Here is a 111,609-nt window from a genome sequence, read left to right on the forward strand (position 1 = left end):
GGGGTCAAGGTCCTGATCGCTCACGCGGCCATCCTGCCGCAGGACGCAGGCCGACGGTGTGCCGTATGTCACGCTTCCGCAGGGCATCCGGAGCGGACAAAATCTTGGGGCCGGTCCGAGGGCCCCCGTACGGATGACCTTCGGCCGTGCCGGGCATCAACGGGGATGACCGCGCCGGACCGCGAATCACGCCGGGAGCCGCGCGTGTTCGCACTATCTGAGGAGCCGCCTGATGTCCGATTTCGTACCCGGACTCGAAGGGGTCGTCGCGTTCGAGACCGAGATCGCCGAGCCCGACAAGGAGGGCGGGTCGCTCCGCTACCGGGGGGTGGACATCGAAGACCTGGTCGGACACGTCTCCTTCGGGAACGTGTGGGGCCTGCTGGTCGACGGTGCGTTCAACCCGGGACTGCCGGCCGCCGAGCCCTTCCCCATCCCCGTGCACTCGGGTGACATCCGCGTCGACGTGCAGTCCGCGCTCGCCATGCTCGCCCCCGTGTGGGGCCTGAAACCGCTGCTGGACATCGACGAGCGGACCGCGCGCGACGACCTGGCGCGGGCCGCGGTCATGGCGCTGTCGTACGTCGCCCAGTCCGCCCGCGGCCAGGGCCTGCCGATGGTGCCGCAGAGCGAGATCGACAAGGCCGAGTCCGTCGTCGAGCGGTTCATGATCCGGTGGCGGGGCGAGCCGGACCCCAAGCACGTCAAGGCCGTCGACGCCTACTGGACGTCCGCCGCCGAGCACGGCATGAACGCCTCCACCTTCACCGCCCGCGTCATCGCCTCCACCGGCGCCGACGTCGCGGCGGCGCTGTCCGGGGCGGTCGGCGCCATGTCGGGCCCGCTGCACGGCGGCGCCCCGTCGCGCGTGCTCGGCATGATCGAGGAGATCGAGCGCACCGGCGACGCCGTCGCGTACGTGAAGAAGGCCCTCGACAAGGGCGAGCGGCTCATGGGCTTCGGGCACCGCGTCTACCGCGCCGAGGACCCGCGCGCCCGCGTGCTGCGCCGCACCGCCAAGGAGCTCGACGCCCCGCGCTACGAGGTGGCGGCCGCGCTGGAGAAGGCCGCCCTGGAGGAGCTGCACGCCCGCCGCCCCGACCGGGTCCTGGCCACCAACGTGGAGTTCTGGGCCGCGATCATGCTGGACTTCGCGGAGGTCCCGGCGCACATGTTCACCTCCATGTTCAGCTGCGCCCGTACCGCCGGCTGGTCGGCGCACATCCTGGAGCAGAAGCGGACGGGCCGCCTGGTGCGCCCGTCGGCGCGCTACACCGGCCCGGGCCGTCGCGACCCCCGCGACATCGAGGGCTGGGCCGACATCGCCGAGACGGCCTGATCCGTCCCGGACCCCTTGTGCACGGCGGGCGCCGCATCCCTCACCGGGGTGCGGCGCCCGCGCCACGTTCGGAGCGTGTCCCTCGGGGTCGCGGGGGCGGGGGCTTCGGGTGCGGGCCGGACGCCCGGTGCGGGCCTCGGCTCGGGCGGGTTCAGGTCAGGGTCGCGTCCAGGATGCGGGACCACTGGGCCACCACGCGGGCGCGGCGGGCCGTGTCGTCGGTCAGGACGTTGGCCAGGCCGAGGCCGCGGGCCATGTCGAGGAAGCCCTGCACGGTCTCCCGTACGCCGGGCACGGACTCGTCGGCGCCCAGCAGCTCCACCGCGATGCGGTGGGTCTCGCGGCCGACGCGGGCTTCGAGCTCGGTGACCTGAGGGCGCAGCTGCTCCTCGTTGGAGGCGGCGACCCAGAGTTGCAGCGCGGCCCGGAACAGGGCGCCCGTGTACAGGTCGACGATGGCCTCGACCACGGCCGGGCGGGGGGCCGGTGCGGCGTGGAACAGCTCGCGCAGGGCGGTGGAGCGTTCCTCGGCGACGAACGCGACGGCCGCGGTGAAGAGCGCTTCGCGGGTCGGGAAGTGGTGCTGGGCGGCCCCCCGGGAGACCCCGGCGCGTTCGGCGACGACGGCGACGGTGGAGCCCGCCCAGCCGTGTTCCGCCAGGCAGGCGACGGCGGCCTCCAGGAGGTGGCGTCGGGTGACCCGGCTGCGGGCCTGCTTGGGGCCGGTCACCGTACCCATGCCGCGTCCCGGCGCTCGAAGCGGGCGGTGATGCCCTCGCGGGCCTCCGCGGAGGCGAAGACGGCCGCGGAGAGTTCCGTCAGGCGGGCACCGTCGCGGTCCAGGGACTCCCGTACGACGGCGGTGGCCAGGGCCTTCGTGGTGGCGAGAGCCTGCGGGGCGGCGCGGCGCAGGCCGTCGAGCACGGGGGCGAGGGCGGTGTCCACGTCGTCCTCGGTGTGCAGGGTGAGCAGGCCGATGCGGGTGGCTTCGGCGGGGCCGAAGGTTTCGGCGGTGAGGAAGTAGCGGGAGGCGGCGCGCGGGTCGAGGCGGGGCAGCAGGGTCGCGGAGATCACGGCGGGGGCGAGACCGAGGTGGGTCTCGGTGAACGCGTACGAGGACTGCGGGCCGGCGGCGGCGATGTCGCAGGCGCCGAGCAGGCCGAGGCCGCCGGCGCGGACGTGGCCGGTGACGCGGGCCACGACCGGCTTGGGGAGTTCGGTCGTCTCGCGCAGGAGCGCGAGGAAGTCGGCGGGCTCGCACGGGGACTTCAGATCCGCGCCGGCGCAGAAGGTGTTGCCGGTGTGGGTGAGGACCACGGCTCGGGTGTCGGGGTCGGCGGCGGCTTCGGCGAGGGCCGTGCGGAGGTCTGCGACCAGCTGTTCGGAGAGGGCGTTGCGGGTGGTGGGGGCGTTGAGGGTGAGGGTGGTGATGCCGTTCGCCTGGCCGGCGTGTACGAGGGGGGTCAAGGGGGTCCTCCGGACCGGCGGGTGGGTGGGTGGGTGGGGTGGGTGGGGGGCGGGGTCGTGCGGGGCGGGCGGGGACGGGGTGGGGTGCCGTGGTCCCCGGGCCATGGTGGTCCCCCCGACTCCGTGGGTCCCCGCTCCCCGGGTCTCCGTTTTGGTTCGGGGGTCAGTAGGACTTGGGGAGGCCCAGGGTTTGGTGGGAGATGAAGTTGAGGATCATTTCGCGGCTCACCGGGGCGATGCGGGAGACGCGGGCGGCGGTGATCAGGGAGGCCAGGCCGTATTCGCGGGTCAGGCCGTTGCCGCCCAGGGTGTGGACGGCCTGGTCGACCGCCTTGACGCAGGCTTCGGCGGCGGCGTACTTGGCCATGTTCGCCGCCTCGCCGGCGGCCATGTCGTCGCCCTCGTCGTAGAGGTGGGCGGCCTTCTGCATCATGAGGCGGGCCAGTTCCAGCTCGATGTGGGCGGCGGCCAGCGGGTGGGCGATGGCCTGGTGGCTGCCGATGGGCTCCCGCCAGACCTGGCGGGTCTTCGCGTAGTCGACGGCCTTGGCGAGGGCGTGGCGGCCCATGCCGATGGCGAAGGCCGCCGTCATGATCCGCTCGGGGTTGAGGCCCGCGAAGAGCTGGAGGAGGCCGGCGTCCTCGTCACCGACGAGGGAGGACGCGGGCAGGCGGACCTCGTCCAGGGTGAGTTCGAACTGCTTCTCCGCCGCCTGGAGTTCCATGTCGATGACGGTGCGGCCGAAGCCGGGGGTGTCGCGGGGGACGATGAACAGGCACGGCTTGAGACGGCCGGTGCGGGCGTCTTCGGTGCGGCCGACGATGAGGGTGGCGTCGGCGATGTCCACGCCGGAGATGAAGACCTTTCGGCCGGTGAGGATCCAGTCGTCGCCGTCGCGGCGGGCGGTGGTGGTGATGCGGTGGGAGTTGGATCCGGCGTCGGGTTCGGTGATGCCGAAGGCCATCGTGCGGGTGCCGTCGGCGAGGCCGGGGAGCCAGGCCCGCTTCTGGTCCTCGGTGCCGAAGCGGGCGATGACCGTGCCGCAGATGGCGGGCGAGACGACCATCATGAGGAGCGGGCAGCCCGCCGCGCCGAGTTCTTCGAGGACGATGGAGAGCTCGGCGATGCCGCCGCCCCCGCCGCCGTACGCCTCGGGGAGGTTGACCCCGAGGTAGCCGAGGCCGGCGGCGTCGGCCCACAGCTCGTCGGGGTGGCCGCCCTCGCGGGCGACGCGGGCGAGGTAGTCGCGGCCGTACTTGTGGCCGAGGGCGGCCACCGCCGTGCGCAGGGCCTTGTGTTCGTCGGTTTCGAGGGTCGGGCTCATGTCTGCGGTTCCTCCTGGACTACGGCGAGCAGGGCGCCGAACTCGACCTGTTGGCCGGGAGCGGCGTGGAGCGCGGTGAGCGTGCCGGAGGCGGGGGCGAGGACGCGGTGCTCCATCTTCATGGCCTCCAGCCAGAGCAGGGGCTGCCCGGCGGTGACGGCGGAGCCGGGGGCGAGGCCCTCGGCGACGCGGACGACGGTGCCGGGCATGGGGGCGAGCAGCGAGCCGGGTGCGGTGTGGTCCTCGGGCTCGGGGAACCGGGGGACGGGGAGCAGGGTGTGCGCTCCGAGCGGGGAGTCGACGTGGACCTCGCCGGTGTGCGGGTTGTGTTTCACGTGGAACACGCGTCGGATGCCGTGGACTTCCAGGGTGACGCGGGTGGGGCCGGCGGCGAGGAGCTTGATGTCGGGGTGGTCGACGAGGACGCCGCCCTGCCGGTAGCGGGCCGTGTACGCCGTTCCGGCCACCGTGTAGCGGCGGGTCTGCGGTTGCGAGCGGACGTTGCGCCAGCCGCCGAGGCGGCCGGCGAGGGAGGCGCCCGGGGCGGGGGCCGCCTCGGCGAGGGCGGCGGCGAGGACGGCCGCGGTGGGGTCCGGGGTGTCCGCGGTGAGGGCGGTGAGGTGGCGGTCGTAGAAGCCGGTGTCGGGCCGGCCGGTGGTGAACTCCGGGTGGCGCAGGGAGCGTACGAGGAGGTCCCGGTTGGTGGTCAGGCCGTGGACGCGGGCCCCCGCCAGGGCGTGGGCGAGGACGCGGACGGCTTCGGCGCGGGTGGGGGCGTGGGCGATGACCTTGGCGAGCATCGGGTCGTAGTGCACGCCGACGGTGTCCCCGGCGACGAAGCCGGTGTCGACGCGGAGGTCGCCGGGGACGTCGAGGGTGTGCAGCACGCCGGTCTGGGGCCGCCAGTCGTGGGCCGGGTCCTCGGCGTAGAGGCGGGCCTCGACGGCGTGACCGGTGGGCTGCGGCGGGGTGGCCGGCAGGGCGGCGCCCTCGGCGACGCGCAGCTGGTGGGCCACCAGGTCGAGGCCGAAGACGGCCTCGGTGACGGGGTGTTCCACCTGGAGGCGGGTGTTCATCTCCAGGAAGTACGGGCGGCCGTCGGCCGTGACGAGGAACTCGACGGTGCCGGCGCCCTCGTAGGACACGGCGCGGGCGGCGGCGACGGCGGCCTCGTGGAGGGTGGCGCGCAGGGTGTCGGACAGGCCGGGTGCGGGGGCCTCCTCGATGACCTTCTGGTGGCGGCGTTGGAGGGAGCAGTCGCGGGTGCCGAGCGCCCAGACGGTGCCGTGGGCGTCGGCGAGGACCTGTACCTCGACGTGCCGACCGCGCTCCACGTAGGGCTCGGCGAAGACCTCGCCGTCCCCGAAGGCGGAGAGGGCTTCGGCGGAGGCGGCGTCCAGGGACTCCTTGAGCGTGTCGAGGTCCCGTACGACGCGCATGCCGCGGCCGCCGCCGCCCGCCGCGGCCTTGAGCAGGAGGGGCAGGTCGGCGGCGGTGGCTCCGGCCGGGTCGACGGGTTCGAGGAGGGGGACGCCGGCGGCGCGCATGAGGTCCTTGGCCCGGGTTTTGGAGGCCATCGCCTCGATCGCCTCGGGGGGCGGTCCGATCCAGGTCAGGCCGGCGGCGCGGACCCGGCGGGCGAAGTCGGCGTTCTCGGAGAGGAATCCGTAGCCGGGGTGGACGGCGTCGGCGCCCGCCGTGCGGGCAGCCTCGATCAGCAGGTCGGCGCGCAGGTAGGTGTCGGCGGGTGCGGCGCCGGGCAGCCGGACGGCGGCGTCGGCGCGGCGGACGTGCAGGGCGTCGGCGTCGGGGTCGGAGTGGACGGCGACGGTGGCGAGGCCGAGGGCGCGGGCCGTGCGCAGGATCCGGACGGCGATCTCGCCCCGGTTGGCGACGAGGAGGGAGGTGATGGTCATCTGCGGGCTCACATCCGGAAGACGCCGAAGCCGCCACGGGCGCCCTCGACGGGGGCGTTGTGGACGGCCGACAGGCACAGGCCGAGGACGGTGCGGGTGTCGCGGGGGTCGATGACGCCGTCGTCGTACAGCCGCCCGGACAGGAACGTCGGCAGGGACTCGGATTCGATCTGCGCCTCCACGAAGGCGCGCATCCCGGCGTCCTGTTCCTCGTCGTACGGGAGGCCCTTCGCGGCGGCGGACTGCCGGGACACGATGGACAGGACGCCGGCGAGTTGGGCCGGGCCCATGACGGCGGACTTCGCGCTGGGCCAGGCGAAGAGGAAGCGGGGCTCGTAGGCCCGTCCGCACATGCCGTAGTGGCCGGCGCCGTAGCTGGCGCCGATGAGGACGGACAGGTGCGGGACGCGGGAGTTGGAGACCGCGTTGATCATCATCGAGCCGTGTTTGACGATGCCGCCCTGTTCGTACTCCTTTCCGACCATGTAGCCGGTGGTGTTGTGGAGGAAGAGCAACGGGATGTCGCGCTGGTTGGCGAGCTGGATGAACTGGGCGGCCTTCTGCGACTCGGCGCTGAACAGCACGCCCTGGGCGTTGGCGAGGATGCCGACCGGGTAGCCGTGCAGGGTGGCCCAGCCGGTGACGAGGCTGGGGCCGTAGAGGGGCTTGAACTCGTCGAAGTCGGAGGCGTCGACGATGCGGGCGATGACCTCACGCGGGTCGAACGGCGTCTTCAGGTCCGGCGGGACGATCCCGAGGAGTTCCTCCGGGTCGTACAGGGGCTCGGCGGCGGCCGGCGGGTCCTGGTGCGGCTTGCGGTGGTTGAGGCGGGCGACGATGCGGCGGGCCTGGCGGATCGCGTCGTACTCGTCGAGGGCGTAGTGGTCGGCGAGTCCGGAGGTCCGGGCGTGCATGTCGGCGCCGCCGAGGGACTCGTCGTCGCTCTCCTCGCCGGTGGCCATCTTGACCAGCGGCGGACCGCCGAGGAACACCTTCGAACGGTCCTTGATCATGACGGTGTGGTCGGACATGCCGGGGATGTAGGCACCGCCCGCGGTGGAGTTGCCGAAGACGACGGCGACGGTCGGGATGCCGGCGGCGGAGAGTCGGGTGAGGTCGCGGAAGATGGCGCCGCCCGGGATGAAGATCTCCTTCTGCGAGGGCAGGTCGGCGCCGCCGGACTCGACGAGGCTGACGCAGGGCAGCCGGTTCTGCCGGGCGATCTCGTTGGCCCGCAGGGCCTTCTTCAGGGTCCAGGGGTTGCTGGCGCCGCCGCGGACGGTGGGGTCGTTGGCGGTGATCAGGCACTCGACGCCCTCGACGGTGCCGATGCCGGTGACCATGGAGGCGCCGACCGGGTAGTCGCTGCCCCACGCCGCGAGCGGCGACAGCTCCAGGAACGGGGTGTCGGGGTCCAGCAGCAGCTCGACGCGTTCGCGGGCCAGGAGCTTGCCGCGGTCGCGGTGGCGGGCCGTGTACTTCTCGCCGCCGCCCGCGAGGGCCTTGTCGTGTTCGGCGTGCAGGGCGTCGAGGCGTTCCAGGGCGGCCGTACGGGCCGTCGCGTGCTCGGGGCTGCGCGGGTCGACGGCGGTACCGAGGCGGGTCATGGGCGGGTCCCCTCCGGGGTGGGCAGGAGGTCGGTCGGGATGTCGAGCCGGCGGGCGAGGGTCCCCTCCGGGGTGGGCAGGAGATCGGTCGGGATGTCGAGCCGGCGGGCGCGGAGCCATTCGCCGAGGGCCTTGGCCTGCGGGTCGAAGCGGTGGCCGGAGGCGACGCCGGCGCCGAGGATGCCGGTGACGGTGAAGTTCAGGGCGCGCAGGTGGGGCAGTTCGTGGCGGGCGACGGGGAGCTCCGCCGTCTCCGGGAGCAGGGTGCGCAGGGTGTCCACGGTGAGCGTGCGGAGCAGCCAGTCCCACGCGGGGGCGCTCTCCACCCAGACGCCGATGTTGGCGTCGCCGCCCTTGTCGCCGCTGCGCGCGCCGGCGACCGTGCCGAGGGGGGCGCGGGTGATGGGGGCGGGCTGGGGGTGGGCGGGGTTCGCGGGGCCGTGCGGGCTCCCGGGGGCCTGCGGGGGTGTGGGGCTCGCGGGGTTCTTCGCCGCGGTGACGGGGTGTGCGTCCTCCCCCGGTTCCGCCGCCGGCTGCCGGGGCGGTGGGGCGGGGACGGGGAGGCGGGTGCCGTCGGGGAGGACGGCGGTGTGGGGGACGGCGGTCGCCGCGATCGGGGCCGAGGTGAAGACCCCGTACGGCTGGGCCGGTCCCGGCGGGGCGGTGACGTGGAAGCCGGGGTAGCTGCCGAGGGCGAGTTCCACGGCCGCCGAGGTCAGCGCGCGGCCGACCCGGTCCGGGGAAGGGTCGCGGACGACCAGGCGCAGCAGGGCGCTCGCGGTCTCCTCGGTGTCGGCGTCCTCGTGGTCCGTGCGGGCGAGGGTCCAGGTCGCCGTCTCCACCCCCGCGAGGAGCTCCGCGAGCTGTTCGCGGACCAGGGCGGCCTTGGCGTCGATGTCCAGGCCGGTCAGGACGAAGACCACCTCGTTGCGCCAGCCGCCGATGCGGGTCACGCCCACCTTGAGGGTGTCCGGCGGGGCCTCGCCGCGGACCCCGGTGACACGGACCCGGTCCGCCGCCGCGGCGGTCAGGCGGACGGTGTCCAGGCGGGCCGTCACGTCCGGGCCGAGGTAGCGGGCGCCCTGGGTCTCGTACAGGAGTTGCGCCGTCACCGTGCCCGGGGTGACGGCTCCGCCGGTGCCCGGGTGTTTGGTGATGACGGCCGACCCGTCCTCGGAGATCTCGGCGAGGGGGAATCCGGGCCGGCGCACGTCGTGGGCGGTGAAGAAGGCGTAGTTGCCGCCGGTGGCCTGGGTTCCGCACTCCAGGACGTGGCCCGCGACCACCGCCCCGGCCAGCCGGTCCCAGTCGTCGGCCGCCCAGTCGAACCACCAGGCGGCCGGCCCGCTGACCAGGGCTGCGTCCGTCACCCGGCCGGTGACGACGACGTCGGCGCCGGCCCGTAGGCAGGCGGTGATCCCGGCCCCGCCGAGGTAGGCGTTGGCGGTGAGCGCGCCCTCCTCGTACGGCATCAGGTCGTCGCCCTCGACGTGGGCGACGGAGACGGGGATGCCCGCCTTGGCCGCGAGGCCGCGGACGGCGTCGGCGAGGCCCGCCGGGTTGAGTCCGCCCGCGTTCGCGACGATCCGTACGCCCTGCTCGTGGACCAGGGCCAGGGAGTCCTCCAGTTGGCGGACGAACGTCTTCGCGTAGCCGAGGCCGGGGTCCTTCAGGCGGTCGCGGCCGAGGATCAGCATGGTGAGTTCGGCGAGGTAGTCGCCGGTCAGGACGTCGAGGGGGCCGCCGGTCAGCATCTCGCGCATCGCGGCGAAGCGGTCCCCGTAGAAGCCGGAGGCGTTGCCGATGCGCAGGGGACGGCGGCTCACCGCGACTCCGCCCGGGGGTCCCGCCCGGGGCCGGCCGGGCCGGCGAAGGCCTGCGCGATGTCCAGCCACCGGTCGGCGTCGGCGCCGGTCGCCGTCAGCGCGAGGTCGTCCCGGTGGGCGCGCCGGGTGACCAACAGGCAGAAGTCGAGGGCCGGTCCGGTGACCCGCTGGTCGGCGCCCGGCGGGCCGTACGTCCAGGGTTCGCCGCCGTCCGGGGCGCGCAGTTCCACCCGGAACTCAGCCGTCGGCGCCGGCAGGCCCCGTACCGCGTACGCGTAGTCGCGGGCCCGTACGCCGATCCGGGCGACGTGCCGCAGCCGGCCGGTCGGGGCGCGGCGCACCCCGAGGGCGTCGGCGACGTCCTGGCCGTGGGCCCAGGTCTCCATCAGGCGGGCGCCGGCCATCGAGTTGGCCTTCATGGGCGGCCCGTACCAGGGGAAACGGGCGTCGGGCGAGGCCGCGTCGAGGGCGGCGTCGAGGGCGACCCGGCCGGCGCGCCAGCGGGCGAGCAGCTCGGCGGGCGGCAGCGCGGCGCCCTCGGCGGCGCCGTCGTCGACGAAGGAGTCGGGAGCCTTGAGGGCCTCCTGCACCAGCTGCCCGAAGCCGTCGGCATCGGTGAGGGCGAGGAGTGAGGCCCGGTCGGTCCAGTGCAGGTGGGCGATCTGGTGGGCGATGTCCCAGCCGCTCGCGGGCGTGGCCCGCGCCCAGTCTGCGGCGGGCAACTCCGCTACGAGGGAGTCGAGTTCACCCCCCTCCGCCCGGAGATCGGCGAAGACGGCGACGGCGGACGGATCGGGCACGGTTGCGCTCCCCTGCTCGGCGTGGAGGGAAGCCTGGCACTCGCCGAAGAAACAATCAAGCACGCTTGCATGGTTTCTTGGCGGACCGCCGTCTTCCCGCCAACCGGGCCAACCACGCCGAACGGGACGGGATTTGCCATACGGGATGGTCCGGCCGGACCCGGGCCCGCGACCGGCTCCGGGCGGGTGGAGGGGTTTCGGTCGGGGCGGGGGGAGCGCGGGGGGTGTGCGGGGTGGCGCGTCGATACTGGGGGCTTCGCTCCGGGCCCGGGAGTGCGTCGTCGCAGCCGAACACGTCCATGTCACCTCGACGAAGAGGATGAACCGCCGTGAAGCCAGCCGACCCGTCCGACCCGGCCACCCCGTCCCGCCCGACCACCCCGCCGGTCCCGCCGGTCCCGTCACCACCGGAAGCCCTGGAAGCCCCGGAAGCCCCGGAGACCCCCGAGGCCCCGGCCACCCCGTCCGTCCCGGGCATGGGCTCCCTCTACCCCGAGCTCGACGCCGTCGCGCTCGGGGCCTTCGCCGCCGCGTTGGAGAGCGGTGACACCTCCGGGTTGCCGCCCGCGCGGGCCGCCGAGGTGGAGGCCGTGCGGTCCGTCGCCGTGTTCAGCCGGGGCCGGGTGACCGGCGCCGGCGGGGTGCTGCTCGACGCCGCGCTGTGGCGGCGCAAGGGCTCCGGGCCGCGACCTGTGGTGGTGATGCCCGCGCCGTGGACGAACCTGGGCTGGGTCGCGTACGCGGTCCGGGCCGGCGCCTTCGCCGCCCGCGGCTACGACGTCCTCGCCTACACCCCGCGCGGCTTCGGCGCCTCCGCCGGCCGGGCCGACGCCGCCGGTCCCCTCGACGTCGCCGACGGCAGCCGGGCCCTGGACCACCTGCTGGAGCGCGCCGCCGGGCCCGTCACCAGGATCGGGTTCCTGGGCGTCTCCTACGGCGCCGGCATCGGGCTGCTCGTCGCCGCGCACGACCCCCGGGTGGACGCGGTCGGCGCGTTCAGCGCGTGGGGCGACCTCGGCGAGGTCCTGGTGGAGAACTCCACCCGACGCGTCGGCGCCGTAGGGGCCCTGCTGGCGTCCGCCGGGCGGGCCCGGCTGGGCCCGGGAACCGAACGCGTACTGGAGGACGTGCTGGCGGGCCGCGAGCTCGGGGGCGCCCTGCGCTGGGCGGAGGAACGTTCCCCCTTCGGCCACGTCAAGGAGTTCAACCGGCGCCGGCTGCCGGTCTTCCTCTCCCACGCCTGGCACGAGACGCTCCTCCCGGCGAACCAGACCCTCAAGCTGTTCGACGAACTCACCGGCCCCAAGCGCCTCGTCCTGTCGGTCGGCGACCACGCCGGCCCCGGCGCCGGCGGCCTGCTCGGCCTCCCGGACCGGGTGTGGACGGACGCCCACCGCTGGTTCGACCACCACCTCATGGGCCTCTCCAACGGCGTGGCCGACGAGGGCCAGGTCGCGGCCGAGGTGATGTGGAGCGGGACCGTCGAGCACCGGCCCACCCGGCAGGCCCTCACCCGCCGTGTGAGGCGGCTGCACCTCACCGGCGGCGGCCGGCTCGCCGACCGGCCCGAGGCGGGCTGGACCGCCGGCCTGCTGTGCGGGGTGGACACCCCGACGGCCGTCGCCGACGAGGTCGTCCGCTCCGGGTACGCGGAGATGGCGGGCCGCCCCAAGGTCTACCGGGCCGGCGACATCGACCGCGCGGTGGCCGCCCTATGGGTCGGCGCCCCCGCCGAGGACACCCTGCGGCTGCGCGGGACCCCCCGGCTCCGGGTCACCTACCGGGCCGCGAACCCCGGCTCCAGCTTCGTCGCCCACCTCATGGACCTGGCGCCCGACGGCTCGGCCCGCCTGGTCACGCACGCCCCGTACAGCGACCTCGGATCGGCCCCGGACAGCCTGGTCGGCGCGGACATCGAGCTCCAGGCCACCGCGTACGACGTCCCGCGCGGGCACCGCGTCCTGCTGGTCATGGCCGGCCGCGACGCCCTCTACGCCGACGCCAACCTGCCCCGCGCCTCCCTCGCCTTCACCTCGCCCGAGGCCACCCCGTCCTACCTGGACCTGCCGCTGGGCTGAGCCCGCGCCCCCGGGCCCGGGGCCCTCGGCCCCGGCCCCCTCAGGGCCTGCGCGTGAAGTCCATCGTCCAGTTCAGCAGCCACGTGCCGCCCCCGTCGACGGAGAAGTACTGCTCCCAGCGGGGCGGCGCGCCGGCCCCGGTCCCCGACCACACGTACCGCACCCGTACCGCCCTGCCGTCGTGCGTGTCCTCGCCCTCGAAGACCCCCCGCCCGTCCTCGAACCGGCCGACGACGGGCGGGAACAGGACTCCGGTGCGTCGGCTCGACCAGTACAGCGACCACGCGCCGCGCTCCCGGTCGAACAGGCGCAGGGTGAGCCCGGCGAAGCCCTTCGTCGGGAATTCGACCTCGTCGAAGCTCGCGCCGCCGTCGAAGTGCCGGGAGATCCGCGAGACCCCCGGGAACTCCTCCCACGCGCTGTCCGGGTCGAGGAAGTCGGTGCGCCAACGATTGGCGATGTCCCAGGTCCCGGCGAGGAAGTCGAAGTCGTTCATGCGGTGCGCTCCCCTGTTCCGTGCCCCGGCGCCGGTCGGCTCCGGGGCGCTGCGTTCGGGGGAACCGTAGGAGCACTCCCCTGACATCATGTGTCAGTGAAGTCCAGCCGCCTCCTGTCGATGCTGTTGCTGCTCCAGACGCGGGGCCGGATGACCGCCGCCGAGCTCGCGCGGGAGCTGGAGGTGTCCGTACGCACCGTCTACCGCGACGCGGAGGCGCTGACCGCCGCGGGCGTCCCGCTGTACGCGGACGCCGGGCACAGCGGCGGCTACGAGCTGCTGGCCGGCTACCGGACCCGGCTGACGGGGCTCAGCGCGGGCGAGGCCGAGGCGCTGTTCCTGACCGGGCTGCCGGGCCCCGCGGCGGAACTCGGGCTGGGCCCGGCCGTGTCCGCGGCGCAGCTGAAGCTGCGGGCCGCCCTGCCGCCCGAGCTGCGCGCGCAGGCCGACCGGATGCGGCTGCGCTTCCACCTGGACGCGCACGGCTGGTACGCGGAGCACGAGGAGGCCCCGCACCTCGCGCGGGTCGCCGACGCGGTGTGGCGGGGCCGGGTGGTCGAGGTGCGCTACCGGCGGTGGAAGGCCCCGCAGGAGGTGCGGCGGCGGCTGGAGCCGTACGGGCTGGTCCTGAAGGCGGGCCGCTGGTACCTGGTGGCGGGGCCGCGGGAGCCGCGTACGTACCGGGTCGACCAGATCCTCGACGTGACGGCCCGCGACGAGGAGTTCGAGCTGCCGGCGGGCTTCGACCTGGCCGCGCACTGGCGGCGGAGCCAGGCCGACTTCCACGCGCGGCTGCATCCCGAGGAGGCGGTCGTGCGCCTCTCCGCGCGGGCCGCGGAGCAGCTGACGGGGGCGGCGGCCCGGGCCCTGGCCGCGACCGGCCGGCCGGACCCGCAGGTGCCGGGCTGGATCCGCGCGGTGCTGCCGGTCGAGTCGCCGGAGCGGGCGGAAGCCCAGTTCCTGGCGCTGGCGGCGGAGGCCGAGGTGCTGGCCCCACCGGCCCTGCGGGCCCGCGTCAAGGCCGCCGTGGCGGCGATGGCGGCCCGCTACGCGTGATCCCGGCGCGGCCGGGTCAGCAGGCCTTTCCGGGGGTGGCGGCCGTGGCCCGCAGCAGGTCGCGCAGCAGGTCGAAGTCGATCCGGTCCGGGTGGCGAAACCGCAGGCAGGCCTTGCCCATGTCGTGTGCGGCGAGGCGTTCGGCGAAGGCGTCCCGGACGTCGGTGCGCAGCAGGTAGAAGGACACGTACTGCTTCTGGTCGGCCCAGGCGACCTCGCCGGCGGGCTCGCCGGGCCGGACGTACGCGGGCATCCCGTGGGCGATGACCTCCTCGAAGCCGGTCAGCTCGGCGCGACACAGCTCCCGCAGCCGGGTCAGGGCCGGGCGACGCGCCTCGGGGGCGGCGTCGAGGTAGGCGGCGACGGGGTCGGGGGCCGGCCCGGTCGCGGCCGGGCCGGTGGGGGCGGGTTCCATCAGGACACCCCTTCCTTCGGGCCGGGCTTCGCGCGCCCGCCGAGTTGGGAACGGACCGCGCCCATGCTGGCCGCGATCACCAGGGCGATGGCGAGGGCGTCCAGGGGCGACATCGCCTGGCTCAGGACCAGGAAGCCGGCGGTCGCCGCGATGGCGGGTTCCAGGCTCATCAGGATGGCGAAGGTGGGGGCGGGCATCCGGCGCAGGGCCAGCAGTTCCAGCGTGTACGGCAGGACCGAGGACAGGACGGCCACGCCGAGGCCCAGCGCCAGGGTGCTCGGCACGAGCAGGGCGGAGCCGGATTCGATGACGCCCAGCGGCAGGGAGATCACCGCGGCGACGGCCATGGCCAGGGCCAGTCCGTCGGCCTGCGGGAACCGTCGGCCGGTGCGCGCGCTGAAGACGATGTAAGCGGCCCACATCGCGCCCGCCCCGATCGCGAAGGCGGCGCCCGCCGGGTCGAGGGAGCCGAAGCCGAAGCCGCCCCCGCCGTGTCCGGACAGCAGGACGACGCCGCCGAGGGCGAGGCCCGCCCACAGCAGGTTCACCAGGCGCCGAGAGACGATCACCGACAGGGCCAGCGGGCCGAGGACCTCCAGGGTCACGGCGGGGCCGAGCGGGATGCGGTCGATGGACTGGTAGAAGAGGCCGTTCATGCCGGCCATGGCCACGCCGAAGGCGAGGACGGTGCCCCAGTCGGAGCGGCTGTAGCCGCGCACCTTGGGCCGGCACACGAGCAGCAGCACCAGTGCGGCGGCGGCCAGCCGCAGCGTGACGACCCCGGCCGCGCCCGCCCTCGGCATGATCATGACCGCGAGGGCGGCCCCGAACTGCACCGAGATCCCGGCCGAGACCACCAGCGCCACCGGCCCGAACCGCGCCCGGGCCGACGTCGGGGCGGGCCCGGCGGGGGCCGGCCGCGCGGCCCCGGTGGTGGACGCGCCCGCGGTCGCGGAGGCGGATGTTTCCGGGGAGGCCGTCGGGGACGAGGAGGGTGCGGGCATGAATCCAGCCTAAGGGGTACGTAAGGGCCGTGACGCGGTGTCCTTCCTTACAGCCACGCGCCGCTTCCCCGCGGCGCCCCGCGGCTGCGATCCCGCACCGCGGACCCGCAGCCCGCTCCGCACCGCTACAGCCCCTCCGCCAGGAGTTCCGCCACGTGCCGGGCCCGGCGCCCGCCCAGCTGGGCGATCTGGGTCCGGCAGGAGAACCCGTCGGCGAGGACCGCCGCGTCGGGCCCGGCCGCGCGCAGCGACGGCAGCAGTTGTTCCTCCGCGCACGCCACCGACACGGCGTGGTGGCCCGGCTCGAAGCCGAAGTTGCCCGCCAGGCCGCAGCAGCCGCCGCTGAGCTCCCCGGTGAGTCCGGCCCGCTCCCGCAGCCGCCGGTCGGCGGCGTCGCCGAGGACGGCGTGCTGGTGGCAGTGGGTCTGACCGGCGACGGGCCGGTCCAGCCGGGGCGGGGTCCAGTGCGGGGCGTACTCCTCCAGGGTCTCCGCGAAGGTGCGCACCGCCGCGGCGAGGCGCCGCGCGCGCGGGTCGCCCGGGAGCAGGGCGGGCAGGTCGGTGCGCAGGGCGGCCGCGCAGCTGGGTTCCAGGACGAGCACGGGTCCCGTCACCTCCCCGAGGGCGTCCAGGGTGCGGCGCAGGACGCCACGGGCCCGGTCGGGGCGGCCGGTGGAGACGAGGGTGAGTCCGCAGCAGACCCGGCCGCGCGGGACGGCGACGGTGAGTCCGGCCGCCTCCAGGACCCGTACGGCGGCGCGGCCGGCCTCGGGGGCGAGGTGCTCGGTGAACGTGTCGGGCCACAGGGTCACGGCGGGTCCCGCGCCGGCCCCGGTTCCCGACCGCCGGCCCCACCAGCGCGTGAACGGCGTCCGGGCCACCGCCGGCAGGGGCCGTTCGCGGGTGAGCCCGGGGACGGGCAGCAGCCGCGCGGCGGCGTTGACGAGCGGCGCCGCGCGCAGCGCCGCGACCGGCCGGAGCAGGTCCGGGAGGCCGCCGAGGAGGTAGTGGGCGAGCGGGCGGATCCGGCCCGCCCAGTGGTGGTGCAGGAACTCGGCCTTGTAGGCGGCCATGTCCACGCCGACCGGGCAGTCGCTGCGGCAGCCCTTGCAGCCGAGGCACAGGTCCAGGGCCTCGGCGACCTCGGTCGAGCGCCAGCCGTCGGTGACGATCTCCCCGGCCAGCATCTCGTGCAGCAGCCGGGCCCGGCCGCGCGTGGAGTGCCGTTCGTCGCCGGTGACCCGGTACGTCGGGCACATCACCCCCGGCCCGCCGGCCTGCTCGGTGCGGCACTTGGCGACGCCGACGCAGCGGGCGACCTCCCCGGCGAACGGGGTGTCGGGCAGCACGGCGAAGCGGAGGTTCTCGTCGAGCCGGGCGGGCCGCACCAGCATCCCCGGGTTCATGCCGCCCGCCGGGTCCCACAGGTCCTTGTAGGCACCGAAGAGCCGGATGACCTCCGGGCCGTACGTCTTCGGCAGCAGTTCGGCCCGGGCCTGCCCGTCCCCGTGCTCCCCCGACAGGGAACCGCCGTGGGCGGCGACCAGTTCGGCGAGTTCCTCCGAGAAGCCCCGGAAGCGGGCCACGCCGCCCGGGGTGACCAGGTCGAAGTCGATCCGGACGTGGACGCAGCCCTCCCCGAAGTGCCCGTACGGGGTCCCGCGCAGCCCGTGCTCCGCCAGCAGGGCGCGGAACGCGCGCAGGTAGGCGCCGAGTCGGGCGGGCGGTACCGCGCAGTCCTCCCAGCCGGGCCAGGCCATGGTGCCGTCGGGCATCCGGGTGGCCGTCCCGGCCGCGTCCTCCCGGATCCGCCACAGGGCGCGCTGCGCGGTCGGGTCGGTGACGAGCAGCGCGTCGACGGTGTCGGCGGCCCGCAGCAGGGTGCGGGCGGCGCCCTCGTCGGGCATCTCGACGAACAGCCAGGCGCCGCCGGCGGGGAGTCCCGCGGCCCCGCGGACCAGGTCCTGGGCCATCCCCTCGACGGTGAGCGGGCCGTACGGGAGGAGCCCGGCGGCGGCGTCGGCGGCCGTGCCCTCGTCGGCGTAGCCGAGGACGGCGAGGACGGGTGCGGGCGGCAGTTCGACGAGGCGGACCACCGCCTCGGTGACCACGCCGAGGGTGCCCTCGCTCCCGCAGAAGGCGCGGGCGGCCCCGACGCCGCGTTCGGGCAGCAGCGCGTCCAGGGCGTAGCCGGAGATCCGCCGATTGAAGGCCGGGGCGCCGGGTGCGACGGGCCCGCCGAAGCCCGTACGGAGCACGGCGAGGTTGCCCTCGACGAGTTCCCGCAGCCCGGCGGGCGTGCCGGCCCAGCCGGTGCCGAGCCGGTGTCCGGCGCCGCCGTACGCGGTGACGGACAGCTCGGTGACGTTGTCGGCGGTGGTGCCCCGGGCGACGGAGTGGGCGCCGCAGGCGTTGTTCCCGATCATCCCGCCGAGGGTGCAGCGGGAGTGCGTGGAGGGGTCGGGGCCGAAGGTGAGCCCGTGCGGACGGGCCGCTTCGCACAGCCGGTCGAGGACCAGTCCGGGTTGGACGACGGCCGTCCGGGCCACGGGGTCGAGGGAGACCAGCGCGTTCATGTGCCGGGTGAGGTCGAGCACCACGCCGGTGCCGGTCGCCTGCCCGGCGATGGAGGTGCCGCCGCCGCGCGGGACGACGGGGATCCCGGCGTCGGCGCAGATCCGCAGGGCGCTCGCCACGTCCTCGGCGTCCCGGGGAGTGACCACGCCCACCGGGACGCGGCGGTAGTTCGAGGCGTCCATGGTCACCAGGGCGCGGGCCGCGGCCCCGAAGTCGACCCCGCCGCGCAGGTTCGCCCGCAATGTCCGTTCCAGTTCCCCGGGTGTCGTCACGGCGCCCAGCCTGCCACCGCGCCGGCGTGTCTCATTCGCTGGACGCGCTTCCGATGCGCGGACCCGGACCCGATACGCTCCGCTCGTGGCTGAGATCCAGATTCCCGCTGACATCAAGCCCGCCGACGGACGCTTCGGCGCGGGCCCCTCCAAGGTGCGGACCGAGGCGCTGGACGCCCTCGCCGCCACCGGTACCTCCCTGCTCGGAACCTCGCACCGCCAGGCCCCGGTCAAGAACCTGGTCGGCTCGGTGCGCGAGGGCCTGCGGGACCTCTTCTCCCTTCCCGAGGGCTACGAGGTGATCCTGGGCAACGGCGGCTCCACCGCCTTCTGGGACATCGCGACCCACGGACTGATCGAGCAGAAGTCCCAGCACCTGACCTTCGGCGAGTTCTCGTCCAAGTTCGCCAAGGCCGCCAAGCTCGCGCCGTGGCTGGACGCGCCGTCCGTGATCTCCTCCGACCCGGGCACGCACCCCGAGCCGGTCGCCGAGGCGGGCGTGGACGTGTACGCGTACACGCACAACGAGACCTCGACGGGTGTCGCGGCGCCGATCAAGCGCGTCGCCGGAGCCGATGCCGGTTCGCTCGTTCTGGTGGACGCGACCTCGGGCGCCGGCGGCCTGCCGGTGGACATCACCGAGTCCGACGTCTACTACTTCGCGCCGCAGAAGTCCTTCGCCTCCGACGGCGGTCTGTGGCTGGCGGCGTTCTCCCCGGCGGCCCTGGAGCGCGCGGCCCGCGTGCACGCCTCCGGCCGGCACATCCCGGAGTTCTTCTCGCTGCCGACGGCGATCGACAACTCGCTGAAGAACCAGACGTACAACACCCCGGCGCTGTCCACCCTCTTCCTGCTGGACCAGCAGCTGCGGTGGATGAACGCGCAGGGCGGCCTGGAGTTCACGACCGGCCGTACGGCGGCCAGCGCGCGGAACCTGTACGGCTGGGCCGAGGCCTCGAAGTACGCGAGCCCGTTCGTCCAGGACGCCGACAAGCGTTCCGCCGTCATCGGCACGATCGACTTCTCGGACGACATCGACGCGGCGGCGGTCGCCAAGGTGCTGCGCGCGAACGGCATCGTGGACACCGAGCCGTACCGCAAGCTCGGCCGCAACCAGCTGCGCGTCGCGATGTTCCCGGCGATCGACCCGGCGGACGTGCAGGCGCTGACCGCGTGCGTCGACTACGTGATCGAGCAGCTCTGACCTGACCCGACGGGCCCGGCGGCCCGCCCGACCCGCAGCCCCCGGTGACCTCGCGTCACCGGGGGCTGCGGCGTTCCCGGGGCGCCCGCCGCCTACTCCCCGCCGGGACCAAGGTCCCAAAAATGAGGGCAAAGCGGCAGTAAACAAAGGCCCCTTGAAGGCCCCCCTGCCTGCCGCTTCACGCCGGGGGACCTTCGGCCGCCCCCTGGCCCGACCCTCGGGAGCCCCGCAACCGGGCGCCCCGGATGTCCCTCATGTCTGATGTGCCGGGAAACGTCCCGGCCCGTTCACGAGGAGACCTCATGCGCAAGGCACTCAGCATCTCGGCGATCGTCCTCGCCTCGTCGATGGCCCTCGGCGGCACCGCGACCGCCTTCGCCGCCGACACCACCTCGCCGGCGGCCGACGCCGGCCCCACCGCCCGCCCGACGCGGACCGCTCTGAAGCTGTCGACCTCGGCGGCGAAGCCCGGCGACTCGATCTCGTTCGAGATGGAGGTGCCGGACGGCTCGACGCACCTGTCCGTCTCCTCCGAGGCCCTGGGCGAGGTGCGGATGACGGACGGCCGGGGCGGCACCGCCGAGGTCGCCGACGTCAAGGAGGGCAGCTACGGCATCTCCCTCACCGGCACCGGCCCCGACGGCGCCAAGCTCCAGGCCACCGCCCGGCTCGTCGTCAAGGCGGACGCCCCGAAGCCCACCCCGGCCCCGGACGGCCTGCGGCTCTCCCAGGACCACGGCCGGCCCGGCGACCGGATCACCGTCACCGTGAAGACCTCCGCGAAGGACGCCTCCGTCAAGTCCGCGGCCTTCACCGGCGGACAGGTCAACCTGAAGGGCGACGGCAAGGGCACCTTCACCGGCACCGCCACCGTCGCCCCCGACGTCAGGACCGGCTACTACGGCGTCGACGCCTACGCGGGCGGCAAGAAGTTCGACACCGTGAAGTTCTCCACCGAGGCCAGGACCACCCCCGACGTGAAGCCCGTGAAGCCGGACGTGAAGCCCGTCCAGCCGCTGCGCCCGAGCGAGCACCGGACGCCCAAGGGCTCCGTGAACACCGGACAGGCCCCCGCCGGCACCGACGCCGAGCCCTCCCGTGGCTGAGCGCACCCCCCTGCGCCCGGGCGGCCGCCGCACACGCCGTGCGGCCGCCCGGGTCGGGGCCCGGCCCCTGGCCCCGGCCCTCGTCCCCGCCCTCGTCCTGCTGCTCGGCGCCGCGTCGGCCGGCTGCTCGGGCGGCGCCGGCGCCGCGCGGGCGGCCGGGCCCCCCGGCCCCGCCGCCTCGGCCGTCTCCGTCCTCCCGGCCTCCGTACCGGACCGGATCGAGATCCCCGACATCAAGGTCGACGCCCCCCTCGACACCGTCGACCTCGACGCCCGGGGCGTCATGCGGGAACCCGACTTCGCCAAACCCGACGACGCCGCCTGGTACCGGCAGGGCCCGACTCCCGGCGAGCGGGGCGCCGCCGCGATCGTCGGCCACATGGACACCCCCCGGGCCCCCGAGGCCGTCTTCTTCAACCTCAAGGAGCTGAAGAAGGACCAGAGGATCGAGGTCCACCGCACCGACGGCACCACCGCCGTCTTCGCCGTCGACGAGGTCGACACCTTCAAGAAGGACGCCTTCCCCACCGATCGCGTCTACGGCGACACCCGCGGCAAGGCCGAACTGCGCCTGATCACCTGCGGCGGCGACCTCACCGCGGACCGCCACTGGGACGCGAACGTCGTCGTGTTCGCGCACCTCACGGGCAAGGCGTAGCCCCGTACGCGATACCTTCAGCAGTTCGGGGCAGGCTCGGGGGTTCCGGGCCGGGCGAGTTCTTGGAGGCAGCGGCGTGAGCGTGCGAGTGACGGCGGCACAAAGTGGCGTGGACCCCTTCGGGACCGCACGACTGCGGCGCGGGGTGCTCGACGCCTGGGGCGCGGGCCCGGCCCGCTTCCGGGAGGACGCCAACGCCGAGGAGGACCTGGCGCTCGGCGGATACCGGGACCGGCTCGTCGTCGAACTGGCGCAGAACGCCGCCGACGCGGCCGCCCGCGCCAAGGTCCCCGGCCGGCTGCGGCTGACCCTGCACCCGGGCGAGGGCGGCCACGCCGTCCTCGCCGCCGCCAACACCGGTGCCCCGCTGGACGCGACGGGCGTGGAGTCGCTGAGCACCCTGCGGGCCTCCGCCAAGCGCGAACCGGGCGGCGCCGGCGAGACCGTGGGCCGCTTCGGCGTCGGTTTCGCCGCCGTCCTGGCCGTCTCCGACGAGCCGGCGGTGCTCGGTCGGCACGGCGGCGTGCGCTGGTCCCTCGCCGAGGCCCGCGAGATGGCCCGGGACGCCTCCAACGGCAGCCCCGGCCTCGGCGACGAACTGCGCCGCCGCGACGGCCACGTCCCGTTGCTGCGCCTGCCGTTGCCCGCCGAGGGCACCGCCCCCGAGGGCTACGACACCGTCGTCGTCCTGCCGCTGCGCGACGCCGCCGCCGAGGAACTCGTGGAGCGGCTGCTGGCCGGCATCGACGACGCCCTGCTCCTCACCCTGCCCGGCCTGCGCGAGGTCGTCGTGGAGACCCCGGCCGCCGGACACCGCGTCCTGTACCGGACCACCGACGGCCCGTACACCGTCATCGAGGACTCCGCCTCCGGCACCCACCGCTGGCGCACCGTGCGCCACAGCGGCCCCATCGAGCGGGAACTCCTCGCGGACCGGCCCGTCGAGGAACGGCTGCGCCCCGTCTGGACGGTCACCTGGGCCGCCCCCGTCGACACCGACGGCGCCCCCCAGCGTCCCCGGACCGCGCCCGTCGTGCACGCGCCGACCCCCACCGACGAACCGCTCGGCATCCCCGCCCTGCTCATCGCCTCGCTGCCGCTCGACACCTCGCGCCGGCACCCCGCCCCGGGACCCCTGACCGACTTCCTGGTGGAGCGCGCGGCGGACGCGTACGCCGAACTCCTCGGCGCCTGGGACCCGGTGACCACCGCCCTCGTCGACCTGGTGCCCGGCCCCCTCGGCAAGGGCGAGCTCGACGGGGCCCTGCGCGCCGCCGTCCTCCAGCGCCTGCCCCGCACCGCCTTCCTCGCCCCGGCGGCCCCGGCGGCCCCGGCCGACGAAGCCGCAGCCGAAGAGGCCGGGGCCGGCGGAGCCGGTGAGCGGGCCGCCCTGCGCCCCTTCGAGGCCGAGGTCGTCGAAGGGGCGGGCGCCGACACCGTACGGGTCCTCGCCGAAGTGCTGCCGACCCTGCTGCCCGCCGGACTGGAACGCCGCCCCGAGCTGCGCACCCTCGGAGTCGGCCGGCTGCCGCTCGGTGACGCCATCGAGCGGATCGCCGGCATCGAGCGCACCCCGCGGTGGTGGCACCGGCTCTACGACAGCCTCGCCGGGGTGGACCCCGACCGGCTCTCCGGGCTGCCCGTCCCCCTCGCCGACGGCCGTACCGCGATCGGCCCGCGCCACCTGCTGCTGCCCGGCACCGACACCCCCACCGACCTGGCCCGCCTGGGCCTGAAGGTGGCCCACCCGGACGCCGCGCACCCGCTGCTGGAGAAGCTGGGCGCCCTGCCCGCGACGCCGCGCGCCGTCCTGACGACCCCGCAGATCCGGGCCGCCGTGGCCGGCTCCCTCGACGTCGGGGAGATCTGGGACGAGGACGCCCTCGACGCCGACGAACTCGCCGAGGTCGTCCTGACCCTGGTCCGCGACGCCGGCCTGGCCGCCGGCGACGAGCCCTGGCTCGGCGCGCTGGCCCTGCCCGACGAGGACGGCGAACTCACCCCTGCCGGCGAACTCCTGCTCGCCGGCAGCCCGTTGGCCTCCGTGCTGCGCGAGGACGAGATCCCCTACCTGGACGCCGAGTTGGCCGAGCGGTGGGACGCCGAGACGCTGGCCGCCTGCGGGGTGCTGACCGCCTTCCAGCTGGTCCGCGCCACCGACGTCGTCCTCGACCCGGACGAACTGGAGCCCCGTGACGGGGACTTCGCCGAGCCCGACGACGTCGGCCTGCTGGACGCCGTCGACGTCTGGTGCGAGGACCTCCTCGACCAGTTCCCCGACACCCCCGTCCCGCCGGTGGCCACCGAGCTCGTCGCCGTCCGCGACCTCGACCTCGTCGACGACGACCGCTGGCCGCAGGCACTGGCGATGCTGGCGCAGCCCCCGCTGCGCGACGCCCTCGTCCAGCCCGTGCGGATCCTGCTCCCCGACGGCACGACGCAGTCGGTGCGCCCGTACACCGCCTGGTGGCTGCGCGACCACCCGGTGCTCGACGGCCGCCGCCCCGCCGGACTGCGCGCGGCGGGCGGGGATCCGCTGCTGGAGGGCCTGTACGCGCCGGCGGACGCGACCGGTTTCGAGGACGAGCAGGTGCTGCGGGCGCTCGGCGTGCGCACCACCGTGCGGGCCCTGCTGGAGGAGCCCGGCGGCGCGGCCGAGCTGCTGGCCCGGCTCGCCGATCCGGACCGCGAGGTGACGGGCGGCCGTCTGCACGGCCTGTACGGGGCGCTGGCCGACCTGGACCCGGAGCAGGTGACGCTGCCGGACGAGCTGCGGGCCGTGGTGGACGGTGAGGTGGTCGTGGTCGACGCGGCGGACGCGCTCGTCGCGGACGCCCCGGACCTGCTGCCGCTGACCGGGGGCCTGCCGCTGCTGCCGGTGGCGCCGGCCCGGGCGGCCGACCTGGCGGACCTCCTCCAGGTGCGGCGCCTTTCGGACACCGTCCCTGCCGAGGTGACGACCCCGGGCGAGGAGCACGAGGTACCGGAGTCCGTACGCGTCCTGCTGGGGCCGGCGACCCCGCCGACGTACCTGGAGCACGAGGAGCTGATCGCGGGCGGCATCGAGCTGGACTGGCGCCGCACCCCGGACGGCACCCTGCACGCGGCCACCCTGGAGGGCGTCGCGGCCGGCCTGGCCTGGGCGGCGCGCCAGTGGCCCCGCCGCTTCGAGGTCGCGGCCCTGCTGGAGGACCCGTCCCGCACGGCGGAACTGGCCCGCGACCGCTGGTTCGACTGACACCCCGTACGAGGGCCCGGGCGGCGATGCCCGGGCCCTCGTACGCGGGCGCCTACGCGGGGAACTTGCGGTCGACCCAGCGGAAGGTGAACTCGATCAGGGTCGCGGCGCCGGCCGCGATGGCGACCGCGATCCACGGCATGGTCACGCCCACCAGCTTGAGCTGGAAGAACTCCTGGAGCCACGGCACGACGAGGACGATCAGGAAGGCGCCGCCCATCGCGCCGACCAGTCCCACGCGCCACCACGTGTACGGGCGGGCGATGATCGCCAGGACCCACATCGAGGTCAGGAACAGGGTCAGCGTCGCCGCGCTGGTCTCGGCGTTCAGGGCGTCCGGGCCGGTGTAGTGGGCGCGGGCGACGATGTACGTGATGAAGGTGGCCGTGGCCGCGATGACGCCGCCGGGGATGGCGTAGCGCATGACGCGTTTCACGAAGTGCGGCTTGGCGCGTTCCTTGTTCGGGGCCAGGGCGAGGAAGAACGCCGGGATGCCGATGGTCAGCGTCGACAGCAGGGTCAGGTGGCGCGGCAGGAACGGGTACTCGACCTGCGAGCAGACCACGAGGACGGCCAGCAGCACCGAGTAGACCGTCTTGGTGAGGAAGAGCGTGGCGACGCGGGTGATGTTGCCGATGACGCGGCGGCCCTCGGCGACCACCGACGGCAGGGTGGCGAAGCTGTTGTTGAGGAGGACGATCTGGGCGACGGCCCGGGTCGCCTCCGAGCCTGAGCCCATGGAGACGCCGATGTCGGCGTCCTTGAGGGCGAGGACGTCGTTGACGCCGTCGCCGGTCATGGCGACGGCGTGGCCGTTGGACTGGAGGGCGCCGACCATGTCCCGCTTCTGCTGCGGGGTGACGCGGCCGAAGACCGAGTTCTCGTCGAGGACGGCGGCCATCTCGGCCCGCTCGGTGGGCAGCCCCCGGGCGTCGACGGTGTTCTGGGCGCCGGGCAGTCCGAGCTTGCCGGCGACCGCGCCGACGGAGACGGCGTTGTCACCGGAGATGACCTTGGCCTTGACGTCCTGGTCCTCGAAGTAGCGCAGGGTGTCGGCGGCGTCGGGGCGCAGCCGCTGTTCGAGGACGATCAGGGCGGTGGGCCGGACACTGCCGGCGACGGCGGCGTCGTCGAGTTCGCGGGTGGAGCGGGCCAGCAGCAGGACGCGCAGGCCCTGCTCGTTGAGGCCGTCGATCTCCTCCAGCGCGGGGTCGCCGGCCGGGAGGAGGACGTCGGGGGCGCCGAGCAGCCAGGTGTTGTTCTCGCCGTCGCCCTCGCTGAAGCTGGCGCCGCTGTACTTGCGGGCGGAGGAGAACGGCAGGGATTCGGTGCAGCGCCACTCGGCGCTGTCGGGGTAGGCGTCGATGATGGCCTGGAGGCTGGCGTTGGGCCGGGGGTCGGACTCGCCGAGGGCGCCGAGGACCTTCTTGACGTAGGTGGGGTCCGCGCCGCCGAGCGGGCGGAGCTCGGTGACGTCCATGCCGCCCTCGGTGAGGGTGCCGGTCTTGTCGAGGCAGACGACGTCGACGCGGGCGAGGCCCTCGATGGCGGGCAGTTCCTGAACGAGGCACTGCTTGCGGCCGAGCCGGATGACGCCGATGGCGAAGGCGACGGACGTGAGGAGGACGAGCCCCTCGGGGATCATCGGGACGATGCCACCGACGGTGCGGGCGATGGCGTCCTTGAGGTTGTTCTCCTTGACGACGAGCTGGCTGATGATCAGCCCGATCGAGGTCGGGATCATCATCCAGGTGACGTACTTGAGGATGGTGGAGATGCCGGAGCGCAGCTCGGAGTGGACGAGGGTGAAGCGGGAGGCCTCTTCGGCCAGCTGGGCGGCGTAGGCCTCGCGGCCGACCTTGGTGGCGGTGAAGGCGCCACCGCCGGCGACGACGAAGGAGCCGGACATGACCTGGTCGCCGGGCTTCTTCAGGACGGGGTCGGCCTCGCCGGTGAGCAGGGACTCGTCGATCTCCAGTCCGTCGGCCTCGCCGACGACGCCGTCGACGACGACCTTGTCGCCGGGGCCGAGTTCGATGACGTCGTCGAGGACGATCTCGGAGGTGGAGATCTCGGCGGTGGCTCCGTCGCGGCGGACGCCGGGTTTGGCCTCGCCGATGACGGCGAGTCCGTCGAGGGTCTTCTTGGCGCGCAGTTCCTGGATGATGCCGATGCCGGTGTTCGCGATGATCACGAAGCCGAAGAGGCTGTCCTGGATGGGCGCGACGATCAGCATGATCACCCACAGGACGCCGATGATGGCGTTGAAGCGGGTGAAGACGTTCGCGCGGACGATCTCGGTGGTGGAGCGCGAGGAGCGGACGGGGACGTCGTTGACGTCGCCCCGGGCGACGCGTTCGGCGACCTGCGCAGTGCTGAGGCCGGCCGGTTTGAAGCGGGGCGCGGGCGGTTTGACCGGGTGCACCGGATCGAGTTCGGCTCCCGCGTCGATGGCGGCGCCGGACCGCTCCGGCCCGTCCTGGTCGATCTTCGCCCGCTGCGTCATGCTTCCGACCGTAAACGGGGTTCGAACGGTTCACCCGCCGAGCGGTCGGAAGATCCGACCTGAGGATGAGCGGAATCCTCCCCTGGTCCCCCACGCCGCGCCGGCGCCTCCCCGGCGCGGCCATCGGCCCTACCGGGCCTACCGGTCCCGGTCCTACCGGTCGGTGTCGGCCGCGGCGGCCGGGGAGCCGCCCTCCCGCTCGGCGATGGCCGCGGCGGCGTGGCGCTTGAGGGCGGCGTCGCGGCCCCGGACGTACCAGATGCCGATGAGGCCGAGCCCGCCGCCGGCCGCGCAGGTCCACAGCCACCAGAGCAGCTCACGGTCGGCGAACCAGCCGTAGAACGGGAGCTGGACGACGAACAGGGCGAACCAGAGGATCGTTCCGCCCGTAACGGTGGCCACCACCGGGCCCTCAAGGGGCTCGGGCGCCTCATGTGTCGCAGTCCACTTCGCCATGGCACCCAGTCTAGGTGGCCGGTTTTCGGGTCTACGCGCGGAGATGGACTGGCCTCCAGTGATGTGTTCATACTGAAACGGTTTGCCTACGGCCTGATTCGTTCGTACGAACCACCTAATAAACCAGTTTGAGGACCGCATGAGCACCTCGGCACCCGCCGCGGCCCCCACCACCGGCCTGGACCGCTACTTCAAGATCTCGGAGCGCGGTTCGACCGTCGCCCGCGAGGTCCGGGGCGGTCTGGCCACCTTCTTCGCGATGGCCTACATCATCGTGCTCAACCCGATCATCCTGGGCAGCGCGAAGGACATGTACGGGCACCAGCTCGACGGCGGCCAGCTCGTCACCGCCACCGTCCTGACGGCCGCCTTCACCACCCTGCTCATGGGCGTGATCGGCAACGTCCCGATCGCGCTGGCCGCCGGTCTCGGCGTCAACACCGTCGTCGCCCTCCAGCTCGCCCCGCGGATGAGCTGGCCGGACGCCATGGGCATGGTCGTCCTCGCCGGCTTCGTGGTGATGATGCTGGTCGCCACCGGCCTGCGCGAGCGGGTCATGAGCGCCGTCCCGCTGGGCCTGCGCAAGGGCATCGCGATCGGCATCGGCCTGTTCATCATGCTGATCGGCCTGGTCGACTCCGGGTTCATCTCCCGCATCCCGGACGCCGCGCACACCACCGTCCCGCTCCAGCTCGGCGGCAACGGCCACCTGCACGGCTGGCCGGTGCTGATCTTCGTGGTCGGCGTCCTGCTCACGCTGGCCCTGCTGATCCGCAAGACGCCCGGCGCGATCCTGATCTCCATCGTGGTGATGACCGCGATCGCCGTCGGCGTCCAGCTGATCACCGACCTCCCGGGGACGTCCTGGGGCCTGACCGTGCCCGAGTGGCCGGGCAACCCCGTGGCCGCGCCCGACTTCGGGCTCGTCGGTCAGGTCAGCCTGTTCGGCGGCTTCGGCAAGGTCGGCCTGGTCACCGGCATCCTGTTCGTCTTCACCGTGCTGCTGTCCTGCTTCTTCGACGCGATGGGCACCATCCTCGGCGTCGGCGACGAGGCCAAGCTGATCGACGCGGACGGCAACTTCCCCGGCATCAACAAGGTGCTCCTGGTCGACGGCCTGGCCGTCGCCGCGGGCGGCGCGACCTCGTCCTCCGCCACCACCTGCTTCGTCGAGTCCACGGCGGGCGTCGGCGAGGGCGCCCGTACGGGCCTGGCCAACGTCGTGACGGGCGGACTCTTCGCCGTCTCGCTGTTCCTCACGCCGCTCGCCACGATGGTCCCGTCCCAGGCCGCCACCCCCGCGCTCGTCGCGGTCGGCTTCCTGATCCTGGCCGGCTCGGTCAAGGACATCGACTGGAGCGACTTCACCATCGCGGTCCCGGCCTTCCTGGCCATGGTGATGATGCCCTTCACCTACTCGATCACCAACGGCATCGGCATCGGCTTCATCAGCTTCTGCGTCCTGCGGGCGGCGACGGGCCGCGGCCGCGAGGTCCCGGTCGCGATGTACGCCGTGGCGGCGGTCTTCGTCTTCTACTACGCGATGCCGGCCCTCGGCCTCACGTGAGCCCGTAGAACTTCTCCGTCTCGTCGACCGCGGTCTTGAACCGCTCGTCGAAGTCATCGCGAATGAGCGTCCGGACGACATAGTCCTGGACGCTCATTCCGCGTTTGGCGGCATGGTGCCGGAGCCGCTCCAGCAGCTCCCCGTCTATGCGCATGCTCAGCACATGTGTCCCCATGCCGAAAGAGTCGGGCCACAGGGTGCGGGCGCGCGTCGCTTTCCGCCGCCGGCTCACCCGTACGAGTGACTCGATCTTTGCGGTGTGTCCCACGGCTCCCTCAAACCGGTGTTCCTTAGGGAGGGTAATGAGTTACTCTAAGGACATGCATGACCTTTCCCATGGCGACGATGCTGCCGCCGTGAACGATCTCCGCTCCGCCGTCATGCGGCTGGGCCGGCGCCTCAAGCACCAGCGCGTCGACGAGTCGCTGAGCCCCACCGAGATGTCGGTGCTCGGCACCCTCGCCCGCTGCGGCCAGGCCACCCCCGGTGAGCTGGCACGCCGTGAGCACGTCCAGCCGCCGTCGATGACCCGCATCGTCGCGCTGCTGGAGGCCAAGGGACTGGTCACGCTGGAGCCGCACCCCGACGACCGCCGCCAGAAGGTGGTCCGCCAGACCGAGGTGGCCGAAGCGATGCTCGAAGAGAGCCGTCGCAAGCGCAACGCCTTCCTGGCCGGGCTCGCGGCCGAGCTCACCGAGGACGAATGGGCCAAGCTCCGCGAGGCCGCTCCCGTCCTGGAGAAGCTCGCGCACCTGTAGGAACGACGCCTGGAGGCGAACGCTTTTGAGTACGGGAACCGGAGCAGACTCCGCACCCGGCCACACATCCACCCCCACCACCCCCGCGGGCAAGAACTCCATGTTCAGCTCGCTGAGGATCCGGAACTACCGGCTCTTCGCCACGGGCCAGGTCGTCTCGAACACGGGCACCTGGATGCAGCGCATCGCCCAGGACTGGCTGGTCCTCTCGCTGACCGGCTCCGCCTCCGCCGTCGGCATCACCATCGCCCTGCAGTTCCTGCCGATGCTGATGTTCGGCCTCTACGGCGGCGTCCTCGCCGACCGGCTGCCCAAGCGGCCGCTGCTGCTGGCCACCCAGAGCGCCATGGGCCTCACCGGCATCGCGCTCGCCGTCCTCACCCTGGCCGGACACGTCCAGGTCTGGCACGTCTACCTGGCGGCCTTCCTGCTCGGCCTGGTCACCGTCCTCGACAACCCGGCCCGGCAGACGTTCGTCCCCGAGATGGTCGGCAAGGACCAGGTCGCCAACGCGATCAGTCTGAACTCCGCCAACTTCCAGTCCGCGCGACTGGTCGGCCCGGCGATCGCCGGTGTACTGATCACCGCCGTCGGCTCCGGCTGGGCCTTCCTGCTGAACGGACTGTCCTTCGCCGCGCCCATCGCCGGCCTGCTCATGATGCGGACCCGGGAACTGCACCCCGTCGAACCGCAGCCCCGCGCCAAGGGTCAGCTGCGCGAGGGACTGCGCTACGTCGCGGGCCGGCCCGAGCTGATCTGGCCCATCGCCCTCGTCGGCTTCATCGGCACCTTCGGGTTCAACTTCCCGATCTGGCTGTCGGCGTTCGTCAGCGACGTCTTCCACGGCGACGCGGGCACGTACGGGCTGTTCAACACCCTCATCGCGGCCGGCTCCCTCGTCGGCGCCCTGCTGGCCGCCCGCCGCGGCCACTCCCGGCTGCGCCTGCTGGTGGCGGCCGCCGTGCTGTTCGGCGCGCTCCTGACCGTGACCGCCTTCGCCCCCGGATTCTGGCTGTTCGCGGCGCTGCTGGTGCCCATCGGGATCTTCGGCCTGACCGTCAACGTCACCGCCAACTCCAGCGTCCAGATGGCCACCTCCCCCGAGATGCGGGGCCGGGTCATGGCGCTGTTCATGATGGTCTTCACCGGCGGCACCCCCCTCGGGGCCCCGCTGCTGGGCTGGATCACCGACACCTACGGCGCCCGCGTCGGCATGGCCGCCGGCGGCCTGATCTCCCTCGCCGCCGCCCTCACCATCGCCCTCGTCCTCTCCCGGATCGGCAACCTCCGCCTCCGGGTCGGCCGCCGCGGCGTCACCTTCGTGCCCGCGGCCCCGCGCCGCGAACTCGCCACCGCCGCGTGACCCCGGCCGTCGGCCGGGGGCGGGCGGCCGGGGCGTGTCGTGAAAGTGACGCCGGATGCCGCAGGCCGGGCGGGACGGTCACCACACGCCCTAGGGTCGGGGCATGAGGCTGTTCGCCGCCGTACTGCCCTCCGCCGGGGCCACCGCCGAGCTGCGCGCGGCCGTCGCGGCGGCCCCCCGCCCCGACGGACTGCGCTGGACCGCCGAGGCGGGATGGCACTTCACCCTCGCCTTCATGGGGGAGGTCCGTGACGAGGTGCTCCCCGACCTGTACGAGCGGCTCGGCCGGGCCGCGTCCCGCACCGCCCCGTTCCCGCTGCGCCTCCACGGCGCCGGGCACTTCGGCGACCGCGCCCTGTGGGTCGGCGCCGCCGGCGGGCTCGACACCCTGCGCCTGCTCGCCGAACGCGCCGACGCCGCCGCCCGCCGCGCCGGCGTCCCGATGGACCAGCACCGCCGCTACACCCCGCACCTGACCCTGGCCCGCAGCCACACCGGCGGCGACCTGCGCCCCTGCCTCGACGCCCTCGCCGGTTTCGAGGGCACCCCCTGGCGGGTCGACACCCTCAGCCTCGTCCGCAGCAACCTGCCCACGAGCGGCGTACCGGGCGAGCAGCCCCGCTACGAGGTCGTACGGGCCTGGCCGCTGTCGCCCTGACCGGTGGCGTCGCGCGTCCGGCCGCTGCCGGCGGGCCCTTCACCGCGTCGGCGCTCACGACGCCCGGCGAACGGGCGGGCGCCACCCCGGGACGCCCTCACCGGCTCACGCTTCCCCGCCCCCGACGCCACCACCCGGCGCGGGGTCCGACGCCCCTCCTGGAACCCCGCCCTCCAGGTGCTCACGGGCCACCCGGGCCGGTACGCACATCCGCCACGCCTCGGTGACCAGCTCCGCGAGCTCCGCCGGTCCGAGGGCGGCCATCCGGGCGTGGACCCAGTTGTAACGCATGTCACCGGCGCCCGGCAGGCCGAACGTGCCGGGCTCGGACGCGACCAGCGCGGCCCGCTCCTCCTTGGGGAAGGCGAAGCCCAGCTCGGTCTCGTCGCGGGACAGGGCGAGGTAGACGATCCGCCCGATGCGGAACTTCACCCGGTCCCGCACGAGGTGTTCCTCGGTGCGCGGCAGCGCGAGCGCCAGCCGCCGTACGTCCTCCACGGTCACCATGACGGCAGTGTCCCGCACGGCCCCCGGCCGCGGGGGCGGGGGCCGTACGCGGGGTCGACCGGAGCCGCGTTAGTCTCGACGGGTGGATCCCAAGACCAGAAACCGTGTCATGGCCGGTGTGCTCGTGCTGATGTTCCTCGTCGTCGCCGTGGCGGCCGCCGTCGGCCAGTGACGGCCGACGCCCCCGCCCACCCGTGATCGGGCCGAGGCGGCGGGCGCCCCGCCCGTCACCAGGCGAACGCCTCCGGCGACGGACCCGGGCCGGGGAAGATCTCGTCGAGGCCCGTCAGGACCTCCTCCGGAAGTTCCAGCTCCACCGCCCGCAGCGCGGACGCGAGCTGCTCCGGCGTGCGCGGACCCACGATCGGGCCGGTGACCCCGGGGCGGGTCAGCAGCCACGCCAGGGCCACCTCGCCGGGCTCCAGGCCGTGCTTGTCCAGCAGGTCCTCGTACGCCTGGACCTGCCCGCGGACCGAGCTGTTGTTCAGCGCGTCCGCCGACCGCCCGGACGCGGTGCGCCCCGATTCGGCCGCCTTGCGGATGGCGCCGCCCAGCAGGCCGCCGTGCAGCGGGGACCAGGGGATGACGCCGAGCCCGTACGCCTCGGCGGCCGGGATGACCTCCATCTCGGCCCGCCGCTCGGCGAGGTTGTAGAGGCACTGCTCGCTGACCAGGCCGAGCCGCCCGGTGCGCGCGGCCGTCTCGTTGGCCTGGGCGATCTTCCAGCCGGGGAAGTTGGAGGAGCCCGCGTAGAGGATCTTGCCCTGCTGGATCAGGACCTCGACGGCCTGCCAGATCTCCTCGAAGGGGGTCCGCCGGTCCACGTGGTGGAACTGGTAGACGTCGATGTGGTCGGTACCGAGCCTCTTGAGGCTCGCGTCGACGGCCCGGCGGATGTTCAGCGCCGAGAGCCGGTCCTGGTTGGGCCAGGTGTCGCCCTCGCGGGACATCGATCCGTAGACCTTGGTGGCGAGGACCGTCTTCTCCCGGCGGTCGCCGCCCTGGGCGAACCAGGTTCCGATGATCTCCTCGGTGCGGCCCTTGTTCTCGCCCCAGCCGTACACGTTGGCCGTGTCGACGAAGTTGATGCCGGCGTCGAGGGCGGAGTCCAGGAGGGCGTGGCTCTCCGGTTCCCCGATCTGGGGGCCGAAGTTCATCGTGCCGAGTACGAGGCGGCTGACCTTGAGGCCCGTGCGTCCGAGCTGCGTGTACTTCATGGGGCACTAGCCAACTGCTTCGAGTGCGCTCCAGGCAAGACCCCGCCGTGAAGGGCGTGTTACGGCCCGTCCGCCGGGCGGTAGGGGGCCCCGACGCCCCACGCCTGGTGCAGGACGGCCGCGAACTCGCCGGCCAGCCGGTGCTCGCCGGAGGCGTTGGGGTGCGTGCCGTCGTAGGTGTCGTGGCGGATGTCGTACGCCTGCGGGCGGGCGGCCAGCAGGATCGGCGACGCGTCCGTCGACAGGTCGGCGACCGCCTTCGCGAGGAGTTCGTTGAAGCGGACGACCTGCGCGGCGAACGGCGCGTCGTCCTCGGCCCGGACGTTCGGGATGACCGGCAGCAGCACCATCCGGATGCCGGGACGCGCGGCGCGGGCCGCCTCGACGAACCGGCGGACGTTGACGGCGGTCCCGTCGGCCTCGGTGTAGAAACCGAGGTCTATCAGGCCGAGGGAGACGAGCAGGACGTCCACCTCGCCGGCGCCCGCGGCGGGGCCCACCAGGGGCGCCATGTGCTGCCAGCCCTCGCCCCAGCCGGCCAGGTGGCGGCGGGCGTGCTCCGGGAAGTCGGGGGCGGCGTAGGCGTGGCTGGTGGCCGCGTCGGTGGTGGAATCGTGGAGCGCGGTGCGCGGGCCGACGATCTCGAAGGGGCCGTCCAGGGTGGCGCACAGGTGCTGCCACATCCGGTAGCGCCAGGTGTAGTCGCCGGCGCGTCCGATGGTCATGGAATCGCCGACGAACATGAAACGCATCCGGTCATCATCGCGGATCGCGCGACAGAAACCCCTGTGACGCCGGACACGCGCGGCGGGCCGGCAGGCTTGGGGGATGCGCCTGCTCCCCCGGTCGTCCGCCGTCGCCGTACTCGCCGCCCTCGTCGCCGTCACCGTCGTGCCGCCGGCGACGGCCGTCGCCGCGGAGACCCCGGGCGCGGCCGGGTTCACGATCACCGATCCGCGGATCCGCGAATCGAGCGGCCTCACGGCGAGCCGGCTGCATCCGGGCGTGTACTGGACGCACAACGACAGCGACGACGGCCCGTACGTGTACGGGGTGGACGCGGCGACCGGGAAGACCGTGGCGCGGGTGACGCTGACCGGGATCGGCACGCCCCGCGACGTGGAGGCGATCTCCCTGGGGCCGGACGGGCAGTTGTACGTCGGCGACATCGGCGACAACCGCGACGGAACCTGGGACCACGTGTGGATCTACCGCTTCCCGGAGCCGAAGCGGCTCGCCGACACCACGGTGAAGGCGGAGCAGTTCACCGTCACGTACGCCGACGGGCCGCGCGACGCCGAGGCCCTGATGGTCCATCCGGTGACGGGCCGGGTGTACATCGCGAGCAAGCACGAGCGCACGGCCGGCCTGTACGAGGGACCCGAACGGCTGTCGGCCGGCGGGACCAACGTGTTCCGGCGCGTCGCCGACGTGCCGTGGGTGACGGACGGGGCGTTCTCCCCCGACGGCAACCGACTGACGCTGCGCGGCTACTTCACGGCCCGCACCTACCCGTGGAAGGACGGCCGCCCGCGGGGCGGCGGCACCCGGGTGAGCGCCCCCTTCCAGGGGCAGGCCGAGTCGGTGACGTACGCGGCGGACGGGACGACGCTGATGTTCGGCTCGGAGGGCGCGAACAGTCGGGTCGTCGCGGTCCCGGCGACCCCGGACGACGGCTCCTCCCCCACGGACCCGTCCGCCTCCGGCCCCGCCCCGTCCGGGGCGGCGTCCGCCCGCCCCGGCTCCCCGCCGCAAGCGGGCGACCCGGCCGGGCAGGACGGCGGTTTCGCCAAGGGCGCCCTGGTCCTCGTGGTGGGCACGGCCCTGGTACTCGGCGCCAAGCGCCTGCTGCGCCGCACCCCGAAGGACTGACGGGCCGGCCGCCCCCCTTCCCGTCCATGGGTCGGGGACGGGGGGCGGGCGCGTACGCCCTACGAGTGGCCGAGGTCCGACGTGGCGAGGTCCGCGGCCGGGACCGAGCCGCTGTCGGCGGCCGGGCGGAGGGAGAACTCGTCCGTGGCCATCGAGTCGAGCACCGGCGGCGCGGGCCGCAACGGCTTCGGCATGACGGCGGCCTCCGAGTGGCCGCCGCAGCCGTACGAGAGGGAGACCAGACGGCCGTCGGCCGGTCCGAACTCGTTGGCGCAGACGCCGAAGGCCTGCCCCAGCGAGCCACCGATCTTGACGAGGAACCCGCAGGACACGCACGACGCGGGCGCCGCCTGCGCCATCGGGGTCTTCGCGCCGAAGGACTCGTCCCAGCGGTCGGCCGCACTGTGCAGCCCGTACCGCGACAGGACGCGGGCCCGCCGCATGCCCAGTTCCTCGGCGACCGAGGTGATGGAGCCGCGCGCCGGGACGACCACCCGGTCGGTGACGTCGGCGTCCTCGGCCTCGACGAGCTCGGCCATCTCCTCCGAGACGACGGAGTTCGGCGGCGGGGCGTCCTCGTCGGACCAGCCCTGCTCCAGCCGCAGGTCGTCGGCGTCGGTCGGCAGCAGGTCGCCGGGGCCCATGTCACCCGGACGCAGCCGCTCGCTCCACGGCACCCATTCGGGGGCCAACAGGGCGTCGTCGCCGGGGAGCAGCACCGTTTCGTCGAGCGTGACGTTCTTCGCGCGGGAGGCGCGGGTGACGGTCACCGCCCAGCGCCAGCCCCGATAACCGGGTTCCTTGCACTCGAAGAAGTGGGTGACGACCCGGTCGCCCTCCGCCACGACGGAGACGTGCTCGCCCACCACACCGGGGAAGGCGGCCTCCTCGGCCGCCGCCCGGGCGAGTTCTACCGCCTCGGCGCACACGCGGTCGGGGGTACGCGGGGTACGGCTTCGCGTCGTCGCAGCACTCACAGGTCTCGTTCTCTCCTACGCCGTCTCACGAGTGCGCCGTCCGTACTGTCGTCCACAACGACCCGTCGGTCTCGTCCGTACCCAGCGCGGGCGGAGCGGACCAGGGGGCCGCGTCGACGTCCGCGCCCGATCGGCCTCGGGCGCACCCCACTGCGATCCATTCTGCGGGATCGCGAAGAGGCGCGCGGCCAAGAGCAACCGCCGGTGGCGCGCTACGCACGCTACCTCCTCCGGAGCCTTCGTCCCACATGCGAGGTCCGATTCGCGGACGACGCCGCTACCCGGGACGTGCCGGGAGGGGTCCGGGAGGGCCGAGTGGGGCACTATGGCCACGTGGCACCCGCACGGTCGTCCGATGACGGCTCGGGACCGGCCAAGCGGGCCGGCCGGGCTGTCGGGCGTGCCCTGCACCTCCCCATCACCGGTACGGCGCGCGGGATCCGGCGCGCCACGCACGCGCACGGGGCGGGCGAATCGGGCCTCGGCCGGCTGATCGAACTGCACGCCATCAACGGCGCCGGCGACGTGATGATCACGGTGGCGCTGGCCTCGACGGTGTTCTTCTCCGTCCCCACGGACGAGGCGCGCGGCCGAGTGGCCCTGTACCTGGCCATCACCATGGCCCCCTTCACCCTGCTGGCCCCGGTGATCGGCCCGCTGTTGGACCGATTGCCGCACGGCAGGCGGGCGGCGATGGCCGCGGCGATGCTGGCGCGGGCGCTGCTGGCGCTGACGATGTCGGGCGCCGTGGCGACGGGCGGCCTGGAGCTGTACCCGGCGGCGCTGGGCGTGCTCGTGGCGTCCAAGGCGTACGGGGTGGTCCGCAGCGCCGTCGTCCCCCGACTGCTCCCACCGGGGTTCTCCCTGGTCAAGGCGAACTCCCGGGTCACCCTGGCGGGCCTGCTGGCCACCGGCGCGGCCGCGCCGATCGGGGCCGGCCTGCACACGATCGGCCCGCCCTGGCCGCTGTACGGCGCCTGCGCGATCTTCGTGTGGGGGACGTTCGCGGCGTTCCAGTTGCCGCACAAGGTGGACGACGCGAAGGGCGAACGCCGCGCCCGGCTCTCCACGCACGAGGCGCACTCGCGACGCCCGGGCCTGCGGACGATCAGCCGCCCGGTGCTCTGCGGGCTGCTGGCCAACGCGTCGATGCGGGCCCTGTCGGGCTTCCTCATCTTCTTCCTGGCGTTCCTGCTGCGGGAGCACCCGCTCGCCGGGCAGAGCGCGGCGGTGTCGCTGGCGGTCGTCGGCGTCTCGGCGGGCCTGGGCAACGCCTGCGGCACGGCCGTCGGGGCGTGGCTGCGGGCGCGGGCCCCGGAAGCGATCATCGCGACGGTGCTGTGCCTGACGCTCGGCGTGGCGGTGATCTCCGCGGTCCTGTTCAGCGGGGCGATGGTGGCGGTCCTGGGCGCGACGGCGGGCTTCTGCCAGGCCCTCGCGAAGCTGTCCCTGGACGCGATGATCCAACGGGACATCCCGGAGTCCGTCCGCACCTCGGCCTTCGCCCGCTCGGAGACCCTGCTCCAGGTGGCGTGGGTCCTGGGCGGCGCGATCGGCATCGTCCTACCGCTGAACGGCGTACTGGGCATGGCCGTCGCGGCGGTGGTGGTGGCCCTGGGCACCACGATGGCCCTGCGCGGCGCCCTCACCCCCCACCCGAGGAGCACCACCCACCCCCGCGTGGCATGAGCGGGGCCGGGGTCGCCGACGGCGGCGCGCGAGCCCACCCGGCACCCGCCCGGCCGGCCGGCGGCCGACCCGCAGGACCCCATGCAGCGGCGCGGCCCACCGGCCCGATAGCCTTCGGCTCATGACCGCACCGCTTTTCCCGGGTAGGGCCCGCCGCAGCGTCGCGGCCCTCGGAGCCGTGTCCGCCGGCCTCCTCCTCCTCTCCGCCTGCGGGGACAAGCCGACCCCGCTCGCGACCGTGACCGTCGGCACCTCCACCGTCTCCGCGGAGTCCGACTGCCGCGCCGACGGCAAGGACCTCTCCATGGACCGCGTCCAGGAGTGCCTGACGAACCTGAAGAACGCCAAGACCATCGAGTACGGCCGCGGCGACACGCTGCGCCTCGGCGTCGAGCCGGAGGTCGTCGAGGACGGCAACCAGTGGCAGGCGGTCCTCGACGGACAGCCGATCACCGAGCCGTCCTCCAACACCTACCGCAGCTTCCAGGGCGCCGACGTCTTCGCGACCGGCGGCCAGGGCGAGGCTCCCGCCTCGAAGATGCTCGGCTTCGTCCAGGTGGGCAAGGACGGCAAGCCGCTCGCCATCTGGTCGTTCAAGCTCAAGCTGAAGTAGCCGGGGGCATCCCGTGCGCGCGCTCGTCGTGACCGCGGTGGCCGCGGAGGCAGAATCCGCGGCCGCCGGTCTCACCCCTCATCCGGACCCGGTCACCCCGGAGCCGCGCACGCTGCCCGGCGGGTACCTCATCACCCGCCGGGACCTGCCCGGTCTCGCCGTCGACGTGCTCGTCGGCGGTGTCGGCCCGGCCGCAGCCGCGGCCGCCACGGCCACCGCGCTCGCGCTGGCCGACTATTCCCTCGTCATCTCCGCCGGCATCGGCGGCGGGTTCGCGCCCGCCGCCCCGCTCGGCTCGCTGGTGGTCGCCGACGCGCTCGTCGCCGCCGATCTGGGCGCCGCGACCCCCGACGGGTTCCTCACCGTCACGGAACTCGGCTTCGGCCACAGCGTGCACCTGCCGCCCGCCGAGCTGGCCGCGTCCGCCGCGGAGGCCACGGGGGCCCTCCTCGCCCCCGTACTGACCGTGTCGACCGTCACCGGGACCGCCGCCCGCGCAGCCGAACTCGCCGCCCGGCACCCCCTCGCCGGCGCGGAGGCCATGGAGGGCTTCGGGGTGGCGGAGGCCGCCGCCGCGCACGGGCTGCCGGTCCTGGAGGTCCGTGCCGTGTCCAACGCCGTCGGGCCGCGCGACCGTTCCGCCTGGCGCATCGGGGAGGCCCTGGCCGCACTCGCCGACGGCTTCCGCGCGCTGGGGCCCGTACTCGTCAACTGGGGAGAACGACATGAGCACCGGTGACCGTCCGACGCTGGACATCGCCTACTCGCCCTGCCCGAACGACACGTTCGTCTTCGACGCGTGGGCGCACGGCCGGGTGCCGGGGGCGCCCGCCCTCGACGTGACCTTCGCCGACATCGACGTCACCAACGGCATGGCCGAGCGCGGCGAACTGGACGTGCTGAAGGTGTCGTACGCCGTCCTGCCCTGGGTGTTGGAGGAGTACGCCCTGCTGCCCTGCGGCGGGGCCCTGGGGCGCGGTTGCGGTCCGTTGGTGCTGACCCGGGAGCCGGGCGTGGACCTGACCGGGAAGACCGTGGCCGTGCCGAGCGAACGGTCCACCGCCTACCTGCTGTTCCGGCTGTGGGCGGCCGACGTGCTGCCCGAGGGCGTCGGGAAGGTGGTCGTGCTGCCGTTCCACGAGATCATGCCGGCCGTCCGGGACGGCCGGGTGGACGCCGGACTGGTCATCCACGAGGCCCGGTTCACCTACCGGGACTACGGGCTGCACTGCCTGGCGGACATGGGCGAGCACTGGGAGTCCACGACGGGCCTGCCGATCCCGCTCGGCGCGATCATCGCGAAGCGTTCGCTGGGCGCCGAGACGCTGCGGGCGCTGGCCGGGGCGGCCCGGACGTCGGTCCGGATGGCGTGGGAGGACCCGGAGGCGTCCCGCCCGTACGTGCGGGCGCACGCGCAGGAACTGGATCCGGCGGTCGCCGACCAGCACATCGGGCTGTACGTCAACGAGTTCACCGCGGACCTCGGCGACGCCGGGTACGCGGCCGTCCGCGGGCTGCTGACCAGGGCCGCTGCCGAGGGTCTTGTTCCGGCCATCCCCGCGGACGCGCTCGCCTTCCCGTAGCGTCCCGGGCCGCGCGCGCCGGTGCCCCGCGGCTCGTTCGAGCGGCGGGGCACCGGGGTCGGACGTGGGCTCAGACGTCGAGCTGGTCGGCCACCGCGCGGAGCAGCCCGGCGATCTTCGTGCCGTGCACCCTGTCGGGGTAGCGACCGCGCTCCAGCATGGGCGTGATGTTCTCCAGCAGCGTCGTCAGGTCCTGCACGATCGACGCGAGCTCGTCGGGCTTGCGGCGCTGCGCGGCCGCGACCGAGGGCGCCGGATCCAGCACCGTCACCGAAAGTGCCTGGTCACCGCGCTGTCCCGCGACGACACCGAACTCGACGCGCTGGCCGGGCTTGAGCGCGTCGACCCCGGCGGGGAGCACCGACGAGTGGACGAAGACGTCACCGCCGTCGTCGCGGGAGAGAAAGCCGAAGCCCTTCTCGCTGTTGAACCACTTCACCTTGCCGGTAGGCACGTCCGTCCTCTGTCCTTGTGCTCGTCGGGTCCGGTCGGCCGGGATGTGCGGCTCCGGATAGCAGTGCGGCAGGTCCTCGACCCGCCTCCTCCAGGCTAATGGTCCAGAAACGGGTGACAAGACGTTCCCCGGTCCTTCCCCGGGGCCCTTCCGCCGTCCTTCCGGTTCACTGCGTCGGCCAGGGAACTACCCTGGTCGGGTGACTGTTACTCCTCAGCCCGACGATGCCCGGCCCGGCGACGGACTCGTCAAGGCCGGCGGCATCGTGTTCATCGCCGGCGCCGTGGCGACCCTCGTGACGATGGCCCCGCTGTTCCTGGACACCGACCCGTTCCCGTCGTACGCGTGGGCGGTGTGCATGCTCATGGGCGTCGGTTTCGCGATCTCCGCGGCGGGCGTGTTCCGCTCGGCCGCGGCGCAGCGAAAGGCGGCCCGGGCTTCCCAGGCCGCCTGACGGCTGCCGCGCGGCCGGTCCCGGGCCGCGACCGGTCCCCCACCGGTGCGCGCCTCGGGCCGATGCTCCTCCGGGCCGGTGGTTCTCCGGCCGGTGCGCGGCTCAGGCCGCGGCGCGCGCCCGGTCGTACTCCGCGAGCCACTGCGGCAGCGCGGTGAGGTCGGCGAGGACGACGTCCGCGCCGGCGGCGCGCAGTTCGGCCTCCGAGCAGGGGCCGGTGGGCACCGCCACGGACAGCGCGCCGGCCGTGCGGGCGCCGCGCACGTCGCCGACGTGGTCGCCGACGTAGACCTGCGCGCCGTACTCGCGCAGGGCCTCCGCCTTGGCCTCCGCCCACAGCCAGCCGATGACGGCGTCGGCTTCGATGCCGAGGTGCGCCAGGTGGTGGCGGGCGTTGGGCTCGTTCTTCGCGGTGACAACGATGGCACGACCGCCGAGCGCCTGGACGGCGGCGATGGCCTCGCGGGCGCCGGGCATCGCGGGGGTCGGCTCGATGGCGTGCTCGACGTAGATCTCCCGGTAGCGGTCCCGCATCGCGGGGATCTCCGCGTCGGTGAACCAGTACGCGAGCTCCTCCTCGAGCGGCGGCCCGAGCCGGGTGACGGCCTCGTCGGCGTCGATGAAGGCACCCGTCTCCGCCGACAGTGCCTGGTAGGTGGCCCGGATGCCGGGACGGGAGTCGATCAGGGTCATGTCGAGGTCGAACCCGACCGTCAGAGGGGCGGGTTGGATCATGGTGTGGGGGTGGGAGGTCATGCCTCCATTGTGCCGAGGCGCGTCCCGCTAAACGGAACGTGGACTTAGCTTTCCCTTTCCAGAGCATGAAATCTCGGCACATTCCACCCCACGGTCTGGGGCGGCATTCAAGACGTTCTCCATCGCCGCACCGAAATGCGTGGCAGAACCAAGCATCGCCCCCGCACCCTGCCCCGCCGGCGTTCGGGGCGCCGGGGGTCCGGGGCCGCAGACCCCGCGACGGCGCCCGCACAGCCGCGAACCGGGCCCCGCCGCACCCCCGCCGAACCGTCGCGGGCTACCGGCGGCGGCGCGAGCGCCACAGCAGGTACAGCGCCGTCGCGACGGCGGCCCAACGGATCACGCCCGGCCACATGCCCTGGAACGCGGCGGCCATCCCGTCATCGGCGAGCTCCTCGCCCCAGCGGCCCGCCCGCCGCCCCCACAGCCAGAGCACCGCCCCGGTGAAGATCCCGCCGGGCAGGCCGAAGACGACCCACTTGCGTTCGGACGGCCCGAGCACGCGGGACCCGTACGCCACCAACCAGCCGAGGGCGATCAGCATCCAGTACCCGGTGAGCGCCCCCGCGGCGAGCAGCGCCGCCGCCAGCAGCAGGAACGCGTGCGGGCGGGTACGCCCGGGCGCCGCCGCCACCGCCTCGGGGGCGACCGCGGCGGCCTTGCGCTGCCGACGGCGTTCCCGCCGGGCCCGCAGGACCCGTACCACCCGGCGCGTCCGGGACGGCGACGAGCCGGCCGGCGCCGCGGGATCGTCGCCGTCCCGCTCGCCGTCCCCGTCCTCGTCCCCGTCCTCGCCGCCGGGGCGGCGGAGGAAGTCCGGGAACTCGATGCCGCCCGCGAAGCCGTCGACCTGCGGCCCCGAACCGAGCGCCGCCGCGCCCGGCCCGACGCGCCACCAGTCGGGTTCGACGCCGTCGGGGGTGCCGAGTTCGTCGAGACCGGCGAGGTGCGGCGGCACGTTCCGCGGCTCCTGCGCCGGCTGCGGGGCGGGCCTGCGCCGCAGCCGCCCCCGCTGGACCGGAACGGCCTGCGGCGCGGCCGTCGGGACGGAGCCCGCGGCGGACCCGGCGGCGCGGGCCGGCCGGCCCACGGTGTCCAGGAGCTCCTCCGGCGTGCCGAGCCGCTCCAGGATGCGCCGTACGGCCGCCGGGGTCTCCGGTTCGTACTTGGCGCGCCGACGGTCGATCTCGTCCCGGAGCCCCGACACCAGCCGCATCCGGTCACCCGACGACAACTGCCGCCGCTGCGCCAAGTCCCCGACCCGGCTCAGATATTCGTAGACCAGATGGTCGCTCTCGATCCCCACGCCCCGGCTCCTCACGTCCCGCCTGCCCCGAAGGTAGCGCGTGCGCCCGTGGAGCGGCCGTCGGCGCAGCGGATACCGTTGACCGGATGGGGACCGGCCGACGGACCGGCCGGCGCGACCAGGAGGCGACCACCGTGCCCGAGGCAAGCACCGCTGCGGGAAATGCCCCGCGCTCCCTCGCCGAGGCGCTGCGCGCCCGTGACGACGTGGGGCTCACCGCCCTGCTGCACGCGCGCCCGGACCTGCTGAACCCGGTGCCCGGCGACGTCACCCAGCTGGCCACCCGCGCCGGGACACGCGCGTCGGTCGTGCGCGCCCTGGACCGGCTGGACCGGTTCGCCCTCCAGACGGCGGAGGCCCTCGCGGTGGCGCCCGACCCGTGCCCGTACCCGGTGCTGGAGTCGCTGCTGACGGGCGGCGAGAACGAGGCGGCCCGCGCCGAACTGCCGCGGGCCCTCGGCACGCTGCGCGACCAGGCCCTGGTGTGGGGCGACGAGGAGCGGCTGCGGCTGGTGCGCACCGCCCGGGAGCTGCTCGCGCCGTCCGCGCAGCGACCCTCGCCGACCGGTCTCGGGCCGACGGTGTCCGAGGCGACGGCCGGCATGTCGCCGACGCGGATCCAGGAGATCGTGGCGGCCCTCGGGCTGCCCGCCACCCACGACGCGGTGTCCGCCGTGACCGCCCTGACCGGCCTGTTCACCGACCCGGAGCGGATGTCGGCGCTGCTGGACGAAGCCCCGGCGGAGGCCCACCAGGTCCTCGGGCGACTCGTGTGGGGGCCGCCGTACGGGGAGGTGACCCCGCAGCCGACGGCGCCGGTGCGCTGGCTGCGCGACCGGGGTCTGCTGCTGCCCGCCTCGGCGCGGACGGTCGTGCTGCCCCGCGAGGTGGCGCTGCACCTGCGCGGCGGGCTGGCGCACCGGCTCACGGCCCCGCTGGCTCCGCCGGTCGGCGCGCGCCGCGAGCACCGTCCACAGCTTGTGGACGCGAACGCGGCCGGTCAGGCACTGGCCGCGCTGGACACCGTCGAGGAACTCGTGAAGTCCTGGGAGCACGCCGGGCCGGCCGTCCTGCGGGCCGGCGGACTCGCCGTACGGGACCTCAAGCGGGCGGCGACAGCACTGGACACCACCGAGCCGTCGGCGGCGTTCTGGATCGAACTGGCCTACGCGGCCGGGCTGCTGGCGAGCGACGGCGAGGCCGACGAGCGGTACGCGCCGACTCCGGCCTTCGACGACTGGTGCGAACTGCCGCCCGCCGAACGGTGGTCGGTGCTGGCCGCGGCCTGGCTGCCGGCCACCCGCACGGCCGGACTCGTCGGCGAGCAGGACGCCAAGGGGCGCACCCTGTCGACGCTCGGCCCGGAACTCGACCGCTCGGCGGCGCCCGAGGTGCGCCGCCGCGTCCTGAACCTCATCGCCGAACTGCCCGAGGGCGGCTCACCCGACCCGGACGCGCTGCTGGACCGGCTCGCCTGGGAGCGCCCCGTCCGCGGCACCAGCGACCTGCGGGCCCGCCTCGCGCACTGGACGCTGACCGAGTCGGAGGTCCTCGGCGTCACCGGTCGCGGCGCGATCAGCGCGTTCGGCCGCGCCCTGCTGGAGCACCGGGACCCGGCGCCGCTGCTGGCCCCGCAGCTGCCCGAGCCGGTCGACCACGTCCTGCTCCAGGCCGACCTGACGGCGGTCGCCCCCGGCCCGCTGCGCCGCCCGCTCGGCGACACCCTGGCCGTGCTCGCCGACGTCGAGTCCAAGGGCGGGGCGACCGTGTACCGCTTCACCCCCGGTTCGGTGCGCCGGGCCCTGGACGCCGGACACACCGCCGTCGACCTGCACGCCTTCCTCGCCGAGCACAGCCGCACCCCCGTACCGCAGCCGCTCTCGTACCTCATCGACGACGTGGCGAGACGGCACGGACACCTGCGCGTCGGCGCGGCCTCCTCGTACGTGCGCTGCGACGACGACGGCATGCTGAACGAGATCCTCGCCGACAAGCGGTCCGCCGGACTCGGGCTGCGCCGCCTCGCGCCGACCGTCCTGGCCGCGCAGGCCGAACCGGGGGCGCTGCTCGACGGGTTGCGGGCGATGGGCTACGCCCCGGCCGCGGAGTCCCGTACCGGCGACGTCCTGGTGGCGCGCGCCGACGCCCACCGCACCCCGGCCCGCTCGGCGCCGGTCCCGGTCCCGGACGGGCCGCCGGTCCCGGACGCGACGCTGCTGGGCGCGGCCGTACGGGCCATCCGCGCGGGCGACCTCGCGGCGACGGCCGTCCGCAAGGAACCCGCCTCGGCGGCGGGCTCCCCGCCCCCGGCGGCCGGCGAACTCCCGCGCACGAGCGCTGCGGAAACCCTGGCGACGGTCCAGGCGGCGGCCCTGACGGGCTCGGCGGTGTGGATCGGCTACGTGAACGCGGAGGGCGCGGCAAGCCAACGCGTCATCGCCCCGGTCCGCGTCGAAGGCGGCTTCGTCACCGGCTACGACCACACGGCGGACGAAGTCCGCACGTACGCCCTGCACCGCATCACGGGCGTGGCGGAACTGGCGGAGGACCAGGTCTGACACCCGGGGACGCCCCGGCCCGCCGGGGGTCCCACCCCACCCTGCCGACGCTTGAGGCACGAAGACCCGCACCCCACCCCGGCCCCGCCGGCGTTCACCCACCCCAGGCCCACCGACGCTTGCCCACCCCAGGCCCGGCGGCGCTTGCCCACCCCAGGCCCGCCGGCGCTTGCCCACCCCAGCCCCGCCGACGTTCACCCACCCCAGGCCCACCGACGCTTGCCGACCCCGGCCCGCCCACGCTTGCCGACCCCGGCCCGCCCACGCTTGCCGACCCCGGCCCCACCGGCGCTTGCCCACCCCAGCCCCGCCGGCGTTTGAGGCGCGGGGGTCCGGGGGCAGCGCCCCCGGCAACGGCGCCGCACCCGCACGGGTCCGGGCGCAGCCCGGGGAACGGAGGAAGGGCGGGGCGGGGACACGCCCCGCGCAGCGGCACCACCCCGCCCCCGGAGGAATCCGCCCGACCCGAAACCCGGTGGCCACACGCCCACCGCTCCGGCAGGGTGACGACATGCCCACCCCACCCCCGACCCGCCGGATCCGCGCCACCCACACCGCCACCACCGTGACGGTGTACCAGGCCTACTCCCCCCACCTGGGAACCCCCGCCGCCCGCGACAACCGCTTCCCTCCCGCCTGGAAGCGCGACCGCATGACGTGGATCAAGCCGTCGTTCCTGTGGATGATGTACCGCTGCGGCTGGGCCACCAAGGCCGACCAGGAGACGGTGCTGGCGATCGAGATCACCCGCGAGGGCTTCGACCGGGCGCTGTCCGAGGCCTGTCTGTCGCACTACGCGCCGGGCATCCATCCGGACCGGGAGACCTGGCGGCAGTCCCTGGCCTCCGCGCCGGCGCGCGTCCAGTGGGACCCCGAGCGCGACGTACGCCTGAACCCGCTGCCCCACCGTTCCCTGCAACTCGGTCTGTCCGGCTCCGCCTCCCGCGCCTACGCCGACGAGTGGACCGTATCGATCCGCGACGTCACCCCCCTGGCCCGGCGGCTCCACGCCCTGGTCCGGTCCGGCCACGACGAGGACGCCCGCGCCCTCCTCCCCGCCGAAACCCCGTACCCGGCCGGACCCCTGCCCCACCTCGGCGCCTGACCGACCGGCCCGGTCCCCCTCAGGCCCCGCGCCCGACCGACCGGCCCGGGCCCCCGCAGGCCCCCACCCGCCGCCGGCCCGCCTCCCCCGCCTCAGCGACCCGCGTAGTCGATCCGCGCCGCGTCGAACGGCCACGCCTCGCGGAGCCACCGGCTCACCGCCGCGCGCACGAGCGCGTCCAGGTACGCCCGATCGGCCCGTACCCAGGAACTGACGCGCACCCGCCCCGGCTCCTCCTTGCCGGGGTACACGTACACGCAGCCGATGACCTCGCCCGCGCCCGCGCCCTCCAGCACGCTGTACGTGAACCCGCGCCGCTCCTCGAAGTCGCGCGCGTGCCGCACCAGGTCGGCGAGGTTCGCCTCGGCGCTCATGCCCTCCGCCGGCGGCCAGCCGCCCGTGAACCCGGCGGTCGCGCGGACGTGCGCGATGCTCCCGCTCCACGCGGCGAGGTCCCGCTCGTTGTGCTGCGGCCCGAGCGGCTCCAACCGGAAGCCGTCCCCGGCGAGCGCGCGCGGCGCCTCGAAGCCGTCCGGTACGAACCCGAAACCCTGCTGATCGTCATCCATACCCGGAACGTACGCACCACCCGGACCGGGTGCCGGCCCGTTTTCACCGCCCCGCCCGCGCCCGCGCCTACGCCCTCACCACCCTGAAACCGCTGGCCATGCGGCACACTGGAGGTTTGGCCGAACGGAAAGGTGCTCCCGTGAACTCAGGCCCACTCATCGTCCAGAGCGACAAAACCCTCCTCCTGGAGGTCGACCACGAGCTCGCCGGGGCCGCGCGCCGCGCCATCGCCCCGTTCGCCGAGCTGGAGCGGGCTCCCGAGCACATCCACACCTACCGGATCACCCCGCTCGGCCTGTGGAACGCCCGGGCCGCCGGGCACGACGCCGAGCAGGTCGTCGACGCGCTCGTCGAGTTCTCCCGTTACCCCGTCCCGCACGCGCTGCTCGTCGACGTCGCCGAGACCATGGCCCGCTACGGCCGCCTCACCCTGTCCAAGCACCCCGTGCACGGACTGGTCCTGACCAGCACCGACCGTCCGGTGCTGGAGGAGATCCTGCGGTCCAAGAAGGTCGCCCCGCTGGTCGGCGCCCGGCTCGACCCCGACACCGTCGCGGTGCACCCCTCCGAGCGCGGCCAGATCAAGCAGACCCTGCTCAAGCTGGGCTGGCCCGCCGAGGACCTCGCCGGGTACGTCGACGGCGAAGCCCACCCGATCGACCTCGTCGAGGACGGCTGGGCGCTGCGCCCCTACCAGCAGCAGGCCGTCGAGGGCTTCTGGCACGGCGGCTCCGGCGTGGTCGTGCTGCCCTGTGGTGCGGGCAAGACGCTGGTCGGCGCCGGTGCCATGGCCAAGGCGCGGGCGACCACGCTGATCCTCGTCACCAACACCGTCTCGGCCCGCCAGTGGAAGCACGAGCTGGTCAAGCGGACCTCGCTGACGGAGGAGGAGATCGGCGAGTACTCCGGCACCCGCAAGGAGATCCGGCCCGTCACGATCGCCACGTACCAGGTCCTGACGACGAAGCGGAAGGGCATCTACCCGCACCTGGAGCTGTTCGACTCCCGGGACTGGGGACTGATCCTCTACGACGAGGTCCACCTGCTGCCCGCGCCGGTCTTCAAGTTCACCGCCGACCTCCAGGCCCGCCGCCGGCTCGGTCTGACCGCGACGCTCGTCCGCGAGGACGGCCGCGAGTCCGACGTCTTCTCCCTCATCGGGCCGAAGCGCTTCGACGCGCCGTGGAAGGAGATCGAGGCGCAGGGCTACATCGCGCCGGCCGACTGCGTCGAGGTCCGGGTCAACCTCACCGAGTCGGAGCGGCTCGCGTACGCGACCGCCGAGACGGAGGAGAAGTACCGCTTCTGCGCGACGACCGCGACGAAGCGGAAGGTGACCGAGGCGCTGGTGCGCAAGCACCAGGGCGAGCAGACGCTGGTCATCGGGCAGTACATCGACCAGCTCGACGAGCTCGGCGAACACCTGGACGCGCCCGTCATCAAGGGCGAGACGTCCAACGCGCAGCGCGAGAAGCTGTTCAACGCGTTCCGCGAGGGCGAGATCAGCGTGCTGGTCGTCTCGAAGGTCGCGAACTTCTCCATCGACCTGCCCGAGGCCACCGTCGCCATCCAGGTGTCCGGCACCTTCGGCTCCCGGCAGGAGGAGGCCCAGCGCCTCGGCCGGGTACTGCGCCCGAAGGCGGACGGGCACGAGGCGCGGTTCTACTCGGTCGTCGCGCGCGACACGATCGACCAGGACTTCGCCGCCCACCGCCAACGCTTCCTCGCCGAACAGGGCTACGCCTACCGCATCCTGGACGCCGACGAGCTCCTCGCCGACGACTGACCACCCGCGCCCCCTGGGCACCCGGGGCACCCCAACGACCCGACCGCCCGGCGCCCCCGCCCCGCCCGCGACTCCACGGGCCGGCACGACCGACCTGCCCGCTCGGCACGAACCGATCCACACGGGCCGCTCGGCACGGGCCGCTCGGCGAGGGCCGATCCACACGGGCCGCTCGGCACGAACCGATCCGGTCGACTACCCGGGCCGCACGGGCCGGTTGGGGTAGGGCCGGCCCCTGCCCGGTCCACGCGGCCCGCTACGGCCGGCCTGCGGGTCACCACGACCGGGCGGGAGCCTCGTCCCGAACGGGCGCCGGGATCGGCGCCGGGACGGGGCGCGTGCCGGGGATCGGGAGGGATGTCGGGGCCGGGGCGGGGGCGGGGTGACGGGCGCGGCGGTGCATGAGGACCGTGGAGGCCACGGTCAGCAGCGGTACGGCCCACACCCACAGGTGGGGCCAGTGGTGCAGCAGGTCGCGGCTGGTGCCGGGGAGGTGGCGGGCCCAGAAGTCGGCGGAGGCCTGCGGGAGCACCAACAGGCCGAGCAGGGCGGTCCCGGTGAACCCCGCCAGGGCCGTGAGCCCGCTCCGGATCCGGCCGGTCAGCAGCAGGTACGGGATGAAGACCGCCGGCGTCAGCGTGATCCCGGCGGCGATGCCCAGCGCGAAGCCCCTGCCGAGGGCGCTGCGCGCCCGGCCCAGGTCCCAGACGGCCAGGCAGGCGAGCGCCAGGTTGATCTGACCGGCCACCGGACCCTGGAACAGCGGCTCCAGCCACAGCCCGCCGATGGTGGCGGCCAGCACCGGCCCGGGCCGCGCCCTCAGCCCCGCGAGGCGGCAGGAAAGCAGGATCAGCAGGGCGAGCAGGCAGGCGTTGCCGAGGAGCAGCACGACCTTCAGCACCCCGGACGGCAGCCACGCGGCCGGCGTGAACAGGATCGCCGCGAACGGCGGATAGCCGGCGGGAGGATGCCACTCGGCGGCGGACATGCCGTTGACGAGGGCCTCGGCCATCGGGAGGCGCAGGGCGATGCACAGCACTCCCAGGGCCAGCAGCGAGCCCGTGACCAGCAGGCCGACAAGGGGCGACGGCAAGCGGGCGGGATCAGAGCTGCGGGTCACGCGCGTGACCCTAGTGGATCAGCATCCAGCTCCCACCGGGATCCGGCCACGCCCCGACCAAAAACCCGGCCCGAGGCCCCGCCGACCGAGCAACCGCCCCGGAGCCGTCACGAACGCACCGGCCGGGAGCCAGGAACCGGTACCCGGGTCCACCGACCGGCGCCCGCGCCGCCCGGTCAGCGGCGTATGACGCCCGCGTCCTCGGCGTATTCGCCGAGGACGACCACGCTCACGGCGGTCGCCGCGAAGACCTTCGCTGCGCGCAGGACGTCGCCCACGCGGTAGCGGGAACGATGGTCGGAGGTGGCGGTGGCGCCGCTCGGGCGGCCGCCCTGGATCGGGGTGAAGGTTGCGGTGCTCATGTATCCATGGTGCGTTTTCCCGCCCCCCACCACATCGCTCCGCAGAGGGAACATTCGGCCCCCCGCGGTCCTCCTCACGACCCACCCCACCCCCTAGGGGCCCCCTCCCAGGTCTGACACTCCCCGGTATGACACCAGCAGCGACACCCGCACCCGCCACCCGTTCGGAGTCCCTCCCCCTCCCGACTCCCCGCCCCCACAATCCGTTCGCGCAGCGCCGACACCCTGACTAGAATCTCCGCTCTTGCCGCCTCCCGCCGTGCATCGGGGAGAGCCGTCCGCCGCTCGGAAACCGGCGGGCATCAGTTCCTTACCAGCAGCTGGAGGCAGTCCCGTGCCCGCGCACGCCCCCGAATCCGCCGACCCGCTCGCCCGCGAGCGGTCCCACCTGGCCGCCTCCCGTTCCGCCCTCCGCGCGATGCGCGAGGACGTCGAGGCCCTCGACATCCGCGACGTCACCGCGAACTGGGTCAACGCCATCGTCCTCCAGGCGCAGATCGACGACCGGATCAAGGCCCTCGCCGACCTCTCCCACACCCCGCTCTTCTTCGGCCGCCTCGACTACCTGCACGCCCCCGGCGCCGAACTCGCCGAGGGCGCGGAGGGCGAGCAGTTCTACATCGGCCGCCGCCACGTCCACGACTCCGACGGCGACCCGATGGTCATCGACTGGCGCGCCCCCGTCTCCCAGCCCTTCTACCGCGCCTCCAAGGCAGACCCGCAGGACGTGACCCTGCGCCGCCGCTTCGGCTACACCGGCGGCGAACTGACCGCGTACGAGGACGAGCACCTCTCCGACCCGGCCGAGGCCGCCGCCGTCAGCAAGCTCCTCCAGCAGGAGATCGAGCGCCCCCGCGTCGGCCCCATGCGCGACATCGTCGCGACGATCCAACCGGAGCAGGACGAGATCGTCCGCTCCGGCCTGTCCGGATCCGTCTGCGTACAAGGGGGTCCCGGCACCGGGAAGACGGCCGTCGGCCTGCACCGCGTCGCGTACCTCCTGTACGCGCACCGCGACCGACTCGCCCGCACCGGCACCCTCGTCATCGGGCCGAACCGTTCCTTCCTCCACTACATCGAGCAGGTCCTGCCGGCCCTGGGCGAGCTGGAGGTCAAGCAGGCCACCGTCGACGACCTCGTCGCCCGCCCCGGCCTGGAGGTCCGCGGCGCCGACGAGGCCGCGACGGCCGTCGTCAAGGGCGACGCCCGCATGGCCCGCGTGCTGCGCGCCGCCGTCCGCTCGCACGTCACCGCGCCGACCGAACCCCTGATGGTGGTGCGCGGCTCGCGCCGCTGGCGGGTGCCGGCGTACGAGCTCGCGGAGATCGTCGAGGAGCTCCAGCAGCGCGACATCCGCTACGGCGCGGCCCGCGACGCGCTGCCGCAGCGGATCGCCCACCAGATCCTCGTCCGCATGGAGCAGGCCGGCGAGGCGCCGGACGACCGCGTGCAGGACGCGGTGGCCCGCAACCCCGCCGTGAAGGCGGCCGTCAAGGAGATCTGGCCGCCCGTGGAGCCGGCGAAGCTGGTGCTGCGCCTGCTGTCCGACCCGGAGTTCCTGGCGGTCCACGCCGAGGGCCTCCTCACCGCCGACGAGCAGAAGCTCCTCCTGTGGTCCAAGCCCTACCGCAGCGTGAAGTCGGCGAAGTGGTCCCCGGCGGACCTCGTCCTCATCGACGAGGCCGCCGACCTGGTGGAACGTACGCACTCCCTCGGCCACGTCGTCCTCGACGAGGCGCAGGACCTGTCCCCGATGCAGTACCGGGCCGTGGGCCGCCGCTGCACGACGGGCTCGGCGACGGTCCTCGGCGACCTCGCGCAGGGCACCACGCCCTGGGCCACGCGCAGTTGGGACGAGGCCCTGACCCACCTGGGCAAGCCCGAAGCGGTCCTGGAGGAACTCACGGCGGGCTTCCGCGTGCCGCGCGAGGTCATCGCGTACGCCTCCCGGCTGCTCCCGGCCATCTCCCCCGGCCTCGCCCCGGTCTCCTCGGTCCGCGAGACCCCCGGGTCCCTGACGGTCACGGAGATCACGGACGCGGACGGCCTCACCCCTGCGGTCGTCGACGCCTGCCGCGCCTCGCTCGTGCACGAGGGCTCGGTCGGGCTGATCGCGGCGGACGCGCGGATCCCGGAACTGGGCCGGGCCCTCCTGGAGGCGGGCCTGCCGTACCTGTCGCCCGGCGAGGAGACCACCGCGCGGTCACGGCTGACGCTCGTGCCGGCGTCGCTGGCGAAGGGGCTGGAGTACGACTACGTCGTACTGGACGAGCCGGCGGCCGTCGTGAGCGGTGAGCCGGACGAACGGACCGGGCTCCGGCGCCTGTACGTCTGCCTCACCCGAGCCGTCTCGGGCCTCACCGCGCTCCACGCGGCCCCCCTCCCCGAGGCCCTGACCCCCGCCTAACCCCGCTACGCGGGGCCAGTCCCCACCTCAACGCCGACGCGGCTCGCCCCGAACCCCCCGGGGCTCCGCCCCGAACCCCCCGCCTCAAACGCCGGCGAGGCTGGATGGCAAACGCCGGCTTGCCCCCGGCTTCCGGCAGGTCGACCGTGCGGGTACAAACCCCTGAGGCTCCGCCCCAGACCCCGCGCCTCAAACGCCGGCGAGGCTGGATGGTCCAGCACCGGCGGGGCTGGATGAGCCGGGCGGGGTTCCCCCCGAATACCGGCAGGTCGACCCGCGCGGGTACAAACCCCGGGGCTCCGCCCCGAACCCCGCGCCTCAAACGCCGGCGGGCTGGAATGGCACCGACGAGGCGGAAATGGACGGGTGGGCCGCGCAGGTCGGGGACGGGGACGGGGTGGGGTGTCGACCGGGACTAAAACGTGATTTGTTGGCGCCCGGTACCGCCCACCAACGCAGCCCCGGACAGGGCGCCATAAATCATGCCCGTCCCGGACGACACCCCACCCCGGCACCGGCCCCGACCCACCCGCAGCCCCCCGCCCGGCACCGGCACCGGCACCGGCACCGACCCCGAGCCGAACCGGCCCCCGCCCCCGCCCCCGCGCAGCGAGCGGCGGCCACCGACCCCGCCCTACCCCAACGCCGCCCGCCACTCCGCCACCGCCGACGCCGACACCGGCCGGTGCCAGCCCGACGGACGCGCCGCGCCGCCGATGTGGAAGGCGTCGATGCCCGCCGCCCGAAGCTCCGGCAGGTGCCGCAGCGCCAAGCCGCCGCCGACCAGGATCCGAGCCCCGTACCCCGGCTCACCCGCCCGCGCGGCCTCCGCGAGCAGCACGGGCAGCCCCTCGTCGACCCCGCCCGCCGACCCGGCGGTGAGGTACGTGTCCAGGCCGGGCAGCTCCGCGAGCGCCTTCCGCAGCTGGTCCCGGTCCGGGGCCCGGTCGATCGCCCGGTGGAACGTCCAGCGGCACCCGCCGAGCTCCGCCACGACGGCCTCGACGGCGGCCAGGTCCGGCCCGCCCTCCGCGTCCAGGAACCCGAGTACGAACTCGTCCGCCCCCTCCGCCCGCAGCCCCCGCGCCGTTTCCACCAGGCCGGCCAGATCACCGGCGGCGAACCCGTCCGCCCCGCGGAGCATCACGCGCAGCGGGATGTCGACCGCCGCCCTGATCGCCGCGAACGTCTCGCGCGACGGGGACAGCCCATCGGCGGCGATGTCGGTGACCATTTCGAGTCGGTCCGCCCCACCTGCCTGGGCGGCGACCGCGTCCTCCACGTCGAGGGCGATCACCTCCAGGAGCGCACGGTTGCTCATGTCGTCCCATCCTTCGGATTGCGGCTTTCGGAAATCGGAAAACTGCGCGTATGGCCCGGGCCGGGCCGATATGGAAAATAGGTCTAGTCCAATATGCAGGGTACGGGGCCCCGCCCTCGCTCCACCAGCACAATCACGCCACCCCCACAATGTGCGCATGGACACGGACCCCGAGCACGCCGACACCACGAGCCGCACCACCGCCTCCCCGGCCCGCGCCGCAGACGCCGAGGCCCGCGACGCCGACGCCAAGACCCGCGACGCAGACCTCCGCACCCGCTTCCGCGCCACCCTCCTCGCCGCCGGCACGGCCCCCGGCGTCGACCCCGAGCCCTACGCCGACCGCCTCCTCACCGCCTGGGCGGAGCCGCAGCGCAGGTACCACACCACCGACCACCTGGCAGACGTCCTCTCCCACCTCGACGCGCTGACGGCGCACGCCGCCGACCCGGCCGCCACCGAGCTCGCCGCCTGGTTCCACGACGCCGTCTACCGGCCCGACCGTTCCGAGAACGAGGAGCGCAGCGCGGCCCTCGCCGAGCGCGCCCTCGCCGAGCTCGGCGTCGACCCGGACCGCACCGCCGAGACCGCCCGGCTGGTCCGGCTGACCGTCACCCACGACCCGGCCCCCGGCGACACCAACGGCGAGGCCCTCTGCGACGCCGACCTCGCCGTCCTGGCCGGCAGTCCGGCCGGCTACGCCGGCTACGCCGCCGCCGTCCGCGCCGAGTACGGCTTCGTGCCCGACGAGGCCTTCCGGGCCGGCCGCGCCGCCGTACTGCGCCAGCTGCTGGACCTGCCCCGCCTCTTCCGCACCCCGTACGGCGCCGCCCACTGGGAGGCCCCCGCCCGCCGGAACCTGGCCCGGGAACTGGCCGCGCTCACGACGGCGACCGGGCCCGTCGGACCAACGGATCCGAAGGACCCGACCTGACGCCGCCGAACGGCCCGACCTGACATACGGACCGTCACACGGGAATGCGCCCCGCTAAGGGCGGGTTTGTGTATGTCATGCCCGCAGCCTCGTCAGCCTCGTCCGCACGCCCCCGCATGCCCGTCGCCGTGTACGTCCTCGGCCTGTCCGTCTTCGCACTCGGCACCAGCGAGTTCATGCTCTCGGGGCTCCTGCCACCGATCGCCGAGGACATGGGCGTCACCATCCCGCAGGCGGGCCTGCTCATATCCGCCTTCGCGATCGGCATGGTCGTCGGCGCCCCGCTGCTGGCCGTGGCCACCCTGCGGCTGCCGCGCCGCACCACCCTGATCGCGTTGATCATCCTCTTCGGCCTCGGGCAGGTGGCGGGCGCGCTGGCCCCCTCGTACGGGCTGCTCTTCGCCTCCCGCGTGGTGTCGGCGCTCGCCTGCGCCGGGTTCTGGGCCGTCGGCGCGGCCGTCGCCATCGCCATGGTCGACAAGGACCAGCGGGCCCGCGCGATGGCCGTCATGATCGGCGGCCTGTCCATCGCCAACGTCCTCGGCGTCCCCGCCGGCGCCTTCCTCGGGGAGCACCTGGGCTGGCGCTCCGCGTTCTGGTCGGTCGGCGCGGCCTCCGCGGTCGCCCTGGTCGGCATCCTGGCGCTGATCCCGCGCATCCCGCTGCCCGCCGAGAAGCCCCGCCTCGGCCGCGAGCTGCGCATCTACCGCGACCGTCAGGTGTGGCTGTCGATCGGTGTGACGGCGCTGGCCGCGGGCGGCATCTTCTGCGCCTTCAGCTACCTGTCGCCGCTGCTCACGGACGTGGCCGGGCTGGACTCGAAGTGGGTCCCGTGGATCCTCGGCCTGTTCGGCGTGGGCGCGCTGATCGGCACGACCATCGGCGGCCGGGTCGCCGACGCGCACCTCTTCGGGGTGATGATCTGGGGCATCACCGCCTCGACGGTCTTCCTGGCGGCGCTGGCGCTGTTGGCCTCCGTACAGGTCGCGGCCGTGGCGCTGTCGTTCCTGATGGGCGTCTCGGCGTTCTTCACCGCCCCCGCGCTGAACGCCCGCATGTTCAACGTCGCCGGCGCCGCCCCGACCCTGGCCGGCGCCACCACCACCGCCGCGTTCAACCTGGGCAACACGGGCGGGCCCTGGCTCGGCGGCACCGTCATCGACGCCGGCTGGGGCTTCGCCGCGACCGCCTGGGCCGGCGCCGCCATGACGCTCGCCGCGGTCGCCCTGACCCTGATCGCCCTGCGCCTGCACCGCCGCACCCCGCCCCACGGCACCCTCGTGGTCGGCGGCTCACGCCCCGCCGCGACCCCGGCGCCCACCGAAACCGCCGTCGCCCGCGGCTGACCGCGGGGCCGCCGCCACACCGCCGCCGGCCGCCCCCGGCACGACGGCCGGCGCCATGCCCGGCACCACGGCCGCCACGGCCGTGGGTACGGCCCTCAGAACGGCCGGCCCTTCGGTCGGCGCAGGCCGGCGTCCGTGAGGCGGCGGACCAGCTCCTTGCTGCCGATCTCCACCGCGCCCGCCCCGACCGCGTCGGCGTAGCGGTGCGAGGGCACGTCGTAGTGGTCGCGTTCGAAGGCGCGGGCCGGGCATCCGATGGACGCCGCGAAGGCGTGCAGCTCCTCGTACGAGACGTCGCTGACCAGGTGCGACCACATGCGGCCGTGTCCGGGCCAGACCGGCGGGTCGATGTACACCGTCACGGGCGCTTCACCGGCCCGGGTGGAAGACGGGGCCGAGGCCGCCCACCGCCGCCACGCGCACGCCCGCCTCCGAGCACACCCACTGGGGGTCGGGTCCCAGCTCCGGCTCCACGTCCAGGGCGTGCGGGTCCCCGTGTCCGCAGACGGGGCACAGCGGCCAGCGTCCGTACTTCTCCAACAGGGCGTCCTTCACGTCCTGCGCGACGAGTCCGGCGAGGTAGTCGACTCCCTCCGGCCACTGCTCCACCCACCACCGGCGGTGCGTGACCGAGTCCTCGACGAGGGAGACGACGTCTGCGTCGGCGACCTCACCTGCGGCGAGATCGGCGAGAACGAGTGCGCGGGCGACGTGCAGCGCCTGCTCCAGGGGGGTCGGGGTGTCCATGGGCTCATTGTGGACCCGTGCGCACCCGGGTGGCGAAGGTCCCTTCCCCATGGTCGGAGGTCCTGCCTGACACGGGCCCCCCGGCTTCTTGACCCGCCACCCCGTCTGAAAATAGATTTCAGGCGTGAGCAAGAACGCGAAAGAAACTTTCAGCGACGCGAGGACGGGCCCACCCGCCGGAACCACCGCCGGACCGGCCCCCGCACCCGCCCCCGCCGCCCTCCGCGCCCGCGTGCGCAGCCTCGGGCCGTCCATGACCCGCTCCATGCAGGCCGTCGCCGAAGCCGTGGCCTCCGATCCCGCCGGCTGCGCCCAGCTCACCGTCTCCGCCCTCGCCGAGCACACCGGCACCAGCGAGGCCACCGTCGTCCGCACCGCCCGCCTCCTCGGCTACCCCGGCTACCGCGACCTGCGCCTGGCGCTCGCCGCGCTCGCCGCGCAGCAGGAGTCGGGCGCGGCCCCGGCGGTCACCGTCGACATAGCCGTCGACGACCCCCTCGCCGACGTCGTCGCCAAGCTGGCGCACGAGGAAGCGCAGACCCTCGCCGACACCGCCGCCGGGCTCGACCTGACCCAGCTGTCCGGCGCCGTCGGCGCCCTCGCCGGCGCCCGCCGCGTCGACATCTACGGCGTCGGCGCCTCCGGGCTCGTCGGCCAGGACCTGGCGCAGAAGCTGCTGCGCATCGGCCTGATCGCGCACGCCCACAGCGACCCGCACCTCGCCGTCACCAACGCCGTCCTGCTGCGCCCCGGGGACGTCGCCGTCGCCGTCACCCACTCCGGCAGCACCGGCGACGTCATCGAACCGCTGCGGCACGCCTTCGCGCGCGGCGCGACGACCATCGCCGTCACCGGCCGCCCCGGCAGCCCCGTCGCCCACTACGCCGACTTCGTCCTGGCCACCTCCGCCGCCCGCGAGACGCAGCTGCGCCCCGCAGCCATGTCGAGCCGGACCAGCCAGCTGCTCGTCGTCGACTGCCTGTTCGTCGGAGTCGCGCAGCGGACGTACGAGACCGCCGCGCCGGCCCTTGCCGCCTCCTACGAGGCACTCGCCCCCCGCCACTGCGCCACCGCCCCCACCAGCCGGCGCACGACCCGCCAGGAGCCCCGCCCATGACCGCGTACGCAGCCCTCCGCGCCCAGCTCGACACGCTCACCACCGAGGCGTTCCGCCCCGAGCTGGCGGAGATCGACCGGCTGTCCACCCTGGAGATCACCCGCCTCATGAACGCCGAGGACGCCACCGTCCCGGCCGCCGTCGCGGGGCAGCTGGAGACGATCGCCGCCGCCGTCGACGGGATCGCCGTACGCATGGCCCGCGGCGGCCGGCTCGTCTACGCGGGCGCCGGCACCGCCGGCCGGATGGGCGTACTGGACGCCAGCGAGTGCCCGCCCACCTTCAACACCGACCCGTCGCGGGTCGTCGGCCTGATCGCGGGCGGCCCCTCCGCCATGGTCAAGGCCGTCGAGGGCGCCGAGGACTCCGCGGAACTGGCCGCCGAGGACCTCGCCGCGCTGGAGATCGGCCCCGACGACACCGTCATCGGCATCTCCGCCTCCGGCCGCACCCCGTACGCGATCGGCGCCGTCGAGGCCGCCCGCGCCCGCGGCGCGCTCACCGTCGGGCTGTCCTGCAACGCCGGTTCCGCGCTGGCCGCCGCGGCCGAGCACGGCATCGAGGTCGTCGTCGGCCCCGAGCTGCTGACCGGCTCGACCCGGCTGAAGGCCGGCACCGCGCAGAAGCTCGTACTGAACCTCATCTCGACGGTGACGATGATCCGACTCGGCAAGACGTACGGGAACCTCATGGTCGACGTCCGCGCCTCCAACGAGAAGCTGCGCGCCCGCTCCCGCCGCATCGTCGCCCTCGCCACCGGCGCCCCCGACGCGGAGATCGAGGCCGCGCTCACCGCCACCGGCGGCGAGGTGAAGGACGCCATCCTCGTCGTCCTGGGCGGCGTCGACGGCCCCACCGCGGCCCGCCTGCTCACCGCTTCCGACGGCCATCTGCGTGTCGCCCTCGCCGAAGCCCCGACCAAAACCCCGACCGCCGCCCCGGCCCAAACCTCCACCGCCCCCGGCTCCCGCTGACCCGCCCGCATCCCCCTACGCAAGGCGACACCACCATGTCCACTGACAAGAACCGCGCCACAGCCGCCGCGATCCTTCCTCTGGTCGGCGGTCCGGACAACATCACCTCCATCGCGCACTGCATGACCCGCCTGCGCATCGGCCTGCGCGACCGCACCCTCGTGCAGGAGGAGGCCCTCAAGGCGGTCCCCGCGGTCATGGGCGTCGTCGAGGACGACACGTACCAGATCGTCCTCGGCCCGGGCACCGTCGCCCGCGTCACGCCCGAGTTCGAGGCCCTCGTCGAGGAAGGCCGCTCGGCGGCGCCGAAGGCCGTCACCGCCGAGGAACTCGCGGCGCAGGGCGCGGCCCTCAAGGATGCCCGGAAGGCGAAGAACTCCACCCCGTTCAAGCTGTTCCTGCGGCGCATCGCGAACATCTTCGTCCCGCTGATCCCGGCCCTCATCGGCTGCGGCATCATCGCGGGCCTGAACGGCATGCTCACCAACCTGGGTTGGCTGCCCGCGCTCATCCCGGCGCTCGCCGCGATGGCCTCCGGGTTCATGTCGCTGATCGCCGTCTTCGTCGGCTACAACACCGCGAAGGAGTTCGGGGGCACCGCGATCCTCGGCGGCGCGGTCGCCGCGATCATCGTCTTCCCCGGTGTCGCGAAGATCGACGCGTTCGGCCAGCAGCTGTCCCCCGGGCAGGGCGGCGTCCTCGGCGCGCTCGCCGCGGCCCTGCTCGCCGTCCAGGTCGAGAAGTGGTGCCGCAAGTGGGTCCCCGAGGCGCTGGACGTCCTCGTCACCCCCACCCTCACCGTGCTGGTCTCCGGCCTCGTCACCCTCTTCGGCCTGATGTTCCTCGCCGGTGAGGTCTCCACCGCCATCGGCACCTTCGCCAACTGGCTGCTCGCCACCGGCGGCGCCTTCGCCGGACTCGTCCTCGGCGGACTGTTCCTCCCGCTCGTCATGTTGGGCCTCCACCAAGCCCTCATCCCGATCCACACCACCTTGATCGAACAGTCCGGCTACACGGTCCTGCTGCCCATCCTCGCCATGGCCGGCGCGGGCCAGGTCGGCGCGGCCGTCGCCGTCTACCTCCGGCTCCCCCGCAACGGTTCGCTGCGCGCCACCATCAAGTCCGCGCTGCCCGCCGGGTTCCTGGGCGTCGGCGAGCCGCTCATCTACGGCGTCTCCCTGCCGCTGGGCCGCCCCTTCATCACCGCCTGCGCGGGCGGCGCGGCCGGCGGAGCCTTCGTCGGGCTCTTCAGCCAGCTCGGGGTCGGCGTCGGCTCCACCGCGATCGGCCCGTCGGGCTGGGCCCTGTTCCCGCTCCTCGACGGCAAGGCGGGCATGGGCGCCACCATCGCCGTCTACGCGGGCGGCCTGGCCGTCGGCTACCTGGCCGGTTTCCTCGCCACGTACTTCTTCGGCTTCACGAAGCAGATGCTGACCGAACTCAACACCGACCCGGACCCGGCCGCCCCGACCTCCGCGACCGACCCGGAGAAGGAACCCGCCCTGGCCTGAGCGTGCGGCGGGACGGGAACGGCGGTGGGGAGCGGTACGCGTCGCACGTACCCGCTCCCCACCGCCGTCACGTGCCGTGGGCCGTGGGCCTTGTGTCCCGCTGTCCCGTACCGGGAGGTCCGACGGTACTCAGAAGTGCTCGACGAGCCGGGCGACGAAGACGACGCACGCGCCCAGCGACAGGGCGATGACGGCGAGCGCGACCACCTTCCGCCGCCCCCGCCGCAGACTCCCGACCGCCGACGCGATCCCGAGCCCGTACACCGCCATCCCGAGGACGCCGATCAGCGCGGCCGTCCAGTACGCCCAGGTGTGCTCCCCGAGGAACCGCAGCAGGAGCAGCGCGGGAAACATCAGCACCGTGCCCGGCGCGGTGTCGCCGTAGGAGACCTCCTGCTCCGGGGCGGCCTGCGCCTCGACGCCGTCCCGCTCCGGCGCCGGTTCCTTCACCAGCTCGGACATCCCCCGCCACCTCCCGTACCGACCGATCGGTCGATCGCCCGGACCGACCCTACCGGCCCGACCGCGTCAGAAGGTCGGACAGATGTTCTTGTGCGCCACGTCCAGGATCTTCGCGGCCTTGGCCGCGCCGTGGCCCTCGGGGTGGGTGGGGCTGCTCCAGCGTCGCTCGGTCTGCTGGATCTGCTTCGGCCGGTCCCCGGGGTTGCTCTTGATGGCGGAGCAGGTGTCGATGCCCCGGCTGATGGCCTTGTCCTCCTTGCCGTGGACGATGTCCCGGTCGATCGCGTCGAGACCGCCGATGAAGGCCTGCCGGGCGGCGCCCTTGGGCGCGGTCGGCAGGCCGGCGGCTGCCCGTAGAGCGTCGGGGTCGTGCGTCGCCGACGGCTTCGGAGCGGATGCCGCCGGGGCGGACGCCGGCGGAGCGGACGGCTTCGCGGTGGACGGTAACGCCGCCGGCTTCGACTCGACCGGGGTCACCTCGGCGCAGCCGGTGAGCACGAGGAGCCCCGCGGCGGCGGCCAGGCTGAGGACGGTGTGGTGGGTGCGCATCGGACCATCGTGGCGGCGCCGAGTGGCCCATGTGCCCTCTGTGACGGGTCCGTTACGCGCGAAGGCCCCGCGCGCGGGCGGGGCTCTCGTGTCCGGGCCCACCGGAGGCGGCTCGTCAGACTCCGGCGGCCTCCCGCAGGAACCCGGCCAGGTCGTCCACGCCGTACCCGAGCTTCGGGCCGCGTTCGGCCGCCATGAGCAGCAGCTGGCCCACGATCTCCGCGCCCCAGCCGTCCGTACCGTCCTCGGACCACTCCCACAGCTTGTCGATGCCGAGGCCGGTCATCAGCAACCCGTACCCGCTACGAATCTCCGCGCACAGCTCGGCGACCGCGTCCAGCAGCCTCCCGCCCGGCCGCTCGCACCGCAGCCCGAGGCATCCCCCGAGGTCCTCGGCGACGCACCCCTGCGGCGGGCTCGTACGGAGCCCCTCGTACACGGGATCGTCGAATCCCGGGTAGCCCTCCACCGGGCAGTGGACGAGCGTGAACCGCTGCCACCCGGGCGGCGGGGGCGGCTTCGGACTCCCCTCCGTCGGCCCGTGCGCCCCGCGCGGCGCGAGGGCCGTCTCCAACCCACGCAGCCGCCAGCCGAGTTCGAAGGCGAACTCGGCGGCGTCGACCGACCCGCTCACGCGTCGCCGCCCGCCCGCTCGTGGAGCACGGCGGCCAGCCGCAGCGCGGTGTCCAGGTTGCAGCGTCCGAGATCGACCAGCGGCAGGCCGTACGAACCGGCGGCGGAGACCCGTTCCACGTCCAGCGAGGGGAACAACACCCCGACTCCGGCAAGGGAGTCCTTCAACTGCCGGACGGCCTCCTCGGCCGCCTCCATGCGCTCCTGTGGGGTGAGCACCATGACATGTCACCTTTCTACTCTGAGTATTCACCTTCGATACTCAGCGTGGCGACGCCGTGGCTAGCCTTTCAAGTGCGGACCCTCAACACCCCCGCATGTTGATCCGGGAGTTGCCATGCCAGGAAAGAGCCTCGATCCCTCCACCTCCCCCCGCGCCCTGCTCGGCGCCGAACTCCGCGTGGCGCGCGAACGCGCAGGGCTCAGCCAGGCCGAACTCGCCGAACGGCTCTTCGTCAGCGGCTCGTTCATCGGCCAGCTCGAATCCGGCACGCGCCGCATGCACCTGGACTTCGCCCAGCAGATCGACGAGATCCTCGACACCGGCGGCTTCTTCGTCCGCAACTGCGGGGCCTTGGCCAAGTCCAAATACCCGAACCACTTCGCGGAAGCTGCGGAAGCAGAGGCGGAAGCAAAGTCGATCCGGGAGTACGCCCCCCTGGCACTGCCTGGAATCCTCCAGACGGAGGCCTACGCTCGTGAAGTCTTCCTCGCCTACCAGCCAACGGCCACAGAGGAAGTAATCGCGGAGCTGGTCAAGAACCGGGTGGATCGTGCCGCCATCCTGAGCAACCCAACAACTCCGCTGTTCTGGTGTGTACTTGACGAAGCCGTACTGCGGCGCGCCGTCGGTAGCCGGGCAGTGATGTCGGAGGCCCTGCGCCACATCGCGGCCTTGATCCGTGCGCGCCGAATCTTCGTGCAGGTCTTGCCGTTCAGCGCTGGGGCGCATTCGTCCATGGGCGGCACCTTGAAGCTGATGGACTTCGAGGAGGCTCCCCCACTCGTATACGTTCAGGGCAACGCCATCGGCGTACTTCTTGACGACCCGGCCACCGTGGCCCGTCACTCGCTGACCTACGATCTGCTCACGGCCAGCGCGCTGTCACCCAGCCAATCCCTGGCTCTGATCGAGTCCGTGGCGGAGGATTACGAACATGACCAGCACGCCTGAGTACGATCTTTCAGCAGCCACTTGGCACAAGTCCAGCTACAGCGACGGCACTGGCGGCGACTGCCTGGAAATGGCCACCTGGCACAAGTCCTCCTACAGCGGCGGCGACGGCGGCGAGTGCCTGGAGATGGCCACCTGGCGCAAGTCCACCCACAGCGACGGCAGCGGTGGCAGCTGCCTCGAAGTTGCCGACGGACACCCCCACCTCGTCCCCGTCCGGGACTCCAAGCAGCCCGAAGGCCCGCACGTGGTGTTCCACGCACGGGCCTGGGCGACCTTCGTCGCGGCGCTCTGAGCTGCTCCTGATCAGAGGCCGTCGGTGAACAGCAGCTTGTTCGGGCTGTTGTCGCTGAGGTTCTGGACGATGTCCTTCGTGGACACCTCGTCCAGGAAGTCCGTCACCTCCGCCGGCAGCGCGTTCGGGTGCTCCGACTTGTAGAGCGCGGCAACCCCGGTGACGTGCGGCGCGGCCATGGACGTACCGTTCATGGACACGCTGCCGCCGCCCAGCCGCGCGGAGATGATGTCCTTGCCCGGGGCGTAGATGTCGAGGCACTCGCCCCAGTTCGAGAAGTCGGTCTCCTGGTCGAAGCGATCGGTCGCGCCGACCGTCACCACCCGAGCTGCGGAGGCGGGCGAGACCTGGCAGGCGTCACGGTTGTCGTTGCCCGCCGCGATGATCGGCAGGACGCCACGGTCGGACACGGCCGTCGCGGCGTTGTTCACCGCGGCGAGCCGGTCACCGCCCAGGGAGGCGTTCAGGACGGCCGGCTGCTGCGCGTTCCGGGCCACCCACTCGAAGCCCGCGATGATCCCCGACCACGCACCCCGGTTGTCGCACCCGAGGACACGCACGCTGACCAGGTTCACCTTGCGCGCCACGCCGAAGGTCGTACCGCCGACCGTGCCCGCGACGTGCGTGCCGTGGCCGTGGCAGTCCTGACCGTTGCGGCCGTCCCCGATCGCGTCGAAGCCGGCGCGCGCTCGGCCGCCGAAGTCGGGGTGCCGGTAGTCGATGCCGCTGTCGAGGATGTACGCGGTCACGCCCTGGCCGCTGCGGTTCGCGCTGAAGTTGTTGTCGAGCGGCAGGAACCGCTGGTCGATGCGGTCCAGGCCCCAGGAGTTCGAGGGCGACTTCGTCTGTGCCCCCTTCGCCGGGGCCGGCGGACCGGACACGCTCGCGTCCTCCGTCACGGACTGCACGCCGTACGCGCCGCGGACGGCCTTCAGCTGCTTCGCGTCCAAGGACGCGGCGAAGCCGTTGATCGTCCTGGTGTAGGAGAACTTCGTCTTCAGCCCGAGGGTCTTCGCGAACTCCGCCGGGTCGAACTTCTTGTCGAGGGTGACGATGTAGCTGCCGGGGATGGCGTTCGCGGAGCTGATCAGCGGCGCCGAGGTCGGCTCCGGCGTGTCGGCGGAGGCCGTACCGGCCGCCACGGAGGTCAGCGCGAGGACGGCGGCGGTGGTCAGGCGCGCGGCAAGCAGACGCATGGAGGGAGCTCCCTGAAGTGCGTGGGGTCCAACGGGGAATGACCGCGTCCGGCCCCGGCGAGCGGTGCCCGAGCTGCGGCCCCCACCTTCATCGGATCCGGCCCGGGAAGGGCTTGAGCCGCCCACGACCGCATGGCGGACAGGAGGCGGGCGCTGCGGCCGGCGTGTCGCAGGGGCCGCAGAAAGGGTCACTCCGGCCCAGCATCGGGGATGAAGCCCCGAACAGACGGCCGCGAGAAGTTCACCCGTACGAGCGGCCGGGCGGGGTTCGTCACGACACCCCGGAGCCCCGGCGCCCGCACCCGATCGGGTCAGAGACCGCCGGTGAAGAGGAGCTCGTTCGGGCTGCTCTTGCTCACCTTGCTCAGGACGTCCTTGGTGGACGAGTCGCCCAGGTACTCGGCGATCTCGGCCGGGTCGGCCTTGGGGTGGGCCTGCTTGTAGAGGGCGGCGGCGCCGGCGACGTGCGGGGAGGCCATCGAGGTGCCGTTCAGGGAGACGGAGCCGCCGCCGAGCTTGGCGGAGAGGATGTCCTCGCCGGGGGCGTAGATCTCCACGCACGTACCCCAGTTGGAGAAGTCGGTCTCCTCGTCGTACCGGTTGGTCGCCGCCACCGTGACCACCCGGTCGGCGGAGGCCGGAGAGACCTGACAGGCGTTCTTCGCGTCGTTGCCGGCGGCGAGGACCGGCAGGACTCCCGCGTCGGAGAGGGCGGTCGCGGCGTTGTTCAGGGCCTGCGACAGGTCCCCGCCCAGCGAGCCGTTGAGGACCGCCGGCTGCGTGGCGTTCTTCGCGACCCAGTCGAAGCCCGCGATCATCCCCGAGTACGTGCCCCTGCCGTCGCAGCCCAGGACACGGACGCTGACCAGGTTCGCCTTGCTCGCGACGCCGTACGTCCTCCCCGCGATCGTGCCCGCGACGTGCGTGCCGTGCCCGTTGCAGTCCTGGCCGTTGCGGCCGTCGCCGATCGCGTCGAAGCCGAAGGTGGCACGCCCGCCGAACTCGGTGTGCTGGTAGTCGATGCCGGTGTCGAGGACGTACGCGGTCACCCCGGCGCCGTTGCCCTCGACGGTGAAGTTGTTGTCGAGCGGCAGGTTCTTCTGGTCGATCCGGTCCAGGCCCCAGGAGTTGGACGGCGCCCGCATGCCGGTCGCCGTGCCCGGCCTGGGCACGGACTGGACCTTGGCGTCCTCCTCGACGGCCTTCACCCCGAGGCTGTTGCGGACGATCGTCAGCTGGAGCGGGGTCAGCGGGACCGCGAAGCCGTTGATCGCCGAGGTGTACAGGAACGACGGCTTCAGGCCCAGCTTCTGGGCGGCCTTCGCGGCGTCCACGCCCTTCTCCAGCGTCACGATGTACTGGCCGGGCACCGCGTTCGCCGAGGTGGTCAGCGGCGCCGGGGTCGGCTCGGGAGCGGCGGCGGACGACGTGGCCGCCCCGGCCACGACCGGGGCGAGGGCGATGAGGGCGGCGGTGGCCGCTCGGGCGATCAGGCGCATGACGGAGGCTCCCTGACGGGGTGGGGGGCAGTGACATGGGGAAGCCGCCCCCGCGACACCGCGTGCTTCCGGTGCTCCCGCAGGTGCGGCCCCCCTTCCATCGGGCGCCGCTCCGGCGCGGCTTGAACCGGCGCCCCCGCCTGGCCCATCGCCGGCCCGCCCCCGCAACGACCGGTCCGCCACCGTGCAGAATCGAAAATCCCCTTGCGCGGTCAGGGCGCGCACCGGCTCGCCCCCGGCGTGCGGATCCCGGCAAGTTCATCCGTACGGTCGCGCCCGCAGGCCCCGAACCCGACTGCCGTCCACCCCCGTCGAGGGGCGGACGCGCCCGCCCCGGGGACCCGGGCCACCCCCCGCGCCCCGGCCGGCCGGCGGCGCGCCGCTACAGGCCCGCGCCGCCCGTGGCGTCGACCACGCGGCCGGTGACCCAGCGGGCCGCGTCCGAGGCGAGGAAGCCGACGATGTCGGCGATGTCCTCCGGGCGGCCCACCCGGCCGAGCGCGGCGAGGGAGGCGGCGTGCGCCTGCGCCTCCGGGTTGCCGCGCAGCCAACCGGCATTGACGTCGGTGTCGACGATGCCGGGGGCGACCGAGTTGACGGTGATCCCGCGCGGGCCGAGGGCCTTCGCGAGGTTGAGGGTGAGGTTGTCGAGGGCGCCCTTGGTGGCCCCGTAGGCGAGGATCTCGGGCATCGCGATCCGGGCGGCGCCGCTGGAGACGTTGATGACGCGGCCCCCGTCGCGCAGCCGCTCCAGGCCCTCCTGCACGACGAAGAACGGCGCGCGGACGTTCACGGCGAAGACCCGGTCGAAGTCCGCCTCGGTGACCTGCCCGAGGGGAATCGGCAGTCCGATGCCCGCGTTGTTGACGATGATGTCGACCCCGCCGAGCCCCAGCGCGTCGTACGCCTCCCAGAGCGCGGCGGCGTCCCCGTGGTGGCCGAGCTCCGCGTGCAGCGCGTGGGCCCGGCCGCCCGCCGCGGTGATCTTCCCGACGGTCTCCCCTGCGGCCCGTTCATCGCTGGCGTACGTGAGCACGACGGTGACCCCGTCGGCCGCGAGCCGCTCGGCGACGGCCCGGCCGATGCCCCTGCTGCCGCCGGTGACCAGCGCGTTCTTCTCCATGACGGATCCCCCTGAATTCGATAACGATCACTACAGAATGAACCTAACACACCCTCCGCGACGATCAAGGGGTTCGGCTCCGACGGGCCGCACGGCCGGGGGATAGCCCCCGGGCCGACCTCCGGTCCGCCGGATGTCCTCCCCGGACGGACGCGACCATGATCATCTCCTGGGCGTTCCGGGCGGCCCGCCCGGAACGGCACGACCAACAGGGGGAACGGATGCGAGCGAAGTGGTCGAAGAGGAAGAGGACGAAGGGCCGCGAGAGGGCGAGGGGATCCGGGAGCCCCGGGGCCGTGGCGGTGGTGATGGCGTTGGCCCTCGCCGCCGGGTCGACCGCACCCGCGGCCGCGACGGGAGGAGCGGCCGGAAGCGCGACGGCAGGCGCCACCGGCTCCGCGCCGGCCACGGCCGGCGCCGCGGTCGACGGCTTCTGGCACGTGGACGGTTACGGCACCGTCCTGCGGATCGCGGACGGCCGGCTGTGGGAGTACCACACCACCGCGATCAGTTGCGCACCCGGCGGCGAGGCCCGGCGCACCGCCCCGGGCGTCTACCGCGCCGAGAACGGAACCGTCCGCACCGTCCGCACCCGGGGAGCACGGGGCGCCCAGGGCACGCTGCACGTCGCCGGGGCCGCGGGTGACCGCACGCTGCGGCGGATCGCCGCACTGCCCAGCACCTGCGAACAGGAGCTCCCCGAGGACTCGTTGACGGCCTTCGACGTCTTCTGGCAGACCTTCGAGGAGAACTATCCGTTCTTCGCGGCCAAGGGCGTCGACTGGCACGCCGTCCGGGACGCCCGCCGCCCCGAGGTCCGACCGGACACGCCCCGGGAGGAACTCTTCGCCCTGTTCTCCGACATGTTGGCCCCCCTGTACGACGCCCACGTCGCCGTCATCGACGGGAAGGACCGCGTCTTCTACCGGACCCGGCCCGGCACGCACCCCACCCCCCGGGCGCTGGAGCCCCTGGCCAAGGAACACGTCATCCGACGGGACCTCGGCGGCGTGAAGCCGCAGGAGTTCGCGAACGGGCAGATCTCGTACGCGGACCTGCCCGACGCGAAGGGCTACCTCCGGATCGCCGGCTTCACCGACTACGACGATCAGGACCCGACGTACGCCGCCCAGCTCGCCGAACTGGACCGGGCGCTGGACACCGTCCTCACCCCCGCGCGCACGGCCTCCCTCCGGGGGCTCATCATCGACGTACGCGTCAACGGCGGCGGCGAGGACGCCCTGGGGCTGCACGTCGCCGGACGCCTGACCGACACCCCGTACACCGCCTACCGCAAGCGCACCCGCCACACCCCGCCGCAAGCCGTACGCGTGGAACCGGACCGGGACTCACCCCGCTACACGGGCCCCGTCGCCGTGCTCACCTCCCCGACGACGTTCAGCGCGGGCGAGGGCTTCACCCAGGCCCTCATCGACCGGCCCGGCCGGACCGTACGCATCGGCGAAGCCACCCAGGGGGTCTTCTCCGACGTCATGATCCGCTCGCTCCCGAACGGCATGACGATCCGGCTCCCCAACGAGGAGTACCTCACCCGCACCGGAACGACCTTCGACGGCGCCGGGATCCCCCCGCACCTGCGGACACCGGTCTTCACCGAGGAGGAGTTCGCCCGGAACCGCGACACCGCCTTCGACACGGCCGTCACGGCACTCGGACGGCGCTGAGCGTGTGGCGAGAGTCCCACCCGGCCCGCGGCCGGCTCCGCACGGCGGCGCCCGCTCAGCCCCGGGCCGCCGCCACGAAGGCCCGGATCAGCTGCGGGGACTTGACCCCGCGCTCGCTCTCGACCCCGCTGGAGACGTCCACGCCCCACGCGCCGGTCGCCGCGAGGGCCTCGCCGACGTTGGCGGGGGTGAGCCCGCCGGCCAGCAGCCACCGCCCCTCGGGCGCCGTGAACTCCGCCGAGCCCCAGTTCCACGGCTTGCCGGAGCCCGGGTCCGGGGCGTCGAGCAGCAACAGGTCCTCACCGAGCTCCCCGCACCGGCGCACGTGCTCGGCGGTGGCCCGGACCAGTGTCCGGCCGGGGGTGCGCAGTTCCTCGTAGTACTCCGGGCCCTCGTCGCCGTGGAGCTGCACGGCGCGCACCCCGCTCTCCTCGGTGAGCCGGCGCACCTCCGCCACCGACTGCCCCCGGAACACCCCGACGGTGAGCACCCCGTCCGGCACCCCCGCCGCGAGAGCCCGCGCCGCGGCGGCGTCGACCGTACGGGGGCTGCCCGGCGCGAAGACGAAGCCGACGGCATCCGCCCCGGCGGCCACGGCCACCTCGACGTCATGGGCGGTCTTGAGGCCACAGATCTTGACGAAGGGCACGCTGCGTTCGCTCATGCCCCGATCCAACCAAACCCGCCCGTCCGGAAGCGACCCGTCCCGACCACCGGGCACCGACCACCCGCCCGCACCAGCCTGGTGTGAGACGCGGCCCCGCAACCCCCTGCCCGGCGGAGGAATCGACGGTGACCACCTTGACCGAGCGAGCCACACCCGTAGAGGCACCGCCCCGCACAATGACCCCATGAACGACAACGGGGTGGACATCACCACAGGCGGCGCGGACTCCGAGCTCGACGCGCGGCTGAGCAAGGAACTGGACGCCTTCAACCAGGCGGCGACGGCGGGGCACGCGCAGTCGGAGTTCAGCGTACGGATCACCGACGCCGACGGCAGGCTCGTCGCGGGGCTCTCCGGCTGGAGCTGGGGCGACCGCGCGGGCATCGGCATGACCTGGGTCCGCGAGGACAGTCGGGGCGACGGCCGGGGCGCCGAGCTGCTGGCGGCGGCCGAGGAGGAGGCCCGCCGGCGGGGCTGCGTGAGCATCCTGGTCTCCTCGTTCACCTTCCAGGCCCCGGCCTTCTACGCCCGCCACGGCTACCGCGAGGTCGCCCGCGTCCCCGGCTTCCCGGCGGCCCACGAGGACGTCTGGCTCCTCAAGCCCCTGACCTGATCCCGCTCCCGCCCCCCGGGGCGGGAACGCCCGAGGGCGGCACCCCCCGTGGGGTGCCGCCCTCGTTCGAGAACAGCCGATCAGCCGGGGCCGATCAGAAGTCCATGTCACCGCCCGGCATGCCGCCGCCCGCGGGGGCACCGGCCTTCTCGGGCTTGTCGGCGATGACGGCCTCGGTGGTGAGGAAGAGGGCCGCGATCGACGCCGCGTTCTGCAGCGCGGAACGGGTGACCTTCGCCGGGTCGATGATGCCCTCGGCGATCATGTCGACGTACTCGCCGGTCGCGGCGTTCAGGCCCCAACCGATCTGCAGGTTGCGCACCTTCTCGACGACGACGCCACCCTCGAGACCACCGTTGACGGCGATCTGCTTGAGCGGGGCCTCCAGCGCGAGCTTCACGGCGTTGGCGCCGGTCGCCTCGTCACCGGTGAGCTCCAGCTTCTCGAAGACCGAGGAGGCCTGGAGCAGGGCCACGCCACCACCGGCGACGATGCCCTCTTCGACGGCCGCCTTCGCGTTGCGAACGGCGTCCTCGATGCGGTGCTTGCGCTCCTTGAGTTCGACCTCGGTCGCGGCACCGGCCTTGATGACGGCCACGCCGCCGGCCAGCTTCGCGAGGCGCTCCTGGAGCTTCTCGCGGTCGTAGTCCGAGTCGGAGTTCTCGATCTCGGCGCGGATCTGGTTGACGCGACCCTGGACCTGGTCGCTGTCACCGGCACCGTCGACGATCGTGGTCTCGTCCTTGGTGATGACGACCTTGCGGGCGCGGCCGAGCAGGTCGAGACCGGCGTTCTCCAGCTTGAGGCCGACCTCCTCGGAGATGACCGTGCCGCCCGTGAGGATGGCGATGTCACCGAGCATGGCCTTGCGGCGGTCACCGAAGCCCGGAGCCTTGACGGCGACGGACTTGAAGGTGCCACGGATCTTGTTGACGACCAGGGTCGACAGGGCCTCGCCCTCGACGTCCTCGGCGATGATCAGGAGCGGCTTGCCGGACTGCATGACCTTCTCCAGGAGCGGCAGCAGGTCCTTGACCGAGCCGATCTTGGAGTTGACGATCAGGATGTACGGGTCGTCGAGGGACGACTCCATGCGCTCCATGTCGGTGGCGAAGTACGCCGAGATGTAGCCCTTGTCGAAGCGCATGCCCTCGGTGAGCTCGAGCTCCAGGCCGAAGGTCTGCGACTCCTCGACCGTGATGACGCCTTCCTTGCCGACCTTGTCCATCGCCTCGGCGATGAGCTCGCCGATCTGGGTGTCGGCGGCGGAGATGGAAGCCGTCGAAGCGATCTGCTCCTTGGTCTCGACATCCTTGGCCTGCGACAGCAGGGCGGCGGAGACGGCCTCGACGGCCTTCTCGATGCCACGCTTGAGGGCCATCGGGTTGGCGCCGGCGGCTACGTTGCGCAGGCCCTCGCGGACGAGCGCCTGGGCGAGCACGGTGGCGGTGGTCGTACCGTCGCCGGCGACGTCGTCCGTCTTCTTGGCGACTTCCTTGACCAGCTCGGCGCCGATCTTCTCGTACGGGTCCTCGAGCTCGATCTCCTTGGCGATGGAGACACCATCGTTGGTGATCGTGGGGGCGCCCCACTTCTTCTCAAGGACGACGTTGCGACCCTTGGGGCCAAGGGTGACCTTGACGGCGTCGGCGAGCTGGTTCATCCCACGCTCGAGACCGCGCCGGGCCTCCTCGTTGAACGCAATGATCTTGGCCATCTGAAGTGGTCCTCCCGGACAGGGGTGGATTGCTCCGGACCGCGCCCGCGCCCGCGACGGACGGCCTGCGGATTCGGCGGTTCCTTCCCGCCGGACCCTGCGGGCCTCACCGGCCCGGTCCTCGTCTTAGTAGCACTCTCACCTGGAGAGTGCTAACGCCAATGATTAGCACTCGACCCCCGCGAGTGCAAGCGGCTTCGAGCAATGCCCGCCCTGCGCCGGGGCCGCCGGCGGGGCGGTGGCCGGGCGCCGCAAGGGTCCCGGGGCCGACACGCACGAGGGGCCCGCATCCCCGTGTCCGGGATGTGGGCCCCTCGTGTGTGAGTGCGTCGGTGGTCGATCGCGCTTCGGGACTCAGCCGGCAGCGAGCTTGACCATGTCCGCCTGCGGGCCCTTCTGGCCCTGCGAGATTTCGAACTCGACCCGCTGACCCTCTTCAAGGGTGCGGTACCCGTCCATCTGGATGGCGCTGTAGTGGACGAACACATCCGCGCCACCGTCGACCGCGATGAAGCCGTAGCCCTTCTCCGCGTTGAACCACTTGACGGTGCCCTGAGCCATGCCTAACTCCCCTATTACTGGCCCTTGCGCAGGTCCGCACTTCGCGAACCCGGGTCAGAACTTGCGCCGGAACGCCTCGACCGGGGCTGAATGTATCCGCACCGCTGCTGTCTGCAACAGGTCAATCCGACGAGAATTCCGGACACGCGAAAACATTGAAATAGAGTGAAAATTTGGCATATTCCTGGGCAACTCGGGCCTGACAATCCACGCCAAAGCCCCATAGCGCGCACTCATGTTGACTCAATGTCAACCCTCCCCGGCCCCGCTCATATGCGGCGGGCAAGAACAGCGGAGGGGACTTCCCCAACTCTACCGCTATCAATCAAGCAGAATTGCCCCCTCCGCTTATTGGCGGAGAGGGCAATTCGGAAATCGACGGGCGGCCACGGCCCCCCGGGGAGGGCGATCGACCGGGACGATCAGCCGCCGGCGACGGCCGGAATGATCGAGACGCCGGCGCCGTCGGGCGTCTTCGTCTGCAGCCCGCCCTCGAAGCGCACGTCGTCGTCGTTGACGTAGACGTTCACGAAGCGGCGCAGCTTGCCCTGGTCGTCCAGGACGCGCGCGGCGATGCCCGGGTGGTTCTTCTCCAGGGAGTCGATGACCTCGGCCAGGGTCGTGCCCTCGGCCGAGACCTCGGCGACGCCGCCGGTGTAGGTGCGCAGGATGGTGGGGATGCGGACGTTGACGCTCATGGCGCTACCGCCTTTCCGGGTGTCGTGGGGAGGATCAGGCCAGGCCGGCGGCGCGGAAGGCTTCCAGGCTCGGGCGGATGGTGGCGGTCTGGCCGCTGTCGGCGGCCACCGCCTCCAGGGTCTTGAGGCCGTCGCCGGTGTTCAGGATCACGGTGGTCAGCGTCGGGTCGAGCTGCCCGTTCTCGATGAGCTTCTTCGTCACGCCGACGGTGACGCCGCCCGCGGTCTCGGCGAAGATGCCCTCGGTCTGCGCGAGGATCTTGATGGCCTCGACGACCTGGGTGTCGTTGACGTCCTCGACGTATCCACCGGTGCGCCGCGCGATGTCCAGGACGTACGGGCCGTCGGCCGGGTTGCCGATCGCGAGGGACTTGGCGATGGTGTTCGGCTTCTGCGGGCGGACCACGTCGTGACCGGCCTTGAAGGCGGTCGACACCGGGGAGCAGCCCTCGGCCTGGGCGCCGAAGATCTTGTACGGCTTGTCCTCGACGAGGCCGAGCTTGATCAGCTCCTGCAGACCCTTGTCGATCTTCGTCAGCTGGGAGCCGGACGCGATCGGGATGACGATCTGGTCGGGCAGCCGCCAGCCGAGCTGCTCGCAGATCTCGTACGCCAGGGTCTTGGAGCCCTCGCCGTAGTACGGACGCAGGTTGACGTTGACGAAGCCCCAGCCCTCGCCCAGCGGGTCGCCGATGAGCTCGGAGCAGAAGCGGTTGACGTCGTCGTAGTTGCCCTCGATGCCGACGAGGTCGCCACCGTAGACACCGGCCATGACGACCTTGCCCTGCTCCAGGTCGTGCGGGATGAACACGCAGGAACGGAAGCCGGCGCGGGCGGCCGCGGCGCCGACGGCGCCGGCCAGGTTGCCGGTGGAGGAGCAGGAGAGGGTGGTGAAGCCGAAGGCGCGGGCGGCCTCGACGGCGATGGCCACGACACGGTCCTTGAAGGAGTGCGTCGGGTTGCCGGAGTCGTCCTTGACGTACAGCTTGCCGGTGACGCCCAGCTCCTTGGCCAGGTTGGCGGCGTCGACGAGCTTGGTGAAGCCGGGGTTCAGGTTCGGCTTGGAGGCCACGTTCGCCGGGACGGGCAGCAGCGGGGCGTAGCGCCAGATGTTGTCGGGGCCGGCCTCGATGGCCGCGCGCAGGGCCTCGGGGTCGCCGAGGGGCAGGTCGTAGGAGACTTCCAGCGGTCCGAAACACTCGACGCAGGCGAAAATGGGACCGAGCTCGAAGCGGGTTCCGCACTCGCGGCAGGAAAGGCCGGTGGCGGGTCCGAGATCCACGGACGCCTGCTCGGCAGAGGTGGCGACGGTCTGTGCAGCCATGATGGCGAGGCCCTTTCTCCTCATCTTCCCCATGGCGCACTTCGCCATGAGACGGAATTGGCACCTTCCCTAGTCGGGGACCTCGCGGGAGTGCGTCTCAGACGCATCGCGAGAACCGACTGGAGGGTTGCCGGGGCTTCAACGGGCCGTATCCCTCTGCCCCTCTGGATGAGCGGTATGGCACCGGACGGCGCGCTCCATTGCGTGTCCGGGCGTTTGTGCGCGGGACCCCCGGCATGCGGTGGTCCATCGCGTTGTTCAAGACTGTAACCGAAGGTCCGGGTGGTTGAGACAGCCGTCCGAACCGCGAGATGGATCACTTTTCGGTCCAAACCACCGATGAAGCAGGGAGTCCCGAGAGTGCTGGAAGAGGTGGAGCGCTGGCTGGCCGCCCGCTCCTGGTCCGCAGCAGACCGACCGCTCGACCAGCTCCTCGACCGGAAACGGGCGACGGGCACGACGGTCAGCGTGGTGCTGCCCGCCCTCGACGAGGAGGCCACGGTCGGGCGGATCGTCGAGGTGATCCGGCGCGATCTGATCGACGGCCCGGCGATCCCCCTCGTCGACGAGCTGGTGGTGATCGACTCGGGTTCCTCGGACGGTACGGCGAAGGTCGCGGCAGCCGCCGGCGCCCGGGTCGTGCACCGTGACGAGGTCCTCCCCCGCATTCCGGCGCTGCCCGGCAAGGGCGAGGTGCTGTGGCGCTCGCTGCTGGCGACGACCGGCGAGGTCGTCTGTTTCGTGGACGCCGACCTGCGGGACTTCGACTCCGCCTTCGTGTCCGGGATCGTGGGTCCGCTGCTGACCGATCCGCAGGTGCAGTTCGTCAAGGCGATGTACGACCGCCCGCTGGGGGACGCCCCCGGTCAGGGCGGCCGGGTCACCGAGCTGGTCGCCCGTCCGCTGCTGAACCTGCACTGGCCGCAGCTGGCCGGCTTCGTGCAGCCGCTGGGCGGTGAGTACGCCGTACGCCGGTCGCTGCTGGAACGGCTTCCGTTCCCCGTCGGGTACGGGGTCGAGCTGGGTCTGCTCGTGGACGCGCTGCACACGGTCGGGCTGGACGCGCTGGCCCAGGTCGACGTGGGCGTCCGGGTGCACCGCCACCAGGACGGGCAGGCACTCGGTCGGATGGCCGCGGCGATCTACCGCACGGCGCAGCTGCGGCTCTCGCGCGGGCACCTCGTACGGCCGGAGCTGACGCAGTTCGAGCGGGGGCCGGACGGTTTCGTGCCGCGCACCCACCCGGTGGACACCGAGGAGCGACCGCCGATGGCGGGGATCGAGGAGTACGCGGGCCGTCGCGTGGCGTAATCCTCCGCGGGCCCTCGGCGTACGGGCGTTTGACCGGGGGTGGGCCTGGCTAGGTTGGCCGCATGGCTTCTCAGGTACTCGTCGCCGCGAACCGCGGCCCGCTCTCGTACGCCCTCGACCAGGACGGCACCCTCAGTGCCCGGCGCGGTGGGGGCGGTCTCGTCTCCGGTCTCTCCGCGGCCCTCGCGCAGCAGCCGGAGGCCCTGTGGATCTGCGCGGCCCTGTCCGACGCCGACCGGGAGGCGGTGCGCCGGGGCGTCCGAGAGCCGGGCGTGCGCATGCTGGACATCGACCCCGCGGTGTACGACGACGCGTACAACGGCATCGCCAACTCGGTGCTCTGGTTCACCCACCACCACCTGTACGACGTCCCCCGCGAGCCGGTCTTCGACGCGAGGTTCCGGCGGCAGTGGGCCTCGTACACCGCCTACAACCGGGCGTTCGCCGAGGCGCTGGCGCAGGAGGCCGCGCAGGGCGCCCGCGTGCTGGTGCAGGACTACCACCTGGCGCTGGTGCCGGGTCAGCTGCGCGAGCTGCGGCCGGACCTGCGGATCGGGCACTTCACGCACACGCCGTGGGCGTCGTCCGAGTACCTGGGCATGCTCCCGGACGACATCCGTTCGGAGCTGATGTGGGGGATGCTCGGCGCGGACGTGGTCGGCTTCCACACCTGGGCGTGGGCCCAGAGCTTCATGGGCGGCGCCCGGCTGGACGACGAGCGGGGCATCGCCGAACCGATGTCCCCGGCGGGCGTCGAGCCGTCGCGGTCGCGCTGGGTGCGCAAGAGCCCGCTGGGCCCGGTGCGCCACCGGCGTACGGACGTGGCGGTGTTCGCGCTGGGCGTGGACGGGGACGACCTGCGGGCCCTGGCCCACCGGCCGGAGGTCGACGACAAGCTGGCGGGGCTGCGGAGCGAGGTCGCGGGCCGCAAGGCGATCGTCCGGGTCGACCGCACCGAGCTGTCGAAGAACATCCTGCGCGGGCTCCTCGCCTACCGGGAGCTGCTCACCACGCACCCCGAGTGGCGGGGCGAGGTGGTGCACCTGGCGTCCGCGTACCCGTCCCGGCAGGACCTGGAGGCCTACCGCTCGTACACGCAGGCGGTCCGGGACCTGGCCGCGGAGATCAACGCGGAGTTCGGTACGCAGGACTGGCAGCCGGTACTGGTGTCCGTCGAGGACGACTTCGCGCGCTCGCTGGCCGCCTACCGCCTGGCGGACGTGGCGCTGGTGAACCCGGTGCGCGACGGCATGAACCTGGTGGCGAAGGAGATCCCGGTGGTGTCGGAGGCCGGTGTCGCGCTGGTCCTGTCCACGGGTGCCGGGGCGTACGGGGAGCTGCGGGACGACGCGATCGTGGTGAACCCGTACGACGTCACGCAGACGGCCGAGGCCCTGCACGCGGCGCTGTCCATGCCGGCCGAGGAGCGGGCGGAGCGTACGAAGCGCCTGGCGGCGGCGGCCACGGCGCTGCCCCCGGCGGCCTGGTTCACGGCCCAGCTGGACCGCCTGGCGCCCGAGGCCTGACGCGCGGCGCGCCGTACCGGGGCGGACCCCGGTACGGCGCGGGCACGTCGGTCAGGCGCGCAGGGTCCGGGCGAGCGCGGCCAGGAAGGCGGTGACGGCGGCCGGTCCCGGCAGGACCAGGTCGGCGCGGGCGGCCAGCTCGGGCACCTCGGCCGAGCCGCTGCACACCAGCAGTCCGGGCAGTCCGTCGGCGCGCCGCTTCTCGACGGCCGAGAACGCGGCGAGGTCGCCCAGGTCGTCGCCCGCGTACAGGACCGCCTCGGCGTCCCGTTCGGCGAGGAACTCCGTCAGGGCGACGCCCTTGTCCATGCCGGGCGGACGCAGTTCCAGGACGGCCCGGCCGGGCTCGACCATCAGCCCGTGCCGCGCGGCCAGCTCGGCGAGCGGCTCCCGCAGGGCGGCGAAGGCCTGCTCGGGGTCGGCGGCGCGGCGGGTGTGGACGGCCAGCGCCCGGCCCTTCTCCTCGATCCAGGTGCCGCGCCAGGCGCCGATGGAGTCGAGGAAGCCGGGCAGCTCGGCCCGTACGGCCGCGACGCCCGGGTGCTCGGCGGGGGCGTGGACGATGCCGGTGACGGCGTCCCAGCGCTCGGCGCCGTAGTGGCCGAGGACCACCATGTGTTCCAGTCCCGGGACCCCGGCGAACCCGCCGTACCGTACGGCGACGCCGGCGGGGCGGCCGGTGACGACGGCGACGGCGGCGACCTCGGGCGCGAGCGCGGCGAGCGCCGGGACGGCGTCGGGGTGGGCGCGGGCCTGGTCGGGGTCGGGAACGATGTCGGCGAGGGTGCCGTCGAAGTCGAGGGCGACGACGGCCCTGCGGGGTGTGCGCAGGAGGGCTTCGAGGCCCTCCCGTCCGGCGGCGGTGACGGGCTCGGGCATCGGCAGGTCGTGCGGGCGGCTCCCCATACCGATGACCCTACCGGCGTAATCCGCCCGCCGCCCAGACCGCCTCCCGACCCGGACCGCCCGCGAACCGCCGGCGGATCACCGTCGGGCGCGCTGGGCCTCGCGGACGCGGCGGAGCCGGTTGACGGTGCCCGGGGCGTGCTCCAGGGCGCGCGGGTCGTCCATGAGGGCGTTGAGCAGCTGGTAGTAGCGCACGGGGGTCAGTCCGAGGGCCTCGCGTATCGCCCGCTCCTTGGCGCCCGGCCCCGGCCAGCTGCGCCCCTCGTAGGCGAGTACGGCGGCCTCGGTGGGGGTCAGCCGGGCCGCCGGCCGCCGTTCCACCTGTCCGTCGTCCGTCATACGGCCAGATTAACGGCGGCCACCGACACCTGCCGCGCGGCGGGTGTCGGTGGCCGCCGTCGGGCGTGCGGGCGGCGGGTCAGCGGTCGCCGTCGGCCTTGCGGGCGGACGTCGCGATGTCCTCCAGGACCTTCGCGGGCTGTCCGCCGGGCTGCACGACCTTGCCGATGTTCTCCTTCACGTCCTCGCTGACCCCGGCCCAGGACTTCTTGCCGACGGGGTACAGCTTGGAGTTGGGCAGGGCCGTCAGGAAGGTCCGCAGCTGGGCGGCGGAGCCGCCGGTGCTCGCCTCCATGGCCCGGTAGCCGCTGGTGGTGACGGGCAGCAGGTCGTACTTGTTGGTGAAGGTCGTCACGTTCTTCGCCGAGTACAGGTGGTCCAGGAACTTCCCGGACTCCTTCTTGTGGCCGTTCTTGAAGGCCATGACCCAGTCGGCGACGCCCATCGTGGAGTGGTCGGTGCCGTCGACGGTCGGCATCTGCACCATGCCGAACTTCACGCCCTTGCCCCCGGCCTGCTTGAGCAGGGTGGGGTGGCCGTTGAGCATGCCGACCTCGCCCCGGGTGAAGGCGTCGAAGGCGGCCTGGCGGTCGAGCTTGCCCGGTTCGACGGAGCCGGTCAGGCCCTGGCCGACCATCCGGTCACGGAGGAACTCGAAGGCCTTGACGTTCTCCGGGGAGTCGATCTGGTAGCTCTCCTCGTTGTCGGTGTAGCCACCGCCGCCGGAGAGCATCCACATCATCGACTCGGCCTGGGCCTCCTCGCGGCCGAGCGGCACGGCGAACGGGGTGGGGACGTTCGCGGCCTTGAGCTTCTTGGCCGCGGCCTCCAGGTCGGCCCAGCTCTTGGGCTGCCAGGGGGTCGCGCCGTCCTTGGGTATGACGCCGGCGTCGCCGAGGAGCTTGGTGTTGTAGAAGAGCAGTCGGGTGCTGGCCACGAACGGCATGCCGTACTGGACGCGCTTGACCTTGCCCGCGTCGGCGAGGGGGGCAAGGAAGTCGGCCTCGGTGTTGACGGAGAGCAGTTCGTCGACGGTGTAGAGCTTGTCCGCCTCCGCGTAGTCGGCGTAGGCGCCGATCTGCGCGATGTCGGGCGCCTTGCCCGCCTTGACCATCTCGGCGACCTTCGCGTCGACCTCCGACCAGGAGTAGACGCTGACCTCGACGTGGACGTTGGGGTTGTCCTTCTCGAAGGCCGCGGCGAGGTCCTTCCAGTAGCCCGTCGAGGAGTTCTGCGGATTGTCGCCGTAGTCGGCCGCCACGACCCGCAGGGTCACCTCGTTGTCACCGGTGAGGCTTTCCAGGCTGCCGCAGCCGGTCAGCGTCACGGCGGTCAGGCACAGCACGGCGCCGGACGCGGCCAGGCTCAGGTAACGGCCCTTCACGGTTCTCGATCCACCCCTTGTCGTACGTACGATTCGACGTAAGGTCTACACCACTTTGACGGCTCGCTCACACCTGCCGCGCACGCCTTGCCCGGACTGTGTCCGGACCGTAGCCGGACCAAGGTCCCGAATTTGTATGGCCACTCAACAATCCCTCCCAATGGACTAGACCTTTGCCCGCCGAGCACGCGAGACTGTCACCTGTGAAACCCGTGAAACACGTCATCGCCCTCGATGTGGGCGGCACCGGGATGAAGGCCGCCCTCATCGCCGAGGACGGCACCCTGCTGCACGAGGCGCGCCGCGCCACAGGCCGCGAGCGGGGCCCCGAGGCCGTCGTCGAGACGATCCTGGACTTCGCGTCCGAGCTGCTGGTCCTGGGCCGGGAGCGGTTCGGGGCGTCCGCCTCGGCCGCCGGCGTCGCCGTCCCCGGCATCGTCGACGCCGACCGGGGGATCGCCGTGTACGCGGCGAACCTGGGCTGGCGCGACGTACCGATGCGCGAGCTCCTCGGCAGACGCCTCGGCGGCATCCCGGTGGCCCTGGGCCACGACGTGCGCACGGGCGGCCTCGCGGAGGGCCGCATCGGCGCGGGCCACGGCGCCGACCGCTTCCTGTTCGTCCCCCTCGGCACCGGCATCGCCGGGGCCATCGGCATCGCCGGAGCCATCGAGGCCGGCGCGCACGGCTACGCGGGCGAGATCGGTCACATCGTGGTGCGGCCCGGCGGACCCGCCTGCGGCTGCGGCCAGCACGGCTGCCTGGAGACCCTGGCCTCCGCCTCCGCCGTCAGCCGCGCCTGGGCAGCCGCGTCCGGCGACCCCGAGGCGGACGCCGCGGACTGCGCGAAGGCCGTCGAGTCCGGTGACGCGCGGGCCCGCGAGGTCTGGCTGTCCGCGATCGGCGCCCTCGCCGACGGGCTCGTCACCGCGATCACCCTGCTGGACCCGCGCACGCTGATCATCGGTGGCGGGCTGGCGGAGGCGGGGGAAACCTTGTTCACACCGCTTCGGACGGCCGTGGAGGAACGCGTGACGTTCCAGCGGCTGCCCGAGATCGTTCCGGCGGCCCTCGGGGACACCGCCGGATGCCTGGGCGCAGGGCTGCTCGCCTGGGACCTACTCGCCACGGAGGTACCTGCCTGATGTCCGGAAGCGCACACAGCACCGTTCTCTCCGGCGCCAGGGTGGTGCTGCCGACCGGCACCGTGGCGGGCGGCCGGGTCATCGTCGCCGGCGACCGCATCGCGGGCAGCGCCGACGAGGGCGCGCGGCACGTCGACCTGTCCGGGCACTGGCTCGTCCCCGGCTTCGTGGACATGCACAACCACGGCGGCGGCGGGGCCTCCTTCACCTCCGGGACCGCCGAGGACGTCCTCAAGGGCGTCCGCACCCACCGCGAGCACGGCACGACGACCCTCGTCGCGTCCACGGTCACCGGCGACCTCGCCGAACTGGCCCGGCGCGCCGGACTGCTGGCCGAGCTCACCCAGCAGGGCGAGATCGCGGGCATCCACTTCGAGGGGCCGTTCATCAACCCCTGCCGCAAGGGCGCGCACAAGGAGGAACTCCTGCGCGACCCCGACCCGGCCGAGGTCCGCAAGCTGATCGACGCAGCGCACGGCGCCGCCCGCATGTTCACCCTGGCGACCGAGCTGCCCGGCGGGCTGGACTCCGTACGGCTGTTGGCCGAGCACGGGGTCATCGCCGCGATCGGCCACACGGACTCCACGTACGACCAGACCCGGCAGGCCATCGACGCCGGCGCCACCGTCGCCACCCACCTGTACAACGCGATGCCGGGCCTGGAGCACCGCGCCCCGGGCCCCATCGCGGCGCTGCTGGAGGACGAGCGGGTCACCGTCGAGCTGATCAACGACGGCACCCACCTGCACCCGGCGATGCTGGAGCTGGCCTTCCACCACGCGGGCGCCCACCGCGTCGCGCTGATCACCGACGCCATGGACGCGGCCGGCTTCGGCGACGGCACCTACCACCTCGGCCCGCTGGAGGTCGAGGTGAAGGACGGTGTCGCCCGGCTCGTGGAGGGCGGCTCCATCGCCGGCTCCACCCTCACCCTGGACACCGCGTTCAAGCGGTCGGTGACGTTGGACCGGCTCCCCGTCGAATCCGTCGTCCAGGCGATCTCCGCCAACCCGGCCAAGCTGCTCGGCCTGTACGACCAGGTCGGCTCGCTGGACCCGGGCAAGTACGCCGACCTCGTCGTCCTGGACGCCGAGTTCGACGTCAAGGGCGTCATGCGGCGCGGCGAATGGATCGTCAACCCGCTCGGCTGAGCGGGGGCGTCGCGGCGCGCGGGCGCTGCGACGTCCCGTTCCGCGGGGACGCGGACCCCGAGGCCCGTGGGACTGGGCCGACCGGCCTGCGTTTGGCATGATCCCGGCACACACCGAAACCGGGACTGGTCATGATCCTCACCGTGACGCTCAACACCGCGCTCGACATCACCCACCGGGTGCCGAGCCTGCGTCCGCACACCACCCACCGGGTCACCGCAGTCGCCGAACGCCCCGGCGGCAAGGGCCTGAACGTGGCCCGGGTGCTCGCCGCCCTCGGCCACGAGGTCACGGCGACGGGCTTCGCGGGCGGCCCGACCGGCGCGGTCGTCCGCGCGCTGCTGGCCGCCTCGCCCGGGGTGGTCGACGCCCTGCTGCCCTGCGCGGGCACCACCCGCCGCACCCTGGCCGTCGTCGACGAAGCCACCGGCGACACCACGCAGTTCAACGAACCCGGACCGCAGATCACCGCCGTCGAGTGGGCGGCGTTCCTCGCGCACTACGCCGAACTCGTCGCCGGGGCGCGGGCGGTGGCCCTGTGCGGCAGCCTGCCGCCGGGTGTGCCGGTGGGCGCGTACGCGACCCTCGTACGGGCGGCCCGCGCGGCCGGGGTCCCCGTGCTCCTGGACACCAGTGGCGAGGCCCTGCGCCGGGGGGTCGCCGCCCGGCCGGAGATGATCAAGCCGAACGCCGCCGAGCTCGCCGAGCTGACGGGCTCCCGCGACCCGCTCCCCGCCACCCGCGACGCCCGCCGCCGGGGCGCCCGCGCGGTGATCACCTCGCTCGGCCCGGCGGGCCTCCTCGCGGCCACCCCGCACGGCACCTGGCGGGCCGCCCCGCCCCGCCCCCTGGCCGGCAACCCGACCGGCGCGGGCGACTCCGCGGTGGCCGGCCTGCTGTCCGCCCTCACCGAGGGCCTCGACTGGCCGGCCCGCCTCACCCGCGCGGTGGCCCTCTCGGCAGCCACGGTCCACGCCCCGACCGCGGGCGCATTCGACCCCCGCACCTACGAGGAGGTACGGGGGTCGGTGCGGGTCACGGCCGCCTGACGGCCGGCGGGCCGGTGCGTCAGCCCTGTTCGAGCCAGAGCTGGTCGATGTTGACGTTGCACTTGTTGCCGGACTCGCACGACAGCTTGATCGTGTTCGTGCCCTTGTTCAGGTTGACCTGACCCCACGTGGTCTGCCAGCCCTTCTCCCAGTCGCCCTTGGGCGAGTTGGCGAAGTTCCGCATGTTCAGCGGCGTGGTGTTGGCCTTGCCGTTCACGGTCAGGGTGGCGTTGGCGTCCTCGCCCGGGATGCCGAAGCGCACGTAGTAGCGGTAGACGCCGCCCTTGGGCAGCTCCAGGGTCCAGGTCAGGGCGGCGCCGGGCTGGTTGAAATTGCCGACGTACTGACCGCCGCTGCTCTTGGAACCGGGAATCGTGGTCTGGAGGACCGCGCCACCGGTGAGCGCCATGCCGGCTCCGGCCGCCTCGCCCTTCGGCAGCGGGGCCGCCGGCGGCTGGGACGACGCGCTCGCCTTGGGCGAGTTGGACACCTGTGGCTGCGGAGCCGCCGACTGGGCCGGATCCGGGTTCGCCTGGTCCTTCTTGTCGTCGTCCTTGCCGAAGGCCAGCGCCGCGCCGATGCCGATCGCCACCGCCGCGACGACCGCGACCGCCGCGATGAGCAGGCCCTTGCGGCTGGAGCCGCCGCCGTTGCCGCGGCCGGCGCCGCCGCCCGGGGGCTGGATCGTCTGGGTCCGGTCCTGCGGCGACGGCTGCTGCGGAACGCCGTAGCCGCCGGCCTGCAAAGCTTCCGGCGCCTGGTACTGGGCCTGATAGGGCTGCTGCTGGGCGGGGACGGGGCCGCGCTGGCCGCCGTACGTCCGCTCACCGACCGTGCGCACCTGGTTGTACGAGGTACGGGGGACGCCGGGCTGCACGCCGGGCTGACCGCCGCCCGCGGGACCGGGGTAGCCGTACCCACCGCCCGAACCGGGCGGGGTGGCTCCGGCGGCCTGGCCGTCCGCGTAGAGGTAGCCGAACGGATCGTCGTCCTCGGGCTGGTTCGCCCCACCGTGCGGGCCGTTGTTCGCGGGCGTCGTCATCGCAGGTCACTCCTTTCGACCCACGGGAGCCTACCCCGAACACGTGCGCCCACGGGCGGTCGATCCACTCAGCCGGCCCTGCGGTGCGCCTTGGAACGGGATCGCTTCTCGATGTACATCCGCTGGTCGGCGGAGCGCAACACCTCGTCCGCGGACATCCCGCAGCTGGCCCAGCCGATCCCGAAACTCGCCCCCACGCGCACCGCCCGCCCGTCCACCCGGATCGGCGGGATGATCGCGTTGCGCAGCCGAACGGCGAGGTCGGCGGCGTCTGCGGCGCCCAGCCCGTCGGCGAGGACGACGAATTCGTCACCACCGAGGCGGGCCACGGTGTCCCCGTCCCTGACCCCGGTCGTCAGCCTCCGGGCCACCTCGATCAGGACGGCGTCCCCGGTGTGGTGCCCGAACCGGTCGTTGATCGATTTGAAGCCGTCGAGGTCGCAGAAGAGCACCGCGAGCCCCTTCGTCCCGTCGTCGACGTCCGTGGCGGGGGCGACGGTGTGCACGTGGTGGTCGTACGGCCCCTCCGGGCGCCCACCGGTCGCGCCGGGGAAGTCCGGGAAGTCGGGGTAGTCGACGGGGGCCGCCCCGGGGTACCCGTGGGGCGCGTCCGGCTGAAAGCCGTGCTCGACGGCACCACCCGCCTCGGGCCGCGACTCGAAGGCCGCGTCGAGCGCCTCGACGGCCGTGGCCAGCACCGACTGGGGCCGCCGGCACAGCCGGGCGCCGAGCCGCGAGCGCAGCTCGGCGCTGTTGGGCAGGCCGGTCAGGGAGTCATGGCTGGCCCGGTGCGCGAGCTGGAGCTCGTGCCGCTTGCGCTCCTCGATGTCCTCGACGTGCGTGAGGAGGAACCGGGGCCCGTCGGCGGCGTCCGCGACGACGGAGTTGCGCAGCGAGACCCATACGTACGTGCCGTCGCGCCGCCCGAGGCGCAGCTCGGCGCGGCCGCCCTCGGCCGAGGTGCGCAGCAGGGTCCCGATGTCCTCGGGGTGGACGAGGTCGGAGAAGGAGTAACGGCGCAGGACGGAGGCGGGCCGGCCGAGCAGGCGACAGAGCGCGTCGTTGGTGCGGAGCAGTCGGCCGTGCTGGTCCCCGCCCATTTCGGCGATGGCCATGCCGCTGGGCGCGTACTCGAAGGCCTGGCGGAAGGATTCCTCACTGGCGCGCAGGGCCTGCTGCTCCCGTTCCAGCCGGACGAGGGCCCGCTGCATGTTCGCGCGCAGCCTCGCGTTGCTGATCGCGATGGCCGCTTGGAAGGCGTACATCTGGAGCGCTTCGCGGCCCCACGCGCCGGGTCGGCGCCCGTTGCGGGGTCTGTCCACCGAGATGACGCCGAGCAGTTCCCCGCCGGTCGCGTACATGGGGGCGTAGAGCCGGTCCTCGGGGTGCCATTCGTCCTCGAACCGCGGGTCGGGGCCGTCGGTGTGCCACTGCGGGACGTCGTCCTCCAGCAGGACCCAGCCCTCGGTGTGCGGGATGAAGCGCAGGCCGTCCCAGTCCTCGCCCATGGTCAGCCGACGGTCCCAGGAGGGGCGGGAGCCGACGCGACCGGTGATCAGGGCTTCCGCGGCGGGGTCCCCGGCGAAGGCGGCGACGACCAGGTCTCCGTCAGGTCGAACGAGGTTGACACAGGCGAGCTCGTAGCCGAGGCCCACGACGATGCCGTCCACGACGGTCTGCAGGGTGTCCGCCAGGCTCCGGGCCGTATTGAGCTCGGCCACCACCTGGTGCAGCTGCCGCAGGGTCGCAAGACGGACGTACGGCTCCGACTCGGTCTCCATTGCTCGCTCTCCCCGAGACCTCGACAGCAACTCCAGGTTTGTCATCGGCGTTTCGTTGCGGTGTCCCATCCACTGAATCACAGTGAGCTGTGCGGCAGGTACACAGGGTCAACAAATCTTGCTCTCTGTGACTCAAGTCACATGAGATGAACAACAGACAGGATCGGGGGCCTTGTTGAGTGGGAGCGCTCCCCGTCCTTCCCCGGAGCAAACGATACGTCGGGGCCTAGGCCGAGGGGCGGGGACGCGGCTCGGACCAGCGCCCGATGTGCGTCCGCGGCCGCCGGACTAGCGTTCCCCACGTGCCGAAAACGATCGCGAGCCCCGTACCCCTGACCGCGCCGGAAGGCGGCACCCCCCATCCTGAGGGGGTGAGCAACGACGAGTTCCGGGCGGCCATGTCCCGGCTGGCGGCGGGCGTGTGCCTGATCACCGCGCACGAACCGGCCCTGACCGCGGACGGACCGCGCGGGGAGGACGTCGGCATGACCGCGACGGCCTTCCTGTCCGTGTCCCTGGATCCGCCGCTGGTCCTGGTGAGCCTGCGCGAGGGCTCCCGGATGGACGACCTGCTGGCGGAGCAACCGCTGTGGGCGGTGTCCGTCCTCGCGGACTCCCAGCTCCAGGTCGCGGGCCGGTTCGCGATGAAGGGGCGGATCAGCGACCGGCTGCTGTTCGAGGGAGTGCCCTGGGTGCGGGGCGCGGTCTCCGGCTCCCCACTGCTGACGGGCGCGCTCGCCACGCTGGAGTGCCGCACCGAGTCCCGGGTCGAGGCGGGCGACCACACCCTGGTCATCGGCCGCGTCCTGACCGCCGACCTACCGGCGCCGGACGCGCCGCCCCTGACGTACTTCCGGGGCCGCTACCGGCACCTCGCGCCGTAGCGGGCGACGGCCCCCGGTCCGCGGGGCCGGTCCGCGGGGGCGTTGCGCCCCTACCAGTCGCGGCCGGTGCGGCCGCGCTTCGTCTCGCCGCGGGCCTTCTTCTCCCGCAGGCGCCGCTCGTTGATGCCGCGCGGGATCCTCGTCGCCCGGCGGGCCTTCGGCGGCGGGGCCGTGGCCTCCGCCAGCAGCGCGGCCAGCCGGACCAGCGCCATCTCCCGGTTGCGCAGCTGCGAGCGGTGCTCGGAGGCCCGTACGGTCACCACGCCGTCGACGAGGCGGGACGCGAGCCGCTCCAGCGCCCGCTCCTTCCACACGTCCGGCAGGGCCTTGGTGGCGGCCACGTCGAACAACAGCTCCACCCGGGAGTCCGAGGTGTTCACGTGCTGCCCGCCCGGCCCGGAGGAACGCGAGAACCGCCAGGCGAGCTCCGACTCGGGGAGCACGACAGAACCGCGGATGACATAGGGACCAGGCATGCCCCCTATGATCCGTGCCCGCGGCCGGTCCGTCACTCATATTTCACGGAGGGACGCGCGCGGGAACCCCGCGGGTACCCGGGCGCGTTAGAGAAGTCAGCGGTACTTTGACCGCCTGTACGTGTGTGCTGGATGAGGAAAGGGACAATCCCATGGCTGTCAGCCTGTCCAAGGGCGGCAACGTCTCGCTCTCGAAGGAGGCCCCCGGCCTCGCTGCCGTCACGGTCGGCCTCGGCTGGGACACCCGCACCACCACCGGTGTGGACTTCGACCTCGACGCCTCGGCCATCGCGGTGAACGCGACGGGCAAGGTCGTCTCCGACGGTCACTTCGTCTTCTTCAACAACAAGTCCACCCCGGACCAGACCATCGTCCACACCGGTGACAACCGCACCGGCGAGGGCGCGGGCGACGACGAGGCGATCAACGTCAACCTCGCGGGCCTCCCCGCCGACGTCGACAAGATCGTCTTCCCGGTGTCCATCTACGACGCCGAGTCCCGCAGCCAGAACTTCGGCCAGGTCCGCAACGCGTACATCCGCGTCGTGAACCAGGCCGGCGGCACCGAGATCGCGCGCTACGACCTCTCCGAGGACGCGGCCACCGAGACGGCCATGGTCTTCGGCGAGCTCTACCGCAGCGGCGCCGAGTGGAAGTTCCGCGCGGTGGGCCAGGGCTACGCCTCGGGCCTCACCGGCATCGCCCAGGACTTCGGCGTCAACGTCTGAGGTTCGGCGTCCGCCGATCCGGAGTCCGTTCGAACGGCGTGATCCGACTCCGGTCCACGGCATAGCCGCTGGTGAAGCCCCCGCCCCGCCGTACGGCGGGGCGGGGGCTTCGCTACCGTTCCACAGGTGATCCTCCAACCGCTCGTCCCCGTGGACGGCGCCCTGCCCGGGCCGGTCCTCACCGAAATCGCCACGCTCTACGCGACGAACCACGCGTTCTTCGAAATCAGCGGCGACTTCCCCGACCCCACCCGCATCACCGTCGAACAGGTCGCGGCCTCCCTCGCCGACGAACTCGCCCACGACGGCGCCGAAGTGCTGCTGGCCCGCTCCGCCGGCCGCCTCGTCGGCCTGGCGGTGACCCTCGACCGACACCCCGATCCGGCGTCCGAGGACCCGGACCCGTGGATCGGCCTGCTGCTCATCGACTCCACCGCGCACCGCGAGGGCTACGGCCGCTCGGTCGCCGGCGCCGTCGAGGACCGCTTCCGCGCCGCGGGACGGACCGGCGTACGGCTGGCCGTACTCGAAGCCAACGCCAAGGCCCTCGCCTTCTGGCAGGCCCAGGGCTACACGGCCCTGCGCCAGGCCAAGGACCGCGAACTGGGCCGCCCCTGCACGGTGATGCGCAAGGCCCTGACTCCGGACGCGGCGGCGTGAGCGGGGGCTGAGGGGGACGCGGGGGCCGCCGTGCGCGGGGGAGCCGCCGGCGGCCGGTGCGTCACGGCGCCTTCGGGCGGTCCTCGCCGTACAGCCACACGTCCCAGACCTTCTTCAGGTCGTGGCCCGTGTGCCGCTGCGCGTACGCCGTGAAGTCCGCGGTGCTCGCGTTCCCGTGCCGGTGGTCGCCGGCCCAACCGCGCAGCAGGGCGAAGAACTTCTCGTCGCCGACCTCCTGCCGGATCCGGTGCAGCACCATCGCGCCCCGCACGTACACCGGATCGCCCGAGATGTGCTCCGGTCCGGGCGGGGCCGCCGGCGGGAAGGCGTCCCACTCCGAATCGGCGGCCTGGTCGACGGTCGTGTCACCGTCGACGATGGCCTCGAAGCGGCGCTGCGCCGTCGGGCCGCCGTGCTCCTCGGCCCACAGCCACTCGGCGTACGTGGCGAAGCCCTCGTTCAGCCACATGTCCTTCCAGGACTTCGGCGAGACCGAGTTGCCGAACCACTGGTGGGCCAGCTCGTGGAGGATGAGGTTCTCGTCGGGGGCGCCGGGATAGACGGGCTTGGTCTGCGTCTCCAGGGCGTACCCGAGGGTCCCGCCCGGCAGCACGATCGTGCCGACGGTGTCGAAGGGGTAGGGGCCGAACTTGGCGCTGCCCCACTCCACGATCTCCGGCAGCCGCTCCAGCGCGGGCGCGCTCTTCGCCGCCTCGGCGGGCGTCACCGCGTTGTACACGGGGATGCCGGAGGCGGTCCGGCCGGTCGTCACGTCGAACTTCCCGATGGCGGCGGTGGCCAGGTAGCTCGCCATCGGCTCGGCGCTGTGCCAGACGAACTCCGTCCGCCCGTCCGCGACGTCCGTACGCGAACGCAACGCCCCGTTGGACACCGCCTCGTACCCCTTGGGAACGGTCAGCGTGATGTCGTACGTGGCCTTGTCGCCGGGGTGGTGGTTCCCCGGGAACCAGCCCATCGACCCGACCGGCTCCCCGACGCCGACCGCCCCGTCGGCCGTCGCGATCCAGCCCTCCTCGGAGCCGTCGGGATCGACCACGGGCTTCGGCCGGCCGGAGTAGTCGATCTCCGTGCGGAAGACCTCGCCCTTCTTCAGGTCCTTCGCGGGCCGCACCGTCAGCTCGGTGCCGCTCCGGTTGTAGCGGGCCCCGGCGCCCTGCACGTCCACGCCCTCGACCTTGAGGCCGCTGAAGTCGAGGTTGAAGGAGCTGAGCCCCTGCTCGGCGCGGGCGGTGATGACGGCCGTGCCGTGCAGTCGCCCGTCGGCGGGGTCGTAGGCGAGGTCCAGGTCGTAGTGCTCGACCTGGTATCCGCCGTTGCCGGCGCGCGGGAAGTACGGATCGCGGACCCCGGACGCACCGGGCCGCCCCTGCACCGTGGAGCCCGTACATCCCGTGGCCAGGGCGGCGACGGAGAGGACGGCTGCGACGGTGGGGGCGGCGAGGCGGGTGAGCCGGGCGCGCCGGACGATCCGGGGATGTTCCACGGACTCGATCCTAAGCGCGGGCCCGGGGGCCCGGCCCGGAGCCGTGGACCACTTGCCGAGGGCGTCGACTACTTGCCGAGGGCGTCGACACCCGCCTTGGCGAACTTCTCGTCCAGGTCGCCGCTCGGGGCGCCGGCCACACCGATGCCGGCGACGGGGGCGCCCTTGAACTGGACCGGGGTGCCGCCGCCGAGGAACAGGGTGCCCGGGATGTCCTTCAGGTTCGGGGTCTGCGCGAGGCGGCCCGCGAGGACGGAGGTCGGGGCGTTCCAGGACACGGCGGTGTAGGCCTTGCGCTGCGCCGACTCGTAGGACTGCGGGCCGGCGCCGTCGCCGCGCAGGGTGACGATGGTGTTGCCGTTGCGGTCGACCACGGCGACCGTCACCTTCTGGTTCTCCTTCGCGGCGGCCTGGAGCGCGGCCTGGGCGGCGCGGGACGCGGCGTCGACGGTGAGGTGCGTCGAGGTGGTGAAGTTCTTGTCGTCGTCCTTCTTCGCGGCCGGCGCGACGGCCTCGGCGGCGGCGGGGGCGGACGCGGGGGTGGCGCTCGCGCTGACGGCACCGAACGTCCCGGCGCCGAGGGCGAGGGCGAGGGCGGTACCGGTGAGGACGCGGGTGCGGGTGTTCATGTCTGCTCCTGGTGGTGGGAGGGGCGGTCGCCGGCTGGCTCGTTCGCCGCTGTTCCAAGACTCGGCCCGCGACCGCCCCGACCCCGTCGCCGTACCGGCTCCCAACGGCCACCGCACCGGCTGACCCGGGGGTCAACCGATCGGCCGATGCGCCACCCCCCTCGGCCCGGTTCTCCTGGTCGGTACCGCTCGATCGGCACCGCCCGAACGCCACCGCCCGGGCTCGACCGCCCGAACGCCACCGCCCGGGCTCGACCGCCCGAACGCCACCGCCCGAACACCACCGCCCGGGCTCGACCGCCTGAGCGACACGCCGCCTGCCCGATCCGGGCGGGACCGGTCGCCGGGGTCCGGGGTCCGGGTCGCGTGCGGGCCGCCGCCCCGCCGGGGCGAGGCCCACCCCGTCCCCCGCCCGGCCAGGGCAGGGGCAAGATGGATACCACCCCCAGCCCCAGGAGCCCCGCCGTGAGCCACATCCCGCGGCCGCACCCCGCCGCCGGTGCCGGTGCCGATCCCGACACCCGCACCCTGGCGACCGTCATGCACGCGGCGTTCTTCCTGCTCCTCGGCGCGTCGGTGGCCCGTTTCCTCCTGCGTCACCCCGGCGAGCCCCGCACCCCCTGGGTCCTCGCCCTCAGCATCGCGCTGGCCCTGCTGTACGTCCTCGGCCCCGTCGTCGGGGCCGGCCGTACGCCCGCCCCCGTCGACCGCGGTACCACCGGGACCGGGACCGGCACCCGCCCGCCCGGTCGGGGCCGGCACGCCACCGGCCCGACCCTGCGTCGGCGGCTGTGGCTCGGGCTGGTGGTCGCCACCTGGGTGGTGCTGGTCCTCCTCGCGCCGAGCTTCGCCTGGTGCGCCGTACCGCTCTTCTTCACCGCCCTGCGCACCCTCCCCCCGCGCGCCGCGATCGTCCTGGTCGCCCTGCTCACGGTGTTCGTCGTCGCCGCCCAGGTGCGGCTGTCCACCGCCTTCGACCCGAACCTGTTCCTCGCTCCGCCCGCCGTCGCCGCCCTCGCCACGGCCGTCTTCGTCCACATGGAACGTCAGACGCAGGCCCAGCGCGCGCTCATCGACGACCTGATCCGGACCCGCCGGGAGCTCGCCGCCACCGAACGCCGCGAGGGCACCCTCGCCGAGCGGCAGCGGCTGTCCATGGAGATCCACGACACCCTGGCGCAGCACCTGTCCAGCCAGCGGATGCTGCTCCAGGCCGCCGACCGCACCTGGGAGAGCGACCCGGGCACCGCCCGCGCGCACGTCCGTACCGCCACCGGCATCGCCGCGCGCGGCCTGGCCGAGGCGCGGCGCCTCGTGCACGACCTGGCTCCGCCCGAGCTGGCGAACGGCGCCGGCCTCGCCGACGCCCTGCGGGCCCTGGACGCCGGCCCGGACATCGCCGTCCGCTTCCACCTGGAGGGCACCGCGGCCCAGCTCCCGGACCGCGCCGAGTCGGCGCTGCTGCGCATCGCGCAGGGCGCCCTGTCCAACATCCGCGAACACTCGGGTGCGCGGACGGCCGCCCTCACCCTGAGCTTCCTCGGCGACCAGGTCGTCCTGGACATCGCCGACGACGGCGACGGCTTCACGGAACCCCGCAGCGCCGGCCCCGACCGCGGCCACGGCCTCCCGGCGATCCGCGCCCGGGTGCGCCAGCTCGGCGGGACCCTCACCATCGAATCGACCCCGGGCGAGGGCACCGTACTCTCGGCCTCGATCCCCCTGGAGCCCACAGGATGACGACGATCCTCCTCTGCGACGACCACGTCGTGGTCCGCGCCGGCCTCCTCGCCCTCCTGGGCAGCGAGCCGGACATCGAAGTGCTCGGCGAAGCCGGCAGCGGCGAGGAAGCGGTGGCGCTGGCCGCGAAACTCCGCCCGGACGTCGTCCTGATGGACCTCCAGCTGGGCGAGGGCATCGACGGCGTCGAAGCCACGCGCCGCATCACGGCCCTGCCCGACCCCCCGTACGTCCTGGTCCTCACCACCTACGACACGGACGCCGACATCACCCGCGCCATCGGCGCCGGCGCCACCGGCTACCTCCTGAAGGCGGAACGGCCAGAGGAACTCTTCGCCGCCATCCACTCGGCGGCGGCGGGCCGTACGACGCTCTCCGCCCCGGTGGCGAGCCGGGTCATGGCCCACATGCGCGGCTCCCGCCCCACCCTCACGGACCGGGAACTGGACATCCTGGGCCAACTGGCGCGGGGCCTCGGCAACCGCGACATCGCCCGCGCCCTGTTCATCAGCGAGGCCACCGTCAAGACCCACCTGGGCCGCATCTACGACAAACTCGGCGTCGACACCCGCGCGGGCGCCGTGGCGGTCGCGAAGGAACAGCGCCTGCTGCCGTCGTGAGGGGGCCCGCCGGCCCCGCCCCCACCGCCCTCGACGCCCCCGCCCCCACCCGCGCGCCGGGGGAGCCGCAGCCGTGACACCATCGGGTACGTGCTCGACATCGGCTACTCCCTCTCCCGGCGCTTCCCGGACCCCCCGCAGACCGACTACCGGTCGGCGGACATCCGTACCCTGCGCCACGACCTCTTCTGCGGTGACGTCTACCTCGCCGACACCGACAAGGACCGGGAAGTATCCACAGCCTGGGGATGGGTGCCCGTCCTGGACTTCGCCTGGGCGCTCTGCGACATCGTCGAGAAGCTCGACGAGGACCCGCGCGGCAGCCGCTCCGCCAACCGTCAGTACGCCGAGCTCGACTTCACCGAGTCGGCGGACCGGATGCTCTTCGAGCGCCGCTTCGGCTGGGTCGACATCGAGGCCGACTGGATGGCGGCCGAAGAGGACCCGATCACCTTCAGCCACCGCCTGCTGCGTCGCGAGGCCCGCGACTTCCTGCACGACCTGATCGCCGACCTCGTCGACATGCACGACGGCCTCGCCGACAACCCGGTCATCTGGACCCTCCAGGCCCGCTTCCCCCGCGTCCCGGCCTGACCGACCCGTACGCCGGCCCGACCCGTACGCCGGACCCCCGGTACGCCGGCCCGACCCGTACGCCGGACCCCGGTACGCCGTCCCCCACCCGTACGCCGGCCCCTACCCCACCACCCGCAGCCCGAGCTGCGCCGCCAGGGCCGGGGCCAGGTCGAACAGCTGCGCCGGGCTGATCACGGCTCCGGCCAGGGCCTCCACCCCGCGCGCGATCCCCAGTTCGGCGGCGTCCCGCAGGTCCACGTCCTTCATCCGGGCCGCGCTGAAGTCGGCCCCGCGCAGCGTGCAGTCACGGAAGCCGACCCGTTCCAGCACCGCGCCCCCGAAATCCGGCTCGACGAGCACGCAGCCCTCGAACACCACGTCCTTGAGCCGTGCCTTCCGCAGGTTCAGGTAGTCGATCTTCCCGCCCCGTACGAGGACCCGCTCCAGCACCGCCCCGTGCAACTGCACCCCGCCCAGGCGGGCGTCCAGCAGTTCCACGTCCCGCAACGAGGCCTCCGACAGGTCGGTGCCCACGCCCCGGACGCCGTCCAGCACCGTGTCCATGAACCGCGCCTTCGCCAGCCCCGCCTCGTCCAGCGCGCACCGTCGCAGCGCGCAGTCCATGAACCGGGCACCGAACCCCTCCTGGCCCGCCAGATCGAGGTCGGCGAACTCCAGCCCGTCGTAGTCGCCGTCCGGCTCCAGCGGACCGCCGTCCCACGCCGTCAGCTCGGGCAACCTCACCTCCGGCCGCCGCGCCGCCTTCACCGTCCCGTGCCGCTGCCCACCGCTACGTGCCATCCCCCCATCCTGACCCACCCCACCGACACCCGACGGCCGGCGCCCGACCCGCCCCGGCGCGGCCCGTCCCCCGGGGCCCCGGTGCGTCGTTCCGTCGGCCGGTGCGTTCCACTTGAGCGCACGGCACGCGCCGCCGATGGGGCACCCGGCGCCGCGTGCCGGCGAGGCACCCGGCGCCGCGCCCGCTTCGCCCGCCGAGCACGACAACCACGGCCGAGGAGACAGGTTGATCACGGAGTACCAGCAGCGGCTACGCGATCGCTACCTCGCCGCCCCCGTCATGCCCGCCCCGGCGCCCTGGCAGCCGGTCCCGGACCGCCGGATCCCCGTCGGCGGCCTGCTCGGCATCGGCTTCGCGGTCCATCCGGACACCGGACACGACCTCGTCATGGTCGTCTCCGGTGCCGGGCACGGACTCCTCGACGCGGTCACCGGCGAGAAGATCGCACGCGACCGGGATCCCGACCCCGCCACCCGCACCCCCGACGCACACCCGGACCTCACCTGCCCCGGACTCGGTCCGATCGCCGGCACCGGGATCCGCGTCGCCGGCCTCTTCGGCGGTGGTCTGCACCGCACCACCCCGGACGGTTGGACGCTGGACGTCGTCAGCCCCGACTGGCCCCACGAACGCGTCATCCTCTCCGCCGACGGCGGAGCGAACTCCGTCCGCTCGGAGCTGCGCGCCTCCGGCTTCTCCCCGACCGGCCTCACCCTGGCAGTCGCGACCAGCAGCGACCTCACCCTCTGGACCCGGCCTCGGTTCCCCCACGAGGACTGAACCAGCACCGCACACCGCACGGGGCCCGACCTTCCCCGGGCGCGCGCACCCGGGACCCGAAGCAGGCCCACGAGAGCTTCGGCGCTCTCATTTCGCCCCGGCCAGGTCGTACAGGCCGTCGTCCGTCAGGCGGTACACCGACCACTCGTCCTGCGGGCGCGCGCCCAGGGACTCGTAGAACGCGATCGTCGGCGCGTTCCACTTCAGGACCGACCACTCCAGGCGCGCGTACCCGCGCTCCACGCACGTGCGCGCCAGTTCGGCGAGCAGGGCCTTGCCGTGGCCGCCGCCGCGCGCGGAAGGGCGTACGTACAGGTCCTCCAGGTAGATGCCGTGGACCCCGCGCCACGTCGAGAAGCTCAGGAACCACACCGAGAAGCCGACGGGCTCCCCGTCCTCCGCTTCCGCGATGTGCGCGAAGGCCGCCGGGCGCGCCCCGAAGAGGGCCTCGCGCAGCTGTTCCTCGGACGCACGCGCCTCGTGCGGGACCTTCTCGTACGCGGCGAGCTCACGGATCATGGCGTGGATGACGGGGACATCGGCGATTTCGGCGTCACGGATCATGCGGTCAGCCTAGGTCGCCCCCCTCGGCGGCGGTCCGGGCCGGCCGGGAGCCCGGACTGCCCGTTGACGGGTTCGCTCACCGCTCCCCCCGCCCCAGCAGCGCACGCGCCACCAGGGCTTCCCGGTCGGGCAGTTCGTCCTCGCCGTCCTCCACCTCCCACAGGCAGTTCTGCAGCACCCGTCCCAACGTCCAGGCGCGCGCCCGCTCCCGGTCGAGGCCGACCACCTCCGTCAGCAGGTCGAAGCGCCACCGCACTTCCTCCGCACGGAAGTTGTTCACGATCGACGGCAGCAACTCGAAGCCGGGGTCTCCCGCCAGCGGCTTCGGATCGATCGCCAGCCACGGTTCGCGGACGCCCGCACCCGCACCCAGGACGTTGTCGAAGTGCAGGTCCCAGTGCAGCAGCCGGTCACCCGGTTCGCCCGCCACCTCCGCGACCGCCGCCGCGCAGTCGAGCAGCAGCCGCCGGTCCCGCGGATCGGCCAACAGGCCCGCCGCCCGGGGTGCCTCGTCCAGCATGCGCGCCGCGATCCCGTCCAGGCCGCGCAGTCCCGCGGGGGCCGGTACGGACGTCAGCCGGCCCAGGAGTTCCCCGATGACCCGCACGGCCGCCCGGGAGTCCCGCTCGGCGAGCCCCGACAGGGGTCGGCCCTCGTCGAGGCGCTCCAGCAGCATCGTCCCCGTGGACTCGTCGTGCTCCCACAGCCGTACGCAGCCCCGCCCGGCCCACGTCCGCAGCGCGAGGGGCTCGCCCTCGCTCTCCTCGTCCGGTGCCGGCAGCTTCAGCGCCGCCGGGGTGCCGTCCGCGCGCTCCACCGGGAGCACCAGGGCCGTCGCCCCGTACATCCCGGGCCCGGTGCGGCGTAGCTCCCACCGCTCCAGGAACCCGGCCGCCCGCGCCGGTAGCCCCTCGACGAACTCCCGCCCCGCCACGCCGTTGTCGCGGAGCTGCGCCGCCACGAACCCGTCCGGAATCTCCACCATGTCCCGAGCCTAGGGCGTGCCCGCCGGCCGGCGGGGCGCATCAGTCCCCGATGCCGGCCGCCGCCAGCGTGCGCGCGAAGGCGCCCGCGTCGAACATCGACCCGTCCTTCGCGCCGAACGGCTTCCCGTCGACCAGCACCGCCGGGGTCCCCCGCATGCCCGTCGCCTCGAAGGCCTTCTCCGCCTCGCCGACCCACCCCGCGTACGTGGCCTGCCGCACCGCCCGGTCGAAGTCCGGACCGCGCAGTCCCGGCACCCGGTCCGCGATGCGCAGCAGGAGTTCGTCGGTGAACGCCCCCTTCGGCCGGCTCGCGAAGACCGCCGCCTGGTACTCGGCGAACTTCCCCGCCTCCACCGACGCCCGCATCGCGTTCACCGCCTTGGTCGAGCCGCTCGCCCCGTCCCCGTCGAGGAAGGAGGCCAGCAGGTACTCGACGCGCACCTTGCCCTCGTCCGCGAGCTTGAGCAGCGTCTCGCCGCCGGCCGCCTCGAACTTCGCGCAGTACCCGCACCACGGATCCACCAGGACCTGCACGGTGCGCGGCGCGTCCGCCCTGCCCACGACCACCTTCGGCCCGTCCACGGCCGCGGGCAGCTTCGCGAGCCGCTCCGCGATCGGGCTCGTCCGTACGACGGCCGCGGCCGCCGGGGCCCCGTCGCCGCCCCCGCCGCTCCCGCCGCAGCCGGCCACCGCCGTACCCAGCAGGGCCGCGGCGGCAACGGCCGTCACGCACCTCCCCGCACGCCCCGCGCCACGCATGCCCACGACCGAACCTCTCCGCACCGAGCCCCGCGCCCGCCCGCCGACACGCCAACGCGCCGACACGCAGCCGCCCCAGGGCCACAAAAGTCGCCAAACTCCACAAACCACCCACCGCACCCTACGGCCCCTCCCGCCCCACCCGCATGGGTCATTCGGCCCGGAAAAACGTCCCGCATCACGACACCCCGACCCTGGACACCCCACCGGCACCCCGTGTACCAACTCCCCCATGACGATCAACGGCGGCATCTCCTTCTGGTACGCGACGGACACCACCGCCCCCCAACCGGCCCGCGCCCCCCTCACCCGCGACGCCACCGCCGACGTCGTCATCGTCGGCGGCGGCTACACCGGCCTGTGGACGGCCTACTACCTGAAGACGTCCGCGCCCGACCTGCGCGTCACCGTCCTGGAGCAGAAGTTCTGCGGCTACGGCGCCTCCGGCCGCAACGGCGGCTGGCTCTACAACGGCATCGCCGGCCGCGACCGGTACGCCGAACTGCACGGCCACCAGGCCGCGCTCCGCCTCCAGCAGGCCATGAACGACACCGTCACCGAGGTCATCGACATCACCGCCAAGGAGGGCATCGACGCCGACGTCCACCGCGGCGGCGTCCTCGAAGTCGCCCGCAGCCCCGCCCAACTCACCCGCCTCAGGGCCTTCCACACCGCCGAGCTCGGCTTCGGCGAGACCGACCGCGCGTTCCACGACGCCACCGCCACCCGGGCCCGCGTCGACATCGCCGACGCCGTCGGCTCCAGTTGGACCCCGCACGGCGCCCGCGTCCACCCGCTGAAACTGGTCAAGGGCCTCGCCGCCGCCTGCGAACGCCTCGGGGTCGTCATCCACGAGTCGACCCCCGTCACGGAGATCGCGCCCCGCCGCGCCGTCACCCCGTACGGCACGGTCCGCGCCCCCTTCGTCCTGCGCTGCACCGAGGGCTTCACCGCGGCCCTCAAGGGCCAGAAGCGCACCTGGCTCCCGATGAACTCCTCGATGATCGCCACGGCCCCGCTCCCGGCGGAGGTGTGGGCCTCCCTCGGATGGTCGGGGCGCGAGGTGATCGGCGACATGGCCCACGCGTACATGTACGCCCAACGCACCGCCGACGACCGCATCGCGATCGGCGGTCGCGGGGTCCCGTACCGCTACGGCTCGCGCACCGACCACGACGGCCGCACCCAGCCGGCCACGATCACCGCCCTGACCTCCCTCCTCACGTCCTTCTTCCCCCAGCTCACCGGTACGGAGATCACCCACGCCTGGTCCGGCGTCCTCGGCGTGCCCCGCGACTGGTGCGCCACCGTCTCCCTGGACCGCACCACCGGCCTCGGCCTGGCCGGCGGCTACGTCGGCTCCGGCGTCGCCACCGCCAACCTCGCCGCCCGCACCCTGCGCGACCTGGTCCTGGAGAACCCGACGGACCTGACCTCGCTGCCCTGGGTCAACCACCGCGTCCGCCGCTGGGAACCGGAACCCTTCCGCTGGCTCGGCGTCCAGGCCCTGTACGCCGCCTACCGCGAAGCGGACCGCCACGAAACCGCCACCCACCGCCCCACGACGACCCCCCTGGCCCACCTGGCCAACCGCATCTCGGGCCGCCACTGAGGGCACACCAAAGGCCCCGGGTGATCACCCGGGGCCTTCCGCTTCCGTACGAATCCCCTTGGTCCACAAGCCTCTGACCTGGGATGGGGCCCCCTGTCGGATTCGAACCGACGACCTTTCCATTACAAGTGGAGTGCTCTGGCCGGACTGAGCTAAGGGGGCACATGTGACGCTGCGCAGCGCACAGAATCGCCTTCACTCTACACAGGCGCCAGACCTCGCCGCGAAGAACTTTCCGACCCCCGTAACCCCTCGCCCGCCAGTTCGTTCTACGTACTGAAGTGCACGTCCGACTATCGGACCGTAGGGGTGGGAGGGCTCGTGGCCGAAGCCGCGGAGCAGAAGAAGCGCGTCACGGGTGTCGAAGCCAAGCGCCTGAAGCGCGAGGTCCTGGGCATCCCCGATCAGCGCAAACACCAGCAGCGCGGCACCAAGCCCCTCACTGCCCGGGCGAAGGTGCCGGGCACACAACAGCGGGTGTACCGCTACCGCTTCTACCCCACCGAACCGCAGGCCGAGCAGTTGCTACAGACGTTCGGCGCCTGCCGGTGGGTCTACAACGAGGGACTGGCCCTACGAGTGAAGGCCTGGGAGGAGCACCGTGTTTCCCTCGGCTTCGCCGAGACCTCCCGGGCGTTGACCGGTTGGCGCCACGCCCCGAAAACCTCGTGGCTCCAGGAGATCTCGTCGACCGTGCTCCAGCAGTCGCTCCGCCACCTCGATTCCGCGTTCACCCGCTTCTTCAAGGGCGCAGCGAAGTACCCGAAGCCGAAGCGCAAGCACCGGTCACGGGACTCGGCGACGTACGTCCGCACCGGCTTCCGCTGGCACGAGAACCCCGAGCGGCCCGGTACGGGGCTCATCGCCTTGGCGAAGCAGACGGAACCACTGGATGTTCATTGGTCCCGCCCGCTGCCCGCCGGGGGCACGCCGGTAAAGCTGACGGTGACCCGTGACCGCGCCGGTCGCTTCTTCGTCCTCTGCCTCGTCGAGGAGCGGATCGCGCAGTTGCCCACCGCGTTCGTCCCCGGTAGCCATGCTCCGAAGGCCGTCGGGATCGATCTGGGACTGATCTCCCTGGTCACCCTCGATGACGGCGGCACCGTGGACCACCCACGGCTGCTGAAGAAGTACGAGAAGAAGCTGTCCCGGCTCCAAAAGGAGCTGCACCGCAAACAAAGGGGATCGAGCAACCGCGACAGGACACGTGCCAAGATCGCCAAGCTGTACGCCTTGATCAGTGATGTCCGGAAGGACGGCCTCGACCAGCTCACCACCCGCCTCGTGCGCGAGAACCAAGTGCTCGTGGTGGAAGACCTGGGCGTCGCCAACCTCATGCGATCGGTCAAGCTGAGAAACGCGATCATCGATGCCTCGTGGGGCACGCTCCTCGACATGCTCCGGTACAAGACGGCCTGGTACGGGCGCACCCTGGTCGTCGTCGACCGGTTCTTCCCCTCCACCCGACTCTGCTCCGCCTGCCACACCAAGGGCGAGCAGCTCGATCTGTCCGTCCGGTCGTGGACGTGCGCAGCGTGCGGAGCCGTCCACGACCGTGACGGAAACGCCGCCTTGAACCTCCGGGACGAGGGGTTGCGACTGTACTGGCTGGTGGCGATGGCGCTGCCACCCGATAGGACTCCACCCCCGGTCATCCGCGCATCAGACCTACCCGAATGCGTCGCGGCCGCGTAGGCCGTGGACGAGCAACAGGCCGACGGGCCGTCGGTTTCCATGCCTGTGGAGTCTGCGTAAGTCCTCCCGGCGCATCCTTCAGGGATGCGCCGCGCGGCAGCGGGCGGTGAAGCAGGAAACGTCGCTCGCGAGGGCGGCACCGAGGTCAAAAGCGCGTCGCTCTGGCCTCCGACGGGCCAGAGGGGACCCCCCGCTCCGACGGATCGCACAGCGTACGAAGTCACCGCACACGGGTGCTGACAGGAGGCCCGGCGCCAGGTAGCGTCGGGCGGAGTCCAGGACACTGGACTAGACCTTCCACTCGGATCGTCCGGCACGTTCCTGCCGGTAGAAGGGATTCATCACCATGGCTTCTGTCACTTTCGACAAGGCGACCCGTCTGTACCCCGGCGGCGACAAGCCCGCCGTCGACCAGCTGGAGCTGGAGATCGAGGACGGCGAGTTCCTCGTCCTCGTCGGCCCCTCCGGCTGCGGCAAGTCCACCTCCCTGCGCATGCTCGCGGGCCTGGAGGACGTCAACGGCGGCGCCATCCGCATCGGTGACCGCGACGTCACGCACCTGCCGCCCAAGGACCGGGACATCGCGATGGTGTTCCAGAACTACGCGCTGTACCCGCACATGACCGTCGCCGACAACATGGGCTTCGCGCTCAAGATCGCCGGCGAGGACAAGGCGACCATCCGCCGCAAGGTCGAGGACGCGGCGAAGATGCTCGACCTCACCACCTACCTCGACCGCAAGCCGAAGGCCCTCTCCGGCGGCCAGCGCCAGCGCGTCGCCATGGGCCGCGCGATCGTCCGCAAGCCGCAGGTCTTCCTCATGGACGAGCCGCTGTCGAACCTCGACGCCAAGCTCCGCGTGTCGACCCGTACGCAGATCGCCGCCCTCCAGCGCGACCTCGGCATCACCACGGTCTACGTCACCCACGACCAGGTGGAGGCCATGACGATGGGCGACCGCGTCGCGGTCCTCAAGGACGGTCTGCTCCAGCAGGTCGACACCCCGCGCAACATGTACGACCGCCCCGCGAACCTCTTCGTCGCCGGGTTCATCGGCTCGCCCGCCATGAACCTCGTCGAGGTTCCGATCGCCGAGGGCGGCGTGAAGTTCGGCGACAGCATCGTGCCGGTGTCGCGCGAGGCGCTGTCCGCCGCCGCCGACGCGGGCGACCGCACGGTCACGGTCGGCGTGCGTCCCGAGCACTTCGACATCGGTGACACCGGCGGCCTGACCATCACCGTGAACGTCGTCGAGGAACTCGGCGCCGACGGCTACGTCTACGGCAGCGCCGCGGTCGGCGCCGACAAGGCGAAGGACATCGTCGTGCGCGTCGGCGGACGGCAGGTCCCGGAGAAGGGCTCGACGCTGCACATCGTGCCGCGCGCCGACGAGATCCACGTGTTCTCGACCTCCTCGGGCGCCCGCCTCTCCGGCTGACACCCGTCGCCGCAACCGAAACCCGGTCGCGGTAACCGAAACCCGAAGGGGCGCCCCGCCAAGGGGCGCCCCTTCTTCGGCAGTTGCCGCCGCCCCCGCACCAACCCCGCGCCAAACCCCGGCAGACCGGGCCATTCGGCCGCATCCGTCAACCCCATATTCGAAAAGCCACGTCGAACCATCCCCCGACAGGGTGACTAAATGTCGCCAAATCTTCACCGAGCGCTACTCTCGCCCTCGTGACCCACACTGCCCGCCGTATCGGCCGTTCCCTCGCCCTGGTCCTGCCCGTCGTCCTGGTCCTGTCCGGGACCCTCGCGGTCACGATGGTCCCCTGGGCGGACAACACCCCTTCCCAGATCCTCACCGCCTCCGCCGAGGACGTGTCCGTCCCCGCCAAGCCGCGCGCCGCCCAGGACCTCCTGCGCGACAAGCTGCTCGGCGAGCTCCAGCAGGGCCAGGAGCCGGGCGCCGTCCTCACGCACCTCCAGCAGGAGGTGGACCGTCGGCCGTCGCTCGCCGCGCACTGCGTGGGCATCGCGCGTGCCCTGGGCCGGGCCGCGGTGGAGGCGTACGGACCCACGAAGGCCCAGTCCTTCGCGCGTCCCGTCTGCGACACCGCGTACGCGACCGGCGTCGCCTCCATGGGCTGACCCCACCCGCGCCCGCGCTCTTCGACACGTCCGCCGCGCCTGCCACCGCCGGGGCAGGGGCCGTCCCTACGCTGACGGCCATGAGCGACGTCTCCCCCGCACCTCCCCGATCCACCGACCTCGCGGCCGCGTTCCCGGCCTCACCCACCCAGGCGGTCGTCCTGGCGGGCGGCCAGGGTTCGCGGCTGCGTCCGTACACGGACGACCGGCCGAAGCCCATGGTCGAGATCCCGGGGACGGGCCTGCCGATCATCGGGCATCAACTGGCCTGGCTCGCGGCGGAAGGGGTCACCGACGCCGTCGTCTCCTGCGGGCACCTCGCGCAGGTGCTCCAGGAGTGGCTGGCGCAGGCCGAGTTGCCGCTGCGGGTGACCACCGTCGTCGAGGAGCAGCCGCTGGGACGCGGTGGCGGCCTCAAGTACGCGGCCCGCCGGCTGCCGCACGCCGACCGCCCCTGGTACGCCACGAACGGCGACGTGTGGACCCGCTTCCCGCTGCGCGACATGGCCGCCTTCCACGCCGAACGCGGCGCCGTGGCCACCCTGGCGCTCGCCCGGCCGCGGATCCCGTGGGGGGTCGTGGAGACCAACGAGTACGGGCAGGTGCTCGACTTCATCGAGGCGCCGCCGTCGCCCTATCCGGTCAACGCCGGGGTGTACGTCTTCTCCCCCGAATTCACCGCGCTGCTGCCCGACTTGGGTGACCACGAGCGGACGACGTTCCCCCGCCTCGCCCGCGAGCGCCGCCTCGCGGGCTACCCGCTGCCCCAGGGGGCCTACTGGCGGGCGATCGACACCGTCAAGGACCTCACCGAGGCCGCGCGCGAGCTGGCCGCCCAGAACGCCTCCTGAGCCCCCGGACGCCCCGACCCCCCACTCCGCCGCGCCCCGGGCCCGTACCCCGACCCACGCACGCCGCCCCGGGCCCATACACCGCCCCCGCGTACGCCTGCCCGCTCCCGGCACACCGAAGGGCCCGGCGCGCTCCTCGCGCACCGGGCCCTCGGGACCGAACCTGACCTGCGTACCGACCGACCCGGGCGATCAGCCCAGGAGCCCGCCCACCAACCCCGGCTTCTTCGTCGGGGTGTCCCCGCCGCCACCGCCGCTGCCGCTCTCGGGGCGGTTCCCCGAGGACGTGGTCGGCGGCTTCTGCGGGGTGGACTGCTTCGGGGCGCTGCTGCGCGGGGCCTGCCCGCTGCCCGTACCGCCGCCCCTGGTGGCGGAGGGGGTGCCGGCGCCCGTACCGGCGCTCTCGCGCACCGGCGCCCCGCTGCTGCCGCTCCGGGCCGGCTTCGAGGCCGCCGCGGACGGCGCCGCCGACGGCGACGCGGCCTGCCTCGACGGCTGCTGCCCCCGCACCGGCTCGGACTGCTTGACCGAGGCCTTCGGCAGCGGCGTACCGGGGAGGTAGTTGCTCGGCGCCTGCCCCGGCCCGGGCACGGTGACGACGGTGGAGGACCGGACCGCCCCGCCGAGCAGGGAGCCGACGAGCAGGGTGAGCCCGCACACGACGGTGGCCATGACGGCCCCGCGCCGCAGCACCCGGCGCCGCAGCCGCCAGATCTCCGAACGCGGGCCCAGCGTGCGCCAGGCCTCGCCCGCGAGCCGCCCGTCGAGGGAGTAGACGGGCGCGCCCGCGATGATCAGCGGGCTCCAGGCGGCCAGGTAGATGATGTCGGGCGCGTCGTAGGCGGGGACGGTCTTCCAGCTCACCGTCATCAGCAGCGCGGCGGACAGCAGCGCCCCGATGCAGGCGGCGAACCGCTGCCACAGCCCGAAGACCGTCAGGACGCCCACGATCACCTGGAGGAACGCCACGGTCAGCCCCGCGCCCACCGGGTGCGCCAGCGCGAAGTCGCGCAGCGGCTCCGCCAGCGCCCAGGGATGCAGCGTCTGGAGCCAGGTGACCATGGAGCCGCGTTCGCCGCCGTCGAAGTAGACGGGGTCGCACAGCTTGCCCATGCCGGCGTAGATGCAGATGAACCCGAGGAAGACGCGCAGCGGGAGCAGCACGACGCCGAGGTTCATGCGGCGGCCGGGGTAGTAGGAGGCCTGGCCGCGGGCGTCACCGGCCCGTCGGGAGTCGCCGTCCGGGTCGCCGCCGGGGTGCCGCGGCGCGTACGGCTCGCGCGGCAGGTCCCGTACGGCGGCCAGCGGGCGGGTCTCCTCGGGGTCCCCGTAGCTGCGCTGACCGATGACGGTCGGCGTGGCGAGGGTGTCCTCGGCGAGGTCGTGGTCCAGGTCCACGCGCGGGATGACCTGGGTGGCGCCGCCGTCGTAGTCGTCGTGGCCGCGGCCTGACTCCCGTACGGCCTGGAGCAGGCCGCCCGTCGCGGCGGCGTCGCCGGGGGCGGACCTGCCGCTCCACACGACGGGGGCCCGGCGGCGACGGGCTCCGACGGCGGCCGCCGCGGCGACGCCGAGGACGGGCGCGCGGCCGGGGGCATTCGCGGGCTTGGAACGCGCGCTCGGGCTCGGTGCGAGCCGCACGCGGAAGCTGGCGTGGTTGACGATGACCTGTGCGGGGTCGCACGGCACCTTGACCATGCTCAGCGCGGGCTGGTCGTCGAACCCTGACGTTCTGGTGTCCACACTCATCTAACCGAGTGATCAGTGTTTAGGACACTGCCTTGACATCAGGGATCTGTCCGAGACCCGTCAAGATCAAGTCGCCCCGCCCGGATCGGGCGGGGCGACACGCTCACGGGTCACTTCCCGTGAGCCAAGTGGATCAAGCCGGGCGGACGGGTGCGGCCCGCCCGGCCGTCGGGTCCGATCCGGGATCGGACCCGGTCCTCGATCAGGCGCGACCGCGGTCGGCGCGGCGGCGGGCCGCCTCGTAGAGGACGACGCCCGCGGCGACGCCGGCGTTCAGCGACTCGGCGCCACCCGGCATCGGGATGCGCACCAGGTAGTCGCAGTTCTCGCCGACGAGGCGGCCGAGGCCCTTGCCCTCGGAGCCGACGACGATGACGACGGGGCCGGCGAGCTGCTCGAGGTCGTTGACCGTGTGCTCGCCCTCGGCGGCGAGGCCGACGACGGTGATGCCGGCCTTCTTGTAGTCCTGGAGGGCGCGGGTCAGGTTGGTGACGCGGGAGACCGGGGTGCGGGCGGCGGTGCCGGCCGAGGTCTTCCAGGCACCGGCGGTCATGCCGGCGGCGCGGCGCTCGGGGATGACCACGCCGTGGCCGCCGAAGGCGGAGACGGAGCGGACGATGGCGCCGAGGTTGCGCGGGTCGGTGACGCCGTCGAGGGCGACGATCAGCGGGTCCTCACCGTTGTCGTACGCGGCGGCCGTGAGGTCCTCCGGGTGCGCGTACTCGTACGGCGGGACCTGGAGGACCAGGCCCTGGTGGTTGAGCCCGTTGGTCATCCGGTCGAGCTCGGGGCGCGGGGCTTCCATCAGGTTGATGTTGCCGCGCGCGGCGGCGAGCTGGAGGGCCTCGCGGACGCGCTCGTCGTTGTCGATGAACTGCTGGACGTAGAGGGTGGTGGCGGGGACGCCGTCGCGCAGCGCCTCGAAGACCGGGTTGCGACCGACGACCATCTCGCTGGTGCCCTTGGGGCCGCCGCGGCGCGGCGCCGGGCGGCGCTTGGCGGCCTGGCGGGCGATGGCGTTGCTGATGCGGTTGGCCTTGTGCTTCTTGCGGTCCTCGGCCTTGGGGGTGGGGCCCTTGCCTTCCAGGCCCCGGCGCCGCTGGCCACCGCTACCGACCGTGGCGCCCTTCTTGTTGGACGTGCGGCGGTTCCTGCGCTGGCTGTTCCCGGCCATGACCTCTACCTGTTTTCGTTGATGCTGCGATATGTACGTATGAAGAGTGTGCCGCCCGGAGCGCCGGGCGGCACAGTCGGGCTGCTCCGGCTCAGCGGGGGCCGAGCGTCCAGCGCGGACCGGTCGGGCTGTCCTCGACGACCAGACCGGACTGCTGGAGCTGGTCGCGGATCGCGTCGGCGGTCGCCCAGTCCTTGCGGGCCCGGGCGGACTCGCGCTGCTCCAGGACGAGGCGTACGAGGGTGTCCACGGCGCCGTGGAGGTCCTCGCCGCGGTCGGACTCGCCGGCCCAGTGCGGGTCGAGCGGGTCCAGGCCGAGCACGGCCAGCATGGCCCGTACCTCCGACAGGCGCGCGATCGCCGCGTCCTTGTCGTCGGCGGCGAGCGCGCTGTTGCCCTGGCGGACGGTGGTGTGGACGATGGCGAGCGCCTGCGGGACGCCCAGGTCGTCGTCCATCGCCTCCGCGAAGGCCGGCGGCACCTCGGCCGCGGCCTCGACGGGACCGCCCGCCTTCTCGATGACGCGCTGGTAGAAGCCCTCGATGCGGGCGAAGGCGGACTCCGCCTCGCGCAGCGCCTCCTCGCTGTACTCGATCATCGACCGGTAGTGCGGGGTGCCGAGGTAGTAGCGCAGCACGATCGGGCGCCACTGCTTGACCATCTCGGAGACGAGGACCGAGTTCCCGAGGGACTTGGACATCTTCTCGCCGGACATGGTGACCCAGGCGTTGTGGACCCAGTAGTTCGCGAACTCGTCGCCGAAGGCCTTCGCCTGGGCGATCTCGTTCTCGTGGTGCGGGAAGATCAGGTCCAGGCCGCCGCCGTGGATGTCGAAGGCCTCGCCGAGGTACTTGTGCGCCATGGCGGAGCATTCGAGGTGCCAGCCGGGACGGCCCCGACCCCAGGGCGTCTCCCAGGACGGCTCGCCGGGCTTGACGGACTTCCACATGGCGAAGTCGCGCGCGTCGCGCTTGCCGGTCTCGCCGGTGCTCTCCGGCTGGCGGATGTTGTCGAGTTCCTGGCGGGACAGCGAGAGGTAGCCCGGGAAGGACTTCACGTCGAAGTAGACGTTGCCCTCGGACTCGTAGGCATGACCGCGCTCGATGAGCCCGCGCATCATCTCGACCATCTCGGTGACGTGTCCGGTCGCGCGGGGCTCGTAGGTGGGCGGGAGGCAGCCGAGGGCGGAGTAGCCGTCGTTGAAGGCGCGCTCGTTGTCGTAGCCGATGGACCACCAGGGGCGGCGCTGCTCGGCGGACTTCGCGATGATCTTGTCGTCGATGTCCGTGACGTTGCGGATGAAGGTCACGTCGTAGCCGCGGTACGCGAACCAACGGCGCATCATGTCGAAGTTCAGGCCCGACCTGATGTGGCCGATGTGCGGAGCGGCCTGCACGGTCGCGCCACAGAGGTAGATCGAGACACAGCCCGGAACGAGCGGGGTGAAGTCACGGATCTGCCGGGCGCTGGTGTCGTACAGGCGAATAGTCACGGCATCCAGGGTAGTGCGCCTCTAGCAGTGCCCCGCGACCCTTTGGGGACCCGGGGGTGGGCTTTGTCGCCGCGGTGGCGCGCGGGGGGCGCGTACGGAGTCCCGTACGGGCGGTTTTCCCGGTTGGTGCCGGCCGCGCTCCGCCGCCGCCCGGGCACGGCACCGGCCGGACACCCATCCGGGCGGGGCCCGGACTCAGGCCCGGCTCGTCCGGTGGACGAGGGCGGTGGCGATGGCCGCGAGCCCTTCGGCCCGGCCGGTGAGGCCGAGGCCGTCGGTGGTGGTGCCGGACACCGAGACGGGGGCGCCCGCGGCGGCCGAGAGCGCCTTCTGCGCTTCTTCGCGCCGCTTGCCGATCTTCGGGCGGACACCGATCACCTGGACGGCGATGTTGCCGATCTCGAAGCCCTCGGCCCGGACGATGCGCGCGGCTTCCGCCAGAAGGGTGACGCCGGAAGCGCCGGACCACTGCGGTCGGGAGGTGCCGAAGTGCGCCCCGAGGTCGCCGACGCCGGCGGCGGAGAAGAGGGCGTCGCAGGCGGCGTGCGCGGCGACGTCCCCGTCGGAGTGCCCGGCGAGGCCGTCCTCGCCCTCCCACAGCAGACCGGCGCACCACAGCTCCCGGCCCGCCTCGAAGGCGTGCACGTCGGTGCCGATGCCGACGAGCGGCATCAGGGGCGCGGCGGCGGGATCAGTAGGCATCGGTGGCCCTCCTGCGGGCGAGTACGGCCTCGGCGAGGACGAGGTCGAGCGGACGGGTGACCTTGAAGGCCTCTTCGTGGCCGGGGACGGTCACGACGGTGATTCCGAGGCGTTCCACCATGCCGGCGTCGTCGGTCGCGCCCTCCCCGAGGACGGCGATCTCCCGGTGCGCGCGCAGCAGGGTCTCCAGGTCGAAGCCCTGGGGGGTCTGGACGGCGCGCAGCCGGGCGCGCTCGGGCGTGGCGACGACCGGCTCGGGCTCGCCCGGCCCGCCCGGCTCGACCTCCTTGACGGTGTCGGCCAGCGGCAGCGCGGGGACGACGGCGGGCGCGCCGTCGCGCACCGCCTCGATGACGCTGTCCACGGTGTCGACGGGGACGAGCGGCCGGGCCGCGTCGTGGATGAGTACGGAGGTGACGTCGTGCGGCAGCGCGTCCAGGCCGGCGCGCACGGACTCCTGGCGGGTCTCCCCGCCGGGGACGACCAGGACCTCGGTGCGGTCGGGCAGCGCGTGCTCGTCGAGCAGCCGGCGCACCTCGGCCGCCCCGTCGGAGGGGGCGACGACCACGACGAGGGACACGGCGCGGGAGCGGGCCATGGCGCGGACGGCGTGGATGAGCATGGGCGTCCCGCCGAGGGCCCGCAGGGCCTTGGGGGCACCGGGGCCGAGGCGTACCCCGCGGCCGGCGGCCGGGATCACCGCGGCCGTGCGGTGGGGACGCGATTCGTCAGACATCAGTAGCTCCGAGCCAGGTTTGTGACTTCGGCCGACATGGGTATGGCCTGAAGCGTGCCGGGTGCGACGCCCCTCGCCCCTTCCGTGACGACCGGTCGAGCAGGGCTGCCCGAACCCGGCACGCCAAGAAAAAAGGTGTGGGTACAGACATGCCGCAGCGCCCGGCAACAGCTCTCTCGTGGAGGAGAGAGCTTGTCATCGGGCACCGCGGCACAACTGTGTACGGTTTTCGCGTCAGGACGCGAGAACCTCGTCGAGGAGGGCCTCAGCCTTGTCCTCGTTGGTGTTCTCCGCGAGCGCGAGCTCGCTGACGAGAATCTGGCGAGCCTTCGCGAGCATGCGCTTCTCACCCGCGGAGAGTCCGCGCTCGCGCTCACGACGCCACAGGTCACGCACCACTTCGGCGACCTTGATGACATCGCCAGAAGCGAGCTTCTCCAGATTTGCCTTGTAGCGCCGGGACCAGTTCGTCGGCTCTTCTGCGTACGGTGCGCGGAGCACCTCGAAGACCCGGTCCAGCCCGTCCTGGCCGACTACGTCGCGAACGCCGACGAACTCCGCATTGTCCGCAGGCACACGAACCGTCAGGTCGCCCTGGGCGACCTTGAGCACCAAGTAGGTCTTGTCCACGCCTTTGATCTGGCGAGTTTCGATGGCCTCGATCAGCGCGGCCCCGTGATGGGGATAGACCACGGTGTCGCCAACCTTGAACGTCATGTGACAGGTACCCCTTCCGTGGCTATCCAGGGTAACACGAGAACTGACTGTTATGAATGGCGTTTTCGCAGGTCAGGGCACATCTCGGGGCTTGACAACAGCGACACGAACGTGCTGCGAAGAGGTTCCGGGAGGGGGTATTCGCAGGTCGGAGGTGTTGTGCGGACCGGGCGAAACGACCACGTTACACCTGGCGGACGAGTCCACAGGAGTGACGTACGTCCCGTTTTGCCGGGTTCGGGAGTCGGAAACCGAAGTACTCCGTTCGACTGGCG

104 protein-coding genes, 1 tRNA gene and 1 riboswitch are annotated in these 111,609 nt (G+C 73.3%); of the genes, 47 read left to right on the forward strand and 58 right to left on the reverse strand.

The window, feature by feature from the left end:
• Window positions 1–232: 232 nt before the first annotated feature.
• On the forward strand, window positions 233–1,339 hold the full coding sequence (locus ACFY0I_RS16880; RefSeq protein WP_388895775.1) for a citrate synthase 2: 1,107 nt from the start codon (window positions 233–235) through the stop codon (window positions 1,337–1,339).
• A 151-nt stretch (window positions 1,340–1,490) separates the two neighbouring features.
• On the opposite strand, the gene ACFY0I_RS16885 is transcribed toward ACFY0I_RS16880, so the two are convergent.
• The 7 genes from ACFY0I_RS16885 to ACFY0I_RS16915 form a co-directional block, all read right to left on the reverse strand.
• On the reverse strand, window positions 1,491–2,078 hold the full coding sequence (locus ACFY0I_RS16885; protein ID WP_388895777.1) for a TetR/AcrR family transcriptional regulator: 588 nt from the start codon (window positions 2,076–2,078) through the stop codon (window positions 1,491–1,493).
• The gene (locus ACFY0I_RS16890; RefSeq protein ID WP_388895780.1) at window positions 2,066–2,806 is read right to left on the reverse strand and encodes an enoyl-CoA hydratase family protein; all 741 of its coding nucleotides are present in this window, start codon (window positions 2,804–2,806) and stop codon (window positions 2,066–2,068) included. Before ACFY0I_RS16890 ends, ACFY0I_RS16885 begins: the two co-directional genes overlap by 13 nt.
• Window positions 2,807–2,969: 163 nt before the next feature.
• The gene (locus ACFY0I_RS16895; protein ID WP_388895781.1) at window positions 2,970–4,130 is read right to left on the reverse strand and encodes an acyl-CoA dehydrogenase family protein; all 1,161 of its coding nucleotides are present in this window, start codon (window positions 4,128–4,130) and stop codon (window positions 2,970–2,972) included.
• Complete coding sequence (locus tag ACFY0I_RS16900; protein WP_388895784.1) at window positions 4,127–6,046, reverse strand: acetyl/propionyl/methylcrotonyl-CoA carboxylase subunit alpha; 1,920 nt, start codon at window positions 6,044–6,046, stop codon at window positions 4,127–4,129. The genes ACFY0I_RS16895 and ACFY0I_RS16900 overlap by 4 nt, the downstream gene beginning before the upstream one ends.
• An 8-nt stretch (window positions 6,047–6,054) precedes the next feature.
• On the reverse strand, window positions 6,055–7,653 hold the full coding sequence (locus ACFY0I_RS16905) for an acyl-CoA carboxylase subunit beta (RefSeq protein ID WP_388895787.1): 1,599 nt from the start codon (window positions 7,651–7,653) through the stop codon (window positions 6,055–6,057).
• Window positions 7,650–9,416 carry an acyclic terpene utilization AtuA family protein gene (locus ACFY0I_RS16910; RefSeq protein ID WP_388896234.1) on the reverse strand — a complete coding sequence of 589 codons (1,767 nt, stop codon included), beginning with the start codon at window positions 9,414–9,416 and terminating at the stop codon, window positions 7,650–7,652. Before ACFY0I_RS16910 ends, ACFY0I_RS16905 begins: the two co-directional genes overlap by 4 nt.
• Window positions 9,417–9,475: 59 nt before the next feature.
• The gene (locus ACFY0I_RS16915) at window positions 9,476–10,279 is read right to left on the reverse strand and encodes a TIGR03084 family metal-binding protein (protein ID WP_388895790.1); all 804 of its coding nucleotides are present in this window, start codon (window positions 10,277–10,279) and stop codon (window positions 9,476–9,478) included.
• A 329-nt stretch (window positions 10,280–10,608) separates the two neighbouring features.
• On the opposite strand from ACFY0I_RS16915, the gene ACFY0I_RS16920 reads away from it, so the two are divergent.
• On the forward strand, window positions 10,609–12,357 hold the full coding sequence (locus ACFY0I_RS16920) for a CocE/NonD family hydrolase (RefSeq protein ID WP_388895793.1): 1,749 nt from the start codon (window positions 10,609–10,611) through the stop codon (window positions 12,355–12,357).
• 40 nt (window positions 12,358–12,397) lie between these two features.
• Here the strand turns inward: ACFY0I_RS16920 and ACFY0I_RS16925 are convergent, their stop codons facing one another.
• Window positions 12,398–12,853 (reverse strand): hypothetical protein, encoded by a 456-nt coding sequence (locus ACFY0I_RS16925; RefSeq protein WP_388895796.1) that lies wholly within the window; start codon window positions 12,851–12,853, stop codon window positions 12,398–12,400.
• A 96-nt stretch (window positions 12,854–12,949) separates the two neighbouring features.
• Here ACFY0I_RS16925 and ACFY0I_RS16930 point away from each other — a divergent pair, with 96 nt between their 5' ends.
• Window positions 12,950–13,909, forward strand: a complete 960-nt coding sequence (locus ACFY0I_RS16930) for a helix-turn-helix transcriptional regulator (RefSeq protein WP_388895799.1) — start codon at window positions 12,950–12,952, stop codon at window positions 13,907–13,909.
• A gap of 16 nt (window positions 13,910–13,925) precedes the next feature.
• Here ACFY0I_RS16930 and ACFY0I_RS16935 read toward each other — a convergent pair whose 3' ends face one another.
• The 3 genes from ACFY0I_RS16935 to ACFY0I_RS16945 all read right to left on the reverse strand — a co-directional run bounded on the left by ACFY0I_RS16935 (window position 13,926) and on the right by ACFY0I_RS16945 (window position 18,177).
• Window positions 13,926–14,324, reverse strand: a complete 399-nt coding sequence (locus tag ACFY0I_RS16935; protein ID WP_388895802.1) for a DUF1801 domain-containing protein — start codon at window positions 14,322–14,324, stop codon at window positions 13,926–13,928.
• The gene (locus ACFY0I_RS16940; RefSeq protein WP_388895805.1) at window positions 14,324–15,328 is read right to left on the reverse strand and encodes a DMT family transporter; all 1,005 of its coding nucleotides are present in this window, start codon (window positions 15,326–15,328) and stop codon (window positions 14,324–14,326) included. Before ACFY0I_RS16940 ends, ACFY0I_RS16935 begins: the two co-directional genes overlap by 1 nt.
• Before the next feature lie 125 nt (window positions 15,329–15,453).
• Window positions 15,454–18,177, reverse strand: coding sequence for an FAD-binding and (Fe-S)-binding domain-containing protein (locus ACFY0I_RS16945; protein ID WP_388895808.1), 2,724 nt, complete (start codon window positions 18,175–18,177; stop codon window positions 15,454–15,456).
• 85 nt (window positions 18,178–18,262) lie between these two features.
• Between ACFY0I_RS16945 and serC the strand changes: the two genes are divergently transcribed.
• The 4 genes from serC to ACFY0I_RS16965 all read left to right on the forward strand — a co-directional run bounded on the left by serC (window position 18,263) and on the right by ACFY0I_RS16965 (window position 24,383).
• On the forward strand, window positions 18,263–19,381 hold the full coding sequence (serC, locus tag ACFY0I_RS16950) for a phosphoserine transaminase (protein ID WP_388895811.1): 1,119 nt from the start codon (window positions 18,263–18,265) through the stop codon (window positions 19,379–19,381).
• A 302-nt stretch (window positions 19,382–19,683) separates the two neighbouring features.
• Complete coding sequence (locus tag ACFY0I_RS16955) at window positions 19,684–20,487, forward strand: hypothetical protein (RefSeq protein ID WP_388895813.1); 804 nt, start codon at window positions 19,684–19,686, stop codon at window positions 20,485–20,487.
• A complete protein-coding gene (locus ACFY0I_RS16960; RefSeq protein WP_388895818.1) occupies window positions 20,480–21,145 on the forward strand; it encodes a class F sortase in 666 nt (221 codons plus the stop codon). The genes ACFY0I_RS16955 and ACFY0I_RS16960 overlap by 8 nt, the downstream gene beginning before the upstream one ends.
• Window positions 21,146–21,221: 76 nt before the next feature.
• Window positions 21,222–24,383, forward strand: a complete 3,162-nt coding sequence (locus ACFY0I_RS16965; RefSeq protein WP_388895825.1) for a sacsin N-terminal ATP-binding-like domain-containing protein — start codon at window positions 21,222–21,224, stop codon at window positions 24,381–24,383.
• 52 nt (window positions 24,384–24,435) lie between these two features.
• Here ACFY0I_RS16965 and ACFY0I_RS16970 read toward each other — a convergent pair whose 3' ends face one another.
• Window positions 24,436–26,889 (reverse strand): HAD-IC family P-type ATPase, encoded by a 2,454-nt coding sequence (locus ACFY0I_RS16970; RefSeq protein ID WP_388895828.1) that lies wholly within the window; start codon window positions 26,887–26,889, stop codon window positions 24,436–24,438.
• 153 nt (window positions 26,890–27,042) lie between these two features.
• Window positions 27,043–27,345 carry a DUF2530 domain-containing protein gene (locus ACFY0I_RS16975; RefSeq protein WP_388895831.1) on the reverse strand — a complete coding sequence of 101 codons (303 nt, stop codon included), beginning with the start codon at window positions 27,343–27,345 and terminating at the stop codon, window positions 27,043–27,045.
• 139 nt (window positions 27,346–27,484) lie between these two features.
• Here ACFY0I_RS16975 and ACFY0I_RS16980 point away from each other — a divergent pair, with 139 nt between their 5' ends.
• Window positions 27,485–28,912, forward strand: coding sequence for an NCS2 family permease (locus tag ACFY0I_RS16980; protein ID WP_388895834.1), 1,428 nt, complete (start codon window positions 27,485–27,487; stop codon window positions 28,910–28,912).
• On the opposite strand, the gene ACFY0I_RS16985 is transcribed toward ACFY0I_RS16980, so the two are convergent.
• The gene (locus tag ACFY0I_RS16985) at window positions 28,905–29,087 is read right to left on the reverse strand and encodes a ribbon-helix-helix protein, CopG family (RefSeq protein WP_266574969.1); all 183 of its coding nucleotides are present in this window, start codon (window positions 29,085–29,087) and stop codon (window positions 28,905–28,907) included. The genes ACFY0I_RS16980 and ACFY0I_RS16985 overlap by 8 nt on opposite strands.
• 145 nt (window positions 29,088–29,232) lie before the next feature.
• On the opposite strand from ACFY0I_RS16985, the gene ACFY0I_RS16990 reads away from it, so the two are divergent.
• From ACFY0I_RS16990 to thpR, 3 genes are all read left to right on the forward strand, one after another.
• Window positions 29,233–29,670 carry a MarR family winged helix-turn-helix transcriptional regulator gene (locus ACFY0I_RS16990; protein ID WP_388895836.1) on the forward strand — a complete coding sequence of 146 codons (438 nt, stop codon included), beginning with the start codon at window positions 29,233–29,235 and terminating at the stop codon, window positions 29,668–29,670.
• Window positions 29,671–29,695: 25 nt separating this feature from the next.
• Window positions 29,696–31,033, forward strand: coding sequence for an MFS transporter (locus ACFY0I_RS16995; protein ID WP_388895839.1), 1,338 nt, complete (start codon window positions 29,696–29,698; stop codon window positions 31,031–31,033).
• A gap of 103 nt (window positions 31,034–31,136) precedes the next feature.
• Window positions 31,137–31,691: an RNA 2',3'-cyclic phosphodiesterase gene (gene thpR, locus ACFY0I_RS17000; protein ID WP_388895842.1), complete on the forward strand. Its 555-nt coding sequence runs from the start codon at window positions 31,137–31,139 to the stop codon at window positions 31,689–31,691.
• A 105-nt stretch (window positions 31,692–31,796) separates the two neighbouring features.
• Here thpR and ACFY0I_RS17005 read toward each other — a convergent pair whose 3' ends face one another.
• The 3 genes from ACFY0I_RS17005 to ACFY0I_RS17015 form a co-directional block, all read right to left on the reverse strand.
• Entirely contained in the window at window positions 31,797–32,198 is a 402-nt protein-coding gene (locus ACFY0I_RS17005; protein WP_388895845.1) for an MmcQ/YjbR family DNA-binding protein, read from the reverse strand.
• A 227-nt stretch (window positions 32,199–32,425) separates the two neighbouring features.
• A complete protein-coding gene (locus ACFY0I_RS17010) occupies window positions 32,426–33,415 on the reverse strand; it encodes an aldo/keto reductase (RefSeq protein WP_388895848.1) in 990 nt (329 codons plus the stop codon).
• 59 nt (window positions 33,416–33,474) lie between these two features.
• Entirely contained in the window at window positions 33,475–34,167 is a 693-nt protein-coding gene (locus ACFY0I_RS17015; RefSeq protein WP_388895850.1) for a GDSL-type esterase/lipase family protein, read from the reverse strand.
• A gap of 76 nt (window positions 34,168–34,243) precedes the next feature.
• On the opposite strand from ACFY0I_RS17015, the gene ACFY0I_RS17020 reads away from it, so the two are divergent.
• The gene (locus ACFY0I_RS17020; protein WP_388895853.1) at window positions 34,244–35,287 is read left to right on the forward strand and encodes a WD40 repeat domain-containing protein; all 1,044 of its coding nucleotides are present in this window, start codon (window positions 34,244–34,246) and stop codon (window positions 35,285–35,287) included.
• A 59-nt stretch (window positions 35,288–35,346) separates the two neighbouring features.
• Here the strand turns inward: ACFY0I_RS17020 and ACFY0I_RS17025 are convergent, their stop codons facing one another.
• Entirely contained in the window at window positions 35,347–36,264 is a 918-nt protein-coding gene (locus ACFY0I_RS17025) for a DUF3027 domain-containing protein (protein WP_388895856.1), read from the reverse strand.
• 315 nt (window positions 36,265–36,579) lie between these two features.
• On the opposite strand from ACFY0I_RS17025, the gene ACFY0I_RS17030 reads away from it, so the two are divergent.
• The 4 genes from ACFY0I_RS17030 (at window position 36,580) to ACFY0I_RS17045 (ending at window position 40,149) form a co-directional block, all read left to right on the forward strand.
• Window positions 36,580–37,953, forward strand: a complete 1,374-nt coding sequence (locus ACFY0I_RS17030) for an MFS transporter (RefSeq protein ID WP_388895859.1) — start codon at window positions 36,580–36,582, stop codon at window positions 37,951–37,953.
• 121 nt (window positions 37,954–38,074) lie between these two features.
• A complete protein-coding gene (locus ACFY0I_RS17035; RefSeq protein WP_388895862.1) occupies window positions 38,075–38,566 on the forward strand; it encodes a DUF2771 domain-containing protein in 492 nt (163 codons plus the stop codon).
• A gap of 13 nt (window positions 38,567–38,579) precedes the next feature.
• Window positions 38,580–39,305: a futalosine hydrolase gene (locus tag ACFY0I_RS17040; RefSeq protein WP_388895866.1), complete on the forward strand. Its 726-nt coding sequence runs from the start codon at window positions 38,580–38,582 to the stop codon at window positions 39,303–39,305.
• Window positions 39,292–40,149, forward strand: coding sequence for a 1,4-dihydroxy-6-naphthoate synthase (locus tag ACFY0I_RS17045; RefSeq protein WP_388895869.1), 858 nt, complete (start codon window positions 39,292–39,294; stop codon window positions 40,147–40,149). The genes ACFY0I_RS17040 and ACFY0I_RS17045 overlap by 14 nt, the downstream gene beginning before the upstream one ends.
• Before the next feature lie 70 nt (window positions 40,150–40,219).
• Here ACFY0I_RS17045 and ACFY0I_RS17050 read toward each other — a convergent pair whose 3' ends face one another.
• Window positions 40,220–40,603 (reverse strand): cold-shock protein, encoded by a 384-nt coding sequence (locus ACFY0I_RS17050; protein WP_136225748.1) that lies wholly within the window; start codon window positions 40,601–40,603, stop codon window positions 40,220–40,222.
• Window positions 40,604–40,802: 199 nt separating this feature from the next.
• Here ACFY0I_RS17050 and ACFY0I_RS17055 point away from each other — a divergent pair, with 199 nt between their 5' ends.
• Window positions 40,803–41,057, forward strand: coding sequence for a hypothetical protein (locus ACFY0I_RS17055; RefSeq protein WP_388895872.1), 255 nt, complete (start codon window positions 40,803–40,805; stop codon window positions 41,055–41,057).
• 102 nt (window positions 41,058–41,159) lie between these two features.
• Here the strand turns inward: ACFY0I_RS17055 and ACFY0I_RS17060 are convergent, their stop codons facing one another.
• Entirely contained in the window at window positions 41,160–41,813 is a 654-nt protein-coding gene (locus ACFY0I_RS17060; RefSeq protein WP_388895875.1) for an HAD family hydrolase, read from the reverse strand.
• 277 nt (window positions 41,814–42,090) lie between these two features.
• Window positions 42,091–43,119, reverse strand: coding sequence for a hypothetical protein (locus tag ACFY0I_RS17065; protein WP_388895878.1), 1,029 nt, complete (start codon window positions 43,117–43,119; stop codon window positions 42,091–42,093).
• Window positions 43,120–43,205: 86 nt separating this feature from the next.
• On the opposite strand from ACFY0I_RS17065, the gene ACFY0I_RS17070 reads away from it, so the two are divergent.
• Both ACFY0I_RS17070 and ACFY0I_RS17075 read left to right on the forward strand, forming a co-directional pair.
• Window positions 43,206–45,677, forward strand: a complete 2,472-nt coding sequence (locus tag ACFY0I_RS17070) for a helicase C-terminal domain-containing protein (RefSeq protein ID WP_388895881.1) — start codon at window positions 43,206–43,208, stop codon at window positions 45,675–45,677.
• A gap of 511 nt (window positions 45,678–46,188) precedes the next feature.
• The gene (locus ACFY0I_RS17075) at window positions 46,189–46,782 is read left to right on the forward strand and encodes a DUF4291 domain-containing protein (RefSeq protein WP_388895883.1); all 594 of its coding nucleotides are present in this window, start codon (window positions 46,189–46,191) and stop codon (window positions 46,780–46,782) included.
• Between the two features lie 92 nt (window positions 46,783–46,874).
• Here the strand turns inward: ACFY0I_RS17075 and ACFY0I_RS17080 are convergent, their stop codons facing one another.
• Complete coding sequence (locus ACFY0I_RS17080) at window positions 46,875–47,351, reverse strand: N-acetyltransferase (RefSeq protein WP_388895886.1); 477 nt, start codon at window positions 47,349–47,351, stop codon at window positions 46,875–46,877.
• A gap of 140 nt (window positions 47,352–47,491) precedes the next feature.
• On the opposite strand from ACFY0I_RS17080, the gene ACFY0I_RS17085 reads away from it, so the two are divergent.
• Complete coding sequence (locus ACFY0I_RS17085; RefSeq protein WP_388895889.1) at window positions 47,492–49,138, forward strand: DNA repair helicase XPB; 1,647 nt, start codon at window positions 47,492–47,494, stop codon at window positions 49,136–49,138.
• Window positions 49,139–49,412: 274 nt separating this feature from the next.
• On the opposite strand, the gene ACFY0I_RS17090 is transcribed toward ACFY0I_RS17085, so the two are convergent.
• Together ACFY0I_RS17090 and ACFY0I_RS17095 are read right to left on the reverse strand one after the other, a co-directional pair.
• The gene (locus ACFY0I_RS17090; protein WP_388895891.1) at window positions 49,413–50,258 is read right to left on the reverse strand and encodes a glycosyltransferase family 87 protein; all 846 of its coding nucleotides are present in this window, start codon (window positions 50,256–50,258) and stop codon (window positions 49,413–49,415) included.
• Between the two features lie 176 nt (window positions 50,259–50,434).
• Window positions 50,435–50,620: a hypothetical protein gene (locus ACFY0I_RS17095; RefSeq protein WP_362876706.1), complete on the reverse strand. Its 186-nt coding sequence runs from the start codon at window positions 50,618–50,620 to the stop codon at window positions 50,435–50,437.
• Between the two features lie 334 nt (window positions 50,621–50,954).
• On the opposite strand from ACFY0I_RS17095, the gene ACFY0I_RS17100 reads away from it, so the two are divergent.
• Complete coding sequence (locus ACFY0I_RS17100) at window positions 50,955–53,027, forward strand: HelD family protein (RefSeq protein ID WP_388895894.1); 2,073 nt, start codon at window positions 50,955–50,957, stop codon at window positions 53,025–53,027.
• Window positions 53,028–53,661: 634 nt separating this feature from the next.
• Here ACFY0I_RS17100 and ACFY0I_RS17105 read toward each other — a convergent pair.
• Window positions 53,662–54,348 carry a copper homeostasis protein CutC gene (locus ACFY0I_RS17105; RefSeq protein WP_388895897.1) on the reverse strand — a complete coding sequence of 229 codons (687 nt, stop codon included), beginning with the start codon at window positions 54,346–54,348 and terminating at the stop codon, window positions 53,662–53,664.
• A 157-nt stretch (window positions 54,349–54,505) separates the two neighbouring features.
• On the opposite strand from ACFY0I_RS17105, the gene ACFY0I_RS17110 reads away from it, so the two are divergent.
• Both ACFY0I_RS17110 and ACFY0I_RS17115 read left to right on the forward strand, forming a co-directional pair.
• Window positions 54,506–55,282 carry a hypothetical protein gene (locus ACFY0I_RS17110; RefSeq protein WP_388895900.1) on the forward strand — a complete coding sequence of 259 codons (777 nt, stop codon included), beginning with the start codon at window positions 54,506–54,508 and terminating at the stop codon, window positions 55,280–55,282.
• Between the two features lie 116 nt (window positions 55,283–55,398).
• Window positions 55,399–56,628 carry a Cmx/CmrA family chloramphenicol efflux MFS transporter gene (locus ACFY0I_RS17115; protein ID WP_388895902.1) on the forward strand — a complete coding sequence of 410 codons (1,230 nt, stop codon included), beginning with the start codon at window positions 55,399–55,401 and terminating at the stop codon, window positions 56,626–56,628.
• Between the two features lie 95 nt (window positions 56,629–56,723).
• On the opposite strand, the gene ACFY0I_RS17120 is transcribed toward ACFY0I_RS17115, so the two are convergent.
• Together ACFY0I_RS17120 and ACFY0I_RS17125 are read right to left on the reverse strand one after the other, a co-directional pair.
• Window positions 56,724–56,990 (reverse strand): DUF4031 domain-containing protein, encoded by a 267-nt coding sequence (locus ACFY0I_RS17120; protein ID WP_388895905.1) that lies wholly within the window; start codon window positions 56,988–56,990, stop codon window positions 56,724–56,726.
• Between the two features lie 7 nt (window positions 56,991–56,997).
• Window positions 56,998–57,375 (reverse strand): hypothetical protein, encoded by a 378-nt coding sequence (locus tag ACFY0I_RS17125; RefSeq protein ID WP_388895908.1) that lies wholly within the window; start codon window positions 57,373–57,375, stop codon window positions 56,998–57,000.
• 124 nt (window positions 57,376–57,499) lie between these two features.
• Here ACFY0I_RS17125 and ACFY0I_RS17130 point away from each other — a divergent pair, with 124 nt between their 5' ends.
• Genes ACFY0I_RS17130 through ACFY0I_RS17140 form a run of 3 tightly spaced genes read left to right on the forward strand, consistent with a single transcriptional unit; the run spans window position 57,500 to window position 60,977 of the window.
• A complete protein-coding gene (locus ACFY0I_RS17130) occupies window positions 57,500–58,492 on the forward strand; it encodes a MurR/RpiR family transcriptional regulator (RefSeq protein WP_388895911.1) in 993 nt (330 codons plus the stop codon).
• Entirely contained in the window at window positions 58,489–59,466 is a 978-nt protein-coding gene (gene murQ, locus ACFY0I_RS17135; RefSeq protein WP_388895914.1) for an N-acetylmuramic acid 6-phosphate etherase, read from the forward strand. Before ACFY0I_RS17130 ends, murQ begins: the two co-directional genes overlap by 4 nt.
• A 35-nt stretch (window positions 59,467–59,501) precedes the next feature.
• A complete protein-coding gene (locus ACFY0I_RS17140; protein ID WP_388895917.1) occupies window positions 59,502–60,977 on the forward strand; it encodes a PTS transporter subunit EIIC in 1,476 nt (491 codons plus the stop codon).
• A gap of 129 nt (window positions 60,978–61,106) precedes the next feature.
• Here the strand turns inward: ACFY0I_RS17140 and ACFY0I_RS17145 are convergent, their stop codons facing one another.
• The 4 genes from ACFY0I_RS17145 to ACFY0I_RS17160 all read right to left on the reverse strand — a co-directional run bounded on the left by ACFY0I_RS17145 (window position 61,107) and on the right by ACFY0I_RS17160 (window position 62,843).
• Window positions 61,107–61,439: a hypothetical protein gene (locus tag ACFY0I_RS17145; RefSeq protein WP_388895920.1), complete on the reverse strand. Its 333-nt coding sequence runs from the start codon at window positions 61,437–61,439 to the stop codon at window positions 61,107–61,109.
• 66 nt (window positions 61,440–61,505) lie between these two features.
• The gene (locus ACFY0I_RS17150; RefSeq protein WP_388895923.1) at window positions 61,506–61,988 is read right to left on the reverse strand and encodes a hypothetical protein; all 483 of its coding nucleotides are present in this window, start codon (window positions 61,986–61,988) and stop codon (window positions 61,506–61,508) included.
• 115 nt (window positions 61,989–62,103) lie between these two features.
• A complete protein-coding gene (locus tag ACFY0I_RS17155) occupies window positions 62,104–62,622 on the reverse strand; it encodes an amidase (protein WP_388895926.1) in 519 nt (172 codons plus the stop codon).
• Window positions 62,619–62,843 carry a hypothetical protein gene (locus ACFY0I_RS17160; protein ID WP_388895929.1) on the reverse strand — a complete coding sequence of 75 codons (225 nt, stop codon included), beginning with the start codon at window positions 62,841–62,843 and terminating at the stop codon, window positions 62,619–62,621. The genes ACFY0I_RS17155 and ACFY0I_RS17160 overlap by 4 nt, the downstream gene beginning before the upstream one ends.
• 115 nt (window positions 62,844–62,958) lie before the next feature.
• Between ACFY0I_RS17160 and ACFY0I_RS17165 the strand changes: the two genes are divergently transcribed.
• Together ACFY0I_RS17165 and ACFY0I_RS17170 are read left to right on the forward strand one after the other, a co-directional pair.
• Window positions 62,959–63,795: a Scr1 family TA system antitoxin-like transcriptional regulator gene (locus ACFY0I_RS17165; RefSeq protein WP_388895932.1), complete on the forward strand. Its 837-nt coding sequence runs from the start codon at window positions 62,959–62,961 to the stop codon at window positions 63,793–63,795.
• Window positions 63,779–64,090, forward strand: a complete 312-nt coding sequence (locus ACFY0I_RS17170) for a DUF397 domain-containing protein (protein ID WP_388895934.1) — start codon at window positions 63,779–63,781, stop codon at window positions 64,088–64,090. Before ACFY0I_RS17165 ends, ACFY0I_RS17170 begins: the two co-directional genes overlap by 17 nt.
• Window positions 64,091–64,101: 11 nt before the next feature.
• On the opposite strand, the gene ACFY0I_RS17175 is transcribed toward ACFY0I_RS17170, so the two are convergent.
• The 3 genes from ACFY0I_RS17175 to ACFY0I_RS17185 form a co-directional block, all read right to left on the reverse strand.
• Complete coding sequence (locus ACFY0I_RS17175; RefSeq protein ID WP_388895937.1) at window positions 64,102–65,286, reverse strand: S8 family peptidase; 1,185 nt, start codon at window positions 65,284–65,286, stop codon at window positions 64,102–64,104.
• A 311-nt stretch (window positions 65,287–65,597) separates the two neighbouring features.
• Entirely contained in the window at window positions 65,598–66,785 is a 1,188-nt protein-coding gene (locus ACFY0I_RS17180) for a S8 family peptidase (RefSeq protein ID WP_388895940.1), read from the reverse strand.
• A 382-nt stretch (window positions 66,786–67,167) separates the two neighbouring features.
• Window positions 67,168–67,908: an SDR family oxidoreductase gene (locus tag ACFY0I_RS17185; RefSeq protein WP_388895942.1), complete on the reverse strand. Its 741-nt coding sequence runs from the start codon at window positions 67,906–67,908 to the stop codon at window positions 67,168–67,170.
• A gap of 308 nt (window positions 67,909–68,216) precedes the next feature.
• On the opposite strand from ACFY0I_RS17185, the gene ACFY0I_RS17190 reads away from it, so the two are divergent.
• Window positions 68,217–69,593, forward strand: coding sequence for a S41 family peptidase (locus ACFY0I_RS17190; RefSeq protein WP_388896237.1), 1,377 nt, complete (start codon window positions 68,217–68,219; stop codon window positions 69,591–69,593).
• A gap of 55 nt (window positions 69,594–69,648) precedes the next feature.
• Here the strand turns inward: ACFY0I_RS17190 and ACFY0I_RS17195 are convergent, their stop codons facing one another.
• Window positions 69,649–70,257 (reverse strand): phosphoribosylanthranilate isomerase, encoded by a 609-nt coding sequence (locus ACFY0I_RS17195; protein ID WP_388895945.1) that lies wholly within the window; start codon window positions 70,255–70,257, stop codon window positions 69,649–69,651.
• Window positions 70,258–70,444: 187 nt separating this feature from the next.
• On the opposite strand from ACFY0I_RS17195, the gene ACFY0I_RS17200 reads away from it, so the two are divergent.
• Complete coding sequence (locus ACFY0I_RS17200; protein ID WP_388895948.1) at window positions 70,445–70,873, forward strand: GNAT family N-acetyltransferase; 429 nt, start codon at window positions 70,445–70,447, stop codon at window positions 70,871–70,873.
• Window positions 70,874–70,967: 94 nt separating this feature from the next.
• Here ACFY0I_RS17200 and groL read toward each other — a convergent pair whose 3' ends face one another.
• From groL to thrC, 4 genes are all read right to left on the reverse strand, one after another.
• The gene (groL, locus tag ACFY0I_RS17205) at window positions 70,968–72,590 is read right to left on the reverse strand and encodes a chaperonin GroEL (RefSeq protein WP_281203599.1); all 1,623 of its coding nucleotides are present in this window, start codon (window positions 72,588–72,590) and stop codon (window positions 70,968–70,970) included.
• A gap of 354 nt (window positions 72,591–72,944) precedes the next feature.
• Window positions 72,945–73,151: a cold-shock protein gene (locus tag ACFY0I_RS17210; RefSeq protein ID WP_008743607.1), complete on the reverse strand. Its 207-nt coding sequence runs from the start codon at window positions 73,149–73,151 to the stop codon at window positions 72,945–72,947.
• 422 nt (window positions 73,152–73,573) lie between these two features.
• On the reverse strand, window positions 73,574–73,849 hold the full coding sequence (locus ACFY0I_RS17215) for a ubiquitin-like small modifier protein 1 (protein ID WP_388895952.1): 276 nt from the start codon (window positions 73,847–73,849) through the stop codon (window positions 73,574–73,576).
• Window positions 73,850–73,883: 34 nt separating this feature from the next.
• On the reverse strand, window positions 73,884–75,173 hold the full coding sequence (gene thrC, locus ACFY0I_RS17220; RefSeq protein WP_362876692.1) for a threonine synthase: 1,290 nt from the start codon (window positions 75,171–75,173) through the stop codon (window positions 73,884–73,886).
• Window positions 75,174–75,190: 17 nt separating this feature from the next.
• A riboswitch (SAM riboswitch) is annotated at window positions 75,191–75,348 on the reverse strand.
• Window positions 75,349–75,533: 185 nt separating this feature from the next.
• Here thrC and ACFY0I_RS17225 point away from each other — a divergent pair.
• On the forward strand, window positions 75,534–76,484 hold the full coding sequence (locus ACFY0I_RS17225) for a glucosyl-3-phosphoglycerate synthase (protein ID WP_388895955.1): 951 nt from the start codon (window positions 75,534–75,536) through the stop codon (window positions 76,482–76,484).
• Window positions 76,485–76,546: 62 nt separating this feature from the next.
• The gene (locus ACFY0I_RS17230) at window positions 76,547–78,010 is read left to right on the forward strand and encodes a trehalose-6-phosphate synthase (RefSeq protein WP_388895958.1); all 1,464 of its coding nucleotides are present in this window, start codon (window positions 76,547–76,549) and stop codon (window positions 78,008–78,010) included.
• Between the two features lie 51 nt (window positions 78,011–78,061).
• Here the strand turns inward: ACFY0I_RS17230 and otsB are convergent, their stop codons facing one another.
• The 3 genes from otsB to ACFY0I_RS17245 form a co-directional block, all read right to left on the reverse strand.
• On the reverse strand, window positions 78,062–78,916 hold the full coding sequence (gene otsB / locus ACFY0I_RS17235) for a trehalose-phosphatase (RefSeq protein ID WP_388895960.1): 855 nt from the start codon (window positions 78,914–78,916) through the stop codon (window positions 78,062–78,064).
• Window positions 78,917–78,994: 78 nt separating this feature from the next.
• Window positions 78,995–79,255, reverse strand: coding sequence for a DUF3263 domain-containing protein (locus tag ACFY0I_RS17240; protein ID WP_388895963.1), 261 nt, complete (start codon window positions 79,253–79,255; stop codon window positions 78,995–78,997).
• Between the two features lie 79 nt (window positions 79,256–79,334).
• Window positions 79,335–80,639 carry an extracellular solute-binding protein gene (locus ACFY0I_RS17245; protein WP_388895966.1) on the reverse strand — a complete coding sequence of 435 codons (1,305 nt, stop codon included), beginning with the start codon at window positions 80,637–80,639 and terminating at the stop codon, window positions 79,335–79,337.
• Window positions 80,640–80,851: 212 nt separating this feature from the next.
• Between ACFY0I_RS17245 and ACFY0I_RS17250 the strand changes: the two genes are divergently transcribed.
• The 3 genes from ACFY0I_RS17250 to ACFY0I_RS17260 all read left to right on the forward strand — a co-directional run bounded on the left by ACFY0I_RS17250 (window position 80,852) and on the right by ACFY0I_RS17260 (window position 83,984).
• Window positions 80,852–81,784 carry an ROK family protein gene (locus ACFY0I_RS17250; RefSeq protein ID WP_388896240.1) on the forward strand — a complete coding sequence of 311 codons (933 nt, stop codon included), beginning with the start codon at window positions 80,852–80,854 and terminating at the stop codon, window positions 81,782–81,784.
• Window positions 81,784–82,935: an N-acetylglucosamine-6-phosphate deacetylase gene (nagA, locus tag ACFY0I_RS17255; RefSeq protein ID WP_388895969.1), complete on the forward strand. Its 1,152-nt coding sequence runs from the start codon at window positions 81,784–81,786 to the stop codon at window positions 82,933–82,935. Before ACFY0I_RS17250 ends, nagA begins: the two co-directional genes overlap by 1 nt.
• 131 nt (window positions 82,936–83,066) lie before the next feature.
• Entirely contained in the window at window positions 83,067–83,984 is a 918-nt protein-coding gene (locus ACFY0I_RS17260; RefSeq protein WP_388895972.1) for a 1-phosphofructokinase family hexose kinase, read from the forward strand.
• A 19-nt stretch (window positions 83,985–84,003) separates the two neighbouring features.
• Here ACFY0I_RS17260 and ACFY0I_RS17265 read toward each other — a convergent pair whose 3' ends face one another.
• Entirely contained in the window at window positions 84,004–85,026 is a 1,023-nt protein-coding gene (locus ACFY0I_RS17265) for a CBM35 domain-containing protein (protein WP_388895975.1), read from the reverse strand.
• A gap of 68 nt (window positions 85,027–85,094) precedes the next feature.
• The gene (gene cdgB / locus ACFY0I_RS17270; protein ID WP_388895978.1) at window positions 85,095–86,807 is read right to left on the reverse strand and encodes a diguanylate cyclase CdgB; all 1,713 of its coding nucleotides are present in this window, start codon (window positions 86,805–86,807) and stop codon (window positions 85,095–85,097) included.
• A gap of 266 nt (window positions 86,808–87,073) precedes the next feature.
• Between cdgB and ACFY0I_RS17275 the strand changes: the two genes are divergently transcribed.
• Window positions 87,074–87,691, forward strand: coding sequence for a flavin reductase family protein (locus ACFY0I_RS17275; RefSeq protein ID WP_388895981.1), 618 nt, complete (start codon window positions 87,074–87,076; stop codon window positions 87,689–87,691).
• A 50-nt stretch (window positions 87,692–87,741) separates the two neighbouring features.
• Here the strand turns inward: ACFY0I_RS17275 and arfB are convergent, their stop codons facing one another.
• Window positions 87,742–88,167 (reverse strand): alternative ribosome rescue aminoacyl-tRNA hydrolase ArfB, encoded by a 426-nt coding sequence (gene arfB, locus ACFY0I_RS17280; RefSeq protein WP_362876682.1) that lies wholly within the window; start codon window positions 88,165–88,167, stop codon window positions 87,742–87,744.
• A gap of 152 nt (window positions 88,168–88,319) precedes the next feature.
• Between arfB and ACFY0I_RS17285 the strand changes: the two genes are divergently transcribed.
• Window positions 88,320–88,895 (forward strand): TerD family protein, encoded by a 576-nt coding sequence (locus tag ACFY0I_RS17285; RefSeq protein WP_281203612.1) that lies wholly within the window; start codon window positions 88,320–88,322, stop codon window positions 88,893–88,895.
• A gap of 126 nt (window positions 88,896–89,021) precedes the next feature.
• Entirely contained in the window at window positions 89,022–89,555 is a 534-nt protein-coding gene (locus tag ACFY0I_RS17290; protein WP_388895985.1) for a GNAT family N-acetyltransferase, read from the forward strand.
• Between the two features lie 61 nt (window positions 89,556–89,616).
• Here the strand turns inward: ACFY0I_RS17290 and ACFY0I_RS17295 are convergent, their stop codons facing one another.
• Together ACFY0I_RS17295 and ACFY0I_RS17300 are read right to left on the reverse strand one after the other, a co-directional pair.
• Window positions 89,617–91,059 carry a M1 family metallopeptidase gene (locus ACFY0I_RS17295; RefSeq protein WP_388895988.1) on the reverse strand — a complete coding sequence of 481 codons (1,443 nt, stop codon included), beginning with the start codon at window positions 91,057–91,059 and terminating at the stop codon, window positions 89,617–89,619.
• 68 nt (window positions 91,060–91,127) lie between these two features.
• The gene (locus tag ACFY0I_RS17300) at window positions 91,128–91,688 is read right to left on the reverse strand and encodes a heme-binding protein (RefSeq protein WP_388895991.1); all 561 of its coding nucleotides are present in this window, start codon (window positions 91,686–91,688) and stop codon (window positions 91,128–91,130) included.
• Between the two features lie 432 nt (window positions 91,689–92,120).
• On the opposite strand from ACFY0I_RS17300, the gene ACFY0I_RS17305 reads away from it, so the two are divergent.
• From ACFY0I_RS17305 to ACFY0I_RS17315, 3 genes are all read left to right on the forward strand, one after another.
• Complete coding sequence (locus tag ACFY0I_RS17305) at window positions 92,121–93,428, forward strand: sensor histidine kinase (protein WP_388895995.1); 1,308 nt, start codon at window positions 92,121–92,123, stop codon at window positions 93,426–93,428.
• Window positions 93,425–94,048, forward strand: a complete 624-nt coding sequence (locus tag ACFY0I_RS17310; protein ID WP_281203616.1) for a response regulator — start codon at window positions 93,425–93,427, stop codon at window positions 94,046–94,048. Before ACFY0I_RS17305 ends, ACFY0I_RS17310 begins: the two co-directional genes overlap by 4 nt.
• 90 nt (window positions 94,049–94,138) lie before the next feature.
• On the forward strand, window positions 94,139–94,642 hold the full coding sequence (locus tag ACFY0I_RS17315; protein ID WP_388895997.1) for a hypothetical protein: 504 nt from the start codon (window positions 94,139–94,141) through the stop codon (window positions 94,640–94,642).
• A 102-nt stretch (window positions 94,643–94,744) separates the two neighbouring features.
• Here the strand turns inward: ACFY0I_RS17315 and ACFY0I_RS17320 are convergent, their stop codons facing one another.
• Window positions 94,745–95,425 (reverse strand): pentapeptide repeat-containing protein, encoded by a 681-nt coding sequence (locus tag ACFY0I_RS17320; protein WP_388895999.1) that lies wholly within the window; start codon window positions 95,423–95,425, stop codon window positions 94,745–94,747.
• A 226-nt stretch (window positions 95,426–95,651) separates the two neighbouring features.
• Between ACFY0I_RS17320 and ACFY0I_RS17325 the strand changes: the two genes are divergently transcribed.
• Window positions 95,652–96,206 carry a hypothetical protein gene (locus ACFY0I_RS17325; RefSeq protein WP_388896001.1) on the forward strand — a complete coding sequence of 185 codons (555 nt, stop codon included), beginning with the start codon at window positions 95,652–95,654 and terminating at the stop codon, window positions 96,204–96,206.
• 87 nt (window positions 96,207–96,293) lie between these two features.
• Here ACFY0I_RS17325 and ACFY0I_RS17330 read toward each other — a convergent pair whose 3' ends face one another.
• The 3 genes from ACFY0I_RS17330 to ACFY0I_RS17340 form a co-directional block, all read right to left on the reverse strand.
• The gene (locus ACFY0I_RS17330) at window positions 96,294–96,770 is read right to left on the reverse strand and encodes a GNAT family N-acetyltransferase (RefSeq protein ID WP_388896003.1); all 477 of its coding nucleotides are present in this window, start codon (window positions 96,768–96,770) and stop codon (window positions 96,294–96,296) included.
• 76 nt (window positions 96,771–96,846) lie between these two features.
• Complete coding sequence (locus ACFY0I_RS17335; RefSeq protein ID WP_388896005.1) at window positions 96,847–97,755, reverse strand: aminoglycoside phosphotransferase family protein; 909 nt, start codon at window positions 97,753–97,755, stop codon at window positions 96,847–96,849.
• Window positions 97,756–97,795: 40 nt separating this feature from the next.
• Window positions 97,796–98,485 (reverse strand): DsbA family protein, encoded by a 690-nt coding sequence (locus tag ACFY0I_RS17340; RefSeq protein ID WP_388896007.1) that lies wholly within the window; start codon window positions 98,483–98,485, stop codon window positions 97,796–97,798.
• A 262-nt stretch (window positions 98,486–98,747) separates the two neighbouring features.
• Between ACFY0I_RS17340 and ACFY0I_RS17345 the strand changes: the two genes are divergently transcribed.
• Entirely contained in the window at window positions 98,748–100,127 is a 1,380-nt protein-coding gene (locus ACFY0I_RS17345) for an NAD(P)/FAD-dependent oxidoreductase (protein WP_388896009.1), read from the forward strand.
• An 84-nt stretch (window positions 100,128–100,211) separates the two neighbouring features.
• On the opposite strand, the gene ACFY0I_RS17350 is transcribed toward ACFY0I_RS17345, so the two are convergent.
• Window positions 100,212–100,289, reverse strand: a tRNA-Thr gene (locus tag ACFY0I_RS17350).
• A 159-nt stretch (window positions 100,290–100,448) separates the two neighbouring features.
• On the opposite strand from ACFY0I_RS17350, the gene ACFY0I_RS17355 reads away from it, so the two are divergent.
• The 4 genes from ACFY0I_RS17355 to ACFY0I_RS17370 all read left to right on the forward strand — a co-directional run bounded on the left by ACFY0I_RS17355 (window position 100,449) and on the right by ACFY0I_RS17370 (window position 104,764).
• A complete protein-coding gene (locus ACFY0I_RS17355; protein WP_388896011.1) occupies window positions 100,449–101,822 on the forward strand; it encodes an RNA-guided endonuclease InsQ/TnpB family protein in 1,374 nt (457 codons plus the stop codon).
• A 346-nt stretch (window positions 101,823–102,168) separates the two neighbouring features.
• Window positions 102,169–103,260, forward strand: a complete 1,092-nt coding sequence (locus tag ACFY0I_RS17360; RefSeq protein WP_388896013.1) for an ABC transporter ATP-binding protein — start codon at window positions 102,169–102,171, stop codon at window positions 103,258–103,260.
• A gap of 239 nt (window positions 103,261–103,499) precedes the next feature.
• On the forward strand, window positions 103,500–103,913 hold the full coding sequence (locus ACFY0I_RS17365; RefSeq protein WP_388896015.1) for a hypothetical protein: 414 nt from the start codon (window positions 103,500–103,502) through the stop codon (window positions 103,911–103,913).
• 80 nt (window positions 103,914–103,993) lie between these two features.
• Window positions 103,994–104,764, forward strand: a complete 771-nt coding sequence (locus ACFY0I_RS17370) for an NDP-sugar synthase (RefSeq protein ID WP_388896017.1) — start codon at window positions 103,994–103,996, stop codon at window positions 104,762–104,764.
• A gap of 192 nt (window positions 104,765–104,956) precedes the next feature.
• Here ACFY0I_RS17370 and ACFY0I_RS17375 read toward each other — a convergent pair whose 3' ends face one another.
• The 6 genes from ACFY0I_RS17375 to ACFY0I_RS17400 form a co-directional block, all read right to left on the reverse strand.
• Window positions 104,957–106,513: a DoxX family protein gene (locus tag ACFY0I_RS17375; RefSeq protein ID WP_388896019.1), complete on the reverse strand. Its 1,557-nt coding sequence runs from the start codon at window positions 106,511–106,513 to the stop codon at window positions 104,957–104,959.
• 202 nt (window positions 106,514–106,715) lie between these two features.
• Complete coding sequence (rlmB, locus tag ACFY0I_RS17380) at window positions 106,716–107,687, reverse strand: 23S rRNA (guanosine(2251)-2'-O)-methyltransferase RlmB (protein ID WP_388896021.1); 972 nt, start codon at window positions 107,685–107,687, stop codon at window positions 106,716–106,718.
• Window positions 107,688–107,778: 91 nt separating this feature from the next.
• Window positions 107,779–109,179, reverse strand: coding sequence for a cysteine--tRNA ligase (gene cysS, locus ACFY0I_RS17385; RefSeq protein WP_388896023.1), 1,401 nt, complete (start codon window positions 109,177–109,179; stop codon window positions 107,779–107,781).
• Between the two features lie 195 nt (window positions 109,180–109,374).
• Entirely contained in the window at window positions 109,375–109,881 is a 507-nt protein-coding gene (ispF, locus tag ACFY0I_RS17390) for a 2-C-methyl-D-erythritol 2,4-cyclodiphosphate synthase (protein ID WP_388896025.1), read from the reverse strand.
• Window positions 109,871–110,617, reverse strand: a complete 747-nt coding sequence (gene ispD, locus ACFY0I_RS17395) for a 2-C-methyl-D-erythritol 4-phosphate cytidylyltransferase (RefSeq protein WP_388896027.1) — start codon at window positions 110,615–110,617, stop codon at window positions 109,871–109,873. The genes ispF and ispD overlap by 11 nt, the downstream gene beginning before the upstream one ends.
• A gap of 234 nt (window positions 110,618–110,851) precedes the next feature.
• Window positions 110,852–111,334 (reverse strand): CarD family transcriptional regulator, encoded by a 483-nt coding sequence (locus ACFY0I_RS17400; protein WP_003953493.1) that lies wholly within the window; start codon window positions 111,332–111,334, stop codon window positions 110,852–110,854.
• Between the last annotated feature and the right edge of the window lie 275 nt (window positions 111,335–111,609).

The organism is Streptomyces sp. NPDC001568 (assembly GCF_042893755.1).
In the GTDB taxonomy this organism is placed as follows: Bacteria; Actinomycetota; Actinomycetes; order Streptomycetales; family Streptomycetaceae; genus Streptomyces.

Excerpts from the sequence above, each read along its gene's own strand:
- ACFY0I_RS17175 (WP_388895937.1), bottom strand. The coding sequence starts at position 65,286 with ATGCGTCTGCTTGCCGCGCGCCTGACCACCGCCGCCGTCCTCGCGCTG.
- ACFY0I_RS17260 (WP_388895972.1), top strand. The coding sequence starts at position 83,067 with ATGATCCTCACCGTGACGCTCAACACCGCGCTCGACATCACCCACCGG.
- ACFY0I_RS16895 (WP_388895781.1), bottom strand. The coding sequence starts at position 4,130 with ATGAGCCCGACCCTCGAAACCGACGAACACAAGGCCCTGCGCACGGCG.
- ACFY0I_RS17195 (WP_388895945.1), bottom strand. The coding sequence starts at position 70,257 with ATGAGCGAACGCAGCGTGCCCTTCGTCAAGATCTGTGGCCTCAAGACC.
- ACFY0I_RS17170 (WP_388895934.1), top strand. The coding sequence starts at position 63,779 with ATGACCAGCACGCCTGAGTACGATCTTTCAGCAGCCACTTGGCACAAG.
- ACFY0I_RS17010 (WP_388895848.1), bottom strand. The coding sequence starts at position 33,415 with ATGAAGTACACGCAGCTCGGACGCACGGGCCTCAAGGTCAGCCGCCTC.
- ACFY0I_RS17015 (WP_388895850.1), bottom strand. The coding sequence starts at position 34,167 with ATGCGTTTCATGTTCGTCGGCGATTCCATGACCATCGGACGCGCCGGC.
- ACFY0I_RS17210 (WP_008743607.1), bottom strand. The coding sequence starts at position 73,151 with ATGGCTCAGGGCACCGTCAAGTGGTTCAACGCGGAGAAGGGCTACGGC.
- ispF (WP_388896025.1), bottom strand. The coding sequence starts at position 109,881 with ATGCCTACTGATCCCGCCGCCGCGCCCCTGATGCCGCTCGTCGGCATC.
- ACFY0I_RS16985 (WP_266574969.1), bottom strand. The coding sequence starts at position 29,087 with ATGGGGACACATGTGCTGAGCATGCGCATAGACGGGGAGCTGCTGGAG.
- ACFY0I_RS16940 (WP_388895805.1), bottom strand. The coding sequence starts at position 15,328 with ATGCCCGCACCCTCCTCGTCCCCGACGGCCTCCCCGGAAACATCCGCC.
- ACFY0I_RS17070 (WP_388895881.1), top strand. The coding sequence starts at position 43,206 with ATGGGGACCGGCCGACGGACCGGCCGGCGCGACCAGGAGGCGACCACC.
- ACFY0I_RS16925 (WP_388895796.1), bottom strand. The coding sequence starts at position 12,853 with ATGAACGACTTCGACTTCCTCGCCGGGACCTGGGACATCGCCAATCGT.
- ACFY0I_RS17160 (WP_388895929.1), bottom strand. The coding sequence starts at position 62,843 with ATGGTGCTCACCCCACAGGAGCGCATGGAGGCGGCCGAGGAGGCCGTC.
- ACFY0I_RS17005 (WP_388895845.1), bottom strand. The coding sequence starts at position 32,198 with ATGGTGACCGTGGAGGACGTACGGCGGCTGGCGCTCGCGCTGCCGCGC.
- ACFY0I_RS17310 (WP_281203616.1), top strand. The coding sequence starts at position 93,425 with ATGACGACGATCCTCCTCTGCGACGACCACGTCGTGGTCCGCGCCGGC.
- thpR (WP_388895842.1), top strand. The coding sequence starts at position 31,137 with ATGAGGCTGTTCGCCGCCGTACTGCCCTCCGCCGGGGCCACCGCCGAG.
- otsB (WP_388895960.1), bottom strand. The coding sequence starts at position 78,916 with ATGGGGAGCCGCCCGCACGACCTGCCGATGCCCGAGCCCGTCACCGCC.
- ispD (WP_388896027.1), bottom strand. The coding sequence starts at position 110,617 with ATGTCTGACGAATCGCGTCCCCACCGCACGGCCGCGGTGATCCCGGCC.
- rlmB (WP_388896021.1), bottom strand. The coding sequence starts at position 107,687 with ATGGCCGGGAACAGCCAGCGCAGGAACCGCCGCACGTCCAACAAGAAG.
- ACFY0I_RS17305 (WP_388895995.1), top strand. The coding sequence starts at position 92,121 with ATGGATACCACCCCCAGCCCCAGGAGCCCCGCCGTGAGCCACATCCCG.
- ACFY0I_RS16910 (WP_388896234.1), bottom strand. The coding sequence starts at position 9,416 with ATGCGCGAGATGCTGACCGGCGGCCCCCTCGACGTCCTGACCGGCGAC.
- ACFY0I_RS17045 (WP_388895869.1), top strand. The coding sequence starts at position 39,292 with ATGAGCACCGGTGACCGTCCGACGCTGGACATCGCCTACTCGCCCTGC.
- ACFY0I_RS17110 (WP_388895900.1), top strand. The coding sequence starts at position 54,506 with ATGGACACGGACCCCGAGCACGCCGACACCACGAGCCGCACCACCGCC.
- ACFY0I_RS16975 (WP_388895831.1), bottom strand. The coding sequence starts at position 27,345 with ATGGCGAAGTGGACTGCGACACATGAGGCGCCCGAGCCCCTTGAGGGC.
- ACFY0I_RS17215 (WP_388895952.1), bottom strand. The coding sequence starts at position 73,849 with ATGAGCGTCAACGTCCGCATCCCCACCATCCTGCGCACCTACACCGGC.
- ACFY0I_RS17145 (WP_388895920.1), bottom strand. The coding sequence starts at position 61,439 with ATGTCCGAGCTGGTGAAGGAACCGGCGCCGGAGCGGGACGGCGTCGAG.
- groL (WP_281203599.1), bottom strand. The coding sequence starts at position 72,590 with ATGGCCAAGATCATTGCGTTCAACGAGGAGGCCCGGCGCGGTCTCGAG.
- ACFY0I_RS17080 (WP_388895886.1), bottom strand. The coding sequence starts at position 47,351 with ATGGATGACGATCAGCAGGGTTTCGGGTTCGTACCGGACGGCTTCGAG.
- ACFY0I_RS16905 (WP_388895787.1), bottom strand. The coding sequence starts at position 7,653 with ATGACCCGCCTCGGTACCGCCGTCGACCCGCGCAGCCCCGAGCACGCG.
- murQ (WP_388895914.1), top strand. The coding sequence starts at position 58,489 with ATGACCGCGTACGCAGCCCTCCGCGCCCAGCTCGACACGCTCACCACC.
- ACFY0I_RS17060 (WP_388895875.1), bottom strand. The coding sequence starts at position 41,813 with ATGACCTCCCACCCCCACACCATGATCCAACCCGCCCCTCTGACGGTC.
- ACFY0I_RS17345 (WP_388896009.1), top strand. The coding sequence starts at position 98,748 with ATGACGATCAACGGCGGCATCTCCTTCTGGTACGCGACGGACACCACC.
- ACFY0I_RS17375 (WP_388896019.1), bottom strand. The coding sequence starts at position 106,513 with ATGAGTGTGGACACCAGAACGTCAGGGTTCGACGACCAGCCCGCGCTG.
- ACFY0I_RS17125 (WP_388895908.1), bottom strand. The coding sequence starts at position 57,375 with ATGGACACCCCGACCCCCCTGGAGCAGGCGCTGCACGTCGCCCGCGCA.
- ACFY0I_RS17240 (WP_388895963.1), bottom strand. The coding sequence starts at position 79,255 with ATGACGGACGACGGACAGGTGGAACGGCGGCCGGCGGCCCGGCTGACC.
- ACFY0I_RS17300 (WP_388895991.1), bottom strand. The coding sequence starts at position 91,688 with ATGAACACCCGCACCCGCGTCCTCACCGGTACCGCCCTCGCCCTCGCC.
- ACFY0I_RS17095 (WP_362876706.1), bottom strand. The coding sequence starts at position 50,620 with ATGAGCACCGCAACCTTCACCCCGATCCAGGGCGGCCGCCCGAGCGGC.
- ACFY0I_RS17105 (WP_388895897.1), bottom strand. The coding sequence starts at position 54,348 with ATGAGCAACCGTGCGCTCCTGGAGGTGATCGCCCTCGACGTGGAGGAC.
- ACFY0I_RS17230 (WP_388895958.1), top strand. The coding sequence starts at position 76,547 with ATGGCTTCTCAGGTACTCGTCGCCGCGAACCGCGGCCCGCTCTCGTAC.
- ACFY0I_RS16970 (WP_388895828.1), bottom strand. The coding sequence starts at position 26,889 with ATGACGCAGCGGGCGAAGATCGACCAGGACGGGCCGGAGCGGTCCGGC.
- ACFY0I_RS17330 (WP_388896003.1), bottom strand. The coding sequence starts at position 96,770 with ATGATCCGTGACGCCGAAATCGCCGATGTCCCCGTCATCCACGCCATG.
- thrC (WP_362876692.1), bottom strand. The coding sequence starts at position 75,173 with ATGGCTGCACAGACCGTCGCCACCTCTGCCGAGCAGGCGTCCGTGGAT.
- ACFY0I_RS16935 (WP_388895802.1), bottom strand. The coding sequence starts at position 14,324 with ATGGAACCCGCCCCCACCGGCCCGGCCGCGACCGGGCCGGCCCCCGAC.
- ACFY0I_RS17190 (WP_388896237.1), top strand. The coding sequence starts at position 68,217 with ATGGCGTTGGCCCTCGCCGCCGGGTCGACCGCACCCGCGGCCGCGACG.
- ACFY0I_RS16990 (WP_388895836.1), top strand. The coding sequence starts at position 29,233 with ATGCATGACCTTTCCCATGGCGACGATGCTGCCGCCGTGAACGATCTC.
- ACFY0I_RS16880 (WP_388895775.1), top strand. The coding sequence starts at position 233 with ATGTCCGATTTCGTACCCGGACTCGAAGGGGTCGTCGCGTTCGAGACC.
- nagA (WP_388895969.1), top strand. The coding sequence starts at position 81,784 with ATGTCCGGAAGCGCACACAGCACCGTTCTCTCCGGCGCCAGGGTGGTG.
- ACFY0I_RS17075 (WP_388895883.1), top strand. The coding sequence starts at position 46,189 with ATGCCCACCCCACCCCCGACCCGCCGGATCCGCGCCACCCACACCGCC.
- ACFY0I_RS17185 (WP_388895942.1), bottom strand. The coding sequence starts at position 67,908 with ATGGAGAAGAACGCGCTGGTCACCGGCGGCAGCAGGGGCATCGGCCGG.
- ACFY0I_RS17400 (WP_003953493.1), bottom strand. The coding sequence starts at position 111,334 with ATGACGTTCAAGGTTGGCGACACCGTGGTCTATCCCCATCACGGGGCC.
- ACFY0I_RS17200 (WP_388895948.1), top strand. The coding sequence starts at position 70,445 with ATGAACGACAACGGGGTGGACATCACCACAGGCGGCGCGGACTCCGAG.
- ACFY0I_RS17150 (WP_388895923.1), bottom strand. The coding sequence starts at position 61,988 with ATGCGCACCCACCACACCGTCCTCAGCCTGGCCGCCGCCGCGGGGCTC.
- arfB (WP_362876682.1), bottom strand. The coding sequence starts at position 88,167 with ATGCCTGGTCCCTATGTCATCCGCGGTTCTGTCGTGCTCCCCGAGTCG.
- ACFY0I_RS17370 (WP_388896017.1), top strand. The coding sequence starts at position 103,994 with ATGAGCGACGTCTCCCCCGCACCTCCCCGATCCACCGACCTCGCGGCC.
- ACFY0I_RS17265 (WP_388895975.1), bottom strand. The coding sequence starts at position 85,026 with ATGACGACGCCCGCGAACAACGGCCCGCACGGTGGGGCGAACCAGCCC.
- cdgB (WP_388895978.1), bottom strand. The coding sequence starts at position 86,807 with ATGGAGACCGAGTCGGAGCCGTACGTCCGTCTTGCGACCCTGCGGCAG.
- ACFY0I_RS17020 (WP_388895853.1), top strand. The coding sequence starts at position 34,244 with ATGCGCCTGCTCCCCCGGTCGTCCGCCGTCGCCGTACTCGCCGCCCTC.
- ACFY0I_RS16900 (WP_388895784.1), bottom strand. The coding sequence starts at position 6,046 with ATGACCATCACCTCCCTCCTCGTCGCCAACCGGGGCGAGATCGCCGTC.
- ACFY0I_RS16980 (WP_388895834.1), top strand. The coding sequence starts at position 27,485 with ATGAGCACCTCGGCACCCGCCGCGGCCCCCACCACCGGCCTGGACCGC.
- ACFY0I_RS16885 (WP_388895777.1), bottom strand. The coding sequence starts at position 2,078 with ATGGGTACGGTGACCGGCCCCAAGCAGGCCCGCAGCCGGGTCACCCGA.
- ACFY0I_RS17115 (WP_388895902.1), top strand. The coding sequence starts at position 55,399 with ATGCCCGTCGCCGTGTACGTCCTCGGCCTGTCCGTCTTCGCACTCGGC.
- ACFY0I_RS16955 (WP_388895813.1), top strand. The coding sequence starts at position 19,684 with ATGCGCAAGGCACTCAGCATCTCGGCGATCGTCCTCGCCTCGTCGATG.
- ACFY0I_RS17335 (WP_388896005.1), bottom strand. The coding sequence starts at position 97,755 with ATGGTGGAGATTCCGGACGGGTTCGTGGCGGCGCAGCTCCGCGACAAC.
- ACFY0I_RS17180 (WP_388895940.1), bottom strand. The coding sequence starts at position 66,785 with ATGCGCCTGATCGCCCGAGCGGCCACCGCCGCCCTCATCGCCCTCGCC.
- ACFY0I_RS17285 (WP_281203612.1), top strand. The coding sequence starts at position 88,320 with ATGGCTGTCAGCCTGTCCAAGGGCGGCAACGTCTCGCTCTCGAAGGAG.
- ACFY0I_RS17035 (WP_388895862.1), top strand. The coding sequence starts at position 38,075 with ATGACCGCACCGCTTTTCCCGGGTAGGGCCCGCCGCAGCGTCGCGGCC.
- ACFY0I_RS17140 (WP_388895917.1), top strand. The coding sequence starts at position 59,502 with ATGTCCACTGACAAGAACCGCGCCACAGCCGCCGCGATCCTTCCTCTG.
- ACFY0I_RS17320 (WP_388895999.1), bottom strand. The coding sequence starts at position 95,425 with ATGGCACGTAGCGGTGGGCAGCGGCACGGGACGGTGAAGGCGGCGCGG.
- ACFY0I_RS17360 (WP_388896013.1), top strand. The coding sequence starts at position 102,169 with ATGGCTTCTGTCACTTTCGACAAGGCGACCCGTCTGTACCCCGGCGGC.
- ACFY0I_RS17275 (WP_388895981.1), top strand. The coding sequence starts at position 87,074 with ATGTGCGTCCGCGGCCGCCGGACTAGCGTTCCCCACGTGCCGAAAACG.
- ACFY0I_RS17165 (WP_388895932.1), top strand. The coding sequence starts at position 62,959 with ATGCCAGGAAAGAGCCTCGATCCCTCCACCTCCCCCCGCGCCCTGCTC.